General features: G+C 30.2%; 108 protein-coding genes, 2 tRNA genes and 2 pseudogenes (2 of these 112 cut by a window edge). 68 read left to right on the top strand and 44 right to left on the bottom strand.

Annotated elements, in window-relative coordinates:
• The 7 genes from rsgA to WAO74_RS02950 form a co-directional block, all read left to right on the top strand.
• Positions 1 to 22, top strand: partial view of a ribosome small subunit-dependent GTPase A gene (rsgA, locus tag WAO74_RS02980; protein ID WP_422159557.1) — the final stretch only. Its footprint begins 947 nt before the window's first position; only the last 22 of its 969 coding nucleotides appear in the window; its start codon lies beyond the left edge, outside the window; its stop codon occupies positions 20 to 22.
• 78 nt (positions 23 to 100) lie between these two features.
• Positions 101 to 553 (top strand): D-aminoacyl-tRNA deacylase, encoded by a 453-nt coding sequence (gene dtd / locus WAO74_RS02975; RefSeq protein ID WP_422159555.1) that lies wholly within the window; start codon positions 101 to 103, stop codon positions 551 to 553.
• 5 nt (positions 554 to 558) lie between these two features.
• On the top strand, positions 559 to 1203 hold the full coding sequence (locus WAO74_RS02970) for a TatD family hydrolase (RefSeq protein WP_422159553.1): 645 nt from the start codon (positions 559 to 561) through the stop codon (positions 1201 to 1203).
• Positions 1200 to 1913, top strand: a complete 714-nt coding sequence (locus WAO74_RS02965; protein WP_422159551.1) for a tRNA threonylcarbamoyladenosine dehydratase — start codon at positions 1200 to 1202, stop codon at positions 1911 to 1913. The genes WAO74_RS02970 and WAO74_RS02965 overlap by 4 nt, the downstream gene beginning before the upstream one ends.
• Before the next feature lie 79 nt (positions 1914 to 1992).
• Positions 1993 to 2628, top strand: coding sequence for a YceI family protein (locus WAO74_RS02960; RefSeq protein WP_422159549.1), 636 nt, complete (start codon positions 1993 to 1995; stop codon positions 2626 to 2628).
• Positions 2629 to 2824: 196 nt separating this feature from the next.
• Positions 2825 to 4738: a DUF3857 domain-containing protein gene (locus WAO74_RS02955; protein WP_422159547.1), complete on the top strand. Its 1914-nt coding sequence runs from the start codon at positions 2825 to 2827 to the stop codon at positions 4736 to 4738.
• A gap of 5 nt (positions 4739 to 4743) precedes the next feature.
• The gene (locus WAO74_RS02950) at positions 4744 to 6702 is read left to right on the top strand and encodes a transglutaminase domain-containing protein (protein ID WP_422159545.1); all 1959 of its coding nucleotides are present in this window, start codon (positions 4744 to 4746) and stop codon (positions 6700 to 6702) included.
• A gap of 57 nt (positions 6703 to 6759) precedes the next feature.
• Here the strand turns inward: WAO74_RS02950 and WAO74_RS02945 are convergent, their stop codons facing one another.
• The gene (locus tag WAO74_RS02945) at positions 6760 to 7218 is read right to left on the bottom strand and encodes an Lrp/AsnC family transcriptional regulator (RefSeq protein WP_422159543.1); all 459 of its coding nucleotides are present in this window, start codon (positions 7216 to 7218) and stop codon (positions 6760 to 6762) included.
• A 156-nt stretch (positions 7219 to 7374) separates the two neighbouring features.
• On the opposite strand from WAO74_RS02945, the gene WAO74_RS02940 reads away from it, so the two are divergent.
• Positions 7375 to 8574: an aminotransferase class I/II-fold pyridoxal phosphate-dependent enzyme gene (locus WAO74_RS02940; RefSeq protein ID WP_422159541.1), complete on the top strand. Its 1200-nt coding sequence runs from the start codon at positions 7375 to 7377 to the stop codon at positions 8572 to 8574.
• Positions 8575 to 8647: 73 nt separating this feature from the next.
• Positions 8648 to 9487 (top strand): hypothetical protein, encoded by an 840-nt coding sequence (locus tag WAO74_RS02935; RefSeq protein ID WP_422159539.1) that lies wholly within the window; start codon positions 8648 to 8650, stop codon positions 9485 to 9487.
• A gap of 50 nt (positions 9488 to 9537) precedes the next feature.
• Here WAO74_RS02935 and WAO74_RS02930 read toward each other — a convergent pair whose 3' ends face one another.
• Entirely contained in the window at positions 9538 to 10560 is a 1023-nt protein-coding gene (locus WAO74_RS02930) for a metal-dependent hydrolase (protein WP_422159537.1), read from the bottom strand.
• Positions 10561 to 10642: 82 nt separating this feature from the next.
• Between WAO74_RS02930 and WAO74_RS02925 the strand changes: the two genes are divergently transcribed.
• Positions 10643 to 12109: a Na+/H+ antiporter NhaC family protein gene (locus WAO74_RS02925; RefSeq protein WP_422159535.1), complete on the top strand. Its 1467-nt coding sequence runs from the start codon at positions 10643 to 10645 to the stop codon at positions 12107 to 12109.
• On the top strand, positions 12109 to 12561 hold the full coding sequence (locus WAO74_RS02920) for a GNAT family N-acetyltransferase (RefSeq protein WP_422159533.1): 453 nt from the start codon (positions 12109 to 12111) through the stop codon (positions 12559 to 12561). The genes WAO74_RS02925 and WAO74_RS02920 overlap by 1 nt, the downstream gene beginning before the upstream one ends.
• Here WAO74_RS02920 and WAO74_RS02915 read toward each other — a convergent pair.
• Together WAO74_RS02915 and WAO74_RS02910 are read right to left on the bottom strand one after the other, a co-directional pair.
• Complete coding sequence (locus WAO74_RS02915) at positions 12512 to 12766, bottom strand: hypothetical protein (RefSeq protein WP_422159531.1); 255 nt, start codon at positions 12764 to 12766, stop codon at positions 12512 to 12514. The genes WAO74_RS02920 and WAO74_RS02915 overlap by 50 nt on opposite strands.
• A gap of 138 nt (positions 12767 to 12904) precedes the next feature.
• The gene (locus WAO74_RS02910; RefSeq protein ID WP_422159529.1) at positions 12905 to 14809 is read right to left on the bottom strand and encodes a putative porin; all 1905 of its coding nucleotides are present in this window, start codon (positions 14807 to 14809) and stop codon (positions 12905 to 12907) included.
• A 230-nt stretch (positions 14810 to 15039) separates the two neighbouring features.
• Between WAO74_RS02910 and WAO74_RS02905 the strand changes: the two genes are divergently transcribed.
• Both WAO74_RS02905 and WAO74_RS02900 read left to right on the top strand, forming a co-directional pair.
• Complete coding sequence (locus WAO74_RS02905; protein ID WP_422159527.1) at positions 15040 to 15639, top strand: ribonuclease HII; 600 nt, start codon at positions 15040 to 15042, stop codon at positions 15637 to 15639.
• A gap of 225 nt (positions 15640 to 15864) precedes the next feature.
• Positions 15865 to 16917: a nucleoid-associated protein gene (locus WAO74_RS02900; protein ID WP_422159571.1), complete on the top strand. Its 1053-nt coding sequence runs from the start codon at positions 15865 to 15867 to the stop codon at positions 16915 to 16917.
• A gap of 96 nt (positions 16918 to 17013) precedes the next feature.
• On the opposite strand, the gene lipB is transcribed toward WAO74_RS02900, so the two are convergent.
• Positions 17014 to 17721, bottom strand: coding sequence for a lipoyl(octanoyl) transferase LipB (lipB, locus tag WAO74_RS02895; RefSeq protein WP_422159569.1), 708 nt, complete (start codon positions 17719 to 17721; stop codon positions 17014 to 17016).
• Positions 17722 to 17785: 64 nt separating this feature from the next.
• On the opposite strand from lipB, the gene WAO74_RS02890 reads away from it, so the two are divergent.
• The gene (locus WAO74_RS02890; protein WP_422159525.1) at positions 17786 to 21100 is read left to right on the top strand and encodes a reprolysin-like metallopeptidase; all 3315 of its coding nucleotides are present in this window, start codon (positions 17786 to 17788) and stop codon (positions 21098 to 21100) included.
• 179 nt (positions 21101 to 21279) lie between these two features.
• Here the strand turns inward: WAO74_RS02890 and WAO74_RS02885 are convergent, their stop codons facing one another.
• Both WAO74_RS02885 and pruA read right to left on the bottom strand, forming a co-directional pair.
• Complete coding sequence (locus WAO74_RS02885) at positions 21280 to 21489, bottom strand: hypothetical protein (protein ID WP_422159523.1); 210 nt, start codon at positions 21487 to 21489, stop codon at positions 21280 to 21282.
• A gap of 144 nt (positions 21490 to 21633) precedes the next feature.
• A complete protein-coding gene (pruA, locus tag WAO74_RS02880) occupies positions 21634 to 23259 on the bottom strand; it encodes an L-glutamate gamma-semialdehyde dehydrogenase (RefSeq protein WP_422159521.1) in 1626 nt (541 codons plus the stop codon).
• Positions 23260 to 23362: 103 nt separating this feature from the next.
• Between pruA and WAO74_RS02875 the strand changes: the two genes are divergently transcribed.
• The gene (locus WAO74_RS02875; RefSeq protein WP_422159519.1) at positions 23363 to 24049 is read left to right on the top strand and encodes an NRDE family protein; all 687 of its coding nucleotides are present in this window, start codon (positions 23363 to 23365) and stop codon (positions 24047 to 24049) included.
• 8 nt (positions 24050 to 24057) lie between these two features.
• On the opposite strand, the gene WAO74_RS02870 is transcribed toward WAO74_RS02875, so the two are convergent.
• From WAO74_RS02870 to WAO74_RS02855, 4 genes and pseudogenes are all read right to left on the bottom strand, one after another.
• On the bottom strand, positions 24058 to 24891 hold the full coding sequence (locus WAO74_RS02870) for a hypothetical protein (RefSeq protein WP_422159517.1): 834 nt from the start codon (positions 24889 to 24891) through the stop codon (positions 24058 to 24060).
• 24 nt (positions 24892 to 24915) lie between these two features.
• Positions 24916 to 25062 (bottom strand): annotated as a pseudogene (locus WAO74_RS02865) (DUF3667 domain-containing protein); the annotation flags it as partial.
• Between the two features lie 146 nt (positions 25063 to 25208).
• On the bottom strand, positions 25209 to 25595 hold the full coding sequence (gene apaG, locus WAO74_RS02860; RefSeq protein ID WP_422159515.1) for a Co2+/Mg2+ efflux protein ApaG: 387 nt from the start codon (positions 25593 to 25595) through the stop codon (positions 25209 to 25211).
• 49 nt (positions 25596 to 25644) lie between these two features.
• Positions 25645 to 26859, bottom strand: a complete 1215-nt coding sequence (locus WAO74_RS02855) for a DUF5103 domain-containing protein (protein WP_422159513.1) — start codon at positions 26857 to 26859, stop codon at positions 25645 to 25647.
• 205 nt (positions 26860 to 27064) lie between these two features.
• On the opposite strand from WAO74_RS02855, the gene WAO74_RS02850 reads away from it, so the two are divergent.
• The 6 genes from WAO74_RS02850 (at position 27065) to nqrF (ending at position 33138) form a co-directional block, all read left to right on the top strand.
• Entirely contained in the window at positions 27065 to 28414 is a 1350-nt protein-coding gene (locus WAO74_RS02850) for a Na(+)-translocating NADH-quinone reductase subunit A (protein WP_422159511.1), read from the top strand.
• 4 nt (positions 28415 to 28418) lie between these two features.
• Entirely contained in the window at positions 28419 to 29618 is a 1200-nt protein-coding gene (locus WAO74_RS02845) for an NADH:ubiquinone reductase (Na(+)-transporting) subunit B (protein WP_422159509.1), read from the top strand.
• A gap of 2 nt (positions 29619 to 29620) precedes the next feature.
• Complete coding sequence (locus WAO74_RS02840) at positions 29621 to 30367, top strand: Na(+)-translocating NADH-quinone reductase subunit C (protein WP_422159507.1); 747 nt, start codon at positions 29621 to 29623, stop codon at positions 30365 to 30367.
• Between the two features lie 3 nt (positions 30368 to 30370).
• Positions 30371 to 31018, top strand: a complete 648-nt coding sequence (locus WAO74_RS02835) for an NADH:ubiquinone reductase (Na(+)-transporting) subunit D (protein ID WP_422159505.1) — start codon at positions 30371 to 30373, stop codon at positions 31016 to 31018.
• A gap of 74 nt (positions 31019 to 31092) precedes the next feature.
• Positions 31093 to 31821: an NADH:ubiquinone reductase (Na(+)-transporting) subunit E gene (gene nqrE, locus WAO74_RS02830; RefSeq protein ID WP_422159503.1), complete on the top strand. Its 729-nt coding sequence runs from the start codon at positions 31093 to 31095 to the stop codon at positions 31819 to 31821.
• A 6-nt stretch (positions 31822 to 31827) separates the two neighbouring features.
• On the top strand, positions 31828 to 33138 hold the full coding sequence (gene nqrF, locus WAO74_RS02825; protein WP_422159501.1) for an NADH:ubiquinone reductase (Na(+)-transporting) subunit F: 1311 nt from the start codon (positions 31828 to 31830) through the stop codon (positions 33136 to 33138).
• Between the two features lie 102 nt (positions 33139 to 33240).
• On the opposite strand, the gene WAO74_RS02820 is transcribed toward nqrF, so the two are convergent.
• Entirely contained in the window at positions 33241 to 33702 is a 462-nt protein-coding gene (locus WAO74_RS02820; protein ID WP_422159499.1) for a Na(+)-translocating NADH-quinone reductase subunit F, read from the bottom strand.
• A gap of 155 nt (positions 33703 to 33857) precedes the next feature.
• Here WAO74_RS02820 and WAO74_RS02815 point away from each other — a divergent pair, with 155 nt between their 5' ends.
• From WAO74_RS02815 to WAO74_RS02800, 4 genes are all read left to right on the top strand, one after another.
• The gene (locus WAO74_RS02815; protein WP_422159497.1) at positions 33858 to 34304 is read left to right on the top strand and encodes a retropepsin-like aspartic protease; all 447 of its coding nucleotides are present in this window, start codon (positions 33858 to 33860) and stop codon (positions 34302 to 34304) included.
• A 19-nt stretch (positions 34305 to 34323) separates the two neighbouring features.
• Positions 34324 to 34773, top strand: a complete 450-nt coding sequence (locus WAO74_RS02810; protein ID WP_422159495.1) for a GatB/YqeY domain-containing protein — start codon at positions 34324 to 34326, stop codon at positions 34771 to 34773.
• A 9-nt stretch (positions 34774 to 34782) separates the two neighbouring features.
• Positions 34783 to 34856 (top strand) — tRNA-Arg (locus tag WAO74_RS02805).
• A 136-nt stretch (positions 34857 to 34992) separates the two neighbouring features.
• The gene (locus WAO74_RS02800; RefSeq protein WP_422159493.1) at positions 34993 to 35409 is read left to right on the top strand and encodes a CBS domain-containing protein; all 417 of its coding nucleotides are present in this window, start codon (positions 34993 to 34995) and stop codon (positions 35407 to 35409) included.
• 4 nt (positions 35410 to 35413) lie between these two features.
• Here WAO74_RS02800 and WAO74_RS02795 read toward each other — a convergent pair whose 3' ends face one another.
• The 7 genes from WAO74_RS02795 to WAO74_RS02765 all read right to left on the bottom strand — a co-directional run bounded on the left by WAO74_RS02795 (position 35414) and on the right by WAO74_RS02765 (position 43105).
• A complete protein-coding gene (locus tag WAO74_RS02795) occupies positions 35414 to 36694 on the bottom strand; it encodes an FAD-dependent oxidoreductase (protein ID WP_422159491.1) in 1281 nt (426 codons plus the stop codon).
• Positions 36675 to 38060, bottom strand: a complete 1386-nt coding sequence (locus WAO74_RS02790) for an exonuclease domain-containing protein (protein WP_422159489.1) — start codon at positions 38058 to 38060, stop codon at positions 36675 to 36677. Before WAO74_RS02790 ends, WAO74_RS02795 begins: the two co-directional genes overlap by 20 nt.
• 3 nt (positions 38061 to 38063) lie before the next feature.
• Positions 38064 to 38720 (bottom strand): ribulose-phosphate 3-epimerase, encoded by a 657-nt coding sequence (gene rpe / locus WAO74_RS02785; protein WP_422159487.1) that lies wholly within the window; start codon positions 38718 to 38720, stop codon positions 38064 to 38066.
• A 94-nt stretch (positions 38721 to 38814) separates the two neighbouring features.
• Entirely contained in the window at positions 38815 to 39678 is an 864-nt protein-coding gene (locus WAO74_RS02780) for an RNA polymerase sigma factor RpoD/SigA (RefSeq protein ID WP_316939214.1), read from the bottom strand.
• A 479-nt stretch (positions 39679 to 40157) separates the two neighbouring features.
• Positions 40158 to 40772 (bottom strand): deoxynucleoside kinase, encoded by a 615-nt coding sequence (locus WAO74_RS02775; protein WP_422159485.1) that lies wholly within the window; start codon positions 40770 to 40772, stop codon positions 40158 to 40160.
• Positions 40773 to 40836: 64 nt separating this feature from the next.
• Positions 40837 to 41514, bottom strand: a complete 678-nt coding sequence (locus WAO74_RS02770; protein ID WP_422159483.1) for a response regulator transcription factor — start codon at positions 41512 to 41514, stop codon at positions 40837 to 40839.
• Positions 41507 to 43105 carry a sensor histidine kinase gene (locus WAO74_RS02765; protein ID WP_422159481.1) on the bottom strand — a complete coding sequence of 533 codons (1599 nt, stop codon included), beginning with the start codon at positions 43103 to 43105 and terminating at the stop codon, positions 41507 to 41509. The genes WAO74_RS02770 and WAO74_RS02765 overlap by 8 nt, the downstream gene beginning before the upstream one ends.
• A 122-nt stretch (positions 43106 to 43227) precedes the next feature.
• On the opposite strand from WAO74_RS02765, the gene WAO74_RS02760 reads away from it, so the two are divergent.
• The 5 genes from WAO74_RS02760 to gldA all read left to right on the top strand — a co-directional run bounded on the left by WAO74_RS02760 (position 43228) and on the right by gldA (position 49281).
• The gene (locus WAO74_RS02760) at positions 43228 to 43587 is read left to right on the top strand and encodes a hypothetical protein (RefSeq protein WP_422159480.1); all 360 of its coding nucleotides are present in this window, start codon (positions 43228 to 43230) and stop codon (positions 43585 to 43587) included.
• 6 nt (positions 43588 to 43593) lie between these two features.
• The gene (locus tag WAO74_RS02755; protein WP_422159478.1) at positions 43594 to 44439 is read left to right on the top strand and encodes a GLPGLI family protein; all 846 of its coding nucleotides are present in this window, start codon (positions 43594 to 43596) and stop codon (positions 44437 to 44439) included.
• 113 nt (positions 44440 to 44552) lie between these two features.
• Positions 44553 to 45392, top strand: coding sequence for a GLPGLI family protein (locus WAO74_RS02750; protein WP_422159476.1), 840 nt, complete (start codon positions 44553 to 44555; stop codon positions 45390 to 45392).
• Between the two features lie 36 nt (positions 45393 to 45428).
• Entirely contained in the window at positions 45429 to 48203 is a 2775-nt protein-coding gene (locus WAO74_RS02745) for a carboxypeptidase-like regulatory domain-containing protein (protein WP_422159474.1), read from the top strand.
• A 184-nt stretch (positions 48204 to 48387) separates the two neighbouring features.
• The gene (gene gldA / locus WAO74_RS02740) at positions 48388 to 49281 is read left to right on the top strand and encodes a gliding motility-associated ABC transporter ATP-binding subunit GldA (protein ID WP_422159472.1); all 894 of its coding nucleotides are present in this window, start codon (positions 48388 to 48390) and stop codon (positions 49279 to 49281) included.
• A gap of 47 nt (positions 49282 to 49328) precedes the next feature.
• Here gldA and dnaE read toward each other — a convergent pair whose 3' ends face one another.
• Positions 49329 to 53666, bottom strand: a complete 4338-nt coding sequence (gene dnaE, locus WAO74_RS02735; RefSeq protein WP_422159470.1) for a DNA polymerase III subunit alpha — start codon at positions 53664 to 53666, stop codon at positions 49329 to 49331.
• 233 nt (positions 53667 to 53899) lie between these two features.
• Here dnaE and WAO74_RS02730 point away from each other — a divergent pair, with 233 nt between their 5' ends.
• The 3 genes from WAO74_RS02730 (at position 53900) to WAO74_RS02720 (ending at position 55071) form a co-directional block, all read left to right on the top strand.
• Positions 53900 to 54427, top strand: a complete 528-nt coding sequence (locus tag WAO74_RS02730) for a 30S ribosomal protein S16 (RefSeq protein ID WP_422159468.1) — start codon at positions 53900 to 53902, stop codon at positions 54425 to 54427.
• 15 nt (positions 54428 to 54442) lie between these two features.
• Positions 54443 to 54970 (top strand): ribosome maturation factor RimM, encoded by a 528-nt coding sequence (gene rimM, locus WAO74_RS02725; RefSeq protein WP_422159466.1) that lies wholly within the window; start codon positions 54443 to 54445, stop codon positions 54968 to 54970.
• Positions 54971 to 54984: 14 nt separating this feature from the next.
• Positions 54985 to 55071: transfer RNA gene (locus WAO74_RS02720), tRNA-Ser, on the top strand.
• Between the two features lie 36 nt (positions 55072 to 55107).
• On the opposite strand, the gene WAO74_RS02715 is transcribed toward WAO74_RS02720, so the two are convergent.
• On the bottom strand, positions 55108 to 55530 hold the full coding sequence (locus WAO74_RS02715; RefSeq protein WP_422159464.1) for a hypothetical protein: 423 nt from the start codon (positions 55528 to 55530) through the stop codon (positions 55108 to 55110).
• Positions 55531 to 55561: 31 nt separating this feature from the next.
• On the bottom strand, positions 55562 to 57160 hold the full coding sequence (locus WAO74_RS02710) for a family 16 glycosylhydrolase (RefSeq protein ID WP_422159463.1): 1599 nt from the start codon (positions 57158 to 57160) through the stop codon (positions 55562 to 55564).
• Between the two features lie 120 nt (positions 57161 to 57280).
• Here WAO74_RS02710 and WAO74_RS02705 point away from each other — a divergent pair, with 120 nt between their 5' ends.
• Positions 57281 to 58003: a tRNA1(Val) (adenine(37)-N6)-methyltransferase gene (locus tag WAO74_RS02705; protein WP_422159461.1), complete on the top strand. Its 723-nt coding sequence runs from the start codon at positions 57281 to 57283 to the stop codon at positions 58001 to 58003.
• 8 nt (positions 58004 to 58011) lie between these two features.
• On the opposite strand, the gene WAO74_RS02700 is transcribed toward WAO74_RS02705, so the two are convergent.
• Positions 58012 to 58431: a hypothetical protein gene (locus WAO74_RS02700; protein ID WP_422159460.1), complete on the bottom strand. Its 420-nt coding sequence runs from the start codon at positions 58429 to 58431 to the stop codon at positions 58012 to 58014.
• A gap of 113 nt (positions 58432 to 58544) precedes the next feature.
• The gene (locus WAO74_RS02695; RefSeq protein ID WP_422159459.1) at positions 58545 to 59912 is read right to left on the bottom strand and encodes a saccharopine dehydrogenase family protein; all 1368 of its coding nucleotides are present in this window, start codon (positions 59910 to 59912) and stop codon (positions 58545 to 58547) included.
• Positions 59913 to 59984: 72 nt separating this feature from the next.
• Here WAO74_RS02695 and WAO74_RS02690 point away from each other — a divergent pair, with 72 nt between their 5' ends.
• From WAO74_RS02690 to WAO74_RS02650, 9 genes are all read left to right on the top strand, one after another.
• Positions 59985 to 60365, top strand: coding sequence for a DUF423 domain-containing protein (locus tag WAO74_RS02690; RefSeq protein WP_422159457.1), 381 nt, complete (start codon positions 59985 to 59987; stop codon positions 60363 to 60365).
• Positions 60366 to 60450: 85 nt separating this feature from the next.
• Positions 60451 to 62061: a phosphoenolpyruvate carboxykinase (ATP) gene (gene pckA, locus WAO74_RS02685; protein ID WP_422159455.1), complete on the top strand. Its 1611-nt coding sequence runs from the start codon at positions 60451 to 60453 to the stop codon at positions 62059 to 62061.
• Between the two features lie 102 nt (positions 62062 to 62163).
• The gene (locus tag WAO74_RS02680; RefSeq protein ID WP_422159454.1) at positions 62164 to 63390 is read left to right on the top strand and encodes an Nramp family divalent metal transporter; all 1227 of its coding nucleotides are present in this window, start codon (positions 62164 to 62166) and stop codon (positions 63388 to 63390) included.
• A 1-nt stretch (position 63391) separates the two neighbouring features.
• A complete protein-coding gene (gene pxpA / locus WAO74_RS02675; RefSeq protein ID WP_422159452.1) occupies positions 63392 to 64123 on the top strand; it encodes a 5-oxoprolinase subunit PxpA in 732 nt (243 codons plus the stop codon).
• The gene (gene pxpB, locus WAO74_RS02670; protein WP_422159450.1) at positions 64116 to 64847 is read left to right on the top strand and encodes a 5-oxoprolinase subunit PxpB; all 732 of its coding nucleotides are present in this window, start codon (positions 64116 to 64118) and stop codon (positions 64845 to 64847) included. The genes pxpA and pxpB overlap by 8 nt, the downstream gene beginning before the upstream one ends.
• Positions 64840 to 65691 carry a biotin-dependent carboxyltransferase family protein gene (locus WAO74_RS02665; RefSeq protein ID WP_422159448.1) on the top strand — a complete coding sequence of 284 codons (852 nt, stop codon included), beginning with the start codon at positions 64840 to 64842 and terminating at the stop codon, positions 65689 to 65691. The genes pxpB and WAO74_RS02665 overlap by 8 nt, the downstream gene beginning before the upstream one ends.
• 25 nt (positions 65692 to 65716) lie before the next feature.
• Positions 65717 to 65944: an FAD-dependent monooxygenase gene (locus tag WAO74_RS02660; RefSeq protein WP_422159447.1), complete on the top strand. Its 228-nt coding sequence runs from the start codon at positions 65717 to 65719 to the stop codon at positions 65942 to 65944.
• 2 nt (positions 65945 to 65946) lie between these two features.
• Complete coding sequence (locus tag WAO74_RS02655; RefSeq protein ID WP_422159446.1) at positions 65947 to 66402, top strand: NAD(P)/FAD-dependent oxidoreductase; 456 nt, start codon at positions 65947 to 65949, stop codon at positions 66400 to 66402.
• 21 nt (positions 66403 to 66423) lie between these two features.
• On the top strand, positions 66424 to 66870 hold the full coding sequence (locus tag WAO74_RS02650; protein WP_422159444.1) for an NAD(P)/FAD-dependent oxidoreductase: 447 nt from the start codon (positions 66424 to 66426) through the stop codon (positions 66868 to 66870).
• A gap of 118 nt (positions 66871 to 66988) precedes the next feature.
• Here WAO74_RS02650 and WAO74_RS02645 read toward each other — a convergent pair whose 3' ends face one another.
• From WAO74_RS02645 to WAO74_RS02630, 4 genes are all read right to left on the bottom strand, one after another.
• Positions 66989 to 69415 (bottom strand): sodium-translocating pyrophosphatase, encoded by a 2427-nt coding sequence (locus WAO74_RS02645; protein WP_422159443.1) that lies wholly within the window; start codon positions 69413 to 69415, stop codon positions 66989 to 66991.
• A 119-nt stretch (positions 69416 to 69534) separates the two neighbouring features.
• Entirely contained in the window at positions 69535 to 70062 is a 528-nt protein-coding gene (locus WAO74_RS02640; RefSeq protein ID WP_422159441.1) for an inorganic diphosphatase, read from the bottom strand.
• Positions 70063 to 70074: 12 nt separating this feature from the next.
• Positions 70075 to 72576: a DUF5686 family protein gene (locus WAO74_RS02635; RefSeq protein ID WP_422159440.1), complete on the bottom strand. Its 2502-nt coding sequence runs from the start codon at positions 72574 to 72576 to the stop codon at positions 70075 to 70077.
• Positions 72577 to 72626: 50 nt separating this feature from the next.
• On the bottom strand, positions 72627 to 73607 hold the full coding sequence (locus WAO74_RS02630) for a pyruvate dehydrogenase complex E1 component subunit beta (protein WP_422159439.1): 981 nt from the start codon (positions 73605 to 73607) through the stop codon (positions 72627 to 72629).
• Between the two features lie 234 nt (positions 73608 to 73841).
• Here WAO74_RS02630 and WAO74_RS02625 point away from each other — a divergent pair, with 234 nt between their 5' ends.
• From WAO74_RS02625 to WAO74_RS02605, 5 genes are all read left to right on the top strand, one after another.
• Complete coding sequence (locus WAO74_RS02625) at positions 73842 to 74588, top strand: electron transfer flavoprotein subunit beta/FixA family protein (protein WP_422159437.1); 747 nt, start codon at positions 73842 to 73844, stop codon at positions 74586 to 74588.
• A 127-nt stretch (positions 74589 to 74715) separates the two neighbouring features.
• Positions 74716 to 75672 (top strand): electron transfer flavoprotein subunit alpha/FixB family protein, encoded by a 957-nt coding sequence (locus WAO74_RS02620; RefSeq protein ID WP_422159435.1) that lies wholly within the window; start codon positions 74716 to 74718, stop codon positions 75670 to 75672.
• A gap of 187 nt (positions 75673 to 75859) precedes the next feature.
• On the top strand, positions 75860 to 76468 hold the full coding sequence (locus WAO74_RS02615) for a bifunctional nuclease domain-containing protein (RefSeq protein ID WP_422159434.1): 609 nt from the start codon (positions 75860 to 75862) through the stop codon (positions 76466 to 76468).
• Between the two features lie 13 nt (positions 76469 to 76481).
• Entirely contained in the window at positions 76482 to 78242 is a 1761-nt protein-coding gene (locus tag WAO74_RS02610) for a NupC/NupG family nucleoside CNT transporter (RefSeq protein WP_422159432.1), read from the top strand.
• A 201-nt stretch (positions 78243 to 78443) separates the two neighbouring features.
• A complete protein-coding gene (locus tag WAO74_RS02605; RefSeq protein WP_422159430.1) occupies positions 78444 to 79268 on the top strand; it encodes a thymidylate synthase in 825 nt (274 codons plus the stop codon).
• Between the two features lie 58 nt (positions 79269 to 79326).
• Here the strand turns inward: WAO74_RS02605 and WAO74_RS02600 are convergent, their stop codons facing one another.
• Positions 79327 to 79623 carry an isoamylase early set domain-containing protein gene (locus WAO74_RS02600; RefSeq protein WP_422159429.1) on the bottom strand — a complete coding sequence of 99 codons (297 nt, stop codon included), beginning with the start codon at positions 79621 to 79623 and terminating at the stop codon, positions 79327 to 79329.
• 302 nt (positions 79624 to 79925) lie between these two features.
• Here WAO74_RS02600 and WAO74_RS02595 point away from each other — a divergent pair, with 302 nt between their 5' ends.
• Positions 79926 to 80420, top strand: a complete 495-nt coding sequence (locus WAO74_RS02595; RefSeq protein ID WP_422159427.1) for a dihydrofolate reductase — start codon at positions 79926 to 79928, stop codon at positions 80418 to 80420.
• Here WAO74_RS02595 and WAO74_RS02590 read toward each other — a convergent pair.
• Positions 80413 to 80847 (bottom strand): DUF6146 family protein, encoded by a 435-nt coding sequence (locus WAO74_RS02590; protein ID WP_422159425.1) that lies wholly within the window; start codon positions 80845 to 80847, stop codon positions 80413 to 80415. The genes WAO74_RS02595 and WAO74_RS02590 overlap by 8 nt on opposite strands.
• 191 nt (positions 80848 to 81038) lie before the next feature.
• Here WAO74_RS02590 and WAO74_RS02585 point away from each other — a divergent pair, with 191 nt between their 5' ends.
• Genes WAO74_RS02585 through WAO74_RS02575 form a run of 3 tightly spaced genes read left to right on the top strand, consistent with a single transcriptional unit; the run spans position 81039 to position 83718 of the window.
• Positions 81039 to 82385: a M24 family metallopeptidase gene (locus WAO74_RS02585; protein WP_422159423.1), complete on the top strand. Its 1347-nt coding sequence runs from the start codon at positions 81039 to 81041 to the stop codon at positions 82383 to 82385.
• Positions 82385 to 82942, top strand: coding sequence for a DNA-3-methyladenine glycosylase I (locus WAO74_RS02580; protein ID WP_422159422.1), 558 nt, complete (start codon positions 82385 to 82387; stop codon positions 82940 to 82942). The genes WAO74_RS02585 and WAO74_RS02580 overlap by 1 nt, the downstream gene beginning before the upstream one ends.
• Positions 82942 to 83718, top strand: a complete 777-nt coding sequence (locus WAO74_RS02575) for a hypothetical protein (RefSeq protein ID WP_422159420.1) — start codon at positions 82942 to 82944, stop codon at positions 83716 to 83718. Before WAO74_RS02580 ends, WAO74_RS02575 begins: the two co-directional genes overlap by 1 nt.
• Here WAO74_RS02575 and WAO74_RS02570 read toward each other — a convergent pair.
• Positions 83702 to 83908 carry a hypothetical protein gene (locus WAO74_RS02570; RefSeq protein ID WP_422159419.1) on the bottom strand — a complete coding sequence of 69 codons (207 nt, stop codon included), beginning with the start codon at positions 83906 to 83908 and terminating at the stop codon, positions 83702 to 83704. The two genes, WAO74_RS02575 and WAO74_RS02570, sit on opposite strands and share 17 nt — an antisense overlap.
• Positions 83909 to 84045: 137 nt before the next feature.
• On the opposite strand from WAO74_RS02570, the gene WAO74_RS02565 reads away from it, so the two are divergent.
• Positions 84046 to 84432, top strand: coding sequence for a hypothetical protein (locus WAO74_RS02565; protein WP_422159417.1), 387 nt, complete (start codon positions 84046 to 84048; stop codon positions 84430 to 84432).
• Positions 84433 to 84523: 91 nt separating this feature from the next.
• Here the strand turns inward: WAO74_RS02565 and WAO74_RS02560 are convergent, their stop codons facing one another.
• The 6 genes and pseudogenes from WAO74_RS02560 to WAO74_RS02535 all read right to left on the bottom strand — a co-directional run bounded on the left by WAO74_RS02560 (position 84524) and on the right by WAO74_RS02535 (position 92544).
• Positions 84524 to 85213 carry an N-formylglutamate amidohydrolase gene (locus tag WAO74_RS02560; protein WP_422159415.1) on the bottom strand — a complete coding sequence of 230 codons (690 nt, stop codon included), beginning with the start codon at positions 85211 to 85213 and terminating at the stop codon, positions 84524 to 84526.
• The gene (locus WAO74_RS02555; RefSeq protein ID WP_422159413.1) at positions 85210 to 86436 is read right to left on the bottom strand and encodes a glutamate-cysteine ligase family protein; all 1227 of its coding nucleotides are present in this window, start codon (positions 86434 to 86436) and stop codon (positions 85210 to 85212) included. The genes WAO74_RS02560 and WAO74_RS02555 overlap by 4 nt, the downstream gene beginning before the upstream one ends.
• A 2-nt stretch (positions 86437 to 86438) precedes the next feature.
• Positions 86439 to 87884: pseudogene (locus WAO74_RS02550) on the bottom strand (RimK family protein).
• A gap of 106 nt (positions 87885 to 87990) precedes the next feature.
• The gene (locus tag WAO74_RS02545) at positions 87991 to 90426 is read right to left on the bottom strand and encodes a DUF4982 domain-containing protein (RefSeq protein WP_422159411.1); all 2436 of its coding nucleotides are present in this window, start codon (positions 90424 to 90426) and stop codon (positions 87991 to 87993) included.
• An 18-nt stretch (positions 90427 to 90444) separates the two neighbouring features.
• Positions 90445 to 91398, bottom strand: coding sequence for an MBL fold metallo-hydrolase (locus WAO74_RS02540; protein ID WP_422159409.1), 954 nt, complete (start codon positions 91396 to 91398; stop codon positions 90445 to 90447).
• A 90-nt stretch (positions 91399 to 91488) separates the two neighbouring features.
• On the bottom strand, positions 91489 to 92544 hold the full coding sequence (locus tag WAO74_RS02535) for a branched-chain amino acid aminotransferase (RefSeq protein ID WP_422159407.1): 1056 nt from the start codon (positions 92542 to 92544) through the stop codon (positions 91489 to 91491).
• A gap of 119 nt (positions 92545 to 92663) precedes the next feature.
• Between WAO74_RS02535 and WAO74_RS02530 the strand changes: the two genes are divergently transcribed.
• From WAO74_RS02530 to WAO74_RS02505, 6 genes are all read left to right on the top strand, one after another.
• A complete protein-coding gene (locus WAO74_RS02530; RefSeq protein ID WP_422159406.1) occupies positions 92664 to 93173 on the top strand; it encodes a DUF4920 domain-containing protein in 510 nt (169 codons plus the stop codon).
• Positions 93174 to 93267: 94 nt separating this feature from the next.
• Positions 93268 to 93966, top strand: coding sequence for a tRNA (5-methylaminomethyl-2-thiouridine)(34)-methyltransferase MnmD (gene mnmD / locus WAO74_RS02525; RefSeq protein WP_422159404.1), 699 nt, complete (start codon positions 93268 to 93270; stop codon positions 93964 to 93966).
• A gap of 155 nt (positions 93967 to 94121) precedes the next feature.
• Positions 94122 to 94676, top strand: a complete 555-nt coding sequence (gene ruvC / locus WAO74_RS02520) for a crossover junction endodeoxyribonuclease RuvC (protein WP_422159402.1) — start codon at positions 94122 to 94124, stop codon at positions 94674 to 94676.
• Positions 94673 to 95806, top strand: coding sequence for a radical SAM family heme chaperone HemW (gene hemW / locus WAO74_RS02515; protein ID WP_422159400.1), 1134 nt, complete (start codon positions 94673 to 94675; stop codon positions 95804 to 95806). The genes ruvC and hemW overlap by 4 nt, the downstream gene beginning before the upstream one ends.
• A 55-nt stretch (positions 95807 to 95861) precedes the next feature.
• Positions 95862 to 96614, top strand: coding sequence for a cyclase family protein (locus tag WAO74_RS02510; protein WP_422159398.1), 753 nt, complete (start codon positions 95862 to 95864; stop codon positions 96612 to 96614).
• Positions 96615 to 97556, top strand: a complete 942-nt coding sequence (locus WAO74_RS02505) for an alpha/beta fold hydrolase (RefSeq protein ID WP_422159396.1) — start codon at positions 96615 to 96617, stop codon at positions 97554 to 97556.
• 38 nt (positions 97557 to 97594) lie between these two features.
• On the opposite strand, the gene WAO74_RS02500 is transcribed toward WAO74_RS02505, so the two are convergent.
• Positions 97595 to 98575, bottom strand: a complete 981-nt coding sequence (locus WAO74_RS02500; protein ID WP_422159395.1) for a magnesium and cobalt transport protein CorA — start codon at positions 98573 to 98575, stop codon at positions 97595 to 97597.
• Positions 98576 to 98652: 77 nt separating this feature from the next.
• Here WAO74_RS02500 and WAO74_RS02495 point away from each other — a divergent pair, with 77 nt between their 5' ends.
• From WAO74_RS02495 to WAO74_RS02470, 6 genes are all read left to right on the top strand, one after another.
• On the top strand, positions 98653 to 99021 hold the full coding sequence (locus tag WAO74_RS02495; protein ID WP_422159393.1) for an MmcQ/YjbR family DNA-binding protein: 369 nt from the start codon (positions 98653 to 98655) through the stop codon (positions 99019 to 99021).
• 20 nt (positions 99022 to 99041) lie between these two features.
• Complete coding sequence (locus WAO74_RS02490) at positions 99042 to 99956, top strand: dihydrodipicolinate synthase family protein (protein WP_422159391.1); 915 nt, start codon at positions 99042 to 99044, stop codon at positions 99954 to 99956.
• Positions 99957 to 100066: 110 nt separating this feature from the next.
• Positions 100067 to 101656, top strand: coding sequence for an aldehyde dehydrogenase (NADP(+)) (locus tag WAO74_RS02485; RefSeq protein ID WP_422159568.1), 1590 nt, complete (start codon positions 100067 to 100069; stop codon positions 101654 to 101656).
• A complete protein-coding gene (locus WAO74_RS02480) occupies positions 101649 to 102659 on the top strand; it encodes a 4-hydroxyproline epimerase (RefSeq protein WP_422159389.1) in 1011 nt (336 codons plus the stop codon). The genes WAO74_RS02485 and WAO74_RS02480 overlap by 8 nt, the downstream gene beginning before the upstream one ends.
• 18 nt (positions 102660 to 102677) lie before the next feature.
• Positions 102678 to 103925 (top strand): NAD(P)/FAD-dependent oxidoreductase, encoded by a 1248-nt coding sequence (locus WAO74_RS02475; RefSeq protein WP_422159388.1) that lies wholly within the window; start codon positions 102678 to 102680, stop codon positions 103923 to 103925.
• A gap of 10 nt (positions 103926 to 103935) precedes the next feature.
• Positions 103936 to 104487, top strand: a complete 552-nt coding sequence (locus WAO74_RS02470; protein WP_422159386.1) for a 5-formyltetrahydrofolate cyclo-ligase — start codon at positions 103936 to 103938, stop codon at positions 104485 to 104487.
• 206 nt (positions 104488 to 104693) lie between these two features.
• On the opposite strand, the gene WAO74_RS02465 is transcribed toward WAO74_RS02470, so the two are convergent.
• Both WAO74_RS02465 and WAO74_RS02460 read right to left on the bottom strand, forming a co-directional pair.
• Positions 104694 to 107969 carry an amidohydrolase family protein gene (locus WAO74_RS02465; RefSeq protein ID WP_422159384.1) on the bottom strand — a complete coding sequence of 1092 codons (3276 nt, stop codon included), beginning with the start codon at positions 107967 to 107969 and terminating at the stop codon, positions 104694 to 104696.
• Positions 107970 to 108059: 90 nt separating this feature from the next.
• Positions 108060 to 108770, bottom strand: coding sequence for a peptidoglycan DD-metalloendopeptidase family protein (locus WAO74_RS02460; protein WP_422159382.1), 711 nt, complete (start codon positions 108768 to 108770; stop codon positions 108060 to 108062).
• Positions 108771 to 108855: 85 nt separating this feature from the next.
• On the opposite strand from WAO74_RS02460, the gene WAO74_RS02455 reads away from it, so the two are divergent.
• Together WAO74_RS02455 and ade are read left to right on the top strand one after the other, a co-directional pair.
• The gene (locus WAO74_RS02455) at positions 108856 to 109464 is read left to right on the top strand and encodes a hypothetical protein (protein WP_422159381.1); all 609 of its coding nucleotides are present in this window, start codon (positions 108856 to 108858) and stop codon (positions 109462 to 109464) included.
• A 17-nt stretch (positions 109465 to 109481) separates the two neighbouring features.
• Complete coding sequence (ade, locus tag WAO74_RS02450; protein WP_422159379.1) at positions 109482 to 111104, top strand: adenine deaminase; 1623 nt, start codon at positions 109482 to 109484, stop codon at positions 111102 to 111104.
• A 2-nt stretch (positions 111105 to 111106) separates the two neighbouring features.
• On the opposite strand, the gene WAO74_RS02445 is transcribed toward ade, so the two are convergent.
• Genes WAO74_RS02445 through WAO74_RS02435 form a run of 3 tightly spaced genes read right to left on the bottom strand, consistent with a single transcriptional unit; the run spans position 111107 to position 113102 of the window.
• Positions 111107 to 111721, bottom strand: coding sequence for a DUF1684 domain-containing protein (locus WAO74_RS02445; RefSeq protein WP_422159377.1), 615 nt, complete (start codon positions 111719 to 111721; stop codon positions 111107 to 111109).
• A gap of 18 nt (positions 111722 to 111739) precedes the next feature.
• Complete coding sequence (locus WAO74_RS02440) at positions 111740 to 112789, bottom strand: SMP-30/gluconolactonase/LRE family protein (RefSeq protein WP_422159376.1); 1050 nt, start codon at positions 112787 to 112789, stop codon at positions 111740 to 111742.
• A gap of 1 nt (position 112790) precedes the next feature.
• The gene (locus WAO74_RS02435; RefSeq protein ID WP_422159375.1) at positions 112791 to 113102 is read right to left on the bottom strand and encodes a hypothetical protein; all 312 of its coding nucleotides are present in this window, start codon (positions 113100 to 113102) and stop codon (positions 112791 to 112793) included.
• 268 nt (positions 113103 to 113370) lie between these two features.
• Between WAO74_RS02435 and WAO74_RS02430 the strand changes: the two genes are divergently transcribed.
• The gene (locus tag WAO74_RS02430; RefSeq protein ID WP_422159374.1) at positions 113371 to 114579 is read left to right on the top strand and encodes an MFS transporter; all 1209 of its coding nucleotides are present in this window, start codon (positions 113371 to 113373) and stop codon (positions 114577 to 114579) included.
• A 10-nt stretch (positions 114580 to 114589) separates the two neighbouring features.
• Here WAO74_RS02430 and WAO74_RS02425 read toward each other — a convergent pair whose 3' ends face one another.
• Positions 114590 to 115343, bottom strand: the 3' portion of a protein-coding gene (locus WAO74_RS02425; protein ID WP_422159373.1) for a calcium/sodium antiporter. The gene runs 179 nt beyond the window's last position; the window shows 754 of its 933 coding nt (coding positions 180–933); its start codon lies beyond the right edge, outside the window; it ends in the stop codon at positions 114590 to 114592.

Here is a 115343-nt window from a genome sequence, read left to right as displayed (position 1 = left end):
CGAAGAAGAGGATCTCCTTTAATTCCCAAAAAGCTGAATTAACCTCAAAAAATAAAGAGCATGAGTTTCCTTTCCTTTGGAAAGGATTAAGGATAGGAATATGAAAATAGTAATTCAAAGAGTAAGTTCTGCAAGTGTAACTATTAACGCTATAAAAGTTGCAAACATCCAAAAAGGATTGTTAATTCTTTTAGGAATTGTTGCTGATGATGCTCAAGATGATATCGATTTTCTAGTTAGAAAAACAGCCAATCTTAGAATTTTTAATGATGAAAACGAAGTGATGAATAATTCATTACTCGATGTTAATGGAGAAGTAATTGTAGTGAGTCAGTTTACTTTGCATGCAGCTACCAAAAAGGGAAATAGACCCAGTTATATAAAAGCGGCAAAACCAGAAATAGCCATTCCTTTGTATAAAAGCTTTGTATCATCTTTGGAAAAAGAGTTGAATAAAAAAGTGCAAACAGGCGAATTTGGAGCAGATATGAAAGTAGAACTTTTAAATGATGGACCTGTAACCATCATCATCGATTCTAAAAATAAAGAGTAATTTTTATGTTTTTTTATGATGCACATACACATACTTTTTCTTTAGAAAAAAATACTTTTTCGATTGTAAATACCTATCCAGATTCAACTAATTTTTCAAATCCATTTTCAATTGGTATCCATCCTTGGTTCATCAATCAAAATAAAATTGATGAAGAATTGTTAATTATTCAAGAAAAACTAAAACTCGAAAACTGTTTTGCAATAGGCGAATGTGGCTTGGATAAAATCATAAAAACAGATTTTGAACTTCAAAAAGAAGTTTTTAAAAAGCAAGTTCACTTATCAGAAAAATATCAAAAACCATTAATTATTCATTGTGTAAAAGCGCATCAAGAAATTATCGAAATTAAAAAAGAGATCAACCCAAATCAAATTTGGATTTTACATGGTTTCAACAAAAATCTTCAAATTGCAGAAAGTCTGCTTAAAAACGGAATTATTTTATCATTTGGAGAAGAAATCATCAATAATAAAAAATTGCAAGAAGTGGTTTCTAAAATTCCAATTTCATCAATTTTAGTAGAAACTGATACTTCTGAATTAGCTATTGAAAAGTTTTATGAGAAAATATCAGAGGTGAAAAACATCAATTTAAAAGATTTACAAACAGAAATAAAACAAAATTTTAAAAACATATTTAAAAAATGAGTTGGTTAGAACGTACAGAATTGTTGGTGCAAAAAGAAGGTTTAGAAAAACTACAAAATGCCAATATTTTAATTATTGGTTTGGGTGGAGTTGGCTCTTTTGCAGCAGAATTTATTGCAAGAGCAGGAATTGGAAAAATGACCATTGTAGATGGTGATGTTTTTGATGTTACCAATAAAAACAGACAATTACCAGCCTTAGATTCTACCATAGGAAAACCGAAAGCGAAGGTTTTAGAAGCCAGATTAAAAGACATAAATGCTGAATTAGAATTAACAGTTTTAGAAGAATTTATATCTCCAGAACGTGCTTTAGCAATTGTAACCAATGAGTTTGATTATGTGCTAGATTGTATAGATAGTATTACTCCAAAACTAAATTTATTAATTGCTGCAAAACGTAAAAAAGTAAAGTTAATAAGTTCTATGGGTGCAGGAGGTAAGCTAGATGCAACCAAAATAAAAGTTACAGACATTGGTAAAACTCGCAATTGTAAAATGGCAAAATTTTTAAGAAAAAGATTAAAGAAAGTAGGCATTACAAAAGGGATTAAAGCTGTTTATTCCGAAGAAATTCAAATTCCAGAAAGTTTAAAAACAACCGATGGAAAAAATTATAAAAAATCTTTTTATGGCACCATAAGCTATATGCCTGCTGCTTTTGGGTTACAAGCTGCTGCTCATGTTATTAATTATTTGTTAAAAAAGTAAAAAATAGTTTCCTTGGAAAATAATTTACCATATATTTGCCATGGAAAATAAATTATAAAAACATTAAATTTACATAGACATGAAAAAATCGATTATTACATTATTAGTATTAGCAGCTGTATTTACGGCATTTAAAAGTCCAAAAAAAGAAAGTGTAGTTTTAAACGACGCAATTAAAATCAGTAAAACTTCTACAGAGGACAATGTTGATGTAACTGCATCTATCTTAACTTGGAAAGGATCTAAACCAACAGGTTCTCATGATGGAACAGTTGCTTTAAAAAGCGGAAATTTAGAGATGAAAAATGGTTCTTTAATAGGAGGTGTATTTGTAGTAGATTTAAATACCATTAAAAATTTAGACATGGAAGGTTCTGGAGGAGCAGATAAAATTGTTGGTCATTTAAAAGGGGCCGATTTTTTTGATGTAGCGAAATACCCAACTTCTACATTTACAATTACAAGTGTTAAAAACAACGATTCGAATTTAGCAGTTACAGGTAATTTACAGATTAAAGATGTAACAAAAAGCATTACAATACCTGCAACAATTACTACAGAAGATGGTGTAATCACTTTTAAAAGCGAAACCTTTAATGTAAATAGAGCAGATTTTAATGTAAAATATGGTTCTAAATCTTTCTTCGATAATTTAAAAGATAAATTTATTGATGATATGATGGAGTTTTCTTTTACTGTAAAAACAAAAGCATAATAAATATTAATATTAACTAAAAAACAGATAACTATGAAAAATAATAAAGCAAACAGACCTTGTGGATGTGGAAATACTGCAAACCCAGATGGATATTGTGATGGATCACATTTAAATAAATAGTATTTAAAATTTAAAACCCAAAACTTTTTAGTTTTGGGTTTTTTTTATATTTTGGGGAACTTATAAAGTTGCTATGTTCTCCCAAAAAAAAATAATTTTTTTAATATCTATTTTTGTTTTCTCTTTAAATGTTTTAGGGCAGAATAACGAATTAATTGCGTTGCTTATACCTTCTGAACTTATAGAAGATGCCAATGCTGTGGTTAGAAATAGCTCAGTAGAAATTACAATTGAAGATGTAGATAAAATGGTTGTTACTAAAAGAGAAGTAGTAACCGTTTTAAATAAACTCGGTAACTCAGATGCAAGAATTGTAGAAAGCTACGATGATGACACAAAAATAACTGACCTATCTGCTATTATTTACGATGCATTTGGAAATGAAATAAAAAAATATAAAGAAAGAGATTTCTTAGACGTAAGTGCTGTAGATGGTGGAACTTTATACTCAGACTCTAGAGTAAAATATGTAGATTATAATCCAGTATCTTATCCTTATACTTTGGTTTTTGAATCTACTTATAAGACTTCCTCAACTGGTTTTATTCCATCTTGGTTTCCTGTAAATGGCTATTATGTTTCTGTGGAAAAAAGTAGTTACAAAATTCATAATCCGAATGCAATTTCTTGGAGGAAAAAAGAGGCTAATTTTAAAGGTTTTAATATCGAAAAAAGCGAATCTGAAACAGAATTGGTGTATACAATTAAAAATCAAAAGGCTTTCGAATATGAAAATAGTTCACTTTCTTCGAGAGATTTTTTACCAATGCTAAAAATGGCATTAGATAAGTTTACATTAAAAGGGGTTTATGGAGAAGCAAATAACTGGAAAGAATTTGGCAAATGGATGCATAAATCTTTATTGGAAGGCAGAGATATTATAGATGAAACTACTAAAAAAGAGATTTTAGATTTAGTTAAAGATGCTAAAAGTTCTTTAGAAAAAGCCAAAATTATTTACCAGTTTATGCAAAATAAAACACGTTACATAAGCGTGCAAGTGGGTATTGGTGGTTGGGAGCCAATAGCAGCAAATTTAGTTGATGAAGTAGGTTATGGAGATTGTAAAGGTCTAGCAAATTACACAAAAGCATTGTTAGATGTGGTAGGTGTTACAGCTTATTATACAGTAGTTTATGCTCAAGAAAAAAGAAATTTAGACAAAGGGTTTGCATCAATTCAGGGGAATCATGTTATAATAAATTTACCAAATAATGGTAAAGATATTTGGTTAGAATGTACAAGCCAAACTGCACCTTTTGGTTTTTTAGGAGATTTTACAGACGATAGAGATGTTTTAGTAATAACGCCAGAAGGAGGTATTATAAAACATACAACACAATATAAAGATGATGTAAATCTTCAAACTACAAAAGCAGATATAACTTTAACAGATACTGGTGATGTAAATGCAAGTTTAGATATAGTTTCTAAAGGAACTCAATATGATGATAAATATTACTTAGTAGATTTTACAGAAGAAGAATTATTTAAAAACTACAAATCTAGAGTTTGGAGTTACAATAACAATTTAGAAATAAATACTTATAAACTTACGAATAATAAAGATGAAGTTGAATTTACTGAGAATTTAAACATCACCATAAAAGACTATGCTACTATAAACGAAAACGAATATTTATTTAGAGTAAATGTTTTTAACAATAATAACTTCGTTCCTAAAAGGTACAGAAACAGAGTTTTACCTTTAAAAATTGATAGAGGTTTTAAAGATGTAGATGAGTACAAAATAAATCTTCCTATTAAATATAACATCACTTCTTTGCCAGAAAATACAGAGTTGGAAACTAAATTCGGAGTCTATAAAATTAGTTTTGAAAAATTAAATGATACTTCTTTTATTTATAAAAGAGAATTATCAATTAAAGAAGGTACACATTCAAAAGAAGATTATGATGAATATCGAGATTTTAGAAAAAAAGTAGCCAAATTAGAAAACATAAGAATAGCCATTACAAAAAAATAAAAGTTATGAAGAAAATAATATTTGCATTATCAATATGTATTGCAACTTGTACAGTTGCTCAAGATTATAAATTCGGTAAAGTTTCAGAAGAAGAAGTTTCAGAGAAATTTTATCCATTAGATTCTACAGCAGATGCTGCTTATCTATATAAATATAGAAGAACTTACATGGATTATTCTCAAAATGTAGGTTTTCAATTGATAACAGATGTGCATCACAGAATTAAAATATACACCAAAGAGGGGTTTGATTATGCAACAAAATCCATTTTCTTTTACGATCCAGATAAAGGAAGTTCAGAATCTGTAAAAGGGATTAAAGGCTATACTTTTTACATTGAAAACGGAAAATTAGAAAGTGAAAAATTGTCTAAAGATGGTATTTTTAAAGAAGAATTAAACGACTTTAACAGCAGTTATAAAATTACAATGCCCAAAATTGGTGAAGGTTGTGTAATTGAGTTTAAGTACACAATTGTTTCTCCTTATGAAAAATATATAGAAGATGTAGAGTTTCAAAAAGCGATACCCATAAAAAAATTAGAATGTAAAATTGAATATGCAGAGTTTTATGTGTTTAACAAAACTAGCAAAGGTTTTCATACAGTGCCCATGAAAACCGATTCTAGAAGTAATATAATTGGAAGTACAAGTTTTAGAACCAATATATTTTCTTTTGATGACGAAAATATACCAGCTTTAAAAAATAACGAACCTTATGTTGCTAACATTAATAATTACAGAGGAGGTATGAAATTTGAAATTTCTCAAACTAATTTTCTAGCTATTGGTGGTGAATTTAAAAACTATGCTACTTCTTGGGAAAACATTAGTAAAGAAATTTTTAAGTCTCAAAGCTTTGGAGAAGAACTTGAAAAAACTAGCTATTTTAAAGACGATTTAGAGAAAATACTTGCTGTAGCAAAAACAGATGATGATAAAATAAATGCTATTTTTCAATTCGTAAAAAAGAAAGTAAAATGGAATGGTTCTTATGGTAAATATACAAGTAAAGGAGTTAGAACTGCTTACAAAGAAAATGCGGGTAATGTTGCAGATGTAAATCTAATATTAACCTCTATGTTAAGAGAAGCTGGTTTAAATGCAGATCCAGTTTTAGTAAGTTCTAGAGGAAATGGAGTGCCACTTTTCCCTACCAATAAAGGTTTTGATTATGTAATTTCTGTGGTTAAGTTTCCAGACAATTCTTATGTGCTTTTAGATGCTACAGAAGAATATAGTGTGCCTAATATTTTACCTGTTAGAGCTCTAAATTGGGATGGAAGAATAGTTACAAAAGATGGTGATTCTGACTGGGTAAAGCTATCATCAACAAACCATGCAACAGAAGAAAACATGGTTATTGTTAAAGTTACTGATGATTTAGCTTTAGAGGGTTTTATTAGAACAAAATACGATAATTTAAACGCTTTAAATTTTAGAAGAAATAACAATCACTTAAAAGAAGAAGTCTTAATTACTAAATACGAAGAAAATAATAAAATAGAGATTGATGAGTTTAAAATTGCAAACGAAGAGGATTTAGATTTACCAGTTACTAGAAGTGTTAAATTTACTTCAGAAGACTTAGTTGAAACCATAAATAATAAAGTATACATTGAACCATTATTATTTTTAACGCAACATAATAATCCTTTTAAATTAGAAGATAGAAAATTTCCAGTAGATTTTGCAACAGCTTGGAAAGATATTACCAGAGCTTCTATAGAAATTCCTGCAGGCTATAAAATAGAATCATTACCAGAAGCTTTGGCTATAGGATTACCAGACAATATTGGTGTTTTTAAATATCAAGTTCAAGAACTAGGAAATAAAATTAAAACAGTATCTGTTTTAGAATTTAATTCTCCAATGATTCCTCCTCAATATTATGCGTTTTTAAAGGATTTTTATGGCAAGTTGGTTGCGAAACAATCTGAAAAAATTGTGTTAGTTAAGATCTAGTTTTACAGACTAAAAATAAATTATACTACCCAAAACTTTTTAGTTTTGGGTTTTCTTTTACAAATTAATTACAGTGGTATTTTTTACTTGTTCAATAGCAAAAGTGCTGTGAGTACTGCCAATATATTTTATAGCGGTTAATTTTGTAACCATAAAATTTCTATATTCTTCCATATCTTTTACAAATATTTTTAAAATATAATCATAATCGCCACTTACATGAAAACATTCAGAAACTTCTTCTAGTTTTAAAATCTCACGTTCAAAAGTAGTTACATAATCTTTGGAATGTTGCACCAATTTTATATGGCAAAACACTAAAAAAGACTTTTCTATTTTATTTTTATTGATGATTGCCACATACTTCTCAATCACCTTTTCCTTTTCTAATTTTTTAATGCGTTCATACACAGCAGTAACAGACAAGTTGAGTTGTAAAGACAACTGTTTGGTAGTTTGTTTACTATCATTTTGTAATAAATTGATGAGTTTTTTATCTGTAGAATCTAACTGCATACTTAAAAATTTTCTACTAAATTAATTTTATCCTTAATTATTAGTTTTTAAAACTATATAACAAATCAAATTTAGATAAATAATCTATATATGAATGTATATATTGATATTAATTCTGTTTAGCTGTTTCTTTGATATAAAATAAAACTATTAATTATGAGTTTCAATCCAGCAAACAACATTCAAGATTTACAATATTTTGGCGAATTTGGAGGTGTAAATCCATCCATTTCAGATTCATCAACCTATACATTTTTATCAGCAAAAACCATGTTCGATACTTTTGAAGGCAATGCAGATGGTTGTTACTTATATTCACGTCATTCAACACCTTCAAATTTATATTTAGGAGAGGCTTTAGCAGCAATGGAAGGCACAGAAACAGCAAATGTTACTGCTTCAGGAATGGGAGCTATAACTCCGGTTTTATTGCAGTTGTGTAATGCTGGCGATCATATAGTTTCGAGCAGAACTATTTATGGAGGTACGTATGCTTTCTTAAAAAATTTCACTCCAAAATTGGGCATTGAAACTAGTTTTGTAGACATTACCAAATTAGATGTTGTGGAAGCATCCATCACAAAAAACACAAAAATTTTATATTGCGAATCTGTAAGTAATCCACTTTTAGAAGTCGCAGATATTAAAGGCTTATCACTTTTAGCAAAAAAATACAATTTAAAATTAGTAGTAGATAATACGTTTTCTCCACTTTCAATTTCACCAGCAAAACTAGGTGCAGATATTGTTTGCCATAGTTTAACAAAATTTATAAACGGTTCTTCAGATACTGTTGGAGGCGTAGTTTGTGGCTCTCAAGAATTTATTAACGATTTAAGAAATGTAAATGATGGAGCTTGTATGTTGTTAGGTTCTACTATGGATAGTTTACGAGCAGCATCTGTTTTAAAAAACATGCGAACTTTGCACATCCGAATGAAACAGCACAGTAAAAATGCTTCTTTTTTGGCTGATAAATTTCAAGCTGATGGTTTAAAAACAGTGTATCCAGGTTTGGAAAGTCATCCTTCTCATCAACTTTTTAAAAGTATGATGAATGCAGAATATGGTTTTGGAGGTATGTTAACTGTTGATGTTGGTTCTTTAGAAAAAGCCAATGAATTAATGGAACTAATGCAACACAAAAATTTGGGTTATTTAGCTGTAAGCTTAGGTTTTTACAAAACATTATTTTCAGCTCCAGGAAGTTCTACATCCTCAGAAATACCAGAAGATGAGCAAAAAGAAATGGGTTTATCTGATGGACTAATTCGTTTCTCTATTGGTTTAGATAATGATATTGAAAGAACTTATAAAATGATGAAAGCTTGTATGGTTGAGGTTAAAGTATTGTAAAATACCTATTTATAGGTATTTTATGAAGTTAGAATATGTCTTTTATTTGTAATAAACTTAAACTTTATTTATTATGAAAAAAATATTCAAATTCCTTTTTATGATGTTACTAGTTACTTCTTGTGGTGGAAGTGATTCAGAAGAATTAACAATGGAAATAGATCCTTCTAACCCAGACGAATTATCTAGAGCCATAGTTATTCAAGGAAATGTGGTAACTGGGACTCCTCCAGCATCTAGTACTAGCAGTAATGCACCAAATGTTTCTAACAACCAAAGTGCTGCCAGAATTACGAATGATAATGTTTTGGCATTGCCTTTTTCTTATAGCTCAACAACTACAAATGGTTATGGTGGCTGTTATGTTCAGGTGAATGGAGCATCTACTTATTGGGATATACCAAGTACAGGATCAACGCAATCTAGTGGTCAAATTATTTTACCTGTAGGAATACCAGCTACTGTTTTAGATGGTAATTTTACAATCGTATATTGTATTTACGATAGTAATGGTTTGGTAAGTAATGTGTTATCAACAAATGTTACAATAGCTCCTCCAAAAACTTGTCCAGGTTTTGAGTCTGGTAGCGATGGTTTAACAATTTTTGAATACGATTTAGGTTCTAATTCTGGAGATGTAACTATTAGTTATGATACTTATAGTGTGCCAGATAGAATCGATGTACTTTATAATGATGTTTGGGTAGATGGAACAGGTAGTTCTCTAGGCTCAGGCCAGTTTCCTCCACAACTTAATTGTAATAATGCTACAGTAAGTGATGGTTTTGTTGGAGAAAGAGGTACTTTTACCGTAAATCACAATCCAGCTAATGGTAGTAAACTAAAAATTTATGTTTCTGGTTGTATAGGAAGCAGCACAGCTTGGGATATTCAAGTTAGTTGTCCGCAATAAAAAATAAATGATTGTTCTAAAAATGAATCCTGCTATTTGCAGGATTTTTTTTATTCTCCCTTAATTCGTTCTATAAACAAACTAAAATCCTCTTTACTAGGTGTAGTTCCGTCAAAAGGTAAAATATCCCATTCTCCATTTTTATGAAACAGGGTAAAGTTAAAAACGGAAGTCTTTGCATCCTCAGGGTTTAATGGAGGATATCTTAAATCTACATATTTATAAGTACCTACTTTTTCTTTTTTATAAAGATTAAAATATCCATTACTAAACCAAACAAGGGTTTGTAAATTATCATCATTCATATCAATTAAATTGTGCTTTTTTTCAATTTTAATCACCTTTTCTGAGATAGAACTTTTATCAAATAAAGAATAAAAAGCAAAATGATAATGGTTTTCAGTTTCTGCAACTGCATACCATAAAAAATTATTTAAAATAGTAGGTTGAGCAGTAAATCGTTTATAAGAAATTCCACCTTTTTGAAATGATTTATCAAAAACAGTATCCATATAAAATTTATTGAAAACCGTAAAAAGCATATAAACAGAACTTATATAAATGCCTGCTTTTAACCAAATTTGTCTTTTATTATTTGTTCTTTTAAAAAACATCAAAACTAGCATACAAATTAAAAAAGGAAGGGTATAAAAAGGATCTACCACAGAAATGTTGTTAAAAGCAACTCTATAATTAGAAAATGGCGCAAATAATTGGGTGCCATAAGGTGTAAAACAATCTAAAATAGGATGTGTGAAAATAGCCCAAAAGAAAAGTAAAATCCAATCTTTAAGGGTTGTTGTTGCTATTCTTTTTCCAGAATTATATAGTTTGTAAGTAAGCCATCCAAAGAAAAAAACACTTAAAATTGTAAATAAAATAGAGTGCATAAAACCTCTATGAAAAGCCATTGCTTGTATTTCGTTGTTGTACAAAAATCGTCCAACAAAAATATCTAAATCTGGTATTGTACCTCCAATTGCTCCAAATAGCAAAGCCTTATTTCCTATTTTTTTTCCAAGAACAGCTTCTCCACAAGCAGCGCCTAAAACAATTTGAGTAATTGAATCCATGTTTACAAAAATAAGTCAACCAATTTGATTTGCATAAGATTTTGTAAAATCGTAACATTACACAACAAAAAAAGTTTATCGAATGCAAGACAGTAAAAATTTATCAGAAATTAATATAGAAGACCAAAAAATTATAGATAACAAAGAGCTAAATATTTGGGAGGCGTTAATTCCAGTATTTATTCTTATGGGTTTATTGGCCTATAATATTTTTTATAAAGATGGTGCTTGGTTTGGAGATTACTCGAATCAATATATTTTATTGATGGGAGGTGTAGTTTCGGCTATTGTTGGTTTTTTAAATAAAGTTTCTATTCAAAGAATGGCTGCAGAAGTTTGGGAAAACTGGAAAAGTATTTTTGTACCTATAATTATTCTTGTGTTAGTGGGTGCCTTGGCTGGTACTTGGTTAGTAAGTGGTATAATTCCTGCAATGGTTTATTATGGATTACAAGTATTGAGTCCTGCAATATTTTTACCTGCTTCTGTAATTATAGCTGCCATTATTTCAATTGCTACAGGTAGTTCTTGGACTACTTCTGCAACAGTGGGTATTGCTTTAATTGGTATTGGAAGTGCCTTAGGAATCCCAACAGGAATGATTGCTGGAGCCGTAATTTCTGGAGCTTATTTTGGCGATAAAATGTCTCCACTTTCAGATACAACCAATCTTGCACCAGCAATGGCTGGTACAGATTTGTTTACGCACATAAAATATATGGCATACACAACAGTACCAACTATAATAATTACATTAATTGTTTTTGCTATTTTAAGTGGAACTGTAGATACTACAGGAAGTGCAGATATAAGCGATTTATTAGCAAGTATAAAGAGTACTTTTCACATAACTCCTTGGTTATTTTTAGTGCCAGGTGCAGTAATTGCAATGATTTTATTAAAAACAAAACCATTAATTGCGTTGGGTGCAGGTATTCTTTTAGCAATTGTTTTTGCCTTTATTTTTCAAACAGATGTATTATTGGGGATATCAAACTCAGAATTTTATGCTATTATAAATTCTATTTGGACAGACGTTCAAGTGGTAACTGATAATGATAAACTAACTGAATTGTTTTCTTCGAGTGGAATTTTAGGAATGCTTTGGACCATCTTATTAATTATTTGTGCGATGGTTTTTGGAGGAATTATGGATGCAATTGGAGCTTTAGCTAGAATTACTAAAAGTTTACTTTCTGTGGCAACTTCTATTTTTGGCTTATTTGCAAGTACAGTTGTAAGTTGTTTGGGTTTAAATATTGTTGCTTCAGACCAATATTTGGCCTTAGTAATACCTGGTAAAATGTTTAAAAAAGCTTACGTAGATAGGGGTTTGGCACCAGAAAATTTAAGTAGAACTTTAGAAGATTCTGGAACAGTTACTTCGGTTTTAATCCCTTGGAATACTTGTGGGGCATATCAATCTGGAGTATTAGGAGTAGGAGTAGGAGAGTACTTTATGTATGCCATTTTTAATTGGTTAAGCCCTTTTATGACCTTACTATTTGCTGCTTTAAATCTTAAAATTAGAATGTTAAAGGATAAATAATGATTGAACTCGCAGTTCTTTCTGATGCCAAAAAACTTACAGAAATTGCATTAAGATCAAAAGCTTTTTGGGGTTATTCTAGTGAACAGATAAAAAACTGGACAGCAGATTTAACAGTTTCAGAAAAAATGATTCAAGAAATGATCGTTTATAAATGTATTCTTGAAACTGAAATCATTGGTTTTTATATTTTAAATCAACCAAAAGAAAAAACGATTGAACTAGAGTTTTTGTTTGTCTTGCCAAAATTTATGGGCAAAGGAATTGGAAATAAATTAATAACCCATGCTTTCGAAAAAGCAATTTCCTTAAAATGTAATTCTATAAATTTATTGGCAGACCCGAATGCAGTTCCCTTTTATGAATCAAAAGGATTTATAATTATTGATCAAAAAGAAAGTGCTATTTTTGGGCGTTTTTTACCTGTGATGCAAAAAGATTTAATACAATAGAAATCAAGAGCAAAACCCAAGGTGTTCCATGCAAAAGAACATCAAACCAATCTTGGGCTTGCATCGCATTTTCCCCAGAAAAAGCATTTCCACCTAAAATCCATTGCAGTTTGCCCCAAATATGAGGAGGATTAAAAGGTGCTAAACCTAAAGTTAAACTAGCAATTAAAAAGAGTTTCCAGTTATTTTTAAGTTGATTTTTCATTTTTAAAACTTCTCGATACAATTTTTTCATTCTTCAAAAATCACTCGAAGTGACATTTTTCTAATACTAAACACCAATTCCAATTATTTTCAAACTAGCTAAAAGTCCTTCCCTTTGGGAAGGATTTAGGATGGGATTTTATATAAACCAATTCCAAACCAAACCAAAACGAATTGTTAAATCTCTGTAAGGATAATTGGGAGCAGAGAAATAATTCTTCTTAGAAAAACCAGCCCCAGCATTATCAATTTTAAAATACAAACGCGTTCTACGAACTTGTGCATTGAAAAAAACATCGAAAGTAGGGAAACCAATTACTTGGTCGTTTTGTATGGTAAATTCGGATAACAATGGGTTGTATGCATTTACATTGTATTCTGTAAAATATTTAAATGTAATGCCCATATTTACTAACATTGGCTTTCCTTTAAACCAATAATCTGTGTAATAAAAAGTGTTTCTTGTTACAAATTCTGGTACTCTAAAAACCGAACTTCCACTGCTCACATTCTGGTACATGACTGTATTGTCTAATGCTAATTTCCAATACTTAAATTCTCTATTTGCTTTTACTTTTAAATAGGTAATTTGATCACCAAATTGCTGTGGTGTATTGTTTTCATCAAAATACGTATAATTATCAATATTTGTAAAATTTAGAGAAGCGTTTATCCATTTAGAACTAAAATCGAAACCTAAATCCCTTGTATTTACATTGCTAAAGTTGTTTTCCCAATTGTAATCATCATATTTACTTTGATGCAAAAGGGTATTAAAATTTGCAGATTTAGAACTTATTAATAAAGTTCCTTTCACTGTAAAAACACTATCTTTTGTGTAAAGGGCTTCACCTTGCAAATGCGTTCCAGATAATCTGCCAGAACCTGGAGTTATATTGGCCTCTGCATTTAATTGAAAACTTTTTACTTTAGCCCTCCAATCTGCTCCAAAAGAAATGGCATTTCCTTCTAATTTTAATTTGTTAATAGTGCTTGTTGTATTTAAAATAGTGTCATAACCATAAGAATAACTGGTTAAATTCACTTTTCCTTTAAACCTACCTAAAACATATTTAGAGTTAAATTCTAGGTTTAATTCGTTATTTGTTATTTTGCTTTTAGCGCTATTATCAGCTGCATTTGTAGAATTCGAAGTTCCGAAAAAAGTAGTTGCTGTGGGTTTAGAAAAACTATATTCTTTACTTTCATTGGTCAAAATATGTCCGATTTTAAGATTGCTAAAATCTTTATCAGTCAGAGAATCTTTGCTAGAAATTAGTTTGTAGCTGTGTTCTATATAAATTCTATTACCATCGAATTGACTCTCTGCATCAATTAAATTTACATCGAATCTAGAACGTTGATCAAAATTAGGATCTTCATTAATAAATTTTTGTAAATCGTCATCAGGTAAACCACCATTTTCTTGATGAAAAAAATCTTGAATGGCTAAATGTGCTCTAATTTCATATTGATTTTCTTTAGTTCTATAGCCAAAGGTTCCTCTAAAATTGCCATTACTTACCAAAGAGTTTCTGTAAGCACCTAAAGAACGAAGGCCTTTATAAGAAAGAGAAACATTTAATCTTTTAGAAAAATTTAGAGTAAATAATGCGTCTACAACTTGCCCTTGTTCTAAGCCAGTTCTATATAAAATTTCTGTAGTAGGTGTAGGAACTTCGTAATAGGTTATGTCATCAATACCAAAATAACTAACTTGTTTTGCAGTAAAGCCTAAATCTGGAAATTGTTTTAAATTGTTAAAACTGTAGCCTAAATTGTTTAACGTTTGTCCTTGGTTATGAAATTCTAAAAATTCGAAATTATCTTTTCTTAAGTAATTAAAAAGATATTCTTTCTGTATGGTTAAAGTAGTATCAATGTACGTGGTATCTCTGTTATGAGAAAAAACTTTATAATCTGTATATTTTGTTTTGCCAGAAAGAATAACTTTTGTTTCTCTAGAGTTCAAAGAATCTCCACCAGAAAGAGAAATATCTTCTTGGCTTTTTTTTACATCTCCACCTAGTTTTCTCTGTGACAAAGAAGAAAAAACTATTAAAAATAACAGTGATAATGATAAAAGTAAACGTTTCTGCATTGTAAATATCAACAAAGGCAAATGTAAAATAATTAAACGTAAATAATAGTTAATAATTATGATGAAAATAGTTAATAATGGAATGTTTCTTCAAATATATTTGAAGTATCATTAAAAATGTCATTCCTATGTAAACAGGAATCTAAAACAAAAAGTTTTCTTTTCTTTGCAATATGCTCGCAATAAATTTTAGTGGTTTTTCTTTAGAAGCAGGGACAGATGAAGCAGGGAGAGGTTGTTTATCTGGTCCAGTTGTGGCAGCTGCAGTAATATTACCTAAAAATTTTAGCCATCCTTTTTTAAATGATTCTAAACAATTATCAGAAAAAAGGAGAGAAGAATTAAAACCTATTATAGAGCAAAATGCGTTGGCTTTTGCAGTAAGTTTTGTTTGGCAACAAGAAGTGGATGAAATTAATGTATTACAAGCTTCTATAACTGGCATGCACAGAGCTATTGAACAACTTAAAATAACACCAGAATTTATTATTGTTGATGGTAATAAATTTAGAGATTACAAAGAAATACCTCATAAAACAATTGTAAAAGGCGATTCTAAATACTTAAGTATTGCTGCAGCTTCTGTGTTAGCAAAAACCTATAGAGATGCCTATATGGAAAAAATTCATCAAGAATTACCCATGTATAATTGGCAAAAAAATAAAGGATATCCAACCAAAGAACATAGAAATGCAATTCGCGAATTTGGTGCAACTATTCATCACAGAAAAACTTTTAAATTACTACCAGAACAATTAAAATTAGAATTATAATTTTTTTTAGAAGCTATTCCTGCTTTCACTACTCGCTTTTTTTGCTTAAAAAATCAAAAAAGAGCTCAAACAAACCGTTCAATCAGGGCTAGACTTGCTTGCTTATTTTCAGAAAAATAAAAAAGTTTAGTCAAGATTTATCTCTGAGAATCCATGAAATCTGTATCAAAAAACTTCAAATCATATGCAAACTTTCTCTATTTTTACGCTCCAAATTTTTAGATGATGATTAAAAAAACAAGAGCAGAAATTACCAAATGTATTTTACATAAAGTTGCCAATAAATTTAATAGTGGGCACAATGTTTTTTCTGAAAATTTAATTCGTTTCGATCAAGAAAGCTACGATTTAATGAAAAGTTTTTTACTAAAACCTTTTGGAACTTTAACCCAAAGTTATCGTTTTTCTCATCATGCAGATATACGTTTAAACGAGTTAAACAATTATTCATCGCAAATATTTGCAGATGAAAATGTATTTGTAGAGTTTTCTAAAAACATGGTGAATCATTTATACGAACAATCGAATTCGGCCCAAATTAAAACAGGTGATGTTTTGGTTGTTTTAATAGAAGGCATAGAATATAATGATGTGTTAACAGAAGCAGTTGGTGTTTTTAAAATAGAAAATAAAGTCGATTTTTTTCAGACCTATTTAGATGATAATGAGAGTTTTGATGTAGTGGTTCAAAAAGGAATATCAACCAAAAAAATAGATAAAGGGTGTTTAATTTTAAACACTTCAGATGCAGAAGGTACTATTGTTTTTTCTGTAGATAACAACAATTATGATGCCCAATATTGGATTAAAAATTTTCTTGGAGTTAAATTGGCAGACGATTACAATTCGCACACACAAAACTATTTAGAAATGTGTAAAGAGTTTTCTGAAGAAGTTATAAAACCAGAGTTTGGCAAACACAAACAGGGCGATTTTTTAGCAAACACAGTAGATTATTTTAAAGAACATGAGTCTGTAGATTATAACAATTTTAAAGATGAAATGTTCGAAGAAGAGAAACACAAAGATTTATTTGAAGAGTATAAAAAGCATTACGAAACCTTAAATGATGTTTTAATTCGCAATAATTTTGATGTTTCTAATGTGGTTCTGAAAAAAGAAAAAAGTAAGCTAAAAACAGAAATTAAGTTAGATACAAACATCAGTATTAAATTAGATGTGGATGCACCAGAAGCAGCCTCTGAATACTTAGAAAGAGGTTATGATGAGGAAAAGAAAATGAAATTTTACAAAGTATATTTTAACGAAGAAAAGTAGGTTTGTTAGTTGTTAGTTGTTAGTTGTTAGTTGTTAGTTGTTAGTCGTTAGTTGTTAGTCGTTAGTTGGGGAAATTGTTTCACTTTTCTTCAAACTTCAAACTTCAACCAAATACTCATCAACTTCAAAAAGGCTTTTAAAATGCTTTAAAATTTTTTGTTTCACTTCTTCTAAATTAACTTTTTCTCCTAATTCAGCTTCCATAGAAGTTACAGCTTTTCCACGAATTCCACAGGGAATAATGTTGTCAAAATAACCCAAATTTACATTTGCGTTTAAAGCAAAACCGTGCATGGTTACCCATCGTGAAGAGCGAATACCCATCGCACAAATTTTACGAGCAAATGGTGTTCCAACATCTAACCAAACTCCAGTTTCTCCATCACTTCTAGTTCCTTTTAAACCATATTCTGCAATCGTTAAAATAATGGTTTCTTCTAAAAGACGAAGGTATTTATGAATGTCCGTAAAAAAATTTTCTAAGTCTAAAATTGGGTAGCCCACAATTTGTCCTGGACCATGATAGGTAATATCTCCACCTCTATTTATTTTATAAAAAGTAGCACCTTTTTCTTTTAATTGTTGCTCATTTAATAACAAATTATTCAAATCACCACTTTTTCCTAATGTATAACCGTGAGGGTGTTCCACAAATAAAAAGTGATTTTTAGTGGTATTTTGTAAGTTATTTCTACGATTAGAGACTTTTACATCAACAATTTCTTGTAACAACTGAGTTTGGTAGTTCCAAGTTTCTTTATAATCTTTAAAAAGTAAATCTTTAAATAGTATGTTTCTGTTCATAATTGGCGCTACAAAGGTAAATAATTCATTATATTTGGTCGCATTAAAATTTAAATTGATATTCATGAAAATCAAAAAGTACTTTTATTTATTTGTAGCTCTTGTATTATTGAGCAATTCAGAGGTTCAAGCTCAAAAATTATGGAATCAACTAACAAAAGTTGAGTATGCAAAAAGTGATGCAGAGGTCTACAATAAGAAAAACTTTCCAAAAGATTATAAATTGGTATCTCTAAATTTAGAGGCTTTTAAAAACACACTACAATCTAAAGGAAATAAATCTGCGAATATCATAGAATTACCAGATGCAAATGGGAATCTTAGAAAATTTTCAATAAAAGAAGATTCTAACTTCGAAATCGAATTGCAACAGGAGTTTCCTAATATAAAATCGTATTCTGCACAAGGTATAGACGATCCAACAGCAATTGCAAAAATTAGTATAGGTTCAGATGGTTTGCATGGTGTAATTTTTTCTGGACAAGAAGCTACAGTATATATAGATCCATATTCTAAAGACAATAAAGATTATATTGTTTACAGCAGAAATAGTTTGTCTAATGATAATAGAGATTTTAAATGTTTGGTAGAACAAAGTGCCAAATCAGAATTATTACCTGCTTTACAGAATAAAAATGCAAATGATGGTAAATTAAGAACCTACAGACTCGCTTTGGTTTGTAGTGGAGAATATTCGCAATTTCATTTAACTAGGCAAGGAGTGTCTTCTATAGCTTCAGAAGCTGTAAAGAAAGCAGCAGTTTTATCTGCAATGAACACATCCATGACAAGAATTAATGGAGTTTTTGAAAAAGATTTAGGTGTAAAAATGGTTATTGTTGGAAACAACGCAAACGTTATTTTCTTAGATGCAAATTCAGATAATATAACTGATGGTAATGCAGGTACAATGATTAATGAAGTGCAAACTATTTGTGATGCTCAAATAGGAAATGCTAACTATGATATTGGACATATTTTTAGTATTGGAGGAGATGGTTTAGCTGGTCTTGGGGTTGTTTGTAGATCAGGTGAAAAAGCGAGAGGTGTTACAGGTATTGGTTCTCCTGTAAATGATCCTTATGACATTGATTATGTAGCACATGAAATAGGGCATCAATTTGGTGCAACGCATACTCAAAACAATAATTGTAACAGAACTAATCTAACAGCTGTAGAGCCAGGAAGTGGTTCTACAATAATGGGTTATGCAGGTATTTGTTCTCCTAATGTTATTGGTACAGGTCCTTCTACAGGTAATAGTGATGATCATTTTCATGCAGTAAGTATTGCACAAATGTGGGCTATTATTCAAACGAGTGCAAATTGTGCAGCTACAACAAATACGAATAATACTGCACCAACAGCAAATGCAGGAGCAGACTTTACAATACCAAAATCTACCCCTTTTAAATTAACTGGTGTTTCTAATGATTTAGATGGTATGAGTTCTTTAACTTATAATTGGGAGCAATTAGACACCGAAATTGGCACAATGCCACCTTTAGCAACAAATGCTGTTGGTCCAATGTTTCAATCATTGCCATCAAAAACCAGTCCTATTAGATATATGCCAGATTTGGCAACAGTATTAAGTGGAAATGGTTCTACTGGTAGTGAATGGGAAAGAATTCCATCTGTTGTAAGAGATTTAAACTTTTCTTTTTTAGTAAGAGATAACAATGTTGGTGGAGGTAGCACAGCTAGAGATGATATGAAAGTGTCCATTTCTGATTCTACTCCATTTATGGTTACCAGCCAAAATTCTAAGGTTGTTTGGGATACTGGAAGTACTCAAACAATTACTTGGGAAAAAGGAAGTACCAATTTAGCGCCTATAAATTGTGCGTCTGTAAATATTAAATTATCTACAGATGGTGGTTTAACATATCCAATTACACTAAAATCAAATATTCCAAATGATGGTTCAGAAGATATAGTTGTACCTGATAACGCTACAGGAACTGCAAGAATAATAGTGGAAGCTGCTGATAATATTTTTTATAATATTAATGCCGTTAATTTTACGATAAATTCAACAACTCCAACTTTTATTTTATCAGAATCTAATGGAGTGAAAGCGGTTTGTAATACTGGAAATGCAACTGTTAATTATACAGTGAATTTAGATTTTGTAAATGGTTTTAATGAAACAGCTTCATTTACAGCTACAGGTCAGCCAACAGGTTCAACAGTTGTTTTTAGTCCAACATCATTAAATGCAGATGGAGATGTAAGTATTACAGTATCAAATTTAGATGGGAAACCAGCACAAGATTATGCCATTATTATGGAAGCAAAATCTGCATCTGTCACTAGAAATATAACGTTAGCTTTAAAGTTAACATCCTCTACTTTTCAGCCATTAAGACTTACGTCGCCAACGAATGGTAAAAGAAGTGTAGCTTTAAGTGAAGTATTAATGTGGGATGCAGATGCAAATGCAATTTCTTATGATGTTCAAATAGCTACAGACACTAATTTTACCGATATTGTTTCAAGTGGTAATGTCACTACAAACCAATATACATCCACAAATTTAAATGGGAAAACAATATATTATTGGAGAGTAAAGCCTAAAAATAATTGTGGAGAAGGTTCTTTTTCTAATGCCTTTTCATTCACTACAATCGAAGCTTCTTATTGTGCATCAACTTGGGCAAATACGAATGCCAACGAAAAAGAGTTTATAACAAACGTAACTTTTAATGCAATAAATAATGATTCTGGTAATAATATATCTGGTGGCTATGAAGACTTTACATCAGTTTCAACAAATGTAAAAAGAGGCGATTCTCATCAAATTTCGGTAACCATGAATACAGCTGGTTTTCAAGATCATTGTTGGGTGTTTATAGATTGGAATCAAGATTTTATTTTTGATCTTACTACTGAACGATATGATTTAGGTACAGTTTTAGATGATATAGGCACTGCAACATTTGATATAAATATACCTAATGATGCTCGATTTGGAAGTACAAGAATGAGAGTTATTATAGAATATGATGACCCTACAACTGGTTTTGGAGAAGGACCTTGTTTAGAAGATCATTTATCAGAATATGGTGAAACTGAAGATTACACAGTAATAGTAGACAATACAGCTTCTGTAGATGATGCTTCTTTTTCTAACTTTAACTTATTTCCAAATCCTTCAAATGGTGCATTTACTTTAAACTTTAATATGGAAAATGCAGAAAATGTTAAACTACAATTGTTCGATGTTAGAGGTAGATTGGTGGAAGAAAAAAACTACGAGAATACAAGTTCTTATTTTACAAGAAAAGTTATTTTTGATAGAGCTTCAGCAGGTTTATATCTTTTAAGAATTAGTAATGGAGCTAAACAAACTACTAGAAAATTAGTGATTAAATAAGCAATTTTCGCAAAAAAGAATTAAGCCACATTATTATAATGTGGTTTTTTTTGTGTTTAATTTCCAAAAAAGAAAGTGTGTAAAAATCTGCCTGGAAAAAAAGTAAATCCGCCAGCAATAAGTATGGCACCCATGTAAAGAATAATCATTTTTACTTTGTGTTTTCTTACTTGTCCTTTTTATATAGCGATAATTGCAGTTGGCACACTATAAAGTGTTAGTAAACTAAAAAGATGAATATAGCCAAAGTGATTTAAAAATTGAGGTCCAACAAATGCTGGCATAAATAAAGTAATAATGGCAGTTGTAAACATTAATGTCGTGTAAACTTTACCTAATGATTTATGAAATAGAGTTCCTTTTTTTACGGCTAAAAGATAACCTCCCATAAAAAAAACAGGGAACAACAGTTATTAAATGTGCATACATTAAATATTTATAATCCATGAGTAAAGAATTTTTACTAAAGAAAGATAAATAAAAAAACCGTATCAAAAATTATGATACGGTTTTTTCTAAATATTTAAAATTAATTATCCCAAGAAAGGATATTTATAGTCTTGTGGAGTTACAAATGTTTCTTTTATCAACCTTACAGAAGTCCATCTTAATAAGTTTTGAGCAGAACCAGCTTTGTCATTTGTTCCAGAAGCTCTTGCACCTCCAAATGGTTGCTGACCAACAACTGCTCCTGTTGGTTTGTCATTAATATAAAAGTTCCCAGCAGCATTTTCTAAAGCTTTAGAAGCTTTTTCAACAATATATCTATCTGTAGAAAAAATAGCACCAGTTAGAGCATATTCTGTAGATTCATCAACCAATTTTAAAGAAGCCTCCCATTCAGCATCTTCATAAATATAAATGGACATTACAGGTCCAAAAAGTTCAGTAGTCATTGTAGAAAATGTTGGCGATTTTGCAACAATTACAGTTGGTTCAATAAAATATCCAACAGATTTATCATAATTACCACCAATGATAATATCAGCATCTTTATCTGCTTTTGCTTTATCAATATAACTAGCAATTTTATCAAAAGAACCTTCATGAATAACTGCATTTACAAAATTATTTGGATCTTCAGGAGAACCCATTTTTAATTCTGATGCTTGTGCAATTAAATGTTTTTTAACATCTGCCCAAATAGACGCAGGAATATAAGCACGTGAAGCAGCAGAACATTTTTGACCTTGATATTCAAAAGCACCTCTTGTAATTCCTGTTGCTACTTGCAAAGGATTTGCAGAATTGTGTGCCCAAATAAAATCTTTACCTCCAGTTTCTCCAACAATTCTTGGATATGTTTTGTAAGTATGAATGTTGTTACCAATTTGTTTCCAAAGATTTTTGAAGACAGTAGTAGAACCTGTAAAATGCAATCCAGAGAAATCTGGAGAAGATAAAACAGTATCAGAAATCATAATAGGATCTCCATAAACTACATTAATAACACCATCAGGTAAACCAGCTTCTTTAAATAAATCTACAATTACTTGAGCAGAATATGCTTGATGATCTGAAGGTTTCCAAACCACAACATTTCCCATTAAAGCTGCTGCTGCAGGTAAATTTGCTGCAATAGATGTAAAGTTAAAAGGCGAAATTGCATATACAAAACCTTCTAAAGGTCTGTACTCAACTCTGTTCCAAATTCCTGGTGCAGATGCTGGCTGATCTTTAAAAATATCAGTCATGTATTGCACGTTAAAACGAAAGAAATCAATCATTTCACAAGCAGCGTCAATTTCTGCTTGATGTACATTTTTAGATTGTGCAATCATAGTTGCAGCATTCATTTTTGCTCTATAAGGTCCAGCTAATAATTCAGCAGCCTTTAAAAATATAGAAGCTCTTTCCATCCAAGAAACAGAAGACCAAGCTTCTCTTGCAGCCAAAGCTGTAGAAATTGCTTCATCTACATGACTTTTATCAGCTGTGTGATATTGCCCTACAATATGTTTATGGTCATGAGGAGGTGTAATATTTTTTGTGTTTCCTGTTCTAACTTCTTTTCCATTAATATGCATAGGCACATCAATATTGCTGTTAAACATTTTTTTGTAAGTTGCCAGTAATTCTTCTCTTTCTGGTGAACCTGGAGCATACCCTTTTACAGGCTCGTTTACTGCAACTGGAACATTAAAAAATCCTCTTGCCATTTTGTGTATTTTTAAAGTTTAATCGTTTATTTTTTGAAGTGCAAAGTTACAATTTTTAATCAAACGATTTTGTAACTTGTGCTTCGTTTTTATACTAAACATAATGTGCACCTTAACATATCTTCCTTTAAAAAATAATAATTTTATCTTAACTTCTAATAGAGATGAAACTCCCTTAAGAAAAACAATTCCGCCAAAAAAGTATCAAGAAAATGGAGTGGAATTAATGTATCCAAAAGATGAATTAGCAGGAGGCACTTGGATTGGTACAAGCAATAAAAATAGATTAGTTTGTTTATTAAATGGAGGTTTTGAAAGCCATACAAGAAACACATATTATAAAATGAGTAGAGGGATTATTGTAAAAAATATCTTGTCTACTGAAAATGCTATTGATTATATAAACGAGTTCGATTTTACTGACATAGAGCCTTTTACACTAATTTTAATTGAGTGGAATATTATTGATTTAGAATTGTATGAGTTGGTTTGGGATGGTACAAAAAAGCACTTTAAAAAACTACCTCAGGAACCGAAAATCTGGTCATCTTCTAGTTTATATAATTCAGAAATGAAACAGTTACGAGAAGATTGGTTTACAGATTGGCTTACAGAAAATAAAGAATTTTCAAAGGATGCTATTTTAGATTTTCATAAAAATGAATATTTAGGAACTCCTGATATTTCTCCGAAAATGAAACGTCCTTTTGTAGAAACTGTTAGTATTACATCAATAAAAAAAGAGAATGAAAACGTTTTTACTGAGTATTTTGATTTGCTAAGGAGATAGCTGCAATTTTAAAACAAGGCAAAAGAAACTAAAAATACCAAAGAAGCTCCAATAGCAGAGACTGTGAAATAGCTTATGTTTACCAATATCAATTTTAAAAAAGTTTTAAAATAACCTTGTTGATAAAACTTTTTCATTGCTAAGTATAGGTATAGCAAAAACAAACAGATAAAAATCCAAATACTAGGGTCTACTTTACAAAGTTTTAAGAGTAAAAATATAGAAAACAGCATAAAAAATACTGTTTGTGTATGAAATACAAATATTAAATGATCTACATAAGTAAACTTTCTTCGTATGTAGAAAAATTTTAAAGACAACGTAAAAAAGGGTAATAATAAAAATAGCGCGATTGAGCTATAAGATAATACTTGGCCATAAAACTGTTGCTGTTTATCTTCATTATCAGACAAAGAATACATTGTTTTTGCTCTTGTAAACAAAAATCGATTCGTAAAGTTTTTTTCATAACCTAAAGAATCTAGGGCTGTGTCTATTTTTGTGTCAGGTTTATTTTTAATGTAATCGCTAAATTGATCTAACCTTGTTTCGCCACCAAAACTAATATTTGTGCCTCCTTTTTTTTTCTTTTTTACAGTATCTTTTGCTTCTTTTTCTACTTCTTCAATTATTTTTTTTCTTGCAACTTCTGGTATTGGAATGAAAGATTTTTTCATCTCCTCATCTAAATCCTTTTTAATTGAATCTATTTTTTCTTGCGTTAATTCCTTTTTTTCATCAGCTCTATTATAATCAGAAATAGAATCGTTTAAAATAACTGCATTAATATCTGCTTTAGTTTCTTGTGTTAAAGCTTCATATTTTTCTATGGTTTTAGACAAACCAATAATTAAGAAAAAGAGAATGGAAACTGTTAAATAAAATCGAAATGGATTGGAATAGCGTTGTCTTTTACCATCAATATAATCTCTAGAAACTGCACCAGGCTTTGTTAAAAGCGGAATAATTGTGTTCCAAAACTTGGCATCAAAATCAAAAAGACCATTAAAAATTTCGTAAATAAAACTCTTAAAAGTAATTCGGTTTCCTTTGTTTCCTTGCCCACATTCTGGACAAAATTTTTCATGTCCATAAAATGGATGTCCACAATTTAAACATTCTGGATCTTTAACTTTGGCTACCTTATTTTTGGTTTTTGTTAGTTTGATGTGGTTGGTGTTGCTAGTTGAAATGTTGGAATTATCACTTTAAAATCTTTATAATTTTCTGCGTTTTGCATTGTATAATAACCTTTCATAGCTCCTATGTTAGATTCTAAAAAACAACCAGAGCTATAAGAATAATTATCATTTGGTTTTAAAATAGGCGTTTGCCCAATAACACCTTCGCCATTTACAATTTCAGTTTTGTTCAAAGAATCGAAAATTTTCCAATAACGATTTGTTAATTTTACGGTATCTAAAGATTTATTTTCAATCGTAATGAAATAGGCAAAAACATAATACAACCTATTATTTCTATAGCTTACACCATTGTATTTCGTTTTTACCGAAATTTTAATTCCTTTTGTTATTTGCTCAACCATTGCAGTAAATGTAGCTTATTTGTTTAAAAATTACAAATCTTCCTGTATATTATCTATTTTGATTGTAATACCCATAACCAACACCAATTACTCTGTCATATAAACCTCCAAAAGGTTTGTAGTAAACAAGCACTGTATATTCATTTTCGGTCTGAAAAAAGCTTCCATTTACATCATTGGTATTTACATTATTATAATCATCTACAGTTGCAAATGTGTAATTGTAAAAACCTTGTTTTAAAAGTATTTGACCTTGGTAACTTTTATCTTCAAAATTATATTCCATTTTGGCATTCTCATCAATTTCAAAATTATTAAAAGCACCATAAATGTAAACATCTTTATTTTCGAAAGGTTCATCTTTATACAACGTAAAATGCATCATTGCATAATCTGCTTCTGTATTTGGATTATTGGCTTCTAAAGTTCTAATTACAAACTGTCCATTAATGTCTGGATTGTATTTATAGCTTATGTTTTCATCATAATTATAAGGATATAAATAATGATTAAAAATATCGTCAAATACTATTCTAACTGTATTAATACTTTTATTTCTGATAAATTTACTATCGAAATTCAAATATTCGTTTCCTCCCCAGAAATTAGTTTTGTTAGAATAGGTATATTTTAACTGATTTGGCATAAAAAAAGTGGGTTGTAAATCCGTTATTTTTTCATTCCAGTTTTCGTTTTTAAGTAAAACAACATTTACCTCTTGTGCAGGATTGTTAATTCGTAAATTAGGATGATTCACAGTAAACTCCACAGTTTGCTCCGTGTTTATGGTTTTAGCATTTCTACTTCTAGAAACATCCACACCAACAATTGAAGCATTTTCGTACAAAACAAATTTTCTGGTAAAAACAACGTCATCATTATAATTTAAAACAGATAATAAGTAATTTCCACTTTTTGTAATTACCGTATTTATATTTGGAATTCTAACAGAATAATGTGTATAACTCTGAAAAGTGTTAAAAGAGTTTGTAACATTTATAATAGTGTTCTCATCAAAACCATCTATGAATTGGCTGGAAAGCAATCTGCTTTTCTCCCAATCATGAGTCATGTGTTCTATTCTATATTTATATTCTTTTCCATCTGCATCCAAATCATCAAAAGAAAGTTCTAAAACGATTCCTAAAGGCACAATCGAAGAGTAGTTATTTTCTTGAAAAGGTCTTAATTGGATAGATTTTAAGTTTTGTGAAATCGTTTTTGAACAAAAAAACAAAATAAGTATTGGTAAATAGATCTTCATATCTTACAAAAATAAGCATTCATTTTATTGATAAATCAAAATTTAAGCCAAAATGCTAAATAAACGATTTTCTAAGAATCAATTATTTAGAATAAATATAAATAAGAATTTTAACAAAATATAACATTATAAATATATTAGAAATAATTGCTAAAAGCCGTAAATTTGCATGATTTTTTTAGATAATTAAAATTCCAAATTTACTATGTCAAAAGACATTCGTATTACAAAAGGCTTAGACATTAAGCTTGTTGGTGAAGCAGAAAAAACGACTACTAATATTTCTTTAAGTAGTATTTATGCGATAAAGCCAGATAATTTTCACGGAATTACACCTAAACTTGTTGCCAAAGAAGGAGCAGAAGTAAAAGCGGGAGACACACTTTTTTATTCTAAGAGTGATGAACGCATTTTATTTCCAAGTCCAGTTTCTGGTAAAGTTGTGGAGATAGAACGTGGAGCAAGAAGAAAGGTATTGGCAATAAAAATTGCAGCAGATTCAGTAAATGAATATTTAGATTTTGGTGTAAAAAATCCAACAACAATGTCTGGTCAAGAAATTAAAGAACATTTATTTCTATCTGGTTGTTGGCCATTTGTAAAACAACGCCCTTATGATGTGGTTGCAAATCCGAATCAAGCCCCAAAAGCAATTTTTATTTCTAGTTATTCAACAGCACCTTTAGCTGCAGATTTATCCTATACTTTAAAGGGTAAAGAATTACAATTAAAAGCAGGTTTAGAGGCAATTTCTAAATTAACAGAAGGTAAAGTTCATGTTTCTGTTGGTAAAAACGAAGAGGCTATTTTTGCGAATGTTACGCAAGCAGAGTTGCATAAAGTTTCAGGTCCACATCCTGCAGGTAATGTTGGTACGCAAATTGCTAAAATAAATCCTATTAATAAAGGTGAAGTTGTTTGGGTAATTACTCCTCAAGATTTGGCTGTTATTGGAGAACTTTTTTTAACAGGAAAATTTAATTTAACCAGAACAATTGCACTAACAGGTTCTAAATTTAACAAACCACAATATGTAACTGCAATTGCTGGAGCGTTAATTTCAGATATTACTGCCAATAATTTAGTGAATGATAATACAAGAATTATTAGCGGAAACGTATTGTCTGGAAAGCAAGTAAAAGAAGATGGTTTTTTAGGTTATTATGATAATCAAATTACTGCAATTCCAGAAGGAGATGATTATGAATTTTTTGGATGGAATAAGCCTGTTTTTAATAAAATCTCAACTTCTAGAGCATTAACTTTTTCTTGGTTAACACCAAATAAAAAATACGATTTAAACACCAATACAAATGGAGAGCACAGAGCATTTGTGGTTACTGGTTCTTACGAAAATGTATTTCCTTTAGATATTTATCCAATGCAATTATTAAAAGCATTTATGATAAAAGATTTAGATGAAATGGAAGCATTAGGTGGCTACGAAGTAGCTCCAGAAGATTTTGCATTAACCGAATTTATTTGTGTGTCTAAACAACCACATCAAAAGATAATTCGTGAAGGTTTAGATTTAATGAGACAAGAATTAGGATAAGATTATGAGCTTAAAACAAAACTTACATAATTTAAAAGAGAAATATAAAGGGACAAAAATGGCTCCTGCATTCAATGCAATCCATACCTTTTTATATTTACCAAATGAAGTTACTCATGGAGGAACTCATATAAAAGCAGCAGACGATTTAAAGCGTACAATGAATATTGTAATTATGTCTTTAATACCATGTTTGTTGTTTGGAATGTTTAACGCAGGTTACCAGCATTATGCAGCTATAGATGGTTCTTTAAGAACAGATGTTTTAGCGAACTTTTTTACGTTTGATAACTTCTGGATAGGAATCATAAAAGTATTACCATTAGTAATTGTTTCTTATGGCGTTGGTCTTTTAGTAGAATTTATTTTTGCTGTTATAAAAGGACATGAAGTAGAAGAAGGATACTTAGTTACAGGTATGTTAGTGCCTTTAATTGTGCCTGTAGATACTCCACTTTGGATGTTAGCAGTAGCAGTTGTATTTGGAGTTGTAATTGGTAAAGAAGTATTTGGTGGTACAGGAATGAATATTTTAAATCCTGCATTAACTATTAGAGCTTTCTTGTTCTTTGCATATCCAACCTGGATGTCTGGAGATAAAGTTTGGGTATATGATGCAGTAGAGAGAGCAGGAACAGCAGATGCAATTTCTGGAGAAACTATTTTAGGAAGTTATGCTCAAAATCAAGAAGTAATATATTCTACTTGGGATAAGTTTATGGGCTTCATTCCAGGTTCTGTTGGAGAAACATCAACTTTCTTAATACTTCTAGGAGCAGCTTTCTTAATTTTTACAAAAATTGGTAGTTGGAGAATTATTGTATCAACATTTATTGGAGCAGCTGTAATGGGCTTAATTTTCAATCAAATTGTTGCTACAGATATTATTACAGAATCTAGTAAATTCTATGGCTTAATGAATACTGTTTGGTGGGAACACTTAATGATTGGTGGTTTGGCTTTTGGAGCAGTTTTTATGGCAACAGATCCTGTAACAGCATCGCAAACAAATAAGGGAAAATGGATTTACGGATTCTTAATTGGGTTTATATCCATTATGATACGTGTGTTTAATCCTGCATATCCAGAAGGCGTATTTTTAGCAATATTATTGATGAATGTATTCGCTCCAACAATCGACCATTATGTGGTTCAAGGAAATGTAAAAAAGAGATTAAAACGTGTCAAAGTTAAAACTGCCTAATTATGAGTAAGAGAACAGATAGTAATGCTTATACAATGATTTTTGCCATAATAATGGTATTAGTTGTTGGTTCTATATTGGCTTTTGCAGCATCTTCTTTAAAGCCAAATATTAAAGAAAACGAAAGAATAGAAAAGCAACAAAATATTTTGTATGCTATGGGTGTAAATGAAAATGATGAATCGAGTGCAAATTTTGTATCTACATCAGTTGCAGGTGCTGAATTTTCGAAATACATCAAAAAACAATTAGTTATAGAAGGAGATAAAATTTCTGAAAGCGAAGATGCTTATTTAATTGATGTTAAAAAACAACAAGCAAATGCAAAAGATGGTAAAACTAGAAAATTACCATTGTTCGTTGGAGAAAAAGATGGCAAAACGTTTTATGTAGCACCAATTTACGGTAAAGGTTTATGGGACGCAATTTGGGGTTATGTTTCTATGGATGAAAATATGGTTGTACAAGGAGCATATTTCGATCATAAAGGAGAAACACCTGGACTTGGAGCAAACATAAAACAACGTTATTTTATGGACGATTTTTACGGAGAACACCTTTTAACAGATACTGGAGATTTTAAAGGAATTACAGTAGCCAAAGGGAACAATGATCCAAAAAACGAAGATAAAACAGATTACGAAGTAGATGCAATCGCTGGTGCCACCATTACTGGTGATGGAGTATCTGCTATGATAAAATCAGATTTAGCACTTTATGTGCCTTATTTTAAATCCTTAAAACAATAAATTATGGCACTTTTGTCTAAAAAAGACGTAGCATTAATTAAAGATCCATTATTTGATAATAATCCAATTACAATTCAAGTATTAGGTATTTGTTCGGCTTTAGCAATTACTGCAGAGTTAAAAGCCTCTATTGTAATGGCAATCTCAGTAATGTTTGTATTAGGTCTAGGAAATGTGGTAATTTCTCTAATGAGAAATATTATACCATCAAAAATTAGAATTATTGTTCAACTAATTGTAGTTGCTGCTTTAGTAATTATAGTAGATTTAGTTTTGAAAGCTTTCGCTTACGAACTAAGTAAAACACTATCGGTTTTTGTGGGATTAATTATTACAAACTGTATTATTATGGGGCGTTTCGAAGCTTTTGCTTTAGGAAATGGACCTTGGAGATCTTTCTTAGACGGAATAGGAAATGCAGTTGGTTATGGAGTTATCTTAGTAGCTGTAGGTTTTTTTAGAGAATTATTAGGTTCTGGTACTTTATTAGGATTTAAGGTTTTAGGAGACCCAATAGAAAAAACTGGATTGTATGGTTTTGGATACGAAAATAACGGATTCATGTTATTATCACCTATGGCATTAATTGTAGTGGGTATTATCATTTGGATACAAAGAAGTAAAAACAAAGCTTTAATAGAAGAACATTAAATTTAGGTTTTAGGAGATAGTTGTTAGGAATAAGTACTAACCACTAAAAACTAATTACTAAACACTAAAATATTATGGAACATATAGAATTATTTTTTAAATCGATTTTTATAGATAACATGGTTTTCGCAACCTTTTTAGGAATGTGTTCTTACCTTGCTGTATCTAAAAAAGTATCTACTGCTGTTGGTTTAGGAGCTGCTGTAATCTTTGTATTAGCAGTAACTGTGCCTTTAAACTGGTTATTAGATCAATATATATTACAACCTGGAGCTTTAAAATGGTTAGGTGCAGAATATGCAGATTACGATTTAAGTTTCTTATCATTTATCATGTTTATTGCAACCATTGCAACTATGGTTCAATTGGTAGAAATTATTGTTGAAAAATTCTCACCTTCTTTATACAATTCATTGGGTATTTTCTTACCATTAATTGCTGTAAACTGTGCAATTTTAGGTGGAAGTTTATTTATGCAATCGCGCGAAATACCTACTCTAGGTTTAGCATTAACTTACGGAGTTGGTTCTGGAATAGGATGGTTTTTAGCAATTCTTGCTATTGCTGCAATTCGTGAAAAAATCCGTTATTCTTCAGTTCCTCCTGCATTAAGAGGTCTAGGAATTACGTTTATTATTACTGGTTTAATGGCAATTGGTTTTATGAGTTTTGGAGGAATGTTAACTGGTGGTGATGAAAAAAAGGAAGAAAAACCAACTGTAGAAGCAGCGAAAATTGAGAAGAAAGAAATTAAAAAAGAAGAAGCTAAAGAAATTGTAGCTGAAAATACAAATATAAATTAAAGAAGAATGATATTAGCAGCAGGTACAACAGGAACCGTTATTGCAACAGTAGCAGCCTTTTTATTAATAACTTTACTTTTAGTAACCTTATTACTATTTGTAAAACAGAAATTATCTCCTTCTGGTCCAGTAACGATTACTATCAATGGAGAAAAGAAAATTCAAGTAGGTTCTGGTAGTTCACTTTTAACAACATTAGGAAACGAAAAAATATTTTTACCATCTGCTTGTGGTGGTGGAGGTTCTTGTGTTCAATGTGAATGTCATGTTTTAGAAGGTGGAGGAGAAGCTTTACCAACAGAAATACCACACTTTACAAAAAAGGAATTAAAATCAGGAATACGTTTAGCTTGTCAAGTTAAAGTGAAACAAGACATGAACATTACAATTCCAGAAGAAGTTTTTGGAATTAAAAAATGGGATGCAGTCGTTGTTAGAAATTACAATGTAGCTTCATTTATTAAGGAGTTTGTTGTAGAAATTCCAGAAGATATGGGTTACAAAGCAGGGGGTTATATTCAAATTGAAATTCCTCCATGTGAAGTAAAATTTGCTGATATGGATATTACTGCTCACCCAGAAGAGCATGAAACTCCAGATAAGTTCGAAGCTGAATGGGACAAATTTAAGTTGAGACCTTTAGTGATGAAAAATACAGAAACCGTAGAAAGAGCATATTCTATGGCTTCTTACCCAGCTGAAGGTAGAGAAATTATGTTAAATGTTCGTATTGCAACTCCCCCTTTTGATAGAGCTAAAGGTGGCTGGATGGATGTAAATCCAGGAATAGCATCTTCTTATATTTTTAATTTAAAAAAAGGAGACAAGTGTGTAATATCTGGTCCTTATGGAGAGTTTTTCATTAACGAATCAGATGCAGAAATGTTATATGTTGGTGGTGGAGCAGGAATGGCACCAATGCGTTCTCATTTATACCAATTATTTAGAACACTAAAAACAGGTAGAGAAGTTACGTATTGGTATGGAGGTCGTTCTAAAGCAGAATTATTTTATATTGATCATTTTAGAGCTTTAGAAAAAGATTTTCCGAATTTTAAATTCTTTATAGCATTATCAGATCCTTTAGAGTCTGATAACTGGAAAGTGAAAAAAGATATTAGTGATACTGCAGGTGATGGTTTCGTAGGTTTTATTCATAATTGTGTAATTGATAATTATTTAAATCATCATGAGTCACCAGAAGATATAGAATTGTATTTCTGTGGACCACCTTTAATGAATAAAGCTGTTCAGAAAATGGGAGAAGATTTTGGAATTCCAGATGAAAACATTCGTTTTGATGACTTTGGAGGATAATCTAAAAGTTATATAACTGAAATTATTTTAGTATTTAAGTACATTAAAAAAGACCGATTCAAATTTGAATCGGTCTTTTGAATTATAAGAATATATAATTAACTATGCTAAAAAAGTTTCAAGATGATAAACAGGTTCTCCATTTTCTTGTTCAAATAATTTAGAGAGATTCATTAAATTTGGAATACTATCTAATTCACATAATAATTCAACTACAGCAGACAATCCATTAAATAAAACTTCATTTGAAGTTGGGTTTTTAGGCTTTTGATTGTAATGACAAAGTGGAGTTTTAAAACCACAAGCCTCTAAAAAAACTTTTTCTATTTGTAATATTTCTTGAGGTGTATACCCATTAAATTTTCTTCCTAAATTTTGATGAACTCGACCAACATAACTTAATTGTAAAGAGCCATGACCTTCTGTTAAATGTTTCCAGCTATCAAAATTATCTAAAATATTACCAACAGCACAAGCTGAGCAATCTTCTGGATTTAATTTGTTATTATGATATGCATTATACAATTTAATTAATGCTTGCTCTAATCTTTTAGATGTCTTCATAAACTAGGTTTTGCTTTTTTAAAGATAAGAAAATTACCACCTCTATTCAAATAGTATGTCTTAATTTCTTTATTTTGAATAATTTTAAATTGGACAAGAACTTTTTTCAATTCGTAATTTTAAATCGTATTTTTGATTTTTCTTAAACCTAAGTAATGAAAAGCATCCGAAAGATATTAGAAAAGAAAAAGTATATAGCTATTAAATTAAAAAGAACTCAAACCAATCATTTAGAGTTAAAAGCACGGATAAATAATGTAAAAGGACGGTTTATTTTAGACACTGGAGCTTCGAATTCTTGTGTGGGTTTAAATTTAATAGAGCGTTTTAATTTGGATGCTAAAGAAAGCGAAACCAAAGCTGCTGGTGCTGGAGCAACCAATATGGAAACGCAACAATCTGAGAACAATAAACTTAAAATTGAAGGCTGGAGAATATCAAAATTCCATTTGGTGCTGTTCGATTTATCGCATGTAAATTTGGCTTTAACACAACATAAAGCAAAAAAAGTTCATGGCATCATTGGTGCTGACATTCTGCAAAAAGGAAAAGCAGTTATAGATTACAATAACAATGTACTATATTTAAAAATGAAAAAATAATTATTTAAAAATTAAAAAAATGAGTTTGCAAACACAAGTAATGGATAAAATGAAGGAAGCAATGAAAGCAAAAGACACAGTTGCTTTACAAGCTTTAAGAGCTGTGAAATCTGCTTTTTTATTAGCAAAAACAGAAACAGGCGCTCAAGAAGAATTAACAAAAGAGCAAGAAATAAAAATTATTCAGAAGCAGGTAAAACAAAGAAAAGATAGTGCAGCTATTTTTTTAAAGCAAGACAGACAAGATTTAGCAGATCCAGAATTGGCAGAAATTGCTGTTTTAGAACAGTTTTTACCAGAAGCTTTATCAGAAGAAAAGATAGAAGAAATTGTATTGTCAACTATAAAAAAGATAGGGGCCTCAGGTATGCAAGATATGGGTAAAGTAATGGGTATTGTATCCGCAGAATTAGCTGGACAAGCAGATGGTAAAACCATTTCTAATTTGGTTAAGAAAAACCTAGTATAAAAAAACAAAGGCTGCGTAGTTCAACTGGATAGAATATCAGATTTCGGCTCTGAGGGTTGGGGGTTCGAATCCCTTCGTGGTCACATAAAAAAGTTCAAAATATTTATATTTTGAACTTTTTTTTATACAAAAAATATTGCATTACTGATATTTATCATTTTTTAAAAAGAGATTTATTATGAAATTTGTGTAATTAAATTCAATCAAAAAAAATATAATATGATAAGAAATATTCCTGTATCAGAAATAATGAGTATTAGTTTAATTACAGTTCAACTAGAAAGCAAGCTAGAAGATGTAAAAGAAATTTTTAAAAAAAAGGCTATTAGACATATTCCTGTTGTAAATAAAAATGTTATTGTAGGTATGTTAAGTTATTCTGATATCCTAAAAGCTAGCTATTCAGAACTTTCTGAAGATGATAAAGATTTAGAATCTAGCTTATTCGATTGGTATACAGTTAAGCAAGTAATGACTAAAAGTTTGTTTTTAGTATCGCCATCTACTACTATAAAAGAAGTAGGTAAATTACTATCAGAAAAAGAATTTCATGCACTACCTGTTGTTGATTGTGGTGAGTTGGTAGGTATTGTAACATCAACAGATTTAATTAAATATTTAGTAAATAACTTATAAATTATTAACTGTATTCAGATGTTAATTCATCTATAATTAAACCATCTTCTAAAGTTTGAATTACACCTATTGCAGCTCTTTCTCCTGAAATCATAGCCGCATTTAAGGAACCATTTAGTAAATGATCTCCTGCCAAAAATATGGTTGATTTTAACTTCGTTTCAGAACTTGCAATCTCATATTGTAAGTTATGTAATTTTGGTAATGCTTTTTTGATAGGATAGTGTTTGATAAACTTTTTTACATCGATATTACAAAAGGATTTTAAGTCTTCAGTTACTTTCAGGATTAAATCTAAATCATTTAATTGATGTTCTTTTACAACAGTTACAGACAATAATTCTTGATCGCCTTTAGATGAAGTTGCCACACTTGTATGATAAAAAATATTATTGATAAGTGCGTTTTCATCAGCAATTAAACCAATTAAAGGTTTTTGAATGACTCTTTTTGAAGTCTCAAAATATAAAGTATCGCAAATTTTCCATTGTGTTTCTTGGTTTTTTAGATTCGAAATTAACGGACTCGCATCTGTTGCAATAATGGTAATATTACTTTTTAAAACAGTGTTATCATTTAAAATAATCTGGCTGTCTTGGACCTCTTTAACAGGTGAATTAAATTTAAATGCTGCGTTTTTTAATTTTGATTTTAATTGATAAGCGATTGCTTGTATTCCGTTTTTAGGCAAAACAGCCAAACCATTTCCAAACATTTTATATACAAATTCAAACATTCTACTTGAGGTTTCTAATTTGTTTTCTAGAAAAATACCACTAAAAAAAGGTTTGAAAAAATCAGAAATTATAGCCTCAGAGAAACCAAAGTTTTGTAAATATTTTAAAGTGGTAATTTCTTCTGTTTTAAAAATTTGAGTTATTTTTTTCTTCTTTAAAAGGCTGTTTAATTTTAAGATTTTTCTCTTATCAGAAAAATTACCAATAGATGAAAATAACGTTGGTATTAACAAAGAAAAACTCCTTAAAGGATCTCCAACAGTTTGCTGTTTTCCATTTTTAAAAATAGTTGCACCAGGTAAAAATTCTTGCAGTTCCAAAGCATTATAATCTAAGTAATTTTTTGCTGCAGGATAAGAAGTTAATAAAACTTGAAATCCGTGATCTAAATTATAACCCTCTACAACATCTGTTTTTACACGTCCACCAACTTTATCTGAAGCTTCTATTATTGTAGGACAATAACCATAGTTTTCTAAAACTTGTGCAGCAATTAAGCCACTAATTCCTGCTCCAACAATATGAATTTTATATGCTGATTTTTCCATTTTCTAATGCTTTTAATTCTATCTTTTTTCTTAAATATAAAGATAAGATTCTTTGTATATCTCTGTTGTCTTTTTTTAAATCAACAAAAAATAAATAATCTTCAGGGTTTGTTAATAGAGCATCTTGTTCTTTGTCTAAATAACCAAAACCTTTGTAAATGCCATCTATAATTAGTGCAAAACCAACTTCATTTTTGGTTCTTCCTTTTTCTGTAAGTACGATATTTTCAGCACCAATTCCAACTGATTTTATGGCTTCTTTTACACGTAAATTATAACTTTCTACAGCTTCTTTGTCACAACAAATTCCTTTACATTCTTTAATTTGATAATGAAAACAAGTGGTAACATTGGTTTGTAAATGACAATATTTTGGACATAGTTCAAACTCCTTGCACAAATATTCTAAATGATTCCGAACTTCAGAAACATTATAATATTTAGTTATAGGGTTTGGTGCTAATTTTAAACGATTATAGGCTAAATGAATTATTCCCTTTTGATCTTCATAAGAAAACAAGGCAACAGCCTCTCCAGCTCTTCTTTGAGCTCTGTTATATTTTGGATATATCTGTTTTATTTCTGATGATTCGTGCAACAATGCTAATAATTCGCTGCCAGTTTCAGTAAAAGAAATATCTGCAGTTTCCAAACACATGTTTTGCTCTTTTTTCTTTTTATCATAAAAATGACTGATTACTCTTTGCTTTATATTATTGGCCTTACCAACATAAATAACCTCTTTCGCCAAGTTTTTAAAATAGTAAACTCCAAAAGTTTCAGGTAAATTATCTACTACTTTTTTGTCTAAAAGTGGAGGCAAAGTTGCTTGTCTAGAACGTGGATTTAAAAACGAATTGATAATAAAATTATCATCTCTTTCTATTAATCTTCTAAACAATTCTGTGGTGGCTTCTGCATCTCCTCTTGCTCTGTGTCTTCCATTTATGGGTATATTTTCATCAACACAAATATTGCCCAAGCTGTATGATTTTAAACCCGGAATTATTTTTCTAGATAAGCGAACTGTGCAGAGTTTTTTACGTTTAAAATCGAAACCTAAACTTTTAAATTCTGCTTGAATAATATTATAATCGAAGTTTACATTATGAGCCACAAAAATAGTGTCTTGTGTAATTTCTTCGACTTTTTTTGCAATTTCGTAAAATTTTGGAGCATTTCTAACCATCGCATTTGTAATGCCTGTTAGATTTGTAATAAAAGGTGGAATGTTTTGCTCAGGATTTACAAGTGATGTAAACTCATCAACTACTTTTTTACCATCAAAAACAAAAATAGAAATCTCTGTAATTTTCTGACCTTTATATCCATTTCCAGTGGTTTCTATGTCTACAACAGTATACAAATATTAACCTACTATATTTTTTAAATCGGCAATCGTTGCTATTGGATTTTCACTCTTAAAAACAAAACTACCAGCTACTAAAACATCTGCGCCAGCTTCAATTAGAGCATTTGCATTTTTATTAGTAACGCCACCATCTATCTCAATTTTACATTTAGAGCCTGTAAACTCGATTAAATGTCTCAGTTGTTTTACTTTTTTATAGGTATTTTTTATAAAAGATTGTCCTCCAAAACCAGGGTTTACACTCATTAAGCAAACCAAATCTAAATCTAAAATAATGTCTTCTAAAACTGCAATTGGCGTGTGTGGGTTTAAAGCAACTCCAGCATCCATACCTTCAGATTTTATGGCTTGCACTGTTCTGTGCAAATGTGTGCAAGCTTCATAATGCACTGTTAGAATATTTGCACCTAAATCTGCAAAGGTTTGTATGTATTGATCTGGATTTACAATCATTAAATGTACGTCAATTGTTTTTTTGGCATGTTTGGTAATTGCCTTTAAAACTGGCATGCCAAAAGAAATATTGGGTACAAAAACCCCATCCATAATATCTATGTGAAACCAATCTGCTTCAGAATTATTTACCATTTCTATATCTCTTTGTAAGTTGGCAAAGTCTGCTGCTAAAATTGATGGTGCAATTAAATTAGTCATTTTTTTTCTGATTTGTTTCTACAAAAATAATCATATAAAAAACAAAACTCTCGAAATTAATTCGAGAGTTTTAAATAAGATATTTACATTTTAATTAACCTAAGTAAGTCATTAAAATTTTAGATCTAGAAGTATGTTTTAATCTTCTAATTGCTTTTTCTTTTATTTGACGAACTCTTTCTCTTGTTAAATCAAAAGTTTCACCAATTTCTTCTAAAGTCATTGGTTGGTGTTCACCTAAACCAAAATATAGTTTTACAACATCTGCTTCTCTTGGAGTTAATGTTTCTAAAGCTCTATTAATTTCTATTCTTAAAGACTCGTGTAATAACTGTCTGTCTGGGTTTGGAGATTCTCCTGAGTTTAAAACATCGTATAAATTAGAATCTTCACCTTCTATTAAAGGAGCATCCATAGATACATGACGTCCAGAATTTTTCATAGATTCTTTCACGTCATTCACAGTCATGTCTAATTTCTTTGCAATTTCTTCAGCACTTGGTGGGCGCTCATTTTCTTGCTCTAAGAAAGCATACATTTTGTTGATTTTGTTAATAGAACCAATTTTATTTAATGGTAAACGTACAATTCTAGATTGTTCTGCTAATGCTTGTAAAATAGATTGACGAATCCACCAAACTGCATAGGAAATAAATTTAAAACCTCTGGTTTCATCAAAACGTTTTGCAGCTTTAATTAAACCTAAGTTTCCTTCGTTAATTAAATCGGGTAATGTTAAACCTTGATTTTGGTATTGCTTTGCAACAGATACCACAAAACGTAAATTCGCTTTTGTTAATTTTTCTAAGGCTCTTTGGTCACCAGCTTTTATAAGCTGAGCTAATTCTACTTCTTCATCAGCAGTAATTAAGTCTACTTTTCCAATTTCCTGTAAATATTTGTCTAAAGATGCAGTTTCTCTATTAGTAACCTGCTTGGTAATTTTAAGTTGTCTCATCTAATTATCTATAAAATATCAAGATTTATAATCCTTGTACATTTTATTATACGTTAGCTTTGATAAAAATGTTACAAAAAGAATTTATTTTTTTTAAAAGTATTTTTTCTGATCGAAATATTTTATTGAAAATGTAGAGTAGCGAATCAAATGATTTATTTGATTAAATCAAGTTTTTTTTTTAAATTGTAGTTTGACAACTAACAATTTATCAGTTATATTTGTAACAAATATTTTTCATTTTACTTTTCGGATAAATACTAAAAAGAAATTTATTGTGTTATTATTTTATGATTTTGTCATATTTAATCAAATAAAAAAAAAGAATTACTAAAATTAAATTTTAAATAAATTAAGTTTTGAGTTAAACCTCATGTAAGATTTGATAGAAAGTTGGGGGACTTTCTATCATGAGTGATTATATCACAAAAAAAGAGACCGTTTTTAACGGTCTCTTTCATTTTTAAAATTTAATGGTTTTAAAACAAACCATTTATTTGAGAATCTATTCTGTCTATTATATAACCTAAATCTTCTTGATTGGCTACAAAATCTAAATTATCTACATCTATTATTAAAAGTTTTCCTTTTTGATAGGTAGAAATCCATGCTTCATAGCGTTCATTTAATCTACTTAAATAATCGATACTGATAGAATTTTCGTAATCTCTGCCTCGTTTATGTATTTGACTAACCAAAGTAGAGATATCTGCTCTTAAATAAATGAGTAAATCTGGTGGCGTAACTAAGTTTTCCATTAATTCAAATAGAGAGCTATAGTTGCTAAAATCTCTATTTGTCATTAAACCCATTGCATACAAATTGGGTGCAAAAATATGAGCATCTTCGTAAATAGTTCTATCTTGTATTAGGCTTTTTGCAGAATCTCTTAATTCTAAAATTTGACGAAAACGACTGTTTAAAAAGTAAACTTGTAGGTTAAAAGACCAACGTTCCATTTCTGCATAAAAATCGTCTAAATACGGATTTTCTTCAACAGATTCGAAATGAGGTTTCCATTTATAATGTTTGGCTAAAAGTTTAGTTAATGTGGTTTTACCAGCGCCAATATTACCTGCTATTGCAACGTGCATATTTTTTAAAGTCTATAAGTTAAAAAGGGATGCTAAAGTACTAAAAATTATAGAGTTTTAAAGTTTAACAGATTAATTTATAACCAAAACCTCTAATATTTATAATTTGTATGGTGTCGTCTTTTTTTAATTTTTTTCTAAGTTTACTTATAAAAACATCCATGCTTCTTGCGTTAAAAAAATCGTCATTACCCCATAATTTATTTAATATAAAGGTTCTGTCTAAAATTTCGTTTTTCTTTTCGAAAAGATAAAACAATAATTGCGCTTCTCTGTGTGTTAAATTTTCGGTATTTTTTTGATGTTGTAATATTTGTTTGGTGAAATTAAAGAGATATTCTCCAATTTGTATTTCTTCGATATTTGTTTTTAGTTCAATTCTATTTAATAAAGATTTAATTCTGATGATTAATTCTTCCATAGAAAAAGGCTTTTTTAAATAATCATTTCCACCATGATTAAAGCCTTCTAAAACATCTGAAGTTTGGGATTTTGCTGTTAAAAAAATAATAGGAATTCTTTTATTTTCTTGCCTTATTTCTTTGGCTAATGTAAAACCATCTTTTTTTGGCATCATCACATCTAAAACCAAAATATCTGGTTTTTCTTTTTGATAAACCTCGAAACCTTGTTCGCCATTTTCTGCATGGAAAACTACAAAATCTCTAGTTTCTAGACTCTCTTTTACAATCATTCCCAGACTAGCTTCATCTTCGGCTAAAAGAACTTTTATTTTAGGCATTTGGCATGATTATTTTAAAAATAGTTTGTTTTTTATCTGAAGAAAGGGAAATTATTCCACCATGTTTTTCAATAATTTTTTTGCAATAATACAAGCCAATTCCAAAACCTTTTATATCGTGCGTATTTCCTTTTGGCACTCTGTAAAATTTGTCGAAAACCTTTTCTTGTTGGTTTTTTTCAATGCCATTTCCATCATCTGCAATAGTAATTTCAGTAGATTTTACTATGGAATTTATATTTATTTCAATAGTATTTCCACCATATTTAACAGCATTATCAATGAGATTAGAGATGACATTTTCGAAGTGAAAAACGTCTACATTTAAGTTCATAGGTTTTAAGTTCGATGAAAAAATAAGTTCTTTTTTATTGGCTAATAGTTGATGTTTATATACCAATTTTTCAGTTATTTCAACAACATTAATCGTTTCTTTTTTTAAGAGTAATTGTTCACTGTCTAAAGTTGCAGTTTCTAATAATTTCTCAACCATTTGATGCAGTTTTTTTAGCTGCAAAGAAGACATTGCTAAATATTTTTTGGTTTTTTCTTTATCATCAAGTACATTAAAATTTTCTATTGCTTCAATGGCTGTAGAAACTGTTGAAATGGGTGTTTTGAATTCATGGGTAATGTTACTAATTAAATCGTTTTTTATAATAGCTAATTCTTTTTGTTGATTTATAATTTTCAACAAATAAAACAAACAACTTATAATTAATAATGATAATAAAAGTGATAAAAAAATACCAGTAGAACTTCTTTTTAATGCCTCAAAATTTGGACTACTGTAGGACAGTTTGAAACTTTCGTTGTCTTTTAAATAGGTAGATTTTGAACTTGCAAAGTAAAAATATTCAGTATCTAAAGTGTCTTTAGATACATTAAAGAGCGTATCGTTTTTAAAATGTAAAAATCGTTTTTCAATGTTAATTCCTTTTTGTTTTAGTTGGTTATCAATTAAAGAATCTACAATTTTATAATCTACAGATTGATCTAAAAAGGAAATAAAAATAGGTTTTAAGTTGGTTAATAGCTTTAAACTATCTGCTGCTTTTTTACCTCTAAAATATTTTATTTCTGAACTGGTTCCATCATCATTTAAGGTAATACCATTTTTATCATCAGTGAACTGTGTAATTAATTTATTTGAATGTTTTTTGTTTGTTAAAGAGTCAACTTTTAAATTAAATTCATTAATAAAAATTTTGGAAGCATGCAATAAAGAATCTCTTTTTTCTGTAGACATTTTTTCGTCAGAAGTAAATTTTAAGTTGGTAATAGTTACTTTAGACTTTAAAGAATCTGAACTGCTTTTTTTTAATTTATTTAAAACCTTGCCAATTGAACTTTCTCGTAAAGATTTTTTATGAACACTTCCAGTATCATCAATAATTGTTAAAAAATTACTTTTGGCCAAAGAAGAGTAATACTCCTCAATAGCATTGTCTAAACTTAACTGAATTTCGTTTGAAACTCTTTGTTTATTTTCTTCGTAATTTTTATAATTCCAATAGAATTGCACACCAATTGTAACCACAATTGTGAGTGCAATAAAGTAAAAAATCCATTGGTACTTTTTTGTATTCATATTTCAAAGGTAATTTCTTTTTTTAATAAAATAGCGCTGTTAACACTCGTTAACGTTCGTTAACTAAGAAAACCTTATTCGTGTTAGATATTTGTAACATCAAACTAAAACAAACTATTATCATGAAAAACATTCTTACATTTAACCTCTTATTTTTATCAATTATTACTTTTTCTCAAGAAAAAAGTTTTTTATCGAAAGTAACAAAGGAAAATTCTGTTACTACACATTCTATTAAATACGCTGTAAATTCGATAGAAGATTTAAAAAGTATTAATTGGGATGATGCAAAAGAAATGTTCCAAAAAAATAAACCAGAAGAAATCATTGAACTCGCTTTTGAAATTAATTTACCCGAATCTAAAAACAAATATAATTCTTCTGTTAAAGTTGGTGGAAAAACAGAGAATATTGATTCTTTAATAAAAATGATTAAAAAAGGAGTGAACGTAACTACTAAAATAATAACAGAAAATAAATAAAATAGTATGAAAACAATCATCACAATTATTCTATTAAGTGCATCATTTTTTATAAATGCACAAAATTTCACAGGAAAAGCTACTTATAAAACTTCAAGTAAATCAAATATTAGGTTTGGAGAAAATCAAGAGGGAATTACAGATAAAATGCAAGAAGAGTTGCAAAAAAGATTGCAAAAAATGAATCAAAAAACTTTTTTTCTAGAGTTTGATAAATTTACCTCTGTTTATGAAGAAGAAGAACAATTAGAGGCGCCAAAACCACAGGTTGGAGGTAACAATGTTATGGTAATGTCTTTTGGTGGTTCAGGAAATGGAAGTATTTATTTTAAAAACATTCAGGAAAAGCGTTTTGTAAATCAGACAGAAATTATGAGTAAAGCTTTTTTAGTAAAAGATTCTTTACCAAAATATAATTGGGAACTGTCTTCAGAAACAAAAAATATTGGAAACTATACTTGTTACAAAGCCACCTTTTCTAGAGAAGTAGAAAATGTATCTATGAGTTTGGTAAATGGCGAATCTAAAGAAGTTAAAACTAAAGAAACGAAAGTTACCACTGCTTGGTACACACTTCAAGTACCTATTAGTAATGGTCCATCAGAATATCAAGGTTTACCAGGTTTAATATTAGAAATTAACGATGGCACTAATTTAATTGTATGCACAGAAATTGTTCTAAACCCTTCAGAAACTATTAAAATTGATGAACCAGAGAAAGGTAAAATTGTTTCGCAGTCTGAATACAATGAAATACAAAGAGAAAAAAATGAAGAAATGATGGAGAAGTTTAAAAGTAGAAATGGCATGGATTTAGGAAATGGTATCAAAATAAAAATGAGCGGTAATTAGATTCAGAAAATAAATGTTTATTTTTTTTGGCATAAGATTAAACTTTTATGTTTTTTTTAAGTCTAACCAGAATATTTAAAGAGTATTTTTGCCAAAAAATTAAACACCAAATAATGAAATCACTATTTACATTTTTATTCGCATTGGTTACTTTAGTAACTTTTGCACAAAAAGATTTTCAAGGAAAAGCTGTATACATGTCTAAGACTACTGTGGATATGGATAGGTTTGGAGGAGAGCAAATGAGCGAGCAACAAAAGAAACAAATAATGGCTCGAATGAAAAACTTTTTAGAAAAAACATATACTTTAAGTTTTAATAAAAGCGAATCGTCTTTTAAAGAAAATGTGTCATTAGAAGCACCTGGTACATCTGGTCCAAGTTGGGGTAGAAGTAATGGGCAAGGTTCTATTTACAAGAACTTAAAAACAAAAAAGATGACTGAAGATGTAGAAATGTTTAGCAAGCGTTTTTTAATTGTTGAAGATATGGAGCAACCAAAATGGGAGTTAGGCACAGAAACTAAACAAATTGGAAACTTTACATGTTACAAAGCTACTATGACAAAAGTGGATAAAAGCGTAGATTTTGGAAGTATTTTTGGAAGAAGAGGTAGAGGAGGAAATGAACAAAAAAAAGATTCTACTAAAACTGAAGAAAAAGAAGAAATTAGAACTTTAGATGTGGTTGCTTGGTATACACCAAATATTCCTGTAAGCTCTGGTCCAGAATCTTATTGGGGTTTACCTGGTTTAATATTAGAATTAAGTGCAGGAAGAACAACAATGTTATGTACAGAAATTGTGTTAAACCCAGAAGAATCTATTAGTTTAGAAGAGCCTAGTAAAGGTAAAGAAGTAAATAGAGAAGAATACAATGCTATTATAAAAGAAAAAACAGACGAATTAAAAGAACAATTTGGAAATAGAAGAGGTGGAGGAAGACGTTTCTAACCCATTTTTTTTCAAAATTACACAATCAAACTACTTATGAAAAAAATATTACTATTCACCATAATAATGGTGTCCTTGGCTTCCAATGCTCAAATTTCAATAACGGGTGTTGTTCGAGATTCTATTGGAGAACCTTTAGAAATGGCAAATGTGATCGCTTTAGATACAGTTGCAAAAAAAATTAGTTCTTTCGGTTTTACAGACGCTAAAGGTTTTTTTAAATTAGATGTAAGTAACAATACTACTTATAATATTAAAATAAGTTATGTAGGTTATAAAGAAATTAGTGAGTTTATAAAAACAAAAGAAACAGACATCAGAAAAAATTATACCATGTACGAAGACAACATGTTAGATGGTATAAATATTGTCACCAAAATACCTGTTACTATTAGTGGAGATACTATAATTTACAATGCAGATTCTTTTAAAAACGGGTCTGAAAGAAAGTTAGAAGACGTTCTTAAAAAATTACCAGGCGTAGAAATTAATGCTGCAGGTGAAATAGAAGTTGAAGGTAAAAGAGTAGAGAAAATAATGGTAGATGGGAAAGAGTTTTTTAGTGGAGACACAAAATTAGCATCAAAAAACATCCCTTCTAATGCAGTTGATAAAATTCAGGTTTTAAGAAATTTTGGTGATGTTAGTCAATTAAGTGGCGTTCAAAATAATCAAGATAGAGTTGCTATAAACATCAAACTAAAAGAGGGTAAAAAGAACTTTTGGTTTGGCGATATTTCATTAGGTGCAGGTACAGCACCTGGAACAGGTTTGTATCTTTTTCAACCAAAACTATTTTACTATTCACCTAAATATACCATTAATGTTATTGGTGATTTAAATAACATTGGAGACGTCGTTTTAAGTAGAAGAGATTTAAGAGGTTTTGGATCTAATTTCCAAAGTCAAAGTCCTTCTAATGGAACAAATATTAGTATTGCAGATGCAGGAATCGGTTTTTTAACGGCAAGCGCAAGAAATGCAAATAGAATTGAAACAAAATTATCTGCAGCAAACTTTAGTTATTCTCCAAATCCAAAATTAGATTTAAGTGGATTTTTAATTTGGTCTAGCAATAGCAATGGGCAAAGAAATATCACTGAAATAGATTATATCGACCCAAATACTCCAGACGATTTTGTTGATAACACAACTGACCAAACAAGTAACTCTGGCTTATTTCGTTTAAGTTCAGTTTACAAAAAGGATTTTAACAATCAATTAAATTATAACGTTGCAGGTCGTTTTTCTAACGAGTTTAGAACCGATAACGTAAATTCAAGAGTTTTAAGTGATATTACTGAAAATGAAAGGTCTACACCTTTTACAATTAATCAGGATTTTAGTTATTTCTACACAGCTAACGAAAATAACATTTTTGCTTTGGAGGTAAAACATTTGTTACAAGACGAAGATCCTTTTTATGTGGCTTCTTTAGAGAATGATCCTAATAACAATAACCCAACAAACGACCCAGCATTAGAGCCTTTTGAGGATGGTTTTGATGATGCAGCATTAAGTTTAGGTTTAGATAGAAGCAATCAGTTTTACAATTTAGAACAAGATAGAAAAGTAAAAACAAATCAATTAGATGCAAAATTAGATTACTACTACATCTTAAATCAAAAAAGTAATTTAAATTTTGTTGCTGGTACTATTTTAAGTTCTCAAAACTTTAATTCGAGGTTTTTTCAAATTTTAGATAATGGAACTGAATTAGATCCAAATCCTACAAATATTGCAGGGAGTGCAAATCCAGAAACTAGAAATGATACTCAGTACAATTTTACAGATATCTATGCAGGTGTAAGATATCGTTTAAAAGCGGGTATTTTTACAATAACTCCAGGGTTTACAGTGCACTCTTACAATTCGAATAATACACAATATGGTACTGAAACTTTTGAAGATACATTCGCGAAGTTTTTACCAGAATTTGATGTGGTAGCGCAATTTAAAAGAAGTGAAAGTTTAAACTTCAGTTATAAGCAAGAAGTTAATTTTACGGATGTAAATCAAATTGCTAGAGGTATTGTGGCAAATAACTACAATTCATTTTTTGCTGGAAATGCAAACTTAATAAACTCAAGTTTCCATAACGTAACTTTAAACTATAGAAGCTTTAATTTATTTAATAACAGTAATGTTTTTGCAAGAATAAATTATAGAAAAACAGCAGATCAGGTAAATAGAAATACTATTTTCGAACCAGGTTCTGTAGTTTCTAGTGCAACAACTATTAATTCTCCTTTTGATAATGAGAGTCTTACCTCCTTTGCAAGAATTGGTAAAACGTTTAAAAAAATAAGAACTTCTTTAGGTGGTAATTTTACCTATAGTAAAACCTATCAATTTATCAATTCTGTAGAAAATACCAACGAAAGTTTTAATAAAGGTATCAATACAAGTATTGGTACTAATTTCACAAAAGCACCAAACGTTAGTTTACGTTATAATGTATCTTTTCAAGATCAAAGTAACAGTTCAAGACCTGTAGATATTAATACTGTAATACATACACCTTCTATAGATTTCGATGCATATTTGTGGAATTCTGTAACACTAACTTCCGATTTTTCTTACACAGACCAAAGACAAAATGGGGCTACTACAAATACATTTAGTATTTGGAATGCAAAAATAGCTTACAGAAAAGACAAAGATGCGAAAATGGAATACGAATTAGTGGGTAACAACTTGCTAGCAACTGGTTCTCAGGCTTCTGTAAGTCAAAGTGTTATTTCTTTTAGAACAAGTGAAACATTTATTCTACCAAGATTTATAAGCTTTAGATTGCGTTACCAATTGTAACCTAAATACATAAAACTTTATGATAAAATGGCTCAAGATTGAGCCATTTTTTTATTTTAGCACCATGAGTTTATTAGCTTCGAAACGAATGAAAAACATTCGCAAAATTCGATTTAAAATAGCTAATACCTAAACTAAATTTAGAAAAAACACGTTACATAATTAGTAAATCATATATACAAAAATGTCCATAAAGGTTATATCAGTTTCAAAAAATTATTCGAATCAAAAAGCATTAAAAGAGGTTGCTTTTTCTGCTGATAAAGGAGATGTTATCGGTTTTTTGGGTCCAAATGGTGCAGGAAAATCTACCATGATGAAAATCTTAACAGGCTTTATAAAGCCGAATTCTGGTGAAGTTTTTGTAAATGAGATTGATGTTTTGAAAGAACCTTTAAAAGCACAAAAAACGATTGGATATTTACCAGAACACAATCCTTTGTATGCAGATATGTATGTGCGTGAATATTTGCAATTTCAAGCATTGATCTTTAAAGTTGATAAAAGTCAAATAGAAATCTGTATTAAAAAAGTGGGTTTAGAAGAAGAAGCTCATAAAAAAATACATCAATTATCTAAAGGATATCAACAAAGAGTTGGTTTGGCCGCTGCTATTTTGCACAATCCATCAGTATTAATTTTAGATGAACCTACAACTGGTTTAGACCCAAATCAATTAGTAGAAATTCGAGAATTAATCAAAGAATTGGGCAAGGAAAAAACAGTTTTATTTTCTACACATATTATGCAAGAAGTTGAGGCTGTTTGTAATAGAGTTATCATCATCAAAAAAGGGGAGATTTTAATTGATAAAAAACTATCTGAACTCAAACAAAATAACCAACAAACGATAGAAGTTACTTTTGATGTTAAAGTTGATGAACCACTTTTTAAAAAATTACCCAATGTAATTACTTGTAAAAATAATGACGGTTTTACTTGGCAAATCACTTTTGAAAGTAAGGAAGATATGCGTCCAAAAATCTTTGATTTTGCACAAGAAAATAGACTTAAAATTTTAGAATTAAATTCAAAAAATAAAAATTTAGAAACGCTATTTAGAGAGGTTACAATTTAGGTTTTCACATGCTTGTCATTTCTGCTTAGGCAGGTATCTATTGTAACTTAATTCAACTTATATTTAATCTGCTGACTTTCTAAAGTGGCCAATAATTCGTTTGTAATATGAATATTTGTATTTCTGCTTGGCAAACTCATTTTAATTTGTTCTTTTTCATCTACAATTGTAAAATTTAATTTTTGACTACCAGATTTATTCTTTAAAATACTTTCTAAATTCAGAATTGTATGTGCATTAATTTCGGTTAAAGAAAGCTCAATAGTTACTTTTTTACAAAGTGTATCCATAATATCGTGCAACAATTTCATTTCTGTAAACTTCAATCTTGGTTCACCTACAACTCCTTCTTTGCTTGTCCAACCTGCTTGAATTGTAGCACGCACAAATAAGAAAGAATTTAAAGATAAAAAGTGTTTCATTTTTAAATAATCTTCGCCAAAAATTCGAAACTCATGATTGTCTCCATAATCTTCTATAAAAAAAGAAGCCCAACCTTTTCCAGCTTTAGAAACTCTATGCTGCACGTCTGTAATTATACCAGCAAAGGATAAATTCATTCCAACATATTTTGTAAGATCACCCTTAAAATGTTTTAAAGTAGCGTTGCAAAAAATCATCTCATTTTTAAAATCGTCTAAAGGATGTGCAGAAATATAAATACCAATTACTTCTTTTTCTTGGGATAATAATTCCATTGTTCCCCAAGTTTCGCAATTAGGAATTTCTGGTTCAGGAAACTGAATTTTAGAAGCCTCACCAAATAAAGAAACTTGAGCCGAGTTTTCGTTTTCTTGGTATTTACTCCCAAATTTCATAGCACGTTCTAGAAATGTAATTCCTTTTTCATCAACAGCAAAATATTGAGCTCTATGGGTATCAGTAAAAGAATCGAAAGCACCTGCTTTTACTAAACTATCAAAAGATTTTTTGTTGGCTGCTCTTAAATCTACACGTTTTGCCAAATCAAAAATGGATGAAAAATTTCCATTTTCTTTTCGTTCTTTAATAATGGCTTTCACAGCAGAGGCTCCAACACCTTTTACAGCAGCCATTCCAAAACGTACAGCGCCTTCTTTATTTACCGAAAATTTTAAGTAAGACTCGTTAATATCTGGACCTAAAACTGCTAACCCCATTCTTTTGCATTCTTCCATAAAAAAAGAAACAGATTTGATGTCATTCATGTTATTAGATAAAACAGATGCCATATATTCTGCAGGATAATGTGCTTTTAAATAAGCAGTTTGATAAGCAATCATTGCATAGCAAGTAGAGTGACTTTTGTTAAAAGCGTAACTTGCAAAGGCTTCCCAATCTTTCCAGATTTTTTCTAATTTCTCTGAATCATGGCCATTCGCAGCAGCTTGTTCTATAAACTGCGGTTTCATTTTATCTAAAACAGATGCTTGTTTTTTACCCATTGCTTTTCGTAAAACGTCGGCTTCACCTTTGGTAAAATTGGCTAATTTTTGCGAAAGCAACATTACTTGCTCTTGGTAAACTGTAATTCCATAAGTTTCTGCCAAATACTCTTCCATTGCTGGCAAATCGTATTCAATATCTTCACTACCATGTTTTCTATTGATAAAACTTGGAATGTATTCCATTGGTCCAGGTCTGTACAAGGCGTTCATAGCAATTAAATCGCCAAAAACAGTTGGTTTTAAAGATCGCATGTGTTTTTGCATTCCTGGAGATTCGTATTGAAAAATACCTACTGTTTCTCCTTTCTGGAAAAGCTCGTATGTTTTTTCATCATCTAAAGGAAAATTCTCAGGATCTAAATCTATATTGTGTTTTGCTTTTACAATTTTTACGGTGTCTTTAATTAAAGTCAACGTTTTTAATCCTAAGAAATCCATTTTTAACAAACCTGCAGACTCTACAACAGAGTTGTCAAATTGCGTAACATACATGTCTGAATCTTTTGCCAAAGCAACAGGTACATAATTGGTTATATCTCCTGGAGTAATGATTACTCCACAAGCGTGAATTCCTGTATTTCTTACAGAGCCCTCTAAAATGGTGGCTTTATTTACAGTTTCTGAAGCCAAATCATTTCCATAGGAAATGTTTACCAACTCTTCTACTAATATTTTTTCTTCCGATCTTAAACCAGCAACTTTTGCTTTGCTTCTTTCATCATCACCAAAAATATTTTTTAGTTTGATATTGGGAATTAATTTTGCAATTCTATCTGCTTCAAAAAGAGGTAAGTCTAAAACTCTTGCTGTATCTCTAATAGATGATTTTGCAGCCATGGTTCCATATGTAATAATCTGTGCAACTTGGTTTGCGCCATATTTGTTAATTACATAATCCATTACGCGTCCACGACCTTCATCATCAAAATCGATATCTATATCTGGCATAGAAACACGTTCTGGATTTAAGAAACGCTCAAAAAGTAAATCGTATTTTATAGGATCTATATTTGTAATCCACAAGCAATAAGCAACCACAGAACCTGCAGCAGAACCACGACCTGGCCCTACAGCAACATCCATATTTCTGGCTTCTCGTATAAAATCTTCTACAATTAAAAAGTAACCAGGATACCCTGTATTTTTTATAACAGATAATTCAAAATCTAATCGTTCTTTTATAGAATCCGTAATTTCTCCATAACGTTTTTTGGCACCAACAAAAGTTAAGTATTCTAAGTATTTATTTTCTCCACGTTTTCCTCCATCTTTTGTGTCTTCTAAGTTTTTAAATTCAGTTGGAATATCAAAAGCTGGCAATAAAACTTCTCTGGCTAGCGTAAAAATTTCAATTTTATCTACAATTTCTTGAATGTTTATAATAGCTTCTGGAATATCTAAAAACAAGGTTTTCATTTCTTCTGAAGACTTAAAATAATATTCCTCATTAGGCAAGCCATATCTGTAACCACGTCCTTTACCAATTGGTGTGGCTTGTTTTTCTCCATCTTTTACACATAACAAAATATCGTGCGCATTTGCATCTTTCTTTTCTAAATAAAATGTGTTGTTGGTTGCAACAATTTTTATGTTGTGCTTTTTAGAAAATTTTAATAAAGTTTCATTTACAATGGTTTCATCTTGTTGATTATGACGCATCAACTCGATATAGAAATCGTCTTTAAATTCTTCTTTCCACCAAAGCAAAGCTTCTTCTGCTTGCGCTTCTCCAACATTTAAAATTTTATTGGGAACTTCACCATATAAGTTTCCTGTTAAAACTATAATATCTTCTTTATACTTTTTAATGATTTCTCTATCTATTCTTGGCACATAATAAAATCCATCAATAAAAGCGATGGAAGACATTTTTGCTAAATTGTGATATCCTTTTTTGTTTTTTGCCAATAACACAACTTGATAACCATTGTCTTTTTGCGATTTATTTTTATGGTCTTCACAGATATTAAATTCACACCCAATTATTGGTTTCATTGGTGTTTCCGCACTTTTATTATGCATTAAAACTGCATTTACAAAATGGAAAGCAGCCATCATATTTGCTGTGTCTGTCATTGCAACTGCAGGCATATTATCTGCTGCTGCTGCTGCCACAATATTTGTAATTTGCATGGTAGATTGCAAAACAGAAAACTGAGTATGATTGTGTAAGTGTGAAAATTGAACATCTTTTAACTCTTCTAAACCAACAGAAGTCGATTTTAAATTATTAGATTCTTTTAGCTTTTCAAGACTTTTACGAATTTTATTACTTTCTTTTTTAAGATTGATGTGTTTTAAACCAATTATCTGTATTGGTTTTGGATTCGCTTTACTGTACTTTTCAAAGTAATCAGCATCCACATCTAATTCTTCTTTTGTGAACTCTCTAAGTCGAATTAATTCTAAAAAACAACGTGTTGTAGCTTCTACATCTGCAGTTGCATTGTGAGCTTCAGCAAAATCTATCCCAAATAAATGCTTGTGTAATTCTGTTAATGTTGGTAATTTAAATTTACCATATCTACCCCCAGGAAGCTGGCACATTAGTGCTGTTTTTTCTGTACAAGTATCTAAAATTGGTAGTGAATTTAATTTTGTTTGTATGGATGTTCTATGAAATTCGCAACCCATAATATTAAGGTCGAATTCCACATTTTGCCCAACAATAAACTTGGTTTTCTCTAAAACTTCATTAAATAATTCAATTGCTTTTTCTAAAGGAATACCATCTTTTTGTGCTAATTCAGTAGAAATTCCATGAATTCTTTCAGCATCAAAAGGGATGTTAAATCCATCTGGTTGTATTAGAAAATCGTTGTTTTCTAATAAATTTCCCATTTCATCATGTAGTTGCCAAGCAATTTGAATACACCTAGGCCAATTGTCTGTATCTGTTATTGGAGCGTTCCAACTTTTTGGCAAGCCTGTGGTTTCTGTATCAAAAATTAAGTACATAAATAGCGTATTTTTGCTGATGAATTAGGAGATTTAAAATTACAAAAACACGAATGATTTTTAGAGTATAATTTATGTTGACTTATCAACAAAATCAGCATTTTTCATCTCTGAGAAAATAAGCAAACTTTAAATATTTTCAATTAAAAGTTTTTGTATATTTGCGCCCACTTATCACGAGATGATAAGATTTTTAATAACAAAGGTCGAGAACCTTAAAAAATTAATAAATTATGTCAGTAAAAATTAGATTACAAAGACACGGAAAAAAGGGTAAACCATTTTATTGGATTGTTGCTGCTGATGCTCGTGCAAAAAGAGATGGTAAATACTTAGAAAAAATAGGTACTTACAACCCAAATGTGAACCCAGCAGAGATTGATTTAGATGTTGATGGGGCTGTAAAATGGTTGCAAAATGGAGCACAACCAACAGACACTGCAAAAGCTATTTTGTCTTACAAAGGGGCTATGTTAAAAAATCATTTAGCAGGTGGTGTTCGTAAAGGAGCTTTAACCGAAGAACAAGCAGAAGCTAAATTTACGGCTTGGTTAGAAGAAAAAGCTACAAAAATTTCTGATAAAGCAGCTGGATTATCTAAAGCACAATCTGAGGCTAAAGCAAAAGCATTTGCTGCTGAAAAAGCGGTGAATGAAGCTAGAATCGAAGCAGCTAAACCTGTTGTTGAAGAGGTTGTAGAGGAAGTTGTTGCAGAAGTAGAAGAAACTGCAGAAGCTACAGAAGAAAAATCAGCTGAATAAAACTTTTATACAATAATGCGTAAAGAGAATTGTTTTTACTTAGGCAGAATTGTAACAAAGTATAGTTTTAAAGGTGAAGTTATTATCAAGTTAGATACTGACGAGCCTGAGTTGTATACAGAAATGGAATCAGTTTACGTCGAGTTTGGCAATAATCTGGTTCCATTTTTTATTGAAAAAAGTTCACTTCACAAAGGAAACCAATTGCGTGTTCAGTTTGAGGATGTCTATTCTGAAGAAGAGGCAGATTCTATTTTAAAATGTGGTGTTTATCTTCCTTTGGATTTGTTGCCGAAATTATCTGGAGATAAGTTTTATTACCACGAAGTAATTGGCTATAAGGTAATTGATGTTAATTTTGGAGAGGTTGGAATTATCGTTCATATTAACGACAAAGCTGCACAGCCATTATTTGAAATAGATAGGGAAGGAGAAGAAATTTTTATTCCTATGGTAGATGAGTTTATTAAAAAAGTAGATAAAGTTAATAAAACAATAGAAGTTACAACTCCAGAAGGATTAATAGATTTGTATTTATCCTAAAATTTAGGAAAACTAGAGAGGTGCAAGAGCGGTTTATCTGGCTACCCTGGAAAGGTAGTATACTAGAAATGGTATCGAGGGTTCGAATCCCTTCCTCTCTGCGAAATAATTTTTAAACTTTAAATTAAATAATTAGTTTAAAAACCTGCATCGTAATCGAAACTGATTTCTGCATATTCACCATTTCTACCTCTATCTGCATCCTCAAGAACTAAAACGTCATCAACATACAATTTTACAGAAAGTTCTGCTGTACTTGGGTTATTTCTATAGCCTACTCCATTAATGTATCTAAAATTATACTTTTCAAATTTTAATATAAAAGGTATAGCCTCACCTGATGAATCATATTCAAATTCATGAATAACAATAGGATATGTATTTGTTTTATAATCAAAATAACTAATTCTAATTTCGTCGAAATTTGGTTCTGTAGTATCAAACTCCAATACTACAACTCTGTTCGCTTTAATAATTTCATTTTCTTTTACTTGGTCAGCGCTTTCAGTTGTGCATCCGATAAGTAAAAGAATATTAAAAATGTATATTAATTTTTTCATTATTTTGTATTTGCTGTAAATTTACAAAATCTTAGTCTCTGATTATAATTTTTTTAATTGCTACTTTTTCATCGACATAAATCTTAATTAAATAGAGTCCTGATTTTAAAGTAGAAATGTTTATGTTTTTAAAATTTGCTTCTTCTAAACTAATTAATTTACCTAGCGTTGAAAATATTTCAATTTTATCGATGTTTTCATTCGTTTTAATCTGTAATCTATCTGATGCAGGGTTTGGGTATATCACAAACTTTGAGCTAAAAAAATCGTCTGTGGTTGCAGTATTATTTTGGTATACTCTAACATAATCTATCACCATACTACTTTCTGTAAAATTAGCATCTGGAGTGCCAGAATAACCGCCAATAGCAATATTTAATAATAAAAACTGATCAAGATCAAAAGGCCAAGTTGCAGCATTTTTCACACTTGGATTATAAGTGTAATACCCAACACCATCAATTAAAAAAGTAATTTGGTTAGGAGACCAATTCATTGAATAAATATGGTAATTTTCAGCTACGTTTGGTAATGTTTTTTTAGCCGTGTTTTGTGTATTTCCAGAACTAGATGGTGTGTGCAAAGCGCTAGAAACTTCGTTAGTAGCGTGTAAGCCATGTTCCATTATATCAATTTCTCCACATGCTGGCCAGTTTGTAGTACCAAAACCTTGTGTTTGCCAATAACCACCTGTTTCTGTGATGTTTTTACCTAAAGTCCAAATAGCAGGCCAAGTACCATTGCCTTCTGGTAATTTAGCGCGCACATCAACTCTACCATATGTAAAAGCAAACTTAGAGTTTAGCCTTGCAGAGGTATAGTTTAAAGAAACACCATTTAAATTTTTAGTTTCTTTTTTTGCAACAATGTGTAAATTACCATCAGCAACAAAAGAATTTGTTTCGCTATCTGTGTAATGTTGTAACTCATTATTAAACCATCTACCACCATTTGGACCAAAAGTTTGATGGTACCATTTGGCTGTATCTAAGGTTCCACTATCAAATTCATCTGACCAAACTAAATTTGTATAGATAATATCTATTGCATTTGGATCTGTAGCTTCAGAGCCATTATTAATGTCATCCATATGAAAACTAGCAGGAGGTTTATTTGAAATCCCTTTATCGATAAAAATTGTTAATCTATTATAGTCTCCTGTAGCGTTTATTGTAGAACCATCTGATGCAACTTTTGCTGCTGAAAAATCAAACTGAATATTATTAAACCAAGTCCTTGGTGCGCCAGATATGTTAGCAACTACTTCTATATCTGGGTTCGTATTTCCTTGCTCTAACCTTAAGGTAATTGCATGTGCATCTCCATCATATTTAAAAAAATCTAAAGTGATAATTTTATTGGTGTCTAAATTAATGGATTGTGATAAATCGATATAAAATCCTTGAGAATCATTAGAGTTGTTGCCATCCATAAAAAAACGCCCCACCTTATCAGAAGAATCTTGTTCATTAGTAAAAATGTCGAATTTATTAGGAGGACTTACATTTGAGTTTTCATTAAATACTGTGAATGTATGAGAATTACTAGAAAAATCTAGTGGCATTTGCTGAGAAGATATTGGTAATGAAAGTGTTGAAAGTATTAAAATTAAAACATAATGAATTCTCATATTTGATTTTTTTTAAGTTTTTTCAAAATTAAACTTTAAGCATTTACGATTAAAAGATATTACCCATACAATAGCCATACAGTTAAAATAATTAACAATATTTTACATTATTTTTGAGCCATGAACAAACCTTTTCAATTTAAAGAGTTTATAGTGAATCAAGATAAGTCAGCTATGAAAATTGGCACAGATGCAGTTTTGTTGGGTGCTTGGTGTTCTGTTGATCATTATCTTGATACTATTTTAGATATTGGTTCAGGTACAGGAATTATTGCATTAATGTTGGCCCAGCGTTCGGACGCATTAACTATTGATGCTGTTGAAATTGATGAAAACGCATACGAACAAACTGTTGCCAATTTTGAAGAATCAGATTGGGCAGATAGATTGTATTGCTATAATTCTAGCTTCCAAGAATTTGCGAAAGAAATTTCAGAAGAGGAAGAAACCTATGATTTAATTATTTCTAACCCACCTTTTTACACGGATAACTTCGAAACTGAAAATGATGCTAGAAACAAAGCGCGTTTTACAAGTTCTTTATCTTTTTTAGAATTGATTACTGGTGTTGTAAAAATTCTTTCGTCGAATGGAAAATTTGCAGTTGTAATTCCTTACAAAGAAGAAGAAATTTTCATCAACCTTGCAAAAGAAAATAAATTATTCTTGAACAGAATTTGTAGAGTTCAAGGTAATCCTACATCAGAGATAAAAAGAACTTTGCTGGAGTTTTCTTTTTATCAATCAGAAATTACAGAAGAACATTTAATCATAGAAATAGAACGTCATCAATACACAGAACAATATATCAGTTTGACAAAGGATTTTTATTTAAAAATGTAAATTTATAATTATTCTTCTATGGTAAAATCATAATTGACATGAGCATAAGCTAAATCTGTTCCAGTGGCTTCATCTTCAAAAACTAATACATCATTAATATATATTTGAACTTTTAAACTAGAGTCAAGATTGTTTTTTCTGTAAGCTTCACCCTCAATCATTTTATAGGCGTAATCTGCAAGTAATATAATCATTGGTTCTGGTTTCCCAGTGCTATCATATGAAAATTGTCCTGGCCCAAAAACCCATTCATCTGCATCAAAATCGTAATAAGAAACAACAATTTCATCGAAAATTAGTTTAGAAGTTGTTAATATAATTTCTACTTTTTTAGGAGTTATTTCTGTAATTTCTTCTTGTAATATTTCATTATTCGTTGTGCATGATAGCGTTAATAATATTGTAAATAAAAGCATTAAATTTTTCATTGTAATTTATTTTAAGTGTTTGTATTTCTATAAGTTAACAGAATAAACCGATTAACAGCATGTTTTAACACTTAATATAAAATTATTTTAAATTTGTATTTTATAAATTTAATTTAACCAATTACGTTGTTAGGATTATAACCTAAATAAGGTACTTCTTTTTCGGTGAATTCTATTCCATAATTTTTTAATTCCTTTAAAATAGGTTCGTACACTTCTTTAGAAATTGGTATTTGAACTCCTGGAGTTTTTATCTCTCCTTTTAAAATTTTTAAAGCTGCAATTGCAACTGGTAAACCTACAGTTTTAGCCATAGCTGTATACGTTTGATTCTCTCCTTTTACAACCAAACTACTCTCTATTTGACGTCTTTCGCCATTAATTTCATAGCCAAATAAATGTTGCATTACAACCATATCTCTATCTTTTTGTTGCAACGTCCAAGAGTCTTCTAAAATTTTTTGAAGCATTTGAGCTGGAGTAGCATTTGGAAGTTCAATTTTTTTCTTCGGATTAAAAATATCCAGCTCTATTAATTTTTCCCACATTACATCATCTTGATCAATTTTAAGATAAGAGCGTAATTTCAATTCTACAGAATCTGATGGAGAATAGGCTAAAAATAAGTTTACAAAATCTCGGTAACTCATGTTTTCAGAGTTTTCGATTGTATAAGAATCATCTGTCATTCCTAACTGAACAAAAAGATTCCAAGCTCTAGAAAAACCTACTTTTCTAATAGTTCCTCTGTACATTGTTGGTATATCATCTAAGCCATAAACGCTTCTATATTTTAAAGAATCTCTGTTAGCATAAGCCTCGTACTTATCTCCATTGATGTTTAAAAACTCTGTTCTTCTAAATAATTTATGATAAGGTAAGTATTTATAAGTGCCTTCTTGAATAAACATTGCAGCTCCACCTTGACCAGCTAAAACTACATTTCTAGGATTCCAGGTAAATTTATAATTCCATAAATTATCGTCACTTTCTGGAGCCACTAAACCACCGCAAAATGATTCAAACAATAACATTTTAGCACCTTTTTTTCGAATGCCATCAATTACTTGCATAGAACTCATGTGGTCTAAACCTGGATCAAGGCCAATTTCATTCATAAAAATCAATCCATTTTCCTTAGCAGCTTTGTCTAAAGTTTTCATTTCTTTCGATACATAAGATGCAGTTACCAAATGTTTTTTATAAGTAATACAATCTTTGGCAACTTCTATGTGAAATCTTGCAGGCAACATAGAAATTACAATATCTGATTTTTCAATAGCTGTTTCACGTTCAGTTTTATTAAAAACATCTAAAACTATTGCCTTCGCATTTTTATGATTTAGTATTAATTTTGAAGAATTTTCTTTAGAGATGTCTCCAATGGTTAGAAAAATGTTTTCTGAATTTGATTTGTCTAATAAGTATTTAATTAAAGAAGAACTCGATTTTCCTGCACCAATAATCAATATATTTTTCATAATAGAAAGCTGTATTTTTGTATTCGAACGAAGATACTATAAATGTTTAAAATTTAACAAAAACACACAAAAATGTTTAAAAATTTAATTATTGCTTGTTTTCTTGGATTATTTGCAGTTATTTTAGGTGCTTTTGGGGCACATGCACTCAAAGAAAGTGTAACAGCAGATCAATTATTAAGCTTTGAAACTGCGGTTCGTTATCAAATGTATCATGCAATTATTTTACTATTTGTTAATATTTATGAAGGTTTTTCTGTGAAACAAAAAAACAGCATTAGTTACCTTTTCTTTTTTGGAATTTTATTTTTTTCAGGTTCAATTTATCTCATTCAGTTAACATCAATTTCAGCGAAATCTATTTGGTTTGTAACACCTTTAGGGGGATTGTTTTTTATAATCGGTTGGATTTCAATGATTGTGATATTCGTAAAAAAGTATAGACACAAATAAAATATTTGTAAAAATAATAATATTTGAACATGGTTTTAAAATATTGTTTAATTTTGTACTTCATTAAAAACCTAAAAATATTGATATGGTAGATACAAATACGAAATCGATTTCGTTAAATAATCTAGGAATCAAAAATGCAACAATTCGTTATCAGTTAACTTCTAACGAATTACATCAAGAAACATTAGAAAAAGGTCAAGGGGTTGAATCTTCTTTAGGCGCAATTGCTGTAAATACAGGAGAGTTTACAGGGCGTTCGCCTATGGATCGTTTTATTGTAAAAGATACTATTACGAAAGATGAAGTTTGGTGGAGCAAAATAAATTTACCTTTTGAAGAAGATAAATTCGACAAATTATATGACAAAGTAGTAGCTTATTTATCAGAAAAAGAAATTTTTGTGAGAGATAGTTATGCTTGTGCAGATAAAGATTACAAATTAAATATTCGTGTGGTGAACGAATATCCTTGGAGTAATATGTTTGCTTACAATATGTTTTTAAGGCCAACAGAAGAAGAGTTAAAAGGCTTTACACCTGAATGGACAGTAATAAATGCTCCAGGTTTTATGGCAGATGCAGAGGTTGATGGAACTCGCCAACATAATTTTGCGATTTTAAATTTTAGTAAAAAAATTGCCTTAATTGGTGGTACAGGTTATACAGGTGAAATTAAAAAAGGAATTTTTTCGGCTCTAAATTTTATTTTACCCATGTACAAAAACACTTTACCTATGCACTGTTCTGCAAACGTAGGTAAAGATGGAGATACTGCTATTTTCTTTGGACTTTCTGGAACAGGAAAAACAACATTATCTACAGATCCAAATAGAAGTTTAATTGGTGATGATGAACATGGTTGGACTGCAGAAAACACCGTTTTTAACTTTGAAGGTGGTTGTTATGCAAAAGTGATTAACTTATCAGAAGAACAAGAACCAGAAATATTTGCTGCCATTAAAAAAGGGGCAATTTTGGAAAATGTAGTGATGGATGAAAATGGTGTTATCGATTTTGCTGATACATCAATCACTCAAAACACAAGAGTTAGTTACCCAATTTATCATATAGACAATATACAAGAACCATCAATTGGTAAAAATCCAAAAAATATTTTCTTTTTAACTGCAGATGCTTTTGGAGTTCTACCTCCAATATCTAAATTAACACCAGCTCAAGCAGCTTATCATTTTATATCTGGTTACACAGCAAAAGTAGCAGGAACAGAAGCAGGAGTTACAGAACCAACTCCAAATTTTTCAGCTTGTTTTGGTGCTCCTTTTATGCCTTTACATCCTACAAGGTATGCAGAAATGTTAAGCGAAAAAATGAAAGAAGCCAACGTAAATGTTTGGTTGGTAAACACAGGTTGGTCTGGAGGTAAATATGGAGTTGGTAGAAGAATGCCTTTAAAATATACTAGAGCAATGATTACTGCAGTTTTAAATGGAGAATTGGGAGATTATACGTATGAAAATTATCACATTCATTCAGTTTTTGGAGTTGCGCAACCAAGATCTTGTCCTGGAGTTCCTACAGAATTGCTAAGCCCAAGAACGACTTGGAATAATGATGATGCTTATTACGAAACTGCTTTTAAATTATCGAACGCATTTAGGCATAATTTTAAACAATTCGAAGAATTCGCTAGTGAAGAAATTCGCAGAGGAGGACCTCAAAGATATGCGTATTAAACATAAAATATAAAAACCTAAATTTTAGAAAGCACCTCAATTAAGAGGTGTTTTTCTTTTTAAAAAAGTATCTTTATTCAGTAAACTAAAAATAGCTTTTTTATGATAAAAAAATGGTTTCAAAATATTGGTCCAGGCACTTTAGTAGCTGCAGCATTTATAGGTCCAGGTACAGTTACGCTTTGTACGTTGGCTGGTGTAAATTTTGGATTCAACTTATTATGGGCAATGTTATTATCAATAATTGCAACCATTATTTTACAAGAAATGGCAGCAAGATTGGGGATTATTTCTCAAAAAGGATTGTCTGAGGTAATTCGTGAAGAAATTAAAATTCCGTTTTTAAAACAGTTTATAACAATCTTAATTTTATCGGCAATTGTGGTTGGAAACGCCTCTTATGAAGCAGGAAACATCAGTGGAGGAATTTTAGGTTTGGAAACTATTTTTGGAGAGTTCAAATACAATTTTGGAAATTTTTCTGTCAATTTTATGAGTATTGTAATTGGTGTAATTGCCTTTTTACTTTTATATATTGGGAATTATAAATTTCTAGAAAAAGCGCTAATTACATTGGTTTTATTAATGAGTTTTTCATTTATAATTACAGCAATCGTAACTCAGCCAAATGTTTTAGCAATTTTAAAAGGAATGTTTGTACCTAAATTTCCAGAGAAAAGTCTATTAACTATTATTGGTTTAATTGGTACAACAGTTGTGCCTTACAATTTGTTTTTACACGCTTCTTTAGTTAAAGAAAGATGGAAGAAAAAAGAAGATATTTCTCTTGCTAAAAAAGATACCATAATTTCGATAGTTTTAGGAGGTTTGGTTTCTATGGCAATCATTATTTCTGCAGCAGCAATACCATCAAAAGATATTTTAAATGTGGCAGATTTAGCAAAAGGTTTAGCACCTTTATATGGCGAATTTGCCAAATATTTTTTAGCATTGGGCTTATTTGCTGCAGGAATAACATCCGCAATTACAGCGCCTTTAGCAGCTGCTTATGTAGCCCAAGGTTGTTTGGGTTTTAAAGGCAATATGCAATCGAAATGGTTTAGAATGGTTTGGATTATTATTCTGTTTTTAGGAGTTTTATTTTCATCAATTGGCATAAAACCGATAGAAATTATAAAATTTGCCCAAGTTGCAAATGGAATGTTATTGCCAATAATAGCAGGAGTTTTATTATGGATTATGAATAAAAAGAATGTTCTAGGAAGTTTTGTAAACACAAAAACACAAAATATTTTAGGCTATATAATTCTTGCAATTTCTATATTTTTAGGATTAAAAGGAATTTTAAAAGTTTTTAATTTGATGTAAAATGAAGATAGATATCAATTGCGATGTTGGAGAAGGAGTAGAGAATGAGTATTTAATGATGCCTTATATTTCATCTTGTAATATTGCTTGTGCAGGGCATTTTGGTGATGTAAATTCTATTGATAAAACGATTCAACTCGCTATTAAAAATAAGGTGAAGATTGGTGCACATCCATCTTTTCCTGATAAAGAAAATTTTGGTAGAAAGTTGATAAAAATTTCTGATGATGATTTTACCAAGAGTATTCAAAGTCAAATAGATTTATTTTTAGAAAGATTGAAGTTTTTTGATGAAAAACTACACCATGTAAAACCTCATGGAGCTTTGTACAATGCAATTGCTGTAGATGAAAAACTCGCAATTTTATTTATTAAAACTATAAAAAAATATTTAAATGATGTTTTTTTATATGTTCCTTATAGCTCTGTAATAGAGGAAGTTGCTTTAAAAAACGACATTAAAATTAAATATGAAGCTTTTGCAGATAGAAATTATAATGATGATTTAACTTTGGTTTCTAGAACTCAGAAAAATGCATTATTAATTGATGAGAATGAAGTTTTGAATCACGTTTTATTTATGGTTAAAAAAGATAAAGTAAAGACAATTTCTGGTTTAGAAAAACCGATAATAGCAAACACTTTTTGTATACATAGTGACACCAAAAATGCTTTGGAAATTGTAAAATATCTAAATAAAAATTTAAAAAAAGAGGGATTTAAAATTGGCTAAAAATATCACATACAAGAAATTTGGAGATAAAGCAATTCTCATTGAATGGGAAGCTATAATTAATGATGAAATTCTAGTTGATATTTTACTATTTAAAAATAAAATAACATCAAAAAAAAGTATAGAATTTGTTGATTTAATTCAAGGATATAATTCACTAACCATAGTTTATAGAAATTTTATCAATTCTTTTGAAGAAGAAGTTCAACTCTTAAAATCTATTTATATATCAACCTTAAAAATAAAAAAACAAGATTATTTTCAATGGGAAATTCCTGTTTGTTATGACTTAGAATTTGGTATCGATTTAGAGGAAATGTCTCATAAATCAAAAATAGAGATTCCAGAAATTATTAAACTGCATACAGAAGCTGTTTACAAAGTTTATTTTATCGGATTTTTGCCAGGATTTCTCTATTTAGGAGGTTTAAATGAGAAACTATTTTTTGACAGAAAACCAAACCCAAGGTTAAATGTATTTAAAGGATCAGTTGCGATAGGAGGCAAGCAAACAGGAATTTATCCAAATAATTCGGCTGGTGGTTGGAATATTATTGGTAAAACTCCAATCAATTTTTTTGATGTTGAAAAGGAAAATCCTTGTTTTGCAAAAGCTGGTGATTTTATAAAGTTCAAGCCTATTTCTTTGGATGAATTTTATCAATTAGAAAAAGAAATTGCAGAAAATAGATATCAAATTTCTAAAACTTTACACAATGCTTAAAGTTTTAAAAGCTGGTTTTTTAACCACAGTTCAAGATAAAGGACGCAGAGGTTTTGCATCTATTGGATTGCCAATTTCTGGAGCTATGGATTCTTATTCAGCAGATTTGGCAAATACTATTTTAGGGAATAATTTAGAGGATGCTGTTTTAGAAATTACTTTGGGGAATGCAGATTTTCAGTTTTTAGAAGACACTATTATAGGTATTTCTGGAGGAGATTTTAATCCAACTTTAAATAAAAAATCGATACAACTAAATAAAAGAATTGTTATCAAGAAAAACGACATTTTATCTTTTGGAAAAGTAAATTATGGTATTCGTTGTTATTTGGCTGTAAAAGATGGGTTTTTATCAGAAAAGAAATTAAAAAGTAGGAGTTTTTATCAGCATATTACCTCAAAAAATATTTTAAAAAAAGGAGATGCTGTGCCTTATAATTGTTTTAATGAAGTCTTTAAGGTTCTAAATACTTCGATTAAAATAAACAAAAATTTATTTGAAACTCAATTTTTAGAATGTTATAAAGGATCAGAATTTGAGTTGTTAAATCAACAACAAAAAGAGAAAGTTTTACAGGATTCCTTTACTATTTCTAAAGATAATAATAGAATGGGTTATCAATTAAATGAATCTTTAGAAAACAAATTATCCCAAATTTTAACCTCGGCAGTTTTACCAGGAACAGTGCAGTTAACCCCTTCTGGAAAGTTAATTGTGCTAATGAGAGATTGCCAAGTTACAGGTGGCTATCCAAGAATTTTACAGCTTACCGAAAATGCGATTAACAATTTGGCACAAAAAAGAGTAAATGAAAAACTTATATTTGTTGTTAAAAATTTTTAAACTCCCAGTGTTTTAAAAAATAGTTATGATAAAAACTGATGTTTGTATTATTGGTGCTGAACCTGCAGGTGCAAGTACAGCTTTAATGCTGGCTCAATTAAAAATACCTCATTATATTATAGATAAAGCCAATTTTCCAAGAGATAAAACCTGTGGTGATGGTTTAATTTTATATGCTTTTAAAGCGTTGAAAGAATTAAAATTATTAGATATTTTTTTAAAAATCCAAAATTTATACATAGTAATAAAATAAACTTGCATGCATCAAATAATGTAAACTTACCCATTGAAGAAGCTATAAATAGGCCTGTTTTTATTTCGTATGGCAAGCGTTGGGATTTTGATTATTTTTTGGTAAATCAGTTTTCAGAGGAATTTACAACTGAATTATTTGGAAATGGTGTAAAAAATTTAGAAGAATTACAAGATGGTATTTTGATTACCTTAAAAGATGATACCAAAATTTTATCAAAAATAGTAGTAGGTGCAGATGGTATAAACTCCATAGTTTCTCGAAAATTAGGGAAAAACAAACCAGATAAGTTAAAATCGTCTACATTTATTAGTTCTTATTTTAAAAATGTTGAAAATTTACCAGAAAATAATCAGGGTGAAATTAGAATTTGTTACCATAAAATACCTTTGTTTTTTTATATTTTTCCGTTAATAGATAATCAGGTAAATGTTAGTTTAGGAGGAAACACCAAGTAACTTTTAGATAATAATATTAATTTGATAGATGAAGTTGCTAAAATTATACAAACACATCCAAAAGTTGCCTACAAATTTAAAAATGCTTCTCAAGTTGGTAATTGGCGAGGTTGGGGAATTCCTTATCATTTTGGTGTACAAAAAAAATCGGGAAATCGTTTTATGTTAGTGGGCGATGCAGCAGGACTGGCAAATGCTTTTTACAAAGAGGGTGTAGGAACAGGAATGATGTCTGGAATTATTTGTGCAAAACAAATTGCGAATTGTTTGGGAAAAGACAGGTTTACAGTTAATTTTTTAGAAACCTACGATATTTCCCTGAAAAAAGAGTTTGGCAAATTATTGTCTTTTAGTGAGTTTGTATTAAAGTTAACCCGTAAAAGAAGTTTATTTATTTTTTTGGCTAGAATTTTAAAAAAGAAATTTGAAAAAAGAATTAAGCCACTGATGTTGAGAAGGAGCTATTAAAAAATATAGAATATTAATAATAGAATAGAAACATTAACTATCTGTAGTTTTACTTTAAAAAAAAAATCATTCCTCAAAATTTTAAGGAATGATTTTTTTCTGTATTTATTTTTAAAATTTACTCTTTTTTCTCAACAATTACTTCAACTTTTTCTGTAATTATTTTATCGTTTTTTAGCACGTTAACAGAAACAACAGAGCCAGCTTCTTTAGCTCTTTTTTCTATTTCTTCGATAGTTCCTTCAATTTTTTCAATCTCAGTCACCACTTTACCATTAATTGTTTTAGTTGTTGTAATTGTACCAACAGCCATTTGGTTATTATTGGATGTAATTTCTACGCTAACCTCATTATTAACTTGAGTAGTTTCTTCTGAATGACCTCCTAAAATAGGTGCAATTACCAAACCAATTAAACAGGTTAATTTAATTAAAATATTCATAGATGGACCAGAAGTATCTTTAAAAGGATCTCCAACAGTATCTCCAGTTACAGCTGCTTTATGGGCATCAGAACCTTTGTAAGTCATTTCTCCATTAATCATTACACCAGCTTCAAAAGATTTTTTTGCATTATCCCAAGCACCACCAGCATTATTTTGAAAGATAGCCCAAAGAACACCAGAAACAGTAACTCCAGCCATATAACCACCTAACATTTCTGCGATAGCTAATTTGTCCATTCCAAAAGCTAAAGGTAAAAATGCAATTATTAAAGGGAAACCGATTGTTAATAAACCAGGTAACATCATTTCTTTTAAAGATGCTTCAGTAGAAATTGCTACACATTTATCATACTCAGGTTTTCCTGTTCCTTCCATAATTCCAGGAATATCTCTAAACTGTCTTCTTACTTCTTGTACCATTTCCATAGCAGCTTTTCCAACAGCATTCATTGCCAAAGCAGAAAATACTACAGGTACCATTCCACCAACAAATAACATTGCTAAAACTGGCGCTTTAAAGATGTTAATTCCATCTATACCTGTAAATGTTACGTAAGCAGCAAAAAGAGCTAAAGAAGTTAAAGCAGCAGAAGCAATTGCAAAACCTTTACCAGTTGCTGCAGTTGTGTTACCAACTGAATCTAAAATATCTGTTCTTTCTCTAACAATTGGTTCTTGTTCGCTCATTTCAGCAATACCACCTGCATTGTCGGAAATTGGTCCAAAAGCATCAATTGCTAATTGCATAGCAGTTGTAGCCATCATTGCAGAAGCTGCTAAAGCAACACCATAAAAACCAGCAAAAGCGTAAGAAGCCCAAATTGCACCAGCAAATAGTAATACTGATGGAAAAGTAGAAATCATACCAGTTGCTAAACCAGCAATAATATTTGTACCTGCTCCAGTTGAAGATTGTTGTACTATTTTTAAAATAGGAGATTTCCCTAAACCAGTATAATATTCAGTTACAGATGAAATTACAGCACCTACAAATAAACCTACCAAAGTTGCATAAAAAACTCTCATAGAAGAAATTTGTTGAGGTCCTTCACCAAAAAATTCCATTGTCATAGTCTCTGGTAACATCCAAGTTACTAAACCAAAACAAGCTACTGCAACTAATATAATAGAAGTCCAGTTTCCTTTATTTAAAGCTCCCATTACTTGAGATTCTTTAGCATCATTATTATTGATTTTCACCAACATTGTACCTATAATAGAAATTATAATTCCAACACCAGCAATTGCCATAGGCAGTAAAATTGGACCAATTCCGCCAAAAGCGTCAGAAATGCTTCCACCCATATCTTTAATTACGTAGTTTCCTAAAACCATTGCAGCTAATACAGTTGCAACATAAGAGCCAAATAAATCTGCACCCATTCCTGCAACATCTCCAACATTATCACCAACATTATCTGCAATTGTAGCAGGGTTTCTTGGGTCATCTTCTGGGATACCAGCTTCTACTTTACCAACTAAATCTGCACCAACATCTGCTGCTTTTGTATAGATCCCTCCACCAACTCTTGCAAATAAGGCAATAGATTCTGCACCTAAAGAAAAACCAGCTAAGGTTTCAAGAACGATAGTCATATCCATAGTATTTGTCCAAACTCCACCCATAAAAAAGTGAAAGAAAAAGATAAAGAATGAAGTTAAGCCTAAAACCGCTAAACCAGCCACTCCTAATCCCATAACTGTTCCACCTCCAAAAGAGATTTTTAGTGCATTTGGTAAACTAGTTTTAGCAGCTTGTGTAGTTCGCACATTTGTTTTCGTAGCTATTTTCATACCAATATTTCCTGCAAAGGCAGAAAAAACAGCTCCAAAAATAAAAGCCACAACAATTAACCAATGAGTTGTTGGTACTATAAAAGATACAGCTGCTAATGCAAAACTTACTATTACTACAAATATTGCTAGTAATTTATATTCTGCACTTAAAAAAGCTAAAGCACCTTCGTAGATATAATCTGAAATTTCTTTCATTTTACCATCTCCTGCATCTTGTTTCATCACCCAAGATTTCTTAATCCACATATAGATTAAGCCTAAAACTGCCATTGCAATTGGCATGTAAATCATCATTGATTCCATAAAGTATTATTATTTGATTAATTTAAAACGGGCGTAAAAGTAAGAAAATCAGAATGAAATAAAAAACCTCTTAAAACTTAAATTTTAGGAGGTTGATAAAAAAGGATGCCTTTTTTTATTTATATCTTAAAACTACCCTTCGCAAAGTGATCACTATTTTTATATCTTTCTACTGACTCGTGGTAAATTCTTATAGCTTGTGCAGAATCTCCCCAACCACCAACATCAACTTTTTTCTTTTCTAAATCTTTATATACTTGAAAAAAATGTTCAATTTCTTTTAATCTATGAGGATTTAAATCAAAAATATCTTGTCTTTTATTCCAAATAGGATCAGAAACAGGTACACAAATTACTTTTTCATCTGGTCCTTTTTCATCTGTCATATGAAAAACTCCAATAGGTCTAACCTCCATAACACACATTGGAAACGTTGGCTCATGTCCTAAAACTAAAACATCTAAAGGATCACTATCTAAGGCCAATGTTTCTGGTACAAAACCATAATCTGCAGGATACATCATTGACGAAAATAACATTCTATCAAAACGTATTTTATGTAAATTAAAATCGTATTCGTATTTGTTTCTACTTCCTTTAGGTATTTCTATTAATACATCGAAAGTTAAAGGTTTGTCTTCGCTCATTTTATTTAAATTTTATAACCCTGGCCTAATACCAATTCTAATGGCAAATTTCGGAGTTTGTGGAATTTGTGTGTTTACTTGGTTATAATTGCTTCTCCAAATGGCATCTACTCTCAAAAATTTTAAATTACCATACCCTATGTTTTCAAAACCAAATCCGTATTCATAATAAAGGTTTTTATCTGGAGCATTGTATGTAATAGATGACCTGTTTATATTAATGTTATCTTGTGAAATAGTACCATATGCTGCTCTAAAGGTAACTAAACTTCTTAAATCAAGTTTTTTTATTAGAGGAATTCTATTTAAAATAAAGCCATTAAAATGATGTTCTAAATGAGTTGTTAAGTAGGTGTCTGATACAAAGTCATAATAATTTATCAATGAAAAAGTGTTTCTAACCAATGAAAATGTTTGGTTTGCAGGAATAGGACTTAACAATGAAATTGGTAAAGTACCAAAGGTTTTACCCCCTTCAACAGTGGCGTCTAAAATACCAAGTTGGCCAAGCACAATGGGTTGATTGTATAAAAATTGTAATTTATCATAGCTAAAACTTCCATTTAAAAATCCTTCATAACCTCTCTTATAATTTAAAATAATAGTAGGAAATAAATTTTTTCCAAAACGTTGTTCTACGCCTAAACCATATACAAATCTTCCAGGAGTTAATGTTAAAGATAAATCTGTAGTAACGTCTTTTATTTCTGATTGAACAATATTATTCTTTAGATAATCTATCGAAAATAAGTTGGGATCTGCTGAAACAATAGAATTATTTGTAAAATTTAAACCAACACTTATATTTGGTTTTATTTGATAATTTATGTTGGTAATTAACTTATTAACTTTAGAAAGAAATATATTATTACCTCTAGCAAATAATGCTCCATTTCCAAAAGGGTCTCCAATTAATTGATTGGAGTTTAATAATTTAGCTCCTAATTGATCGTTATCGTAAACGTAAGCTAAGCCTGCAGAAATTCTTGGTTTATAAGAAAGTAAATATTTTGCTTCTCCACCAAATTTTAATTTTTTATCTTTTGTACCGTAAGCTAAATAACCATTTACTCGCAGACGATCATCAATAGTTTTAAAGGTTCTAAAACTGGGTTTTATTCTAAATCCTTCTATTTCATTTTGCGCAAAAAACGTCCAAAATGGCCCAGCTTGTAATGAAGTTCCCATATTAATGTAACCACTAGCAAATGTATTTATTAAGCCAGTTAAGTTTCTTATTTTTTTGGTGTCTTTAACTACGTCAATAAGTTTATAGGTATTAGCATTTTCTGGCTTGCTGTTTTGTTTCCAAAAATCCTCAGGTTTTTCAAATTGTTTAGGAGCATATTTTTCTATTTGCTCGTCGTAAAATAAATCTGGTTTTTTTACTTCTAATTTAAAATCAGAGTAATCCACTAGTTTTGTAATTGTTAAGCCTTTATTGGTTTCTTTCTTATCTAAAAGGGTAAAGTTTCCAGAGTAAAAATCTTTTTTAGGTAAGAAAATAGTGTCGTTCTCTATACTGAATTCTTTTTCTATACTTAACGATCTAACAAAATTAAGGTTGATGTCTTTGTTAACACTCATTTTAATTTCTGTTAAAGAAAAGTTTTTGCCTTCTACCCAAAAGTTACCTTGAAAAGCAAAATCTTCATTTCTTCTAGGAAAGAAATAAATATTGTAACGTTTTTTATCTTTGGTGATGATACTATCATTTAAAACGTAATCATAAGTACCAAAACCAACTGTAGAAACAGGGCTTACGAAAGATTTGTTAAGGACTAGAAAATTGTCATCATAAATATTTACATCTATAAACGTATTCACCATCCTGTTAAAAATAAAACCTTGATCGAAAACTCCATCAGATTTCTCTGCAACAATATCTTTTCTTCTTTTATTTAAAACATTGTTACCATATACATGATAGATTGTTTCTTCTAAAAAAAAAGGAATGTAATAATTGTTACCATCTTCATCATATTTCATGTCGTTAATGGCAGTTTCGTAGTCTTTCTTAAAAACTTCTTTTATATAACTACTATCTAGGTTGTCTAAGCCAACTTGTATGGTTTGATGTTCTTTATATTCGTAATATTTAGTGAGCTTTAAGCCATTAGATCGTTTATTTTTCCAAATTTCTTTTAAAATGTTATAAGCAGGATTTTCCTTTTTCTTCAGCCTTTTTTTTGGTTTGGTAACAACTAGAATCTCATTTAAACTATTTTCTTCTTCTTTAAGAATAATTTTAATAAAGTTATCGTTCTTTCTAACTGTTTTAGTCACTGATTTATACCCTAGATAACTAAATTCAAGTCTTGCAATATTTTTATCAATAGTAATTTCGAAGTTACCATAGTCATCAGTAGAAGTACCTTTTGTAGTTCTTTTTATTGAAATATTTACATAAGGTAAAGGTTGATTTTCTTCATCCACAACAGTACCTTTCACAGTAAATTGTGAGTGAAGAGCAAACGAAATAAATAAAAAAAATACCAAGAGATATTCTTTCATGAGCAATTTTTTCTTAATCAGAGAATTCTCTTGAGTATTAAGAGCGTATTTTATTTTTTATATAAAACTTCCTTCACAGCTTTAATTACATCATTTGAATTTGGAATCCATTTTTCAAATAAAACTGAGGAATAAGGTGCAGGTGTATCTGCAGTTGTAATTCTTTTTATAGGAGCATCTAAATAATCAAAAGCTTCATCTTGTATTCTGTAGGTAATTTCAGAAGCTATACTTGCAAAAGGCCATGCCTCCTCTAAAATTACTAATCTGTTTGTTTTTTTGACTGATGTAATAATCGCTGCATGATCCATAGGTCTTACAGTTCTTAAATCGATAATTTCAACAGAAATATTTTCTTTAGCCAATTCATCAGCAGCCTTGTATGCCTCTTTTATAATTTTTCCAAAAGAAACAATAGTTACATCTGTACCTTCTCTTTTAATGTCTGCAACTCCAATAGGGATAATATATTCTCCTTCTGGAATTTCCATTTTATCGCCATACATTTGTTCAGACTCCATAAAAATTACAGGATCATCATCTCTAATTGCAGCTTTTAATAAGCCCTTTGCATCATAAGGGTTTGATGGTACAATTACTTTTAAACCTGGAGTGTTTGCAAACCAGTTTTCGAATGCTTGTGAGTGTGTTGCACCTAATTGACCTGCAGAAGCTGTTGGACCTCTAAAAACAATTGGGCAATTAAACTGGCCACCAGACATTTGTCTAATTTTTGCAGCGTTGTTTATAATTTGATCAATTCCAACCAAAGAAAAGTTAAACGTCATATATTCTACAATAGGTCTGTTACCATTCATTGCAGATCCAATTGCAACACCTGCAAAACCTAGTTCAGCAATAGGAGTATCAATAACTCTTTTAGGTCCAAACTCATCTAACATTCCTTTACTAGCTTTGTAAGCGCCATTATATTCAGCAACTTCTTCACCCATTAAATAAATGCTTTCATCTCTGCGCATTTCTTCACTCATTGCTTCGCAAATCGCTTCTCTGAATTGAACTGTTTTCATTCGTTTTAAATAGTTGTTTGTTTTTAGAAGAAACAAAAGTAATAAAATTTGATGTAATCAAAACACTACTTTAAGCGATATCTCTAAAGATTTTAAATTCTTTACTACAAGAAAATAGATTGATAAAAAAGATTAAATTTTTTTTAACATAAAAATTTACTATGCATGCATAGTAAATCGGAAAATTTTAGTAATTTTGTCGCAAGAAAATAAGTTTACAAAAAATATCTATTTATGAAAATATTAGTTTGTATTAGCCACGTTCCTGATACCACATCAAAAATTAATTTTACGGAAAATGATACAAAGTTCGACACAAATGGAGTGCAGTTTGTAATTAATCCCTATGACGAATTTTCACTAACAAGAGCAATGTGGTTTCAAGAAAAGCAAGGAGCTACTGTAACAGTTGTAAATGTTGGAAACGCAACAACAGAACCAACTTTACGCAAAGCTTTAGCTATTGGAGCAGATGATGCAGTTCGTGTAAATATGGAAGCTACAGATGGTTTAGCTGTTGCAAAACAATTAGCAGAAGTTGTAAAAAATGGAGGTTATGATTTGGTTTTAGCTGGTAGAGAATCTATAGATTATAATGGAGGAATGGTTCCAGGTATGTTAGCTTCTTTGGTAAATTTCAATTTTGTGAACGGTTGTGTAGGTTTGGAAATTGATGGAACTTCTGTAACTGCTGTTCGAGAAATTGATGGTGGAAATGAAACTTTAAGCACTTTTTTACCTTTAGTTATTGGAGGTCAAAAAGGAATAGTTGAAGAAAAAGATTTGCGTATTCCAAACATGCGTGGTATTATGATGGCTCGTAAAAAGCCTTTAAATGTTGTTGAACCAGTTGATGCTGTAAGTGCAACGTCTATAGAATCATTTGAAAAACCAGCACCAAAAGGAGCTGTAAAATTAATAGATGCAGATAATGTAGATGAGTTAATTAACTTGTTGCATAATGAAGCGAAAGTAATCTAGTCTTAGACTAATATTATTCTGAAGTTGTTTCAGAATCAAACAAAATAATAAAAATCTTTTTAGCTTAGTTTTTAAATTTGAGTAAGAAATCTAAAATCTAATGTCTAAAATCTAAAATCTAAATAATATGTCAGTTTTAGTTTTTGCAGATTCAGCAGAAGGAAAATTTAAAAAAAGTGCTTTGGAAGTAGTTTCTTATGGAAAAAAAGTAGCTGAGCAATTAGGTAGCAACGTAGTTGCCTTAACAATAAACGCAAGTAGTAATCAAGAATTATATACTTATGGAGCAGAGAAAGTAATTTCTGTTTCTAATGATTCTTTAAAAACTTTTAATGCGAAACAGTATGCTGCAGTTATAAAACAAGTTGCAGATGCTCAAGGTTCATCAGTAATAATATTAGATTCTAGCATAAACACCCTATATGTAGCACCTTTATTGGCTGTAGCATTAGATGCAGGTTATGCTTCTAATGTGGTTTCATTGCCAAGTTCTACAAGTCCGTTTACAGTAAAAAGAAAAGCATTTTCTAATAAAGGATTTAGCAATACAGTGATATCAACTACTAACAAAGTAATAGGAGTTGCAAAAAATTCTTATGGAGTTCACGAAAATCAAGTTTCTGGAACTACAGAAAATTTTGATGCTGCTGTTGTTGAGTCTGGCGTAAAATCAGAAAAAGTAGAAAAAGCATCAGGTAAAGTAACCATTGCAGATGCAGATGTAGTAGTTTCTGCAGGAAGAGGTTTAAAAGGACCAGAAAATTGGGGAATGATTGAGGAGTTGGCAACTGTTTTAGGTGCTGCAACAGCTTGTTCTAAACCAGTTTCAGATTTAGGTTGGAGACCTCATGGAGAACATGTGGGTCAAACAGGAAAACCTGTGGCTTCTAATTTATATATAGCTATCGGAATTTCTGGAGCAATACAGCATTTAGCAGGTATTAATGCATCTAAAGTAAAAGTAGTTATTAACACAGACCCTGAAGCACCATTCTTTAAAGCTGCAGATTATGGTATTGTTGGTGACGCTTTTGAGGTGGTTCCTAAACTAATAGAGAAATTAAAAGCTTTTAAACAGGCTTAATTCAAATATTCGAAGACAGTTTTTAATTGAAAACCTATTAGTTTTTTTAACTAATAGGTTTTTCTTTTTATAAAAACTAAAGAAATAAAAGTTTACAATCTATTATTTTTATTAAATTGTGCCTTCTTAAAAAGTATTATAGAATTACACAATTATTAAAATACTTTTTAATTTGGCAGCTTAATATATGAGTTTTATACAACTAACTATTAAAGGTATTTCTTACAGTCAAACACAAACTGGCGCTTATGCTTTGGTTTTGAGTGAGATGGATGGAACAAGAACTTTACCTATTATAATAGGTGCTTTCGAAGCGCAATCTATCGCAATTGCCTTAGAAACAGAAATTAGACCTCCAAGACCACTAACACACGATTTATTTAAAACTTTTTCAGATACTTTTCAAATTAGTATCAAAGAAGTAATAATTCATAAGTTGGTAGATGGTGTTTTCTTTTCGAGTTTAGTTTGCGAAAGAAAAGGCAAAGAAGAAGTTATAGATACCAGAACTTCAGATGCTATAGCAATTGCTGTTCGTTTTAATGCACCTATCTATACCTACGAAAACATTTTAGATAAAGCAGGTATTTATTTAAAAATAGAAGAAGAAATGTCTTTAGAAAACGAACAGTTGCCTGAAGAGCTTCCTTTAGAATTTAAAGAAATTAGTAAAAAAGAAAATAATTTTTCTGGCATTTCTTTAAAAGAATTACACGAAAAATTAAATAACGCTGTTACGAACGAAAATTACGAGTTAGCAGCAAAAATTAGAGATGAAATAAGCAAACGTTCTTAAATTCTAAGTCAATATGAAAAAACTTTTCACGCTGTTATTTTTAATAGCTACAATTACTTCGTTTTCGCAAGAATTAAATAACAATTGGAGGTTTTCAAGGATTCAAAAAGCAGATGGCTCAGAATTTTTAAAAGTCGATTCTACAGATGTTTTTAGTTTAAACGAAGGTAAGTTTTATTATACTTTAAAAAGTTTAGACAGTTTAGAAAGAAGTGGTAATTACATTCATCAAAACAATTTATTAATTTTTAATTTTAAAACTCCAAAAGACTCTGTACGTTATTTTAATATTGTAACTCTAAAAGACAATAGTTTAATTCTGTCAGAGAATGATGTAACCTATTCTCTCTCTACTTTAAATTTAGCTAAAAACCTTGAAACAAAGGAGGCAATTATTCCAATTAAAGAAGAAGTGAGGACTTCTTACATTTTACCAAGTACAGATTTTTCTTTATACACTTTTTGGAGAGGTGCTTTAGGAATGTTTGTTTTAATTCTTATTGCTTTTTTGTTTAGTAACAATAGAAAAGCTATAGATTGGAAAAGAGTGCTTTTAGGACTGTCTTTGCAAGTTTTAATTGCAATTGGAGTTCTAAAAGTAAAATTTATTCAAGTAATTTTTGATTTTATTGGAGGTATTTTTATAGAAATATTAACGTATACAAAAGCAGGTAGTGAATTCTTATTTGCAGGTATTGTTGCAGATACAAGTACTTTTGGATACATTTTTGCTTTCCAAGTATTGCCAACAATTATATTCTTTTCAGCACTAACTTCATTGTTATTTTATTTAGGTATTATACAATGGATAGTTAAAATTTTAGCAATTCTTTTATCGAAATTATTGGGTATTTCTGGTATGGAAAGTTTATCTGTTGCAGGGAATATTTTCCTAGGACAAACTGAAGCGCCACTTTTAATAAAAGCGTATTTAGAAAAGATGAATAAATCTGAAATGCTTTTAGTGATGATAGGTGGTATGGCTACAGTTGCAGGAGCAGTTTTAGCAGCATATATAGGATTTTTAGGTGGAGGTAATAAAATTTTAGAATTAGTTTTTGCAAAACATTTGTTAGCAGCTTCTGTAATGGCAGCTCCTGGTGCAATTGTAATATCAAAAATATTGTATCCACAAACAGCAAAAATAAGTACAGATGTAGAGGTATCACAAGATAAAATTGGATCTAATTTATTAGATGCCATTGCAAATGGAACTTCAGAAGGTTTGCGTTTGGCAGTAAATGTTGGTGCAATGTTGTTAGTTTTTGTAGCCGTAATTGCCATGCTAAATGGAATTTTAGCTGCTCTTGGAAGTTTTGAAGGAATAGAATATTTCGGATGGTCTTTTATGTCTGTTAATGATATTATAGCAAGTACAACCACTTACAAAGAACTCTCCATAGAGTTTATTTTAGGTACTGTTTTTTCACCATTAATGTGGTTAATTGGAGTACCTACTGCAGACACAACAATGATGGGGCAATTATTAGGAATTAAACTAGCAGCAAGTGAGTTTATTGGTTACATACAATTAGCGGAATTAAAAGATGCCTCTAACGCAATTCACTTAACATATAATAAATCTGTAATTATGGCGACTTATATGTTGTGTGGTTTTGCAAATTTCGCATCTATTGGAATCCAAATTGGAGGCATTGGCTCTTTAGCTCCAGGTCAAAGAAAAACATTATCAGAATTCGGAATAAAAGCTTTAATTGGTGGTACAATTGCCTCTTTAATGTCTGCTACTATTGCTGGGATGATTATTGGATAAAAAGAGCCCATTTGTCTTTCAGACATTTTCCCAAAGGGAAAAACCAAGTCAGAATATTTTAGAAAACTTTTATCTTTTTGATAGTTAATAAAATATTGATAATTTTTTAACTTGGCTTTTAAGAGAGCACTGACATTATTTAATTTTACAATTCATTAATAGAAATAGTTTCTTCCCTTTGGGAAGACAGAAGATGGGCTTATGAAACAATATCACGATTTAGTAAAACACGTTTTAAAAAACGGGAACGAAAAAGGGGATAGAACTGGTACTGGAACTAAAAGTGTTTTTGGACACCAAATGCGTTTTGATTTAAGTGAAGGTTTTCCAATGGTAACCACTAAAAAACTGCATTTAAAAAGCATTATTTACGAATTACTTTGGTTTATAAAAGGCGATACAAATATTAAATATTTGCAAGAAAATGGTGTAAAAATATGGAATTCTTGGGCTGATGAAAATGGAGATTTAGGGCCAGTTTATGGACATCAATGGCGTAATTGGAACAGTGATGAAGTAGATCAATTAAAAGAAGTTATTGAAACTTTAAAGAAAAATCCAAATTCGAGAAGAATGTTAGTTTCTGCTTGGAATCCGTCAGTTTTGCCTGATACAAGCATTTCTTTTTCAGAAAATGTTGCGAAAGGAAAAGCAGCATTACCTCCATGTCATGCATTTTTTCAGTTTTATGTTGCAGATGGTAAATTATCTTGTCAATTATACCAAAGAAGCGCAGATATATTTTTAGGAGTTCCTTTTAATATCGCTTCTTACGCGTTATTTACAATGATGATTGCGCAAGTTTGCGGTTATGAAGCAGGTGAATTCATCCATACTTTTGGTGATGCCCACATTTATAACAATCACATAGAACAATTAGAATTACAATTGTCTAGAGATATAAGGCCATTACCAACAATGAAAATAAACCCAGCTATCAAAAATATAGAAGACTTTACTTTTAATGATTTTGAGTTGTTAAATTATAATCCACATCCACATATAAAAGGTGTGGTTGCAGTTTAAAAAAAAAAGAGCTTTCAATTCTAAATTGGAAGCTCTTTTACTTTGTTTAAAAATAGTATTATAAACTTAATACACTATTTTCTGCACCAGCGTAATCGCTCCAAGCAAAGCTATCAGCCTCTTGCTCGTTAACATATGTACCATCAACTAAATATCTAAACTCATGAGAAGCTCCAGATTCTAAATCTACAGTACCTTTAAAACTTCCATTTTTTAGTTTTTTAAGCGGAGTTGCTTTTTCATTCCATTCATTAAAACTTCCTACTACTGCAACTTTTTTTGCTTCTTCAGCATCTAAAGTAAATGTTACTTTACATACTGGTTTACTTTTCAAAAATTGTTTTTTAATCGCCATAATTATTGTATTAAAATTCGATGTAAAAGTATAATAGAATTTGAGAATAGACCAAAAAAATTAAGAATAATAGATAAGAATTATCAGTTTGATAAAATTGAATACTAAAATATTGATATTCCTAAATAAAGCGAATCAATAATTATTATAAATCTAATCTTAAAGAGGTTTCTTTTAGATTGATTTTCAGGCTTTTTCCTCCGAAAACGTATTCGGAAATCATAAAATATTTAGTAAAATCATTAAAAAACATCAAATCTCAAAACATTTCCACTAATTTTGCATCAAATAGTATTTAAAATATGATTACAATTATAGCAGCAATTGCCAAAAATAATGCTCTTGGTAAAAACAACGACTTAATTTGGCATTTACCAGCAGATTTAAAGCGTTTTAAAAAAACGACTACTGGGCATCATATTTTAATGGGTAGAAATACCTTCGAATCTATAGGGAAACCTTTGCCTAATAGAACTACAATAATTATTACTAGAAATAAAACCTATTCTAAAGAAGGTTGTTTGGTTGCGAATAGTCTAGAAGAAGCCCTAGAACTAGCCAAGGAAGATGCGCATGTTTTTATTATTGGTGGAGCTCAAATTTACAAATATGCACTCGATAATAATTATGCCGATTTTTTAGATATTACATTAGTTCATCATGAGTTTGAAGCAGATGCTTTCTTTCCAGAAATTGATGAAAATATTTGGCAACAAATTGAAATAGAAACTTTTTTAGCTGATGATAGCAACAAATTCGATTACAGTTTTGTGAGATATAAAAGAATTGCTAATTAACTCTACCACCTCTAAAACCACCATCTAAACTCATTCTGTACTTTTTTTGAGCAAACAAAAAATAGTTGAATAGTTTGTAATTTACATCATAACCATAATCTATATTTTGTTGATAGTCAATCATATTCTCATAAATGTTATGATCGAATTGACTAGGATTTAAAAACCTTTGATTCCAAGTAATTACCCAAGCTTTATTTCTAGATTCTAAATATTCTTGATTGTAAAACCCTACAGGTTGTGCAATAGCATTTAAATAATAAGTAAAACCTGGGTCTATAATTATAATTTCGTACTCTAAACTATCATTGGCAATAACAACTGGATCTTCTTTTTCTTCGGTTTTGTTATTTAATTGGGATGAACCACAAGCCCAGAAAAAAGTTCCGATGACGAATAGTAATAGTATTTGTTTTAAATGTTTCATAATACTTAAATATATTAAATTTCCTTCATTAATTCTAATTCAAAAGTACTATTGTATTGATTTAAAAAAAAACGGGAATGAGTGTAAACATCTTTTAAATGAGTAAATAAACATAAATGGTCAAAAATTATTCCAAAATATAGCGTTTTTTAATTCTTTAATATTAATTTTAAAACCTTAAAGGTTTATAAATGAGATATAAAATAATAGCACTTTTAATAATTTGTTTTTCACTTTCTTGCAATCAAAAAGAAGAAGAAAAAACAGTCTATTCAATTTTAAAAGAAAAAGATAGAGCCATTTTAAAGGATAAAATTTTAGAAGACAGATTTACAAATTTACTTCCAGAATTAATGGACAAAGCTAATATAGATATGTGGCTATTAATTTCTAGAGAATACAATGAAGACCCTATTTTAAAAACCATGTTGCCTGCAACTTGGTTAAATGCAAGAAGAAGAACCATTATTGTTTTTTACAGAAATAAAGAAAAAAATACCTTAGAAAGATTGGCAGTCGCAAGATATGATATTGGAAAAAGTATACAATCTGCTTGGGATAAAGAAAATGAACCCAATCAATGGAAAGCTTTGGCAGAAATTATAAAAGAAAGAAATCCACAGAAAATAGGCATAAATACATCCACACATTTTGCTTTGGCAGATGGTTTGGTAAAAACGGATTATGATGAATTAACCGAAAATTTACCAGAAGAATTAAGTTCAAAATTAGTATCTGCAGAAAAACTAGGAATTGCTTGGATAGAAACTAGAACCGAAATCGAACTTCAATTATTTAGAGATTTAGTAAAAATTACACACAATATTATTGATGAAGCTTTTTCTGATAAAACAATAATTCCAGGCTTAACAACTACAGAAGATTTGGTTTGGTTTCTGCGCCAAAAAGTAACAGATTTAGGTTTAGAAACTTGGTTTCATCCAACTATAGATGTTCAGAGAAATAACGAAGCTTTAAAATCTCATATCGAATCTTTTTCTAAAAGCAAAGAAGAGCAAATTATCCAAAAAGGAGATTTATTACATTGCGATTTTGGCATTACATATATTGGCTTAAATACAGATTGTCAGCAACATGCTTATGTTTTAAAAGATGATGAAACTGATGTTCCAGATTTCTTAAAAGATGCTTTTCAAAAAGGAAATAGAGTGCAAGACATCTTAACAAGCAATATGAAATCTGGCTTCACTGGAAACGAAATTTTAGCAGCATCTTTATCTCAAGGTAAAAATGAAGGTTTGCGTCCATCAATTTACACACATCCTTTAGGAAAATATGGGCACAGTGCAGGAACCACAATTGGCATGTGGGATTCCCAAAATGGAGTTCCTTTTAATGGCGATTATCCTTTACAGAAAAATACTGCTTATGCAATTGAATTGAATACGACTGTTTTTATAAAAGAGTGGAATAAAGACATCAGAATTATGTTAGAAGAAGCTGGTTTTTTTGGTGATGATACTTTCGAATATGTAAATGAAAGGCAAACAGCTATTAAGCCTATAAAAACACATTAATGAAACATCGATGTTTTTGGGTAACAGACAGTAAATTGTATCAAGAGTATCATGATTTTGAATGGGGAAATCCAGTTTATGATGATGAAACTTTGTTTGAGTTTCTAGTTTTAGAAACCTTTCAAGCTGGAGTAAGTTGGATTACTATTTTGAATAAAAGAGAAAATTTTAGAAAAGCTTTCGATAATTTTGATTACAAAAAAATAGCAAAATATCCAGAAAGTAAATTCAATGATTTAATGCAAGATGCAGGAATTATCAGAAATAAATTAAAGATAAGAAGCGCTATTTCAAACGCTCAATTATTTATGGATATTCAAAAAGAATTTGGTTCTTTTTCCAAATTTATTTGGAGTTATGTAGATGGAAAACCCATAATAAATACCTTTCATAAAAAAGAAGACGTACCAGCTACAACCGACATTTCAGATAAATTATCTAAAGATTTAAAAAAACGAGGATTTAAATTTACAGGCTCAACAGTTATGTATGCTTTTATGCAAGCAGTTGGAATGGCAAATGATCACACAACCAATTGTTTTAAATACCCAAATTAATGCTCATTTTACAAGTTCTTAAAAAAGATTTAAAACAGATAATATCTATTTTTAATAGAAAAATAGGATTATTTATTCTTTTCGTTTTTGTGCTTTTTTTTGATAGTAAATGGTTTGTAAGTAATGTTTTAAACTCTCAGGTTGTAATTAACATTTTAATGTTAGTAGGTTTTTTAGGGTTGTACTTTAGATCTGCACCAAGAGTCAAAGAATTAATGATTTATGCTGTAATTATAGGTTTTTTTGGAGAGTATCTATTCTCAAGGATTTTAGGAATGTATACCTATAGATTAGAAAATGTGCCTTTTTATGTACCAATAGGACATGCAGCTTTGTATGGTAGAATTTTTATGTTTAGCAAAGCGTCAATTGTAAGAAAACATCACAAAGCCATTGAGCAATTATTTGCATTTACAATAGCAATTTTTGCAACTATTTATCTTGTTTTTTTTACGGATGTTTTTGGTTTTGTAATGACAATTTGTGTTTTTTTACTTCTGTTAAAAAGACCAAAAGATAGATTGTTTTTTTACTCTATGTATATTTTAGTTGCCATTTTAGAAATTGGAGGCACCGCTTTTGGTTGTTGGAAATGGCCAAGTATCGCTTTTGGAGTTTTCGAATTTTTACCAAGTAACAATCCACCTAGTGGTATTAGTTTGTTTTACTTTTTACTAGATGTTGGTTGCTTTGTGCTATATACCCAAAGGCATAAAATTGCTTGGAGAAGGTTGAAAAATATTAGAAAATCTAAAGAAGTTAATTCCCAAAAATAAAACGAATAGCTATAAAAATGGCGATAATTAAGCCACCATAAATTGCTACTTTTTTACCTGCGTTTTTGTAATATCTCTCATGATTTTTAATGTCTTTTTTATAGCTCCAAACTATTAAAGTACCAAAAGCTATCACAAAAAATATGATAAAAATAATTCTACCAGTAGAAAAAAATGCACTTAAAAACATGTTATAAATTCTTTATAAGTTTTGAATTATTCGAATTTAGATAGCTATTACAGAACCTAAATTTTCTATATATTGTTGCTTGCAAAATTACGAATAAAAGTAAGAAAGACATCTCTAAAAAGAAGAAAAACAATACAATGAAAAATAAAATAGCAGCAGTACATGCGTTTCACACAGCATTCAAATTAAATATTCAAAACCAACCTACTGTAAATATTTCTGAGGATAGAAAACAACTACGTTTTGAGTTGATGAAAGAAGAAAATGAAGAGTATTTAGAAGCTGCAAAAAATAACGATTTGGTAGAAGTTGCAGATGCTTTAGGAGATATGCTATACATACTTTGTGGCACCATTATAGAGCATGGAATGCAAGACAAAATAGAAGAGGTTTTTAATGAAATTCAACGTTCTAACATGAGTAAATTAGATGAAGATGGCAAACCCATTTACAGAGAAGATGGTAAGGTTTTAAAAGGACCCAATTATTTTAGACCTAATATTGCAGAGATTTTGGATAAGTAAATTTTTGGGATTTCGTGATTTAAAATCGCTTTAATGTATTATATTCAGACGTTAACGAAGTTAGCGTTTTTAAATTCACAAACAAACCAAATTACTTTTCTCTAAACAATTCAGAAAAAATATCAAACAAAACCGTTTTTAAATCACTTTGCATGGAATTCTTTTCTGCATATTTTTGATTGATTTCAACCTCAATACCAACATAATTTTCTGCAAATTTTGTTCGTAGATAACTCGTAAAACCATCTGCTTTTCCTAAATAAGGATAGTTGTAACGAACTATTAAATCATTATTTTTAGATAAAATATCATCTTTTAAAACAGTTGCAATTTGCTTTTCTTGAGGCAATCTAGAATCATACAACAAACCAATATCACAATTTCTTTCAACATTATTTAAAATGGGTGTAAACGAATGTATAGAAAGATGAATGACCAACTCATTTTGGTTGATATACTTTCTAATTTCGTTTTCAACTGTATTTCTGTAAGGTAAATAGTGAGTAGAAATCAACTCATTTTTTTCTGATAAAGAAAGCTTCTTTGTAAATTCTGAAAATAAATTTGGATGATGTAAAGAACGATTCAGTTCTATTAACAACCTGCTAATAGTACTAGAATGTTCGAAATTTGCCAAAGGTTTTAAATAATTAAAAACATCTAAAGCACCTAAATCGAAACCACGATGTGTATCTAAAACAACTTGATGACTCTTAAAATAGGAACCATATTTTTTTGGAATTTCATTTCCTCCATGTTCACAGGTGAGTATTAGTTTCACTTTGTAAAAAGTTCGTTATTTTGCAAACAATTTGCTAATTTTTGATAGGCTTCTAACAAATCTTTTTCAGTAAAATCTATTGGCAAAGCATTCTCAATTCGAGTTGCCAAAGTTCCTTCTTTTAAAATAATTTCTAAAGCTTCTTGATACTGTTTATGAATGTTCGATTTTACCAAATTATATAAATGCTTCCAAACATCCTGTATACTGCAAGTTCCTTTTAAACCAAATAATTGCAAATAATCTAAATTAATAATTTCCGTTTTTTCTGCATTTATAATAGCACTATTTAAAATGACAAACAAAGGTTCTTTATTCCATGTTTTTTGAGCAGATAAACTGCTTAATTTTTCGCTTACTAAAAGTTTTAAAACTTCAATAATTAATGAGCAAATAGCAACGTCTGCTTTTGGACATTCTTGAATATCGACCAAACGAATTTCGATGGCATTTCTATCAAAACGAGAAATGGCTCCTCTAGAATTTAAAAAGTGATGATCTAGAATGTTATTGGTGTCAAAAGGTTTTATGGCTTTTTGAATCGGTTCAAAAACAGTTTTATAATACTCTTTTTTGGTAAAAACATTTTCAGGAATTACCAAACCTGTCATTTCTGGAATTTCTTTTTGATTGTTTTTATAATATTCTAAACGTGTGTCTTTAAAACCTGTTTTTTTGCCTTCTAAAATTGGAGAGCTTGCACACAAGCCAGGAATTAAAGGCAATAAAATACGAATGGCAGCATGTAGTTTTTCAAACTCTTCATCATTAAAAAAAGGAAGATTTATATGAGTACTTTGTACATTACTCCATCCATGTCCTTTGCAATTAAAAATCCTGTTATACAACTCATACACCTCACTGTAACTGTGTTTCCAAAGTTGTGTATCTGTATTCGGATTCATTAAAGGATGACTTGCTGTTGGCAATAATTGAGCATCAAAACCATCTAATAAGCCATTAATTTCTAATACATTTTGATGAAAATTTGAAGCTAAATTCTCTAAATCAGAAGTGGGTCCATTTGTTTTTAGTTCAACCACATGTGCCACCAATTCATTACTCCAGGCAATGGCTCCATTTTCAATATCAGAAGTTAAAGAACCATTTTTTTTAGTCAATAGTTCATCAACAATTGGCATAACTTTTAATGTTGATTTTTTAACCAACATGTATTCTAACTCAATGCCATAAACTTCAAATAAGTGATATTTTTTGCCCATAATTACTCTAATCTTTGTTTAAAAGCGTTTAATATTTGTGTGTAAATGGCATCACCATAAAATGCATCTTCTACACCAAAATCGATGTTTGGATTGTCGTTAATTTCTATAACCATTGGTTTTTTATCAACTACTTTAATGTCTATTCCATACAAACCTTTGCCCATTAATTTGGCAGATTTTAATGCCATATTAATTACCTTTTTAGGCACTTTGTCTATAGGTAAACAATCTGCATTACCATCTTGGTCGTCTTTCTTTTTTGCTTTCCAATTATAAATTTGCCAATGACCTTTGGCCATGTAATATTTGCATGCAAAAAAAGGAACATCATCTATAATTCCAATTCGCCAATCGTAATCTGATGGACAAAATTCTTGCGCAATTATTAAATCTGATTCCTTTAACATATCATCCACCAAAGTGTCATATTCTTCTTGGGTTTTTGCTTTTTTTACACCAAAAGAAAAGGTAGAATCTGGTGCTTTTAAAACACATGGTAAACCAACTTGGTCAATAACAGAATTTCTATTTTCTTTGTGAACAATAATTGTTTTTGGGGTAGCAATATTGGCATTGTTTAAGGCTTCAGCCATATAAACTTTGTTGCAACATTTTAATATAGCATCTGGATAATCGATTAATGCTATACTTTCTTGCTGTGCTTTTCTAGCAAATTCGTAGGCTTCATTATTAACTTCTGTGCTTTGTCTTATAAATAAAGCATCAAAAGAAGTTAATCTGCTTAAATCTTTTGGTTCTATAATTTCTGCATAAATATTCATTTTTTCGGCTACTTCAATCAACCTTTTTAATGCTTTTTGGTTGCTTGGAGGTGCAGGGTCATTAGGGTTTACTAAAATTGCCAAATCAAAATCTGAAGCAGTTAATTTTGGAGTGTCGTATCTTTTTTTAGCAAAATATTGATTTGCAAATTCGTTAACACTATCAAAATGTTCTTTAGGAATTTCGGATTCTGCAATGGCTCTAATACTTTGTATGTTCCATTTTGTGGTATGCTTAAAAGTAACTCTTAATAAAGGCACTTGAAAATGCTTATAAAAAAGAGCGCTTAATTCTTTGTATTTCTGTGCTACATTTTGTCCAAAATAAATGCTTAAAGTAAAGTCTTGCGATTTTATGTTTTTCAAGCTATTTTGAATCACATCTTCAAATTCTTCAGAAACAATTCTAACTAGTTTTAATGCTTTTAAATCTACAATATTTTTCACTGTAGGTATTGCTAAATGTCCTCTAGCTTCTGCCAACAGAGAAACATAATATCCTTTGGATTGATAGCTATAATCTTTGCATAAATTAAAGATTCTAGCTTATTTTAAAAAGGAATATTTAGGATTAGTTAAATATGCTTGAGATGAAATTACTTGGATATTTTCGATCGAAAAATTCCATTTTTCAACTTGATTTACAATAATGTATTTATTCATTTTATGTGCAATGCAATTGCTTATTTTTATTGTAAAATTATACAATTTTTGATTGCAAACAACAGATTCAATTTTAAAATTATATTATATTTTTTGTAAAAAAAACTTACTTTTCTGATACCAAACTAAGCGTACTTTTTTTTAAATTTTTGCCAGTTACAGTGACTTCAATTTTACCTGGTTCTTTAGTTGATTGAACTAAAACTACTAATTTACCACTAAATAATTTCATTGTTGGTAAATGAAACAATTCTAAAGAAGTTGCATCTCCATTACAAACGGCTCTAAAAGCACCAGAACCTTTTATTTCAAAATCTAATTGATCTGTAGCTGTTGGGCAAGGAATTCCGTTTTTATCAACAACAGAAACTGTTACAAAACTAATGTCTTCGCCATTTGCTTTTATCGTTTTTCTATCAGGATTAAGAACAATTTTATAAGGCTTACCAGCAGTTTTTATCTCTTTTTCTGCTGCAGGTTTTCCAATTTTATCATAAGCAATCACTTTTAAAGTTCCAGGTTCGTAAACAACATCCATCCACATTAAACGATATCTTTCTTGTGGATTTCCAGATGTTGTTTTGGTTTGAATTCCCATACTTTTTCCATTCACAAATAATTCTGCACTTTCATAATTAGTGTAAACAAAAACAGGTGTTTTTTCTTTTTCACGTCCTTGCCAATTCCAATGAGGTAAAATATGGAGTGTTTTTTCTTCTTTGTTCCATCTACTTTTGTATAAATAAAAACGGTCTTTTGGAATTCCAGCTAAATCAATCATCCCAAAATAAGAACTTCTAGAAGGCCATTTTTCGTCATAAGGGGTTGGTTCTCCTAAATAATCGAAACCTGTCCAAACAAATTCACCAATCACCCAAGGTTTATCATCTTGTAAAATAAAATCATCTTCAGGTAAATTAGACCAGCTACAATATTCTAAATCGTAAGAAGAAGACTGAAAATCGTCATATTGTTTCATTACCCCTTGTGCCACAGGAAATTTATAAATCCCTCTAGAGCTTACTGTAGAAGCCGTCTCTGAACCCAATAAAAAACCTTGAGGAAAACGCTCATTTGCTTCTTCATACAAATGCACTCTGTAGTTTAATCCAGGGACATCCATAATAGCTCCAAAACCAGAGGCCATCACTGCTTTAACTTGATCCATACCAACAGTTACTGGTCTTGTTGGGTCTTCTCTATGAAAAATATCTTGCAACCATTTTGCTCTTTTTACACCTTCTGAACCCCATTGATCTGGCACTTCATTTCCAGAACTCCATAGTACAATTGATGGATGATTTCTTGCGGCTCTTACTAAATTTACAATATCTCTTTCTGCATAATCATCAAAAAATCGATTGTAACCATTTTTAACTTTTGGCTTTTTCCATTCGTCAAAACTTTCTGCAAGAAACATAAAACCCATTTCATCACACAACTCTAACTGCTCTAAAGAAGGCATATTATGTGAACTTCGAATCGCATTTACACCCATTTCTTTTAAAATGGTGAGTTGTCTTTTTAATGCTGATGTGTTAATGGCAGTTCCTAAAGGACCTAAATCGTGATGCAAACAAACGCCTTTAAATTTTGTAATTTCTCCATTTAAACTAAACCCTTTTTTAGGTTCAAATTTTATTTCTCTAATTCCGAATTTGGTCGATAATTCATCTTTTAAAACAGCATCTACAAATAATTGAGTTTTAGCTGTATATAAATATGGATTTTCTGGACACCATAAATTAGGGTTTTTTAATGCTAAATTCTCATCAAATTCATTTTTGAAAATTTTGGAAGTTTCATTTGTAGCAACAATTTCATTTTGTTGATTGTAAATTGTAGTAACTAATTTTCCTTCATCAATATTTACTTGCGTTTTGATATTTACTTTTGCGAATTCTTTGGTAGCAATTGGAGTTGTGATAAAAGTTCCCCAATGATTTATGTTTTCTTTTTCTTTAAAAGTTAAGGTTACTTTTCTATACAAACCAGCTCCTGGATACCATCTTGAAGCAAATTCTTCATTATGTAATTTTACCGCCAAAACATTTTCTCCAGAAATAACATCATCAGAAATATCGAAATAAAAATAACTATAGCCATATTTCCATTCTCCAATTTTTTTTCCGTTTAAAAAAACTTCAGGTTCGCTCATTGCTCCATCAAACTGTAGTATAATTTGTTTGTTTATATCTGTTTTGTTTATGATAAATTTAGTACGATACCAAGCAGTTCCTATATGAGGTAAGGAACCCGTTCTTCCCGTTTTTTCTGTTGCTGTTTTCTCTCCATTCTGAGTAATCGCAACCACTTGTTTGTCTATTTCTTTATCAAAAGGCCCAAAAATTGCCCAATCATGAGGTACAGAAACTTTTTCCCATTTCGAATCGTCATAATTCGTTTTAGAAGCATTTTCATTTTGCCCCTTTTTAAAAGTCCAATTTTCAGATAATTGAATAACTTTTCTTTGTTGAGAGTTGCTATTTAAATACATTATAGAGGCTAAGATGACAAAGAAAGAAGTTTTGTGAATTTTCATATACTTGAAAAAATAGATTTATAGTTGATAAATATCTCCTTCATTTGCAAATCGAAAACCCTGTTTTTCAATTTCTTTTCGTTCTTTACTATTTTCTTGCAAAGTAGGATTTGTATGATTAAAATGAATAAAAATCACTTTATTTTTGGTTTCTAAAGATTCATCAAGAAATAATTTTACTGTTTCCGCAATAAAAGGATGAGGCACTTCTGTCATAGCTCTCTTTACTTCACTTTGATTGAAAAAAGTGGCGTCTAAAAATGCATAATCTACTTTTTTAACTTCTTCAATAATGTTCTTTTTCCATTTGTCCCATTTATCAATATCAGGAATAAATAATGCCAATTTTTTACTTCCCTCAATTTTATAACCTACAGTTTCAGAAAACTCATCTCTGTGAGGCACTAAAAAAGGAGTTACTTTTAATTTATTATTTAAAATAATAGTTGAATCGTTTTGCAATTTTTTAAGTTGAATGTTTTGCAAAGAAACCAACTGACTCCAAGGTCCATTATTTGTTAGAAAGTCTCTCATTTTTGGCATCGTAAAAACGGGAATATCTTTTTTACCATAAGCTTCTCTGCCAAAATACATGAGACCTGTGTAATGCCCAATATGTGCGTGGGTTAAAAAAACACCATCAATAATTGTGGAGGTTTTAAGATGATTTTGTTCTAATTCAGCTAACTGAGTATGTAAGTCTGGAGTTGCTTCAAACAACCATTTTTGTTTATTTTCGGTATCAACCAAACCCAAAGAAACAACGTTTTTTCTTTTGTTTTTACCATTATAAAAATTGGCACAACATTCTTTTTGACAGCCAATATGTGGATAACCCCCATCTTGTGCAATTCCTAAAACAGTAATGTATTGATTTGATTTAGAATTAGTTATTACCAATTTTTCTTTTGCACAAGCGATAACTAATAGAAATACAAGAACACAAGAAATAAGTCTTTTAAAGAAAAGCATTAATACAAATTAAAATCGTATGTAAAATACAAAAAAAAAGCATCAAAATGAATTGATGCTTTTTAAATCTAGATTTTCAGCTATTTAAAACTAAACAAAAACTCTCCATCCATAAGGATCTTCAGCTTTATTAGTTTGAATATCTGTAATTAATTTTTTCAATTTAGACGCATAAGGATTTTCTAATTCTGGTAAATCAAAATTATTTTCTTGATAACCAAAACCAGCAATTGGCGATATTACTGCAGCAGTTCCTGCTCCAAACATTTCTTTTAAACTTCCATTTTTAGCGGCTTCTACAACTTCGCCAACAGAAATTTTTCGAACTTCTGTTTGTATTCCATTATCTTCTGCGATTTGTAAAATACTTTTTCTAGTAATTCCGTCTAAAATTCGATCGCTTGTTGGACTTGTAATTAATGTGTCATTTATTCTAACAAAAATATTCATGGCTCCAGCTTCTTCAATAAATTGGTGTGAGTTATCATCTGTCCAAATTACTTGGTTGTATCCTTTTTCTATGGCTAATTGCGTTGGATAAAATTGTGCTGCATAATTACCACCAGCTTTTGCATAACCAACACCTCCATTTGCAGCTCTTGCGTATTTTTCTTCAATTAAAACTTTTACTTTACCAGCAAAATAAGCGCCAGAAGGAGCCGTACAAATCAAAAATTTATAAGCATTTGCAGGCGATGCATGAAAACCATTTCCTGTTGCAAACATAAAAGGTCTTATGTATAAAGAGCTTCCTTCTTTTGTAGGAATCCAATCGCTATCAACTTCTAATAATTGCTTTAAACCTTCCATAAAAATTTCTTCAGGAATTTGCGGAATCATTAATCTTTCTGCAGATTTGTTTAAACGTTTCCAATTATCTAAAGGTCTAAAAAGCATCATTTTTCCACTTGCATCTTTGTATGCTTTCATACCTTCAAAAATAGATTGTCCATAATGAAAAATCTTTGCAGAAGGATCTAAAGAAATTGGCGCAAAAGGTTCAATTTTAGGTTCTTGCCATTTGCCATTTGTATAATCGCAAGATAACATGTGATCAGAATATACGCTTCCAAAAGGTAAATTATCAAAATCTACAGAAGCTATTTTCGACTTTTCAACTCGATGAATTTCTATACTTGATGTCATTTTTTTGATGATTAAAGAGCTACAAATGTACATAATTTATTTATCTGAATCTTAAAAGAAGATTCAGTTTTCCTGTTAAATTTAGTACTTTTGTAATAAATCCGTTAAATAAATAAAATATGAAAAATATAATTAAAATATGCGTTGTAACTTTTTTAGTATTTGCAGCATGTAAATCAGAAAAAAAAGAAATAGAAACTAATGAAGAAACAGAAGCAGTAATGGCTAGTTACGATTCTTTTGGAGATAAAATTACAGATGAAAAAGTAATGTCTTCTGAAGAAATGTTAGCAAAATTTAACACCTTGAAAGTAGGTGATACCATCAACGTAAAATTTGCATCAAAAATTAAAGAAGTTTGTTCTAAAAAAGGTTGTTGGATGAAGTTGCCTTTAAATAAGGAAACTGAAACGATGGTTCGTTTTAAAGATTATGGTTTTTTTATGCCATTAGATTCTAAAGACAGAGAAGTAATTGTAGAAGGAAAAGCATTTGTAAAATTAACTCCTGTAGAAGAATTACAGCATTATGCAGAAGATGCAGGAAAAACAAAAGAGGAAATTGCCTTAATTACTGAACCAAAAAAGGAATTTACTTTTGAAGCAAATGGTGTTTTAATGAAAAAGTAAATAGAATTTTAGATTTTTGGATAGTTCGATTTTTAGACTAGTCAATACTAAAATCTGTTAATTTGGTATTCTAAAAATCCAATAATCTATTAAAGTGAAAAGAGAAATTTTAATAACTTCTGATGGTTCTACAACCATTCATTTACCAGAATGGAATGAGCAATACCATTCTAAACATGGTGCAATACAAGAAGCATATCATGTTTTTATGAAAGCAGGTTTTGAGAAGGTTCTCGATACAATTTCGCAAAAAAGCGAAATCACTCGAACAAACATGTCAATTTTAGAAATAGGTTTTGGTACAGGTTTAAATGCTTTTATTACTTTTTTAGAAGCTGATAAAAAGCAAGTAAAACTTGATTATGTTGGAGTAGAAGCGTATCCTATTTTAGAGGATGAATTTCAGAAATTAAATTATGTTTCTGAGTTGAAAGCAGAAAAACATCAATCTAAATTTGATAAAATGCATCAAGTTTGTTGGGATGAAAAACATCAAATTTCATCTCAGTTTACAATAAAAAAAAGAAAACAATTCTTTGAAGATATAGATGATGAAAATCAGTTCGACCTAATTTATTTTGATGCTTTTGGAGCCACAAATCAACCAGAATTATGGACTGAAAATATTTTTAAAAAAATGTATAGGGCACTAAAAGCTAATGGAGTTTTAGTAACCTATGCAGCAAAAGGAAGTGTAAGAAGAGCAATGCAGGCTGTTGGTTTTACTACAGAAAGATTGCAAGGGCCTCCAGGAAAAAGAGAAATGTTAAGAGCAACTAAAGTAATACTATAAGGATATGGAATTCAAAAGAAAATTTGGAAAACAAAAAGAATCTAAACCAAAAAAAGGACTTTTTTTAATATTGCTTTTGGCACTAATTCTATTTCTTTGGTTTAAGACAGAATCCATATTAAGCGCATTATTCTAAGTCATAAATCAAAATAAAATTGACTACAGAAAAAATAATTTTAGGGATAGACCCTGGAACCACAATTATGGGTTTTGGCATCATAAAAATTGTGGGTAAAAAAATGGAATTCATTCAAATGAATGAATTACTACTTACAAAATATGATGATCATTACCTAAAATTAAAACTCATTTTCGAACGCACAATTGAGTTAATAGACACTTACAATCCTGATGAAATTGCTATTGAAGCTCCATTTTTTGGTAAAAATGTTCAAAGTATGCTAAAGTTAGGGAGAGCTCAAGGAGTTGCAATGGCTGCTGGTTTATCAAGAGAAATACCAATCACAGAATACCTTCCCAAAAAAATTAAAATGGCAATTACAGGAAATGGAAATGCCAGCAAAGAACAAGTAGCGCTCATGTTAAAATCTCTTTTAAACCTAAAAGAGTTGCCAAAAAATTTAGATGCTACAGATGGTTTGGCAGCAGCAGTTTGTCATTTTTATAACTCATGTAAAGTTGTAGGTGGAAAAAATTATACTGGTTGGGCTAGTTTTGTGAAACAGAATGAAAAAAGAGTTAAAAAATGAGTGGTATCTACATTCACATTCCATTTTGTAAACAAGCTTGTTACTATTGTAACTTTTATTTTTCAATATCTTTAAAAAAGAAAGAAGAGTTATTAGACTGTTTAATAAAGGAAATAGAAATCAGAAAAGACGAACTTAATAATTCAACAATAGAAACCATTTATTTTGGTGGAGGAACTCCAAGTATCTTATCAACTAAAGAAATAAATAGATTGATATACGCTGTTTATAGTAATTTTAAAGTTGTTGAGAACCCAGAAATTACATTAGAGGCAAATCCTGATGATTTATCTGAAGAGAAAATAATAGAACTTTCGAAATCACCAATAAATAGATTAAGCATTGGTGTTCAGTCTTTTTTTGAAAAAGATTTAAAGTTGATGAACAGAGCTCATAATTCTGAAGAAGCTAAAAAATGTTTACAAATTGCTAGTCAGTATTTTACCAATATTTCCGTTGATTTAATTTACGGAATTCCAGATTGCACCAATGAGCAATGGTTAGAAAACATTCATACAGCTTTAAGTTTTGGAGTACCACATATTTCCAGCTACGCTTTAACTGTAGAGCCAGATACAGCCTTAGAAAGTTTTATTAAAAAAGGAATTATTAAAAATGTAGATGATGATAAAGCAGAAGAACAATTTATAATTTTAGTAGATGAATTACACAAGGCTAATTTTATTCATTACGAATTGTCTAATTTTGGTAAGCAAGGTTTTTTTAGTAAAAATAATTCTGCTTATTGGTTGGGAAAATCCTATTTAGGTATTGGTCCTGCTGCACATTCTTTTAATGGTAAACAACGTAGTTGGAATGTGCAAAACAATGCAATTTACATCAAAAAAATAAACCAAAACGAGTTGCCAATTCAAAGAGAAACCCTGTCTGTTACAGATAGATATAATGAGTATGTAATGACAGGTTTACGAACAATTTGGGGAGTTTCATTGGATAAAATTGAAAAAGAATTTGGAGAGAATTATGTAAAATATTTACAAATGCAATCAAAAAAATACATAGAGCAAGAATTATTGTATATTGATAACAAAATTCTAAAAACTACCAAAAAAGGAAAGTTTTTATCAGATGGAATGGCATCAGATTTGTTTATGCTTAATTTGATTTAATTTTTATTAAATTTCGAAAAAATTACAAATAGATATTGTAAAAAGATCAGGGAAAATGAAAGCAATTATAGAATACAATTCAAGAAAAATAGAAGTAGATATATCTAAACCTATAGATATTTCCATTCCCATTGATGTCTCTAAAAAGAGTGTAAATGCTTGGTATGTAGATGGTCCAAAAATTTTTCCAGAAGAATTTGATGGCGAAAAGGTAAAAGTTTCTGAGGGCGCAGTTGTTAATTTTAACAACATTCATTTTAATCCTCATTCGCATATTACACATACAGAATGTGTTGGTCATATTACAGAAAAAGTGCATTCTGTAAATCAGAATTTAAAATATTATATTTTTTTGGCAGAAGTGGTTACAATTGCTCCTTTATTTCATAATGGAGATTTTTTAATTGGTGTTAAACAGTTAACAAAGGCATTACTAAACAAAAAACGCGATGCAGTTGTTATTCGCACCTTACCTAATTTAGAAGATAAAAAGAGTATGCAATATTCAAATACAAATCCGACTTATTTATCTGAAAAAGCTGCCATTTATTTAAGAGAAAAGGGAATCAAACATTTGTTAATCGATTTGCCTTCTGTAGATAAGGAGAGGGATGAAGGAAGGCTCTTGTCTCACAATGCTTTTTGGAATACAGATGGTAAAATTAGAATGGATGCAACTATTACCGAATTTATTTACGTACCAAATTCAGTTGAAGATGGTGAATATTTGCTAAATTTAATGATTGCTCCTTTCGAAAATGATGCAACACCTAGTAAACCAATTTTGTATAAAATTATTAAAGATTAAATGAAAAAAACCGCTAATAAAAAATACATTTTTTATGCAATTTTATTGGTTGTTGTTTTACTTATAAAAGGTGTAATTTATCAAGATATTTCTGTTGATGATTTAAAAAAAGCATACGCAAATAAACACTCTAAATTTTTAGAAATTGATGGAATGCAAGTGCATTATAGAGATGAAGGCGAAGGTTTTCCAATCGTTTTGGTGCATGGTACAGCATCTTCTTTACACACTTGGAATGCTTGGACAAAAGAACTAACTAAAAATTACAGAGTTATTAGAATGGATTTGCCAGCATTTGGCATTACAGGTCCCAACAAGAATGCAGACTATTCAATAAAAGCATACACGCAATTCTTAAATCAATTTTTAACTCAAATAAAAGTTGATAAATTTTATTTAGCTGGAAATTCTTTAGGAGGAAATATTGCATGGAATTATACTGCAGAATACCCAGAAAAAGTATCGAAATTAATTTTAGTTGATGCAAGTGGTTTGCCAACCAACAAACCACAACCTGCTGTTTTTAAAATGGCAAAAACGCCTGTTTTAAGTTCTTTGTTTTTGTATGTAACTCCGAAGTTTTTTATCAAAAAAAACATAAAAGAAGTGTATGCAGATGAAACTAAAATTACAGATTCTTTAATTACACGTTATCATAAAATGGCTTTGAGAGTGGGAAACAGGCAAGCATTTATAGATAGAGCAAAAACAGACTTTAAGTTGGGAGAAAAGGCAAATTTAGATAAATTAAAAAGTATCCAAACACACACATTATTAATTTGGGGAGCACAAGATAATTGGATTCCTTTAGACAATGGAAAACGAATGGATCGTATTTTGCCAAACTCTAAATTAGTGATTATAGAAAATTCTGGTCATGTGCCAATGGAAGAAAGTCCTATAGAAAGTCTGGCTATTTTATATAATTTTTTAGGTTTCTAAAAACTAAAAACTAAAAACTAAAAACTAAAAACTAAAAACTAAAACCACTTCTTACGTTTAAAATACCAAACAGAAGCAATCGTAACTAAAACCATAATTCCAAGCAGAATAAAGTAACCATTCTGAGATTTTAACTCAGGCATATTTTCGAAATTCATTCCGTAAATACCTGCTAAAAAAGTTAACGGAATAAAAATTACAGAAAGTATGGTTAATGTTTTCATTACCTCATTTAATCTGTGGCCTTGAATACTAAAAATTAGATTTATTTTACTTTCTAAATCTTGTAATTCGAAGTCAATATCAGAAATTAAGTTAATGGTTTGTTCTTTAATTTCACTAAAGTATTTCACATTTACACCTTTAATATCCACCTTTTCTAGTCTTACAATGGTGTTTTTTAAACTTATGGTAGCCTTTTTAAAACTATACAATTCTTGCTTTCTATTTTCTACAAGTGTTGTAAATTCTGGTGTAGGTTTTATATTTGTCGCCTCTAAAATAGCATCACTAAGTTCCTCACGTTTCAAGTAAGTCTCTTCGTAATTATCAATAATAGCCTCAATAATTAAATACAATAAATAGTCCGCTTTTTTCTTTCTAACAATTCCTTTATGCCCTTCAATACGTTCGCGAATCCAATTAAAATAATCTCCCGGTTTTTCTTGAATACTCCATAAAAAATGAGGAGAAACAATAAAAATCATTTGTTCAGAATCGAGAAATGAATCATCGGTTTTTAAAACTTTTATGGTTACAAATAGCAAATCATCTAGAATAATTACTTTAGTGGCATGTTCCTCTTCCATTAATAATTTTATCAAAAAATCATCTAAATTATTTTGAAGAATAACATTTTTAAAATCTTCTTGATAATCCAAACCATAAGTATTTACCCACTTTGTGCCATTTACATCCGCAGATAAATCAACATCAGCAAGCGATAAAAATTTAGTCTTTTCGTAATTTTTATTCGAATATTTAATTACTGTGGTGTTTTCTAAAAACTCATTTTCCATCAAAAAAGATTTGTAAATTTGAAATATAAAGATACTTTTTAAATTTTAATTAAAATAACCTTTTAAGGCATGAGTTTATGAATATAGAGCAATTAAGAGATTTTTGTATGGCTAAAAAAGGGGTAACAGAACATTTTCCTTTTGATAATGTTACCCTTGTTTTTAAAGTGATGAACAAGATGTTTGCGCTAACAGGTTTGGATTCTTGGGAAAAAGGCGAACAGAAAATCAATTTAAAATGCGACCAAGATAAAGCAATTGAATTGCGTGAAGAATTCGAAGGCATTAATCCTGGTTGGCACATGAATAAAAAACTTTGGAATACAGTTACTCTAAATTCTGCAGATGTTTCTGATGATTTGATCAAAAAACTTATCAATCATTCGTATGATTTAGTTGTAAAAGGATTAACAAAAAAAGCACAAAATGAGTTAGCCTCATTATAACAATTTTAATATAAATACTTATGAAATTCAATTGGGAAGGCATCATGCCAGCAGTAACCACAAAGTTTACAGAAGATGATACATTGGATGTAAAAATGTTTCAAACCAACATCAAAGCACAAGTAGATGCAGGTGTGCATGGAATTGTTTTAGGAGGCACTTTAGGTGAAGCAAGTACCTTATTAGAATCAGAAAAAAGGCAATTAACCAAAGCAACTTTAGAGGTTGTAAATGGTAAAATACCTGTGTTAATGAATATTGCAGAACAATCTACAAAAGGTGCTATTTATGCAGCACAACAAGCTCAAGAAGATGGTGCAAGTGGTTTAATGATGTTGCCACCAATGAGATACAAAGCTGGTGATAGAGAAACAGTTACTTATTTTAAAACAGTTGCAAAAAACACAGATTTACCAATTATGATTTACAACAACCCTGTAGATTATAAAATTGAGATAACACTAGATATGTTTGATGAAATGTTAGAATGTAAAAACATAGAAGCTGTAAAAGAATCTACGAGAGATACAACAAATATTACTAGAATTATCAACAAATTTGGTGCACGTTTAAAGATTATGACAGGTGTAGATACAGTTGCTCTAGAAAGTTTATTACTAGGTGCAAATGGTTGGATTGCAGGTTTGGTTTGTGCATTTCCAGCAGAAACTGTTGCTATTTACGAGCTGCAAAAAGCAGGTAAAATGAAAGAAGCATTAGAAATTTACAGGTGGTTTATGCCTTTGTTAGAGTTAGATATTAACCCTAAATTAGTCCAAAATATTAAGTTGGCAGAAGTGTATACAAAAATAGGAACAGAAAATGTTCGTGCACCACGTTTGCCACTTTTTGGTGATGAGCGTAAAAAGGTAATCAACATTATAGAAAGCAGTTTAAAAAACAGGCCAACATTACCCAATTATAAAAATTTATAAAATATTTTGGATGTTCCCTAAAGGTCGCGCTTTACACTATATCTTTTTTTCGTTTCTCAAAAAAGGATGTCGTTTCAATCGCTAACACAAACCAACCAATAGTAAGTAAAATAATGACAGGAAAAAACTACATAGGCAATCAATTATCTGCAAAAGGGAACAAAACATTTAAAACCTTTAATCCAGAATTAAATCAAGAAAATAAAACTGTTTTCACAGAAGCCACTAAAGAAGAAATTAACGAAGCTGTAAATTTAGCCTCAGAAGCATTTAAACAATTCAGAGAAATTTCTGGACAAAAAAAAGCAGCATTTTTAAACACAATTGCCGACGAAATTTTAGCTTTAGATCATTTGTTAATCAATATGTATTGTTCAGAAACAGGTTTGCCAGAAGGTAGAGCAAAAGGCGAAAGAGGCAGAACAATTGGTCAGCTTAGAAGTTTTGCAAACTTGGTTGCTGAAGGTTGTTGGGTAGAAGCTACAATAGATACAGCACAGCCAAACAGAGAACCCTTGCCAAAATCCGATATTAGAAAAATGTTAATTCCAATTGGGCCTGTAGTTGTTTTTGGGGCAAGTAATTTTCCTTTGGCCTATTCTACAGCTGGTGGAGATACAGCTGCAGCTTTAGCTGCAGGTTGTCCAGTAATCGTAAAATCGCATCCAATGCATGCAGGAACAGGTGAATTAGTGTCATCAGCAATTGTAAAAGCGGCACAAAAAATAGGAATGCCAAAAGGTGTTTTTTCAAACTTAAATTCAAGCGGAATTGATGTTGGACAACAATTAGTAGCACATCCAAAAATAAAAGCAGTTGGTTTTACAGGAAGTATCAAAGGAGGAAGAGCTTTGTACGATTTAGCTGCTAAAAGAGAAGAACCAATTCCTGTTTTTGCAGAAATGGGCAGTATCAATCCTGTAGTTATTTTACCAAAAGCCTTAGAAAACCGAAATCAAGAAATCGCAAAAACCTATGCAGGTTCTATCACTTTAGGAACAGGTCAGTTTTGCACAAATCCAGGGTTGTTGTTAGCCATCAAAAGTGATGGATTAACCAATTTTATCAAAAATTTATATGAAGAAATTAGTAAGATAATTCCTTCTTGTATGTTGCATCCTAATATCAAAAAAGGTTATGAAATCAACAAAGAAAAAGTAATTTCTCAAAACAATGTTTCAGTTGTTGCAAACTTTTCATCCGAAGTTCAAAATAACTACGCACAACAAGCTGTGGTTACTGTTGATGGAAAATCATTTTTAGAAAATCCAGACCTACATTTAGAAGTTTTTGGTCCTTTTTCTATGATTGTTGAGTGCGAAAATGAAGTGGAATTAGAAGTTATTATATCGAAATTAGAAGGACAATTAACAGGAACAGTAATTTCTGACAATCATGAAATTTCTAAGTATTCAAAAGTGATTTCAGCATTGCAAAATAGGGTAGGACGTATTATTTTTAACGGAGTTCCAACAGGTGTAGAAGTTTGTGAATCTATGGTTCATGGTGGGCCTTATCCTGCATCAACAGATAGTCGTTTTTCTGCAGTTGGTATCACCTCTATAAAACGTTGGGTTCGTCCTTTTAGTTATCAAGATTGGCCAAATGAGTTGTTGCCAGAAGCATTACAAAATGACAACCCTTTGGATATTTTCAGAATAATTGATGGTATACGTTCTAAAGAAGTAACAAATGAGTAAGCATACCTTTGTTTGTATTGATGCACACACTTGTGGAAATCCTGTAAGAGTGATAAAAAGCGGTGGTCCAAATTTGGTTGGTAAAACCATGAATGAAAAACGACTTCATTTTTTAAAAGAATTTGATTGGATTCGCAAAGGATTGATGTTTGAACCAAGAGGTCATGATATGATGAGTGGTTCAATTTTATACGAACCTCACAATCCAGAAAACGATTTTTCGATTTTATTTATAGAAACTTCTGGCTGTTTGCCCATGTGTGGTCATGGAACCATTGGAACCATCACAATTGCTATTGAAGAAGGATTAATCATTCCAAAAATCCCGGGAAAAATAAAAATGGAAGCACCTGCTGGTTTGGTGGAAATTGAATATTCCATGAAAAAAGAGAAGGTAGAATGGGTAAAACTATTGAATGTTAAAAGTTATTTAGCTGCCGAAAATTTAACTGTTGATTGTCCAGAATTAGGCGAAATTACATTTGATGTTGCTTATGGTGGAAACTTTTATGCGATTGTAGATCCTCAAAAAAACTTTAGAGGAATTCAAGAATTTACAGCATCAAAAATTATACAATATTCACAAGTTGTAAGAGAGAGAATTAATGTAAAATATCCAAATCAGTTTGTACATCCAGAAAACGAAAGCGTTAAAAATGTAACTCATGTATTATGGACAGGAACACCTTTAGATAAATCGTCTCACGGAAAAAATGCAGTTTTTTATGGTGACAAAGCTATTGACAGAAGTCCTTGTGGAACAGGAACATCAGCAAGATTAGCGCAACTTTATGCGAAAGGAAAATTACAAGTTGGACAAGAATTTATTCACGAAAGTTTTATAGGAAGTACATTTACTGGATGTGTAGAAGCAGAAACGACTTTAGCAGACAAAAAAGCAATTATACCAAGCATTAAAGGCTGGGCAAAAATTTACGGGCAAAATACAATTACTATTGATACTGATGATGATCCTTATGCTTATGGATTTTCGGTTATTTAAGTTTATAACAAATTAAAAATGGCAAAAAGCGTAATTATTATTGGAGGTGGAATCATAGGTTTATGTTCTGCTTATTATTTGCAAAAAGAAGGTCATAAAGTAACTGTTATCGATAAATCTGATTTTTCATCAGGAGCCTCTTATGTAAATGCTGGGTATATCACCCCAAGTCATATTGTTCCATTATCTTCACCAGGAATGATAACAAAAGGCATTAAATGGATGTTTAATTCAGCAAGTCCTTTTTATGTTAAACCAAGATTAGATGCCGATTTTATAAAATGGTCTTGGCAATTTAAAAAATCGGCAACAGCAAAAAAAGTTGCCCAAGCAATTCCAGTAATTAAGGATATAAATTTATTAAGTAGAGAATTGTATGAAGAAATTCTAGCGTCAAAAGAGTTTGATTTTTTTTATCAAAAGAAAGGATTGTTGATGTATTACCAAACAGAAAAAGTAGGAGAAGAAGAGTGGAATACAGGTAAAAAAGCAATTAATTTGGGTTTAAAAGTAGAGAATTTATCTAAAGAAGAAGTTCAGAAAATAGAGCCAAAAGTAGATTTAAATATCAAAGGAGCAGTTTATTATCATTCAGATGCGCACATGACTCCCAATGAATTTATGCCTCAATTAAAAACGTATTTAAAAAGAAAGGGTGTAAGTATTTTAGAAAAGGAAGAGGTTGTAGATATTAGTATTTCTGATGATAAAATAACAACAATTAAAACCACAAATCTTCAAATTAAGTCAGATGAGTTTGTAATTGCAACAGGTGCTTGGTCTCAAAATTTTGCTAAAAAATTGAATTTGAATATTCCAATTCAAGCAGGAAAAGGCTACAGAATTAACGTAGAAAGGGAAACAAATATTACCATTCCTGCAATTTTATTGGAAGCAAAAGTGGCAGTAACCCCAATGAACGGATTTACACGTTTTGCAGGAACCATGGAAATTGGTGGAATTAATCATACAATCAATCCAAAAAGAGTAAACGCAATTGCAAATGCAGGCGAAAATTATTACAATGGATTACAAATAAATGACAATGAAAAAGCAAATGCACAATGTGGTTTGCGACCTTGTTCACCTGATGGATTGCCATTTATTGGAAAATCATCAAAATACAAAAACGTAACTTTTGCAACAGGTCATGCAATGATGGGTTGGAGTTTAGGGCCTGCAACTGGTAAATTGGTTTCAGAAATTATTTCTGAACAAAAAAGATCTTTAGATTTAAGTCCTTTTCATGTAGACAGAAAGTTTTAGTTTTAGGCGGATGAAAAAGGAAGAATTAAGAAAAATTTACAAACAAAAAAGACAAGATTTATCTACCAAAGAAATAATTGAATTTCAAAAAAATATTTACCATGAAATTTATGATTTAGATATTTCTGAAATAATAAATATTCATATTTTTCTAACACTTGAAAAATTTAAAGAGATAGATACAACTCCTATTATCGACTATTTTAGGAATCAACAGAAAAAAATTGTTGTGAGTAAAAGTGATTTTACCAATAATACTTTAACACATTTTTATTTAGAAGAAAACACAGAATTAGAACTCAACAAATTCGGAATTCCAGAACCTAAAAACGCTGGATCGGTTTTAGAAACTGAAATAGATTTGGTATTTGTTCCGCTTTTAATTTCTGATGAATTGGGTTATAGAGTTGGTTATGGAAAAGGTTTTTACGACCGCTTTTTATCGAATTGCAGAATAGATTGTAAAAAAATAGGCTTAAATTTCTTTAAACCTATTGCTAAAATTGATGATGTAAATGCCTTTGATATTGCTTTGGATTTGGTTGTATATCCAAAGAAATAAATTTAACGTTAGTCAGTCTGAGCTTGTCGAAGACTCCAAATAGCAATGAATTTAACTTTTGTCAGTCTGAGCCTGTCGAAGACTCCGTAATTTTATTCTTCGACAAGCTCAGAAAGACATTTTGAGTTTTAATTGTTTTCAGATATTTAAAACTAAAAATAGAATTTATCAATAACAATTATTTTTTACTAAATATGATATACTTTTTAATGACAACTACAAGTTGGCGTTGTAAAACTATTTGTATTCGCATTAAATGGAACTCCTTGATTGTAGCCATCCATTTCAAAGTAAAACTTACCTCTTTTCGTATCGTAATTTCCAACTTCATTCATCGTGGAAATATCATACAAACGACCATTAACCATAGTGTAAATTACAGAATTAGAGTTCTTTATGTCTTCTAGAGGGTTTTTATCCATAATAATTAAATCTGCTAATTTTCCTTTTTCTAAAGAGCCAATTTCATCAGCCATACCAATATAATCTGCACCATTTATAGTCGCTGCTTTTAAAGCTTCATGATTGCTTAAACCTCCTTGTTGCAACATCCATAATTCCCAATGAGCACCTAAACCTTGTAATTGTCCATGAGCACCTAAATTAACCTTTACACCTTCGTTTGCCAAAGCTGTAACTGTTTCAGAAGTTAAAATATGTCCGTTTTTGTACTCTTCCTCAGGCACCATTGTTCTGTGTCTAGAACGTGGATCAACCACATATCTTGGTGTGTATTTTAGTAACGTTTCGTTTTCCCAAACATTTGTTTTTTGATACCATTCAAACTCCCCATTCATACCACCATAATTTACAATTAGGGTAGGAGTATAGCCAGTTTTGCTATTTTTCCAAAGTGATAAAACATCTTTATACACAGGATTTACAGGAATATTGTGTTCAATTCCTGTATGTCCATCAAAAATCATAGACATGTTTGAGTAGAAATTAGAACCACCTTCAGGAACCACATTTACACCTAATTCTTTGGCTGCTTGCATAATTTGCTGACGCTGTTCCCTTCTTGGCTGATTGTAACTTTTTATCGATTTTGCACCAAATGCTTTGGTTCTTGCAATTGCAAAACGAGCATCCTCTAAATTGTTTACAACTGCTTTAAAATCGCCTTCTGCACCATATAAAATAAAACCTGTAGAAAACATTCTTGGGCCAACTAATTGTCCACTTTTTTGCAATTCTTCCAACGCAAAAGCAGCTGCTGTGTGTACAGAAGGATCATGTGAAGTGGTAACACCGAAAGCCAAATTTGCATAAAATTGCCAATGTTTTTGTGTGCTTAATCCGTTTCTAAAAGCACCCACATGTGCATGCACATCTACAATTCCAGGCATAATAGTTTTGCCTAACATTTTGTAAACTTTTGCATCAGAAGGAATATCTATATCAGAAGTTTTACCAATTTTTTCTATTTTATTTTGATAGATGACAATGGTTCCATCTTCAATAATTTCATTGCCATTCATGGTAATAATTCGTGCATTTTTAAACGCAATTCTACCTTGAGGAATATCTGATTTTTCTTTTAAATTGATTTTAATTCCTGCAGCATCATCTGCAACTAAATTTGTTTTTGCAAAAGGATTTGTGGTATTGTTTACAATAGATTTTGAAAAATATTCATCACCCAAAGTCCAGAAAACTTTGCTATTATTTGCAGACCAATGCAAATTGATTCCTGCGTTTTTAGACAAACTTTCTACGTTAAATGATTTGGTATTTTGGTCAACATTAATTTCACTTCCATTCATCACAAAAGGTGCTACATATAATTTGTGTAAATGAATAAAAGCAATCCATTTGTTGTCTTTACTTGGTACTAATCTGTTGGCTAGTTTCGATGAAAAATGACTTCTTTCTTCTTTTCCATTCAAATCTACACTTTTTAAGTTTTTGGTTAAACCACCAAAAAAAGAACCTCCTGTTTGGAAAAATAATCGTTTATCATCTGCAGAAAAAGTAGGAAATTCTCCAGTTTTAGAAATTCTTTTGGCAGCACTTCCGTCTGCGTTTGCTAAATAAAGTCCTGTGTTTTTTGTGTAATCAAAACCTTGATCGCCATTTCCAGATTCTTTTTCATACACAATTTGCGAACCAGAACTGTTATAACTTGGTGTTCTGTAAATTCCTTTTTCTTTGGTAATTTTCTCTAATCCAGAACCATCTAAATTTACTTTGTAAATCGCCCCAAAATTTTCATCATTCCATGTTACAAACAAAACCGATTTTCCATCTGCAGAAAAACTAGGGTCTGCTTCAAAATCTGTTAAAGTTGTAATTCTTGTTGGAGTTCCATCTGGCATTTCTTTTTTATAAATGTGCCCTAAAGAAGTAAAAACGATTATTTTTTCATCAGCAGAGGTTTGTACATCTTTTATCATTTTCGATGTAAATTCTTCTTCAAAAACTTTTCTTTTTACACGATGTGTTTGTGCTAATTTAATATCTTGATTTACTTGAAAAGGAATGTTTTCAATTTGCTTGGTTTCAACATTTATTTTATTAATTTTTCCCTGTGCCCAAATAATAATTTCTTGGTTATCTGGCATCCAAGAAAAATATGGATAGACTCCAAAAACAGCCCAAGCTTCACTTTGGTCTTTACTTAAATTCTCGTAAATAGGATATTCTTTTCCTGTTTCTAGTTCGTGAATGTATAAAACCGACTTTGTTCTCACACGTTTTACAAAGGCTAAAAATTTACCATCTTTAGAAATTACAGGTCTTGCAGCTCCACCTGGACCACCCGTAATTTGCTCTGTTTCTCCAGTTTCAAAGTTGTACTGAAAGATTGCGTAAATTTGACTATTAGGATCTTTATTATATTGAAAAAAACCTCCAGGATACATGTCTTCTGCATAATATAAATATTTTCCATCCGAAGAAATTGATGGATCATTCACATCTTGCTGATCGTTTTTTCTTTTGGTTAATTGCAAACCTGCTTCACCAGAAAGTGGATATTGCCACATTTCTCCAGCACCAACAGACCTTTGCGAAGTAAAGTGTTTTCTTGCTACTAAACTTTTTCCATCTGGCGTCCAAACTGCGTTATTTAGTAAAGTGTATTTTTCTTTGGTAATTGATTTTGCTTCTTTACCATCAGCAGTCATTACCCAAATATTGTTCCCACCTTCAGCATCACTTGTAAACGAAATGTATTTTCCATTTGGACTAAATTTAGGTTGCACTTCATAAGCCAAACCAGAGCGTAAAATGGTTGCTTTTCCTCCAGCAATTGGCATTTTATAAATGTCACCTAACAAATCGAAAACAATCGTCTTTCCATCAGGAGAAATGTCTAAATTCATCCAAGTTCCTTCTGTTGTGTTTAGGTTAAACGTATTGTATTTCCAGTCTTCATGAGGGTTATTCACATCCCATTCTTTCTGTTTTTCTTCTTTCTTCTGAGAATTGATTTGAATTGAAATGGATAAAAGCAGCAGTAAAAATAAATTTTTATACATGATTGTAGTTGGTTAGAAATTATGTTGGTGAAAGGTAAGATTTATATTTTAAATTTTTTAAAAAGGATTTTTATAGATGAATGTGTAAAACTAAAGCAAAGCATCACTCTTAAATAATAAGTTTGGATTAGGGCAAATTGTTTGCCAGAAATCAATTCTACTTTCGAAAGCAACTCCAGGAAAATCATTTTTATAATCTAATAAATTTAGCATGATTTGAAAATGTAAATGAGGAACCCATTCTCCATTTTCTAAATAGTTTCCTAAAACCCCAATTGGCTCATTTTTGTTAATTTTATCTCCAGTATTAAATTTTAGAACACTTTTTTCTGATAAATGACCATATAAAGTATAAAATTCTACTTCTTGAAATTGATGTTTTAAGATGATAAAACCTCCATAACCTTTGTATTCTTTTTGATGAACAGCACAAACAATTTCGCCATCAAACAAACTATGAATAGGCGTTTTTTCTGGCAACCAAAAATCGACGCCCAAATGAATATTTCTTTTTTCTGAAGAATTTTCATCATTATAAATATTGGAAGTATACAAAGCGCGTTTTTCTAAATACCCACCAGCAATAACTTTTGTAGGATTTTGTTTTTGAATTTCTTGCAATTTCTCTTCAAAAAAAACGGGATTATTAAATTCTGCTTCTGTCTTTACAGTGGTATTTTTTGTGCTTAAATCAATATGATAAATTTCGTTTTTTCCAATTGATGGAAATAATTCAGTTAAAGATATTTCTTGGTTTTTAGACCAATCTTTAAACTTTTGATAGTGCTGTTTTTCATCCATAATCAAAAATAGAATAATTGAATTAGATTTTTGAAAATAACTTTTTATTATTTGTAGTTTTGTTTGGAATGCTTATTTGATAAAAATGAAAACCTGGATAGTGCTTATTTCTTGCTTATCATTTACCTTAGTTAATGGTCAAAATAATGAACCAATTGATTTAGGGATTGGATTTACAATTGCTAAAAATCCTTATTTATTTGAAGATATGTCTCACCCTAAGAATATTTTTTCAGATAGTTTATTGACAAAAAGAATTAAAACAGATAAAATAATTCCTTTCTTTTACAAACCAGATTATGGTCTTTATCATTTTATTTGTCTTGAAAAATATGGTAAATATTATAAGATTTTAATTAATGATTCAGAAATAGGATTTGTTCCAAATGATAGAAATTATATTTTTAAAACTTGGGATGCTATATTGATGAGTGCTTCAGTTCAAAGAATCGACAAGTTGAACTTATTTAAAAATAAACCAAATGAAAGTGACACTAATTATGTGATAAACACTTGTAAAAATGATGTTCTGAAAGTAATTGATATAATTGAAAGTCAAGGAGAGTTTTGGCTTGAGGTTTCATTTGCAATAAAATGCGAAACATATATCGAAGCTGATACAGAACTGAAAACAGGTTGGATTAAATGGAGGGATTTTAATAAATTATTAGTTAGAATTCTGCTATTACATTAATAGATAATTTGATTAAAATGATAATACAAGGAAATATTGTTGACATACAAAACAAACGAATTTATAAAGGAGAAATTGAAGTTAAAAATAAAAAGATTTTAGAAATTCGGGAGTCAATTCACAATAAAGAAAACTACATTTTACCTGGTTTTGTAGATGCCCATATTCATATAGAAAGCTCCATGTTGGTTCCATCAGAATTTGCAAAAATTGCAGTAATTCATGGCACAGTTGCAACAGTTTCAGATCCGCACGAAATTGCCAATGTTTTAGGTGTTAAAGGAGTTGAGTTTATGATTGAAAACGGAAAAAAAGTTCCGTTAAAATTTAATTTTGGAGCACCAAGTTGTGTGCCTGCAACTTCTTTTGAAAGTGCTGGAGCCATTATAAATGCTGATGATATTCAATTGATGATGGAAAACCCTGACATAAAATATTTAGCAGAAATGATGAATTATCCTGGAGTTTTATTTAATGATGAAGAAGTTTTGGCAAAAATACAACATGCAAAAAACAACCATAAACCCATAGATGGTCATGCACCAGGTTTAAGAGGTAAAGATGTTAGCAAATATATTGCTGCTGGAATTTCTACAGATCACGAATGTTTTTCTTTTGATGAAGCAAAAGAGAAATTAGAAAAAGGAATGAAAGTGATTATTAGAGAAGGTTCTGCTGCAAAAAACTTTGAAGCTTTGATTGATTTGTTGCCAGAAAATTATAAAAATATGATGTTTTGTTCCGATGACAAACATCCAGATGATTTGTTGCTAGGTCACATCAATCAGCTATGTGAAAGAGCAGTTGCCAAAGGAATTGATGTTTTTAAAGTGTTGCAAGCAGCTTGCGTAAATCCTGTAAAACATTATAATTTAGAGGTTGGTTTGTTGCAAAAAGACGATTTTGCAGATTTTATTGTGGTTGATAATTTAGAGAATTTTACTGTTTTAGAAACTTATATTAATGGTGAATTGGTTGCAAAAAATGGAAAGAGTTTTGTAAAAGATGTTGAATTTGAAATACTCAATAATTTCAATACTGATAAAAAGAAGATTTCAGATTTTGAGTTTCATTCATCATCAGAAAAAATTATAGTGATAGAAGCTTTAGATGGCGAATTAATTACCAATCAAATTGAAGCAGATTCTTTGATTGAAGAAGGGAATTTAGTTTCAAATACCAAAACCGATATTTTAAAAATGACAGTGGTGAATCGTTATAAAAACGAACAACCAGCAATTGCATTTATCAAAAATTTCGGATTGAAAGAAGGAGCCATTGCAAGTTCTGTTGGCCATGATTCTCATAACATTATTGCAGTTGGAGTTTCAGACGAAGCAATTTGTAAAGCTGTAAATTTAATTATCGAAAATAGAGGTGGAGTTTGCGCTGTAAATCAATCTGAAGAAAAAATAGTTCCTCTACCAGTTGCAGGAATTATGTCTGACAAATCTGCTCAAGAAATAGGAAAAGCTTATGCAGCTTTAGATAAAATGGCGAAAGAAATGGGCAGTAAATTAAAAGCACCTTATATGAGTTTGTCTTTTATGGCGTTGTTGGTAATTCCGTCTTTAAAATTATCTGACAAAGGTTTGTTTGATGGAACCAGTTTTAAGTTTACCTCTTTAGAAATTAAATAAAACTAATGTTTTTCAAAAACCTTAACCCCAGCTTTTATTTCAATATCTAGATGATTTTTTCTTGGTGTTAATGGGCAAGAATATCGATCATTATATGCACAATATGGGTTGTAAGTGTTGTTAAAATTTAAAACAATCGTTCCATCCGATTTTTCGTCTGTAGTTAAAACATCCATGTAACGTCCTCCACCATAAGATTCTTCTCCAGAAGTATTGTCTGTAAATGGTAAAAAGAGATAATCTTTGTATTTTTCATCACGCAAATCATCTTGACTTTGGTAGATGGTAAGTTGTAAATTTTTCCCTTTTAAACTGAATTTTAAAATACCATATTCTTTGTACAAAGGCTTTCTGTCTGTAGTTGTTGCCATTTCGAAAGTAGGCGCATTTTCTGTTTTTATCAACTTTGCAGTTACTATAAAACTACTATCTACAGGAAAAAAATCTAAGCCTTTAAAATCTTTTAAATCCTTCTTTTTTAAAGGAGATTTGGAGGCATCTTTATAACTTGCATTTAATTTTTGTTGATATTCAGTTTCGCCAATTAATGGTCTTTTGTCTTGAGAATTGCAAGAAATCATCAAGAATAATGATAAAATTAATGTTATTTTTTTCATGGTTGCAAAAGTATAGAATTAGTTAGAATTTGGTTTTAAAATTAAAAAATGACTATCCATCACATTTCCAGACAGTATTAAATTCCCAAAAGGAGCAGCAACAGTTGATCCAGACATTTTTTCTCCATTTTCTAAATAAACTTGTTCAATGGAATAATCTCCTTTTTTGATGTAATTTATTTTAATAATTTCTGAGGGAGAAGTTTCTTTGTCACCTTTTGCGTAGGCTGCAAAATGCAATAAATTAGGATGAGCACCAACCCATAAGTTATTATTTTTATCAAATTCTATATTATCAACACCAGTTTTACAATCAATATTTTCTATAAATGTTAAACTATTATCCTTGTTTTTTTGATAGACTTTTACTAAAAATTTTCTGGGTGATGCCACAAAAATTAAATTACGATTTGTGTCAAAATTGATTCCATTTGAATAGGCTATTCCATCTGCAACTTCTGTGTAATTTTCTCCATCAAAATAGATAACATTAGAAATTGAAAGCCCTAAATAATCTTCTGAAAGTCTTCCAATTCCGTCTTTGTATTTATGATCGTTAGTAAAATAAAAACGATTTTCATCTAACAAAACAAGATCATTAGGGCTAAAAATGAGCTTGTTTTTTAATGTTTTTTGATGAGTTAACAACGTATCAACTAAAGTGAAAATTTCTATAAATTCACCTTGTAAAGTGTGGTTTATCGCAGCAATAGTTGTTTTATTATCTTTTTGATAAATAGAGATTCCATGAGGTGCAAAAGGTTTTTTAAAATCTTTGGTTAAAAGAATAGGAGAGAAGTTGTTATTTTTTAAATCAATAAAATACAAGCCACCAATTTCTTGTTTGGTGTTTGGAAATTTATTTCTAATTGTAGATGAAACAATTGCAAAACTATCTTTTCTGCTAATTGTAATATCTTCAGCACCAGCAATATTTATTTTTTTTAAAATCTTTCCATTAAATTTATTTTCGATGGTTCTAAAATATCCTGTAGAGATGAAAATATTAGCTACAAAAAGCACTAATAAAATAAGGATTGCATAAAATATTCTTTTTTTGAACTTCATTTTATTTCTTCATTTTAATAATGATTACGCCATCATATTTTTTATCAGTATACTTTGCAATATCTTTTTCTCCTTTTATAACTGTAACAGAATCAATATTTTGAGTGGGTATCTTTTTTATATCATCAGCATTTACTTCGTTTCCATCTACTATATAAAGGACATTATTATCATATAAATTGTAATCATATCTTTTTAAAACTGCTTCTTTATCAATAATAACTGCATCTCTTTTTGAGGCACAACTTTGAGACGTCAACGCGAAAAGAATAACCAAAAATTGAATAAAATAGAAACTTTGAATTTTTTTCATAAATATTATTTTATCCAAAAATACAACATTCAATTATTTTATGTAGTTTTATACCATCAATAGAAATCATAAAATGAGAAATGTCATTGCATTCTTTACCCAAATTTCGTGGAATAACCACAAAAATCGGTCTGTAAATATGTTTTGATAGTATCTATATAAAAATCAAATTATTAAAGTCCGACTTCAAAGTCGGACTTTTTGTTTTAATAGAACTTATAAGTTTTTGTTGCTAGATTTTTATTTAGCAACATTTAAATGAACCAAAATGAAAAATTTATTTAAAAATTACATCAATACTTTTAAAGGACTTTCGAATGAAGTTTGGTGGTTGGCATTTATTACTTTTATAAACAGATCTGGAACTATGGTGATTCCTTTTTTGTCTTTGTATTTGAATAAAAGTCTAGGTTTTGCAATTTCTGATGTGGGCATTATTTTATCTTTTTGGGGTTTGGGTTCTTTAGTTGGCACATGGCTTGGAGGAAAATTGACAGACAAAATTGGCTATTACAAAGTTATGTTTGGTAGTTTAGTTTTAACTGCAATTTTCTTTATTCTATTGCAATATGTAACTAGTTTTTCTGGTTTTTGTGCGGGTATTTTCTTGGTAATGTTGGTTGCAGATATATTTAGACCTGCTATGTTTGTAGCTTTAAGTGCCTATAGCAAACCAGAAAATAAAACTCGTTCTGTTACTTTAATTCGTTTGGCAATTAATTTGGGTTTTTCTGCAGGACCTGCAATTGGTGGATTGATAATTACAGGAATTGGTTATCAAGGTTTATTTTGGGTAGATGGTATTACTTGTTTCTTGGCAGCAATTTTGCTTTTGCAAGTTTTGAATCCGAAGAAAGTAAAAGTGTTAGATGAAGTAAAAGTAGAAAACCCTGTTTCTGTTTATTCAGACAAGGCATTTTGGGTATTTTTTATAGCGATGTTTATTTTCGGATTTACCTTTATGCAATACTTTTCTACAATGCCTTTGTATTATAAAGATATTCGTTTTTTATCGGAATTAGAAATTGGCTTGTTAATGGGTTTTAACGGTTTTTTTATTTTCTTGTTCGAAATGCCATTAATTAATTGGTTGGTAAAAACGAACAATTCTAAGGCAAAATTATTCGCAATTGGATTATTCTTGGTATCACTAAGTTTTCTGGTTCTAAATTTAACTTCTTGGTTTGGTATTTTAATAGTTGGAATTTTATTAATGACTATAGGAGAAATGATTGCTTTTCCGTTTTCGAATTCTTTTGCTTTAGAAAGAGGGAAAAAAGGAAATCAAGGAGAATATATGGCCATGTATGCCATCTCTTTTTCGTTGGCAAGTATTTTTAGTCACAATAGTGGAATGCAATTGATAGCTAAATTTGGTTACGAAATAACTTGGTATGTTTTTACTGCTTTTGCATTTATTGGAGTTGTAGTTTTATTGCTATTGATAAAAATGCTTCAAAGAGAAAAACCTATTTAATTTTTTTAGTTTAAATTATCATATAAATAAAAGCAGTATAAGTTAACAAGAGAATACAGCCTTCTTTCCAAGTTAACAAGTATTTTTTTGGTAGCAAAACTAGTGGTAAAATAATGAAAGAAATACCTATCATCCAATAAATATCGTTTGTAAAAAGCCTTTCATCTGAGAGAGAAATAGGCGTAATTAGGGATGTAATTCCAATAACTGCTAAAATATTAAAGATATTCGAACCAATTAAATTTCCTAAAGAGATCGCTTTTTCTTTTTTAACTACTGCAATTATAGACGCTGCTAATTCTGGAATACTTGTACCAATAGAAACGATTGTTACACCAATAACGCGCTCTGTAACTCCAAAATCTACAGCTAATGCAGTTGCTCCATTTATTAATAATTCTGAGCCAGCCCAAAGCCCAAAACCACCAAGAATAAGTAATAATGCAGTTTTATAATTTGGTATTTGAATTTCTTTTTCTACAATTTCATCAACTACAATGTTTTTTTGCTTTTTTAACAGATAAAGAATAAAAATAATTAAAAAAGATACCAAAAGAATACCTTCATTTTGTTCAATTACTTTATCATTTGCTAAAAATAAAAAGAGTAAACCAGAGGCAATCATCATTACTGGCCAGTCTATTTTATAAAAGTTTTTGGCTACTTGAATTGAACCTAATAGTAAAGTTATTCCTAAAACTAAACCTAAATTTGCAATATTAGATCCAATAATATTTCCCAGAGCCAAGTCTGACGAACCATTT

It is taken from the genome of Polaribacter sp. (assembly GCF_049276715.1).
Taxonomy (GTDB): domain Bacteria; phylum Bacteroidota; class Bacteroidia; order Flavobacteriales; family Flavobacteriaceae; genus Polaribacter.
This window is presented reverse-complemented; position numbering and strand designations above follow the sequence as displayed.

Bases quoted from the DNA above. Each gene is read 5' to 3' on its own strand.
- dtd (WP_422159555.1), top strand. From the start codon at position 101: ATGAAAATAGTAATTCAAAGAGTAAGTTCTGCAAGTGTAACTATTAAC.
- WAO74_RS02970 (WP_422159553.1), top strand. From the start codon at position 559: ATGTTTTTTTATGATGCACATACACATACTTTTTCTTTAGAAAAAAAT.
- WAO74_RS02965 (WP_422159551.1), top strand. From the start codon at position 1,200: ATGAGTTGGTTAGAACGTACAGAATTGTTGGTGCAAAAAGAAGGTTTA.
- WAO74_RS02960 (WP_422159549.1), top strand. From the start codon at position 1,993: ATGAAAAAATCGATTATTACATTATTAGTATTAGCAGCTGTATTTACG.
- WAO74_RS02955 (WP_422159547.1), top strand. From the start codon at position 2,825: ATGTTCTCCCAAAAAAAAATAATTTTTTTAATATCTATTTTTGTTTTC.
- WAO74_RS02950 (WP_422159545.1), top strand. From the start codon at position 4,744: ATGAAGAAAATAATATTTGCATTATCAATATGTATTGCAACTTGTACA.
- WAO74_RS02945 (WP_422159543.1), bottom strand. From the start codon at position 7,218: ATGCAGTTAGATTCTACAGATAAAAAACTCATCAATTTATTACAAAAT.
- WAO74_RS02940 (WP_422159541.1), top strand. From the start codon at position 7,375: ATGAGTTTCAATCCAGCAAACAACATTCAAGATTTACAATATTTTGGC.
- WAO74_RS02935 (WP_422159539.1), top strand. From the start codon at position 8,648: ATGAAAAAAATATTCAAATTCCTTTTTATGATGTTACTAGTTACTTCT.
- WAO74_RS02930 (WP_422159537.1), bottom strand. From the start codon at position 10,560: ATGGATTCAATTACTCAAATTGTTTTAGGCGCTGCTTGTGGAGAAGCT.
- WAO74_RS02925 (WP_422159535.1), top strand. From the start codon at position 10,643: ATGCAAGACAGTAAAAATTTATCAGAAATTAATATAGAAGACCAAAAA.
- WAO74_RS02920 (WP_422159533.1), top strand. From the start codon at position 12,109: ATGATTGAACTCGCAGTTCTTTCTGATGCCAAAAAACTTACAGAAATT.
- WAO74_RS02915 (WP_422159531.1), bottom strand. From the start codon at position 12,766: ATGAAAAATCAACTTAAAAATAACTGGAAACTCTTTTTAATTGCTAGT.
- WAO74_RS02905 (WP_422159527.1), top strand. From the start codon at position 15,040: ATGCTCGCAATAAATTTTAGTGGTTTTTCTTTAGAAGCAGGGACAGAT.
- WAO74_RS02900 (WP_422159571.1), top strand. From the start codon at position 15,865: ATGATTAAAAAAACAAGAGCAGAAATTACCAAATGTATTTTACATAAA.
- lipB (WP_422159569.1), bottom strand. From the start codon at position 17,721: ATGAACAGAAACATACTATTTAAAGATTTACTTTTTAAAGATTATAAA.
- WAO74_RS02890 (WP_422159525.1), top strand. From the start codon at position 17,786: ATGAAAATCAAAAAGTACTTTTATTTATTTGTAGCTCTTGTATTATTG.
- WAO74_RS02885 (WP_422159523.1), bottom strand. From the start codon at position 21,489: ATGGGAGGTTATCTTTTAGCCGTAAAAAAAGGAACTCTATTTCATAAA.
- pruA (WP_422159521.1), bottom strand. From the start codon at position 23,259: ATGGCAAGAGGATTTTTTAATGTTCCAGTTGCAGTAAACGAGCCTGTA.
- WAO74_RS02875 (WP_422159519.1), top strand. From the start codon at position 23,363: ATGTGCACCTTAACATATCTTCCTTTAAAAAATAATAATTTTATCTTA.
- apaG (WP_422159515.1), bottom strand. From the start codon at position 25,595: ATGGTTGAGCAAATAACAAAAGGAATTAAAATTTCGGTAAAAACGAAA.
- WAO74_RS02855 (WP_422159513.1), bottom strand. From the start codon at position 26,859: ATGAAGATCTATTTACCAATACTTATTTTGTTTTTTTGTTCAAAAACG.
- WAO74_RS02850 (WP_422159511.1), top strand. From the start codon at position 27,065: ATGTCAAAAGACATTCGTATTACAAAAGGCTTAGACATTAAGCTTGTT.
- WAO74_RS02845 (WP_422159509.1), top strand. From the start codon at position 28,419: ATGAGCTTAAAACAAAACTTACATAATTTAAAAGAGAAATATAAAGGG.
- WAO74_RS02840 (WP_422159507.1), top strand. From the start codon at position 29,621: ATGAGTAAGAGAACAGATAGTAATGCTTATACAATGATTTTTGCCATA.
- WAO74_RS02835 (WP_422159505.1), top strand. From the start codon at position 30,371: ATGGCACTTTTGTCTAAAAAAGACGTAGCATTAATTAAAGATCCATTA.
- nqrE (WP_422159503.1), top strand. From the start codon at position 31,093: ATGGAACATATAGAATTATTTTTTAAATCGATTTTTATAGATAACATG.
- nqrF (WP_422159501.1), top strand. From the start codon at position 31,828: ATGATATTAGCAGCAGGTACAACAGGAACCGTTATTGCAACAGTAGCA.
- WAO74_RS02820 (WP_422159499.1), bottom strand. From the start codon at position 33,702: ATGAAGACATCTAAAAGATTAGAGCAAGCATTAATTAAATTGTATAAT.
- WAO74_RS02815 (WP_422159497.1), top strand. From the start codon at position 33,858: ATGAAAAGCATCCGAAAGATATTAGAAAAGAAAAAGTATATAGCTATT.
- WAO74_RS02810 (WP_422159495.1), top strand. From the start codon at position 34,324: ATGAGTTTGCAAACACAAGTAATGGATAAAATGAAGGAAGCAATGAAA.
- WAO74_RS02800 (WP_422159493.1), top strand. From the start codon at position 34,993: ATGATAAGAAATATTCCTGTATCAGAAATAATGAGTATTAGTTTAATT.
- WAO74_RS02795 (WP_422159491.1), bottom strand. From the start codon at position 36,694: ATGGAAAAATCAGCATATAAAATTCATATTGTTGGAGCAGGAATTAGT.
- rpe (WP_422159487.1), bottom strand. From the start codon at position 38,720: ATGACTAATTTAATTGCACCATCAATTTTAGCAGCAGACTTTGCCAAC.
- WAO74_RS02780 (WP_316939214.1), bottom strand. From the start codon at position 39,678: ATGAGACAACTTAAAATTACCAAGCAGGTTACTAATAGAGAAACTGCA.
- WAO74_RS02775 (WP_422159485.1), bottom strand. From the start codon at position 40,772: ATGCACGTTGCAATAGCAGGTAATATTGGCGCTGGTAAAACCACATTA.
- WAO74_RS02770 (WP_422159483.1), bottom strand. From the start codon at position 41,514: ATGCCTAAAATAAAAGTTCTTTTAGCCGAAGATGAAGCTAGTCTGGGA.
- WAO74_RS02765 (WP_422159481.1), bottom strand. From the start codon at position 43,105: ATGAATACAAAAAAGTACCAATGGATTTTTTACTTTATTGCACTCACA.
- WAO74_RS02760 (WP_422159480.1), top strand. From the start codon at position 43,228: ATGAAAAACATTCTTACATTTAACCTCTTATTTTTATCAATTATTACT.
- WAO74_RS02755 (WP_422159478.1), top strand. From the start codon at position 43,594: ATGAAAACAATCATCACAATTATTCTATTAAGTGCATCATTTTTTATA.
- WAO74_RS02750 (WP_422159476.1), top strand. From the start codon at position 44,553: ATGAAATCACTATTTACATTTTTATTCGCATTGGTTACTTTAGTAACT.
- WAO74_RS02745 (WP_422159474.1), top strand. From the start codon at position 45,429: ATGAAAAAAATATTACTATTCACCATAATAATGGTGTCCTTGGCTTCC.
- gldA (WP_422159472.1), top strand. From the start codon at position 48,388: ATGTCCATAAAGGTTATATCAGTTTCAAAAAATTATTCGAATCAAAAA.
- dnaE (WP_422159470.1), bottom strand. From the start codon at position 53,666: ATGTACTTAATTTTTGATACAGAAACCACAGGCTTGCCAAAAAGTTGG.
- WAO74_RS02730 (WP_422159468.1), top strand. From the start codon at position 53,900: ATGTCAGTAAAAATTAGATTACAAAGACACGGAAAAAAGGGTAAACCA.
- rimM (WP_422159466.1), top strand. From the start codon at position 54,443: ATGCGTAAAGAGAATTGTTTTTACTTAGGCAGAATTGTAACAAAGTAT.
- WAO74_RS02715 (WP_422159464.1), bottom strand. From the start codon at position 55,530: ATGAAAAAATTAATATACATTTTTAATATTCTTTTACTTATCGGATGC.
- WAO74_RS02710 (WP_422159463.1), bottom strand. From the start codon at position 57,160: ATGAGAATTCATTATGTTTTAATTTTAATACTTTCAACACTTTCATTA.
- WAO74_RS02705 (WP_422159461.1), top strand. From the start codon at position 57,281: ATGAACAAACCTTTTCAATTTAAAGAGTTTATAGTGAATCAAGATAAG.
- WAO74_RS02700 (WP_422159460.1), bottom strand. From the start codon at position 58,431: ATGAAAAATTTAATGCTTTTATTTACAATATTATTAACGCTATCATGC.
- WAO74_RS02695 (WP_422159459.1), bottom strand. From the start codon at position 59,912: ATGAAAAATATATTGATTATTGGTGCAGGAAAATCGAGTTCTTCTTTA.
- WAO74_RS02690 (WP_422159457.1), top strand. From the start codon at position 59,985: ATGTTTAAAAATTTAATTATTGCTTGTTTTCTTGGATTATTTGCAGTT.
- pckA (WP_422159455.1), top strand. From the start codon at position 60,451: ATGGTAGATACAAATACGAAATCGATTTCGTTAAATAATCTAGGAATC.
- WAO74_RS02680 (WP_422159454.1), top strand. From the start codon at position 62,164: ATGATAAAAAAATGGTTTCAAAATATTGGTCCAGGCACTTTAGTAGCT.
- pxpA (WP_422159452.1), top strand. From the start codon at position 63,392: ATGAAGATAGATATCAATTGCGATGTTGGAGAAGGAGTAGAGAATGAG.
- WAO74_RS02665 (WP_422159448.1), top strand. From the start codon at position 64,840: ATGCTTAAAGTTTTAAAAGCTGGTTTTTTAACCACAGTTCAAGATAAA.
- WAO74_RS02660 (WP_422159447.1), top strand. From the start codon at position 65,717: ATGATAAAAACTGATGTTTGTATTATTGGTGCTGAACCTGCAGGTGCA.
- WAO74_RS02645 (WP_422159443.1), bottom strand. From the start codon at position 69,415: ATGGAATCAATGATGATTTACATGCCAATTGCAATGGCAGTTTTAGGC.
- WAO74_RS02640 (WP_422159441.1), bottom strand. From the start codon at position 70,062: ATGAGCGAAGACAAACCTTTAACTTTCGATGTATTAATAGAAATACCT.
- WAO74_RS02635 (WP_422159440.1), bottom strand. From the start codon at position 72,576: ATGAAAGAATATCTCTTGGTATTTTTTTTATTTATTTCGTTTGCTCTT.
- WAO74_RS02630 (WP_422159439.1), bottom strand. From the start codon at position 73,607: ATGAAAACAGTTCAATTCAGAGAAGCGATTTGCGAAGCAATGAGTGAA.
- WAO74_RS02625 (WP_422159437.1), top strand. From the start codon at position 73,842: ATGAAAATATTAGTTTGTATTAGCCACGTTCCTGATACCACATCAAAA.
- WAO74_RS02620 (WP_422159435.1), top strand. From the start codon at position 74,716: ATGTCAGTTTTAGTTTTTGCAGATTCAGCAGAAGGAAAATTTAAAAAA.
- WAO74_RS02615 (WP_422159434.1), top strand. From the start codon at position 75,860: ATGAGTTTTATACAACTAACTATTAAAGGTATTTCTTACAGTCAAACA.
- WAO74_RS02610 (WP_422159432.1), top strand. From the start codon at position 76,482: ATGAAAAAACTTTTCACGCTGTTATTTTTAATAGCTACAATTACTTCG.
- WAO74_RS02605 (WP_422159430.1), top strand. From the start codon at position 78,444: ATGAAACAATATCACGATTTAGTAAAACACGTTTTAAAAAACGGGAAC.
- WAO74_RS02600 (WP_422159429.1), bottom strand. From the start codon at position 79,623: ATGGCGATTAAAAAACAATTTTTGAAAAGTAAACCAGTATGTAAAGTA.
- WAO74_RS02595 (WP_422159427.1), top strand. From the start codon at position 79,926: ATGATTACAATTATAGCAGCAATTGCCAAAAATAATGCTCTTGGTAAA.
- WAO74_RS02590 (WP_422159425.1), bottom strand. From the start codon at position 80,847: ATGAAACATTTAAAACAAATACTATTACTATTCGTCATCGGAACTTTT.
- WAO74_RS02585 (WP_422159423.1), top strand. From the start codon at position 81,039: ATGAGATATAAAATAATAGCACTTTTAATAATTTGTTTTTCACTTTCT.
- WAO74_RS02580 (WP_422159422.1), top strand. From the start codon at position 82,385: ATGAAACATCGATGTTTTTGGGTAACAGACAGTAAATTGTATCAAGAG.
- WAO74_RS02575 (WP_422159420.1), top strand. From the start codon at position 82,942: ATGCTCATTTTACAAGTTCTTAAAAAAGATTTAAAACAGATAATATCT.
- WAO74_RS02570 (WP_422159419.1), bottom strand. From the start codon at position 83,908: ATGTTTTTAAGTGCATTTTTTTCTACTGGTAGAATTATTTTTATCATA.
- WAO74_RS02565 (WP_422159417.1), top strand. From the start codon at position 84,046: ATGAAAAATAAAATAGCAGCAGTACATGCGTTTCACACAGCATTCAAA.
- WAO74_RS02555 (WP_422159413.1), bottom strand. From the start codon at position 86,436: ATGGGCAAAAAATATCACTTATTTGAAGTTTATGGCATTGAGTTAGAA.
- WAO74_RS02545 (WP_422159411.1), bottom strand. From the start codon at position 90,426: ATGAAAATTCACAAAACTTCTTTCTTTGTCATCTTAGCCTCTATAATG.
- WAO74_RS02540 (WP_422159409.1), bottom strand. From the start codon at position 91,398: ATGCTTTTCTTTAAAAGACTTATTTCTTGTGTTCTTGTATTTCTATTA.
- WAO74_RS02535 (WP_422159407.1), bottom strand. From the start codon at position 92,544: ATGACATCAAGTATAGAAATTCATCGAGTTGAAAAGTCGAAAATAGCT.
- WAO74_RS02530 (WP_422159406.1), top strand. From the start codon at position 92,664: ATGAAAAATATAATTAAAATATGCGTTGTAACTTTTTTAGTATTTGCA.
- hemW (WP_422159400.1), top strand. From the start codon at position 94,673: ATGAGTGGTATCTACATTCACATTCCATTTTGTAAACAAGCTTGTTAC.
- WAO74_RS02510 (WP_422159398.1), top strand. From the start codon at position 95,862: ATGAAAGCAATTATAGAATACAATTCAAGAAAAATAGAAGTAGATATA.
- WAO74_RS02505 (WP_422159396.1), top strand. From the start codon at position 96,615: ATGAAAAAAACCGCTAATAAAAAATACATTTTTTATGCAATTTTATTG.
- WAO74_RS02500 (WP_422159395.1), bottom strand. From the start codon at position 98,575: ATGGAAAATGAGTTTTTAGAAAACACCACAGTAATTAAATATTCGAAT.
- WAO74_RS02495 (WP_422159393.1), top strand. From the start codon at position 98,653: ATGAATATAGAGCAATTAAGAGATTTTTGTATGGCTAAAAAAGGGGTA.
- WAO74_RS02490 (WP_422159391.1), top strand. From the start codon at position 99,042: ATGAAATTCAATTGGGAAGGCATCATGCCAGCAGTAACCACAAAGTTT.
- WAO74_RS02480 (WP_422159389.1), top strand. From the start codon at position 101,649: ATGAGTAAGCATACCTTTGTTTGTATTGATGCACACACTTGTGGAAAT.
- WAO74_RS02475 (WP_422159388.1), top strand. From the start codon at position 102,678: ATGGCAAAAAGCGTAATTATTATTGGAGGTGGAATCATAGGTTTATGT.
- WAO74_RS02470 (WP_422159386.1), top strand. From the start codon at position 103,936: ATGAAAAAGGAAGAATTAAGAAAAATTTACAAACAAAAAAGACAAGAT.
- WAO74_RS02465 (WP_422159384.1), bottom strand. From the start codon at position 107,969: ATGTATAAAAATTTATTTTTACTGCTGCTTTTATCCATTTCAATTCAA.
- WAO74_RS02460 (WP_422159382.1), bottom strand. From the start codon at position 108,770: ATGGATGAAAAACAGCACTATCAAAAGTTTAAAGATTGGTCTAAAAAC.
- WAO74_RS02455 (WP_422159381.1), top strand. From the start codon at position 108,856: ATGAAAACCTGGATAGTGCTTATTTCTTGCTTATCATTTACCTTAGTT.
- ade (WP_422159379.1), top strand. From the start codon at position 109,482: ATGATAATACAAGGAAATATTGTTGACATACAAAACAAACGAATTTAT.
- WAO74_RS02445 (WP_422159377.1), bottom strand. From the start codon at position 111,721: ATGAAAAAAATAACATTAATTTTATCATTATTCTTGATGATTTCTTGC.
- WAO74_RS02440 (WP_422159376.1), bottom strand. From the start codon at position 112,789: ATGAAGTTCAAAAAAAGAATATTTTATGCAATCCTTATTTTATTAGTG.
- WAO74_RS02435 (WP_422159375.1), bottom strand. From the start codon at position 113,102: ATGAAAAAAATTCAAAGTTTCTATTTTATTCAATTTTTGGTTATTCTT.
- WAO74_RS02430 (WP_422159374.1), top strand. From the start codon at position 113,371: ATGAAAAATTTATTTAAAAATTACATCAATACTTTTAAAGGACTTTCG.